Here is a 90,283-nt window from a genome sequence, read left to right on the forward strand (position 1 = left end):
CTTCACCAACTGGTTGTCCACGGTGTCCAGGCTCTCGCTGGTCTCCGTCAAAAACTCCCGCAACAGATCATCCATGAGATACGCCTTACTAACCCAGACTTCGCGGCCGGCTTGCGGCCCTTGATCTCGTCGGCCAAACGGGCCTTTCGCGGCCGGCATCGTTGCCAGCGGAGAAAATCGGCGGCGCCTGAACGCCTTCGACAAACAGCGGAGTGCCCTCCCCTGAATGGTTAGACACTCCCTTTCACGGTCCCGTTAATTTCGGCCTCCGTGCTAATACGGATATTGAAGACAACTGAAGCATTTGAGCGCGCCGGCTGGACAAATGCGCCGCGTTCACGCGTGCAGGATGGGACGCGCGCAACCTCCTGACGACGACAGCGGGAGCATGAAAAAAGCCGTGGCGATCGAAGGCGCTGCGCTGAGGCTGCGCAATTTGAATCAAATCACCGGCCCTTGCCGGCGCACCGACGACAGGCATCTTGCGCATGGCGGCCGAGGCGCGCGTGCTGCATTCACGGTAAACAATTGCCTAGCCCAGGGGACGACCGGTCACCGGTGCGCTAACCTAGTCGCTTGGCATTCGTGGTGGAGCAAGCGGTATCGGACTCGGACAGACACTCATTGATCACGGCGATCAGCGGGATCGTCGGCGCGCTGTCGTGAAAGAGCCTCACCGACTCGAAACCGCGCATGGGCTTCAATCGAAATGCAGGATGTCGCGCATCCGTCCAACGAGAACGTCGCTCGGAATACGAACGATGACCGGTGAATGAAAATCGCCGGAATCCGTCCGAGATGATCCCCGTCATCAAGGCGCCAACAGTCTGCGGCATCGTCGCTTGCCGTCAGCCAGCATGCCGCTCATGATGGCCCACTTGCCTTTTTCTCCCGCCCGCTGCGCCAAGGCACCGCTGCCTGGCCTTTCGAAGCACACTCTTCACATTTCCGCCGCAATGCGGCGGGCTGCCTGCCTTCGAACGCAAATATAAACCGACGCACAACTAGTACCTTAAATGCAAAGCATCTTGTTGCACCTGGATAGAAGGGCCAACGTTGGGAGCACGATGAGCTTCGCATGACCGCAGGCGACCGCCCGGCAAACCAATTGCTGCAGATGCTCGATGCGGCTGACTTCGCCTTGCTGCAGCCTCATCTCTCGACCGTCGCAATGGGCAGGGCGACGATCCTGGGCGAGCAGGATGCCAGGCAGAAGCAAGTGTACTTCCCGCATGAGGGCACCGTGTCGATGACGGTCAGCCTCGCCGGGGGACAATCGATCGCGGTGGCGTTACTCGGACGCGACAGCGTCATCGGTGGTGGTGCGGCGCTCGCCGACGGCCGGACGCCGACCAACGCGACGGTGCTGTTTCCCTGCACCGCGGCGGTCCTCGATATTGCGGTGTTCCGAGAGGTCGCCGACGCCAGCGCGCGATTTCGTCGCCTGATTGTCCGGCACGAGCAGGCCTTGCTGGCGCATGTCCAGCAATCGCTGCTATGCAACACGCTGCATCCGGTCGAGGCCCGGCTGACGCGCTGGCTGTTGCGCGCGCGCGACCTCTGCGACCGCGAAGCCTTGCCGCTGACCCAGGAACTCCTCGCGGAGATGATCGGCGTGCGTCGCAACGCCGTCTCGATCGTGGCGCACACCCTCCAGCAGGCCGGCATCATCCGCTACAGCCGCGGCCAGATCGAGATCATCGATGCCGAGGCGTTGGCCGCAACGTCCTGCGAGTGCCATGACACGGTCAAGGCGCAGTACGAGCGCCTGTTGAAAACAGGGCCATGAAACGCACCGGCGGCGACGATCCGTCTGCATGCCAACGTGCACATGCGCACCCGGCCTGCTCGCCACGACCAAATTGCGCCAAATGTCCCAATTGCCAATATATCCCGACGGTCACATGATGGAACCTAGCCTGCGCAGGGCAGACGGGACTTGCGCGGCGAGCGGCGCTTCGTCAGCCAGCACAGGCGAGAGGCGGCTATGGATTCGATGGTGCGTCCACCCAACGGCTTCCTGTCTGCCATGTCGGCAGACGACTACGAATTGATCCGTGCGCATTTGCGCATCGTGGACCTGCCGCACGAAGCCGTGCTGGTCGAGGCGGGCGAGACCCTCAAGCGGGCCTACTTTCCGCATCGAGGTGTCATCTCCCTGGTGGTGAAACTCGCCAAGGGCGAGCATGTGCAGGTCGCCATGATCGGACGCGACAGCCTGCTCGGCGCAGATTCCGCCATGGGCGAAGCGCCCGCCCTCAATACCGCGATCATGCTGGTCGCCGGAGCGGCGTCGGTCCTCGACCTCGATCGGTTGCGTGCGGCCGCCGACCAGAGCGCGAGCCTGCGCGCCCTGCTCGTCCGTCATGGCCTCGCCGTCTATGCGCAGGTCCAGCAGACCGCCGGCTGCAATGCTGCCCATCCCGTGGAGTCGCGGCTGTCGCGATGCCTGCTGCAAACCCACGATCTGTCCGGCGACGTCCGGCTACTGCTGACCCAGGAGGCGTTGGCGCAGATGATCGGGGCGCGCCGCAACAGCGTGTCGCTGGTCGCCAACACGCTCCAGCATGCTAACTACATCCACTACAGCCGCGGCCATATCCAGATCAACAATATCGACGGGCTGCGTCAGACGACCTGCGAGTGCTATGCGACGGTCAAGATGCAATACGAACGGCTGCTCGGGTCGTCATGATCGCCAATCGCGGCGGCAGCCCGGCGGCGGCCACGTGGTAAACGCCGCGCTGACACGCGGCGGAAAAAGCCGGCCGAATTCCTACGACAACCGAAATCTTCGCCGCGTAGAAGCGCGAGCCGGGGAAAGCCTCCGTCTCGCAGGCGGCGGCCGGCCAAGAACCAGGGCCAGGATCAGGGCGGACAACCATGCTCAACACTATCGCCGGCGTGCCGGCGGCCGACACCGAGCCCGCGCGCGCCCCCGGTGCGTTCGAGGAACTGGTGCGTGAGATCGGGCACGACGGCGCGTGCGAGGTCCTCGCCGTGTTCTGGGACGACACCGATGCGCGCCTGAAGCGCTTCCGCGAGCTTGCGCTCGATCAGCATCGCGCGCGAATCGCACGCGAGGCGCATTCGCTGAAAGGCTCCGCGCGCACCTTCGGCTATCGCCGGTTGGCCGCGCTCGCCTTGCAGCTCGAGACCAGTGTCGAGGTACTGACGGACGCGGACTATTGCAACCTCATGGACCGCGTCGATGCCGCCTATGCCGCAGCGCTGGAGCTCGAGCCCGCGAGATAGTCTCCGCCTCCCCGCACCCCGCCGTACTTCTACGGCGTAGAATTTTCACACATGGCTAATCATAGGTGGCGATAGTCGCGCGAGACCAGGAGGGCCTCCATGTTCACCTATGAAACCGCGGACCAGAAGGAAGTCCGCCGCTTCCGCATCGCACAGTTCAACGGCCGCATGGCGACCGTGAAATCGGGCAGCAAAGCGGTGACCGGCTTCGTGCATTCGGTGCTGGAGCAGGAATCGGCCATCCCTCCCCGCTGGACCATCACGATCATCCCGAGCGCGCCGAAGGAAGAGCCCAAGCCGTTGCGGCCCGGCTCGCGCATCCGTCCCTTCGCGGAAGATCTCTACTGAAAACGGCCGAGCCGCGCGCGCGGCGCTAAGCCCGTCTTCAAACCCGTCTCAATCGATCGAATGTAGCAGCGCCGCGCGAACCAGGTCCGCGGTGTTACGCGCGCCGAGCTTGCGCATCGCCTCCGCCCGGTGGCTTTCGAACGTCCGCGGGCTGATCTGCATCCGCAGCGCGCCCTGCTTGTTGGAATAGCCTTCGCTGATCAACCGCAGCACCTCGCGCTCGCGCTTGGTGAGCCGCTTCGGGCCGGACAGGTTCGACAATTCGACGCCGGGGCGCGGCCCCTGCTGCACGCGGCCGGATTTCGCATCCGTCTCCGTCGTCGCGGCAACGGCGGCCGGGCCGTTCCTTTGCGGTCCGACGAACTGCTTGACGAGCGCGCAGACACGTTCGGTCTGGGTCAGCGCGTTTTCCACCACGCGCTGGATATAGGCGCGGTCGCCCGACGCCGACACAAGCTGATCGCTGTGATGCTTGATCTCGCCCATGTAGAGCAGCAGCGCGGTGAGGGGACCGTTGAGCTCGCGGGCCATCGCGGCGGCGGCCTCGTCAGCCGCCTGGATGCGCGCGCCATTCAGCCGGGAGAGGTCGAGCGCTTCGTGCGGAGAAGCGCTGTCGTCGTACCAATCCGACGGCCGCGAATCAGCGGCCGTATCTTGCTGATGCCCCATGTGATTCGTTTAACGGAACCCGGGCCGAATCGTGGTTAACTTTTTACTCCGTAAGACTACGGTAAATCAGGCAGTTTTACGTAAGATTCGCGGCGACTACACAATTAGTGCTTGCGAATACTTAGGGATTACCACGCTTTGGTTGCGAAAGATGCCTGATTCTTAGGCTTTCGTGGAAATGCCCTCCCGATGGCCGTTCCGGGGATCCGGCCCCCGCGGTTCCCGGATTTTACGGATTAATTAACGGGGGCTTGCTTCTCTTAGCCTCGGTTGCGAGCGCGCAAATGCCTCCACGTACCGGGCTGGTAGCCGGACGGGAAACGCTGCGGAAGATTGCGTGCCATGAGCGAGATCGATCGGCTTTGGGAGTTTCTGCAACGGCTGACGCCGCTGTCGCGGAGCTGTCTGCTCAGCGAGCTCGAGCGGCTGGAGCTGTGCGGCATCGACATGCCGGGCTCGTCCGACATCCAGTCCAAGCTGCGCGCCGAGTTCCGCAAGGACGGATCGACACTCGCCCGTGCCAGCAATCCGTCGCGCTACTTCTTCGCGCCGCTCGAACGCTTTCTGATCGACGGCGCGCCGGAGCACGCCAATGCGGGCCGGATCTCGCGCAACACGCTGACCCCGATCTGGGAGTGGATCTGCCGCGACCTGCTGCCGACCATGGCGCGCGACTACATCAAGGCCATCACCGACCAGACCGACGCCAACAACCCCAAGGAAGCGATGAAGATCGCCTCCGGCTTTCAGACCAAGGTCGTCAAGGTTCTGGAAAATACGCTGGCCTCGTCCGACGGCGAGGAAATATCGCGCGCCAAGCTCGGGCAATATACCGCGTCGCGCACCGCGTTCGACGACGTCATCAAGATACTGCACGTGTTGCGCTCGCATGACGCGCTCATGAAGTTCAATGCCAAGCTGCCGGAGCGGATCGGCAAGCTCGACGACAGCCAGGTGGCGAAGGTCACAGTGCTGCTGGACGTCATCAGGAAATCCCATCCGAACGCGCTACCCTTTGCGATCACGCTGGTCGCACGGCGTCTGCAGACATACTGGCACCTGATCCGGCTCGCGACCAAGCCCGCCGCAAGCAAGAGTGCAACGGACGTGGCGGCAACGCCCTATGCGATGGCGGTCTCCATGGTGCTCGACCAGCTCGACGACAGGCGCCTGGCGCTGCGGGTCGCGCTCAAGCACAACCGCGTCCTGGTCGCCCGCGACCTCTTGGCCGACATCTACGACACCGAATATTCGCTGAAGGTTCGCATCGACGAGATCGAGCAGTCGGACTGGGGCGTCCGCCTGCAGCAATTGATGGACGCGATCGCAGCACTCGTGGCCGCCGAAGTCAGCCGCTTTCCCGTCAATGTCGGCCACATTCTCGGCTCGCGCCGTCTGCGCAGCAACCAATCCCTGGCCGGCCGGCTGACCTATCTCGCATGGAAGGGGCGCGACGCCGTCACCGACGGCGCAGCGGTGTTCCGGAAGCTGATCGGGCAGACCTGAAGGGAATCAGTCCCGCGACGCGCGCGGCAGACTGAGAAAGCGGTCGAGAAACCGTCCCGACAACACAAACCTGAACCACCAGACTATCATGCGCCGCGTCGTCATCGCTGCGGTCCTCGACGGCCGGCTCCCCGGCCCTTGGGAAGACTTAGCGCGACTGCCGCGGGACACTTGTGAGATGGTTCACAGTTGCGCGGCGCGGTTATGCAACTGACTGCAGCGCCGTCCCGAACTTTATCCACCACCGACGAGAAAGCGGTGGATAACGACAAGGCCGCAACCGGCATCTGATACCGCTATTATTCAATTGGGCGACGGCTTGCGTGCCGCGCTGCCTGTTTGCACGGACGCCTCGACTTCATCGCGGTGCATGATCGCAGGCTATGTCGTTAGGTTTCCACGCAGGTCGGCGCGGCGTCGACCGATTGCAAAAACTTCTTCAAAAACATTCATACAATTTTACACGTAATGCGCGCTTTAACGTTACTCGGATAATCCAACAATCATCTCAAGCTCTCCATATTTGAAGCTTCGCTGGCCGTTATCAGACCGTCACGAAACGGGAGTGGTGCGATGGAAGATGGGCTGGGCGAACTCGTCGGGCGGAAAGTTGCGACTTTTGGGCGGAGAAAGGTCACGCCGCGTGCGTGCATTGTCGACGGCAAGCGGCATCTGCGCGCCTTCCTCTGCGAGGTGCTGGAGGATCTCGGCTTCGTCACCAGCGAATGCGGCCATGTCGATGACCTCACCGATGTCCTCGCCGCCGAGCTGCCGGACCTCGTCCTGCTCGGTATCGCCGTCGACGGGCTGGAGCCCGGCAGAGTCCTCGAAACGCTGGTCCGCACGCAATTCGGCGGCAAGGTTCTCACCGTCGGCGCCCGCGACTCCATCGTCCTGAAGGCCGTGCAGCAGGTCGGCGCGGAATATAACCTCGACATGCTGCTGCCGCTGACCACGCCGTTCGCGGCCGAGACGCTGCGCGACCGGGTCGCGACGCTGCTGCCGGACGAGCCGGCACCGAGTCCCGCCGTGCATGTCGGCGAGGCCCTGCATGCCGGCTGGCTCGAGCTCTGGTACCAGCCCAAGATCAACGCGCGCACACTCGTTCGCTCCGGTGCCGAGGCTCTGGTGCGGATGCGGCATCCGACCTGGGGCGTGGTGCCGCCGGCCTATTTCATCCCCGACGCGGACGATCCGCATTTTCGGGCCTTGTCCGAGTTCGTAATCGAGCGCGTCCTTGCCGACTGGCACTATCTGCTGGAACGACAAAACGCGACCGATCTCTCGATCAACCTTCCCGCGTCATACCTGCGGGACCCGCAGGCCGTGCGCGAGCTCTGCCGGCGCATGCCGACGCACCCGGCGTTCCACGGACTCACGATCGAGATCGGTAGCGACGACGCGATCGAGGAGCTCGCGCCTTTGAACGAGATCGCGCGTGAGGTGCGCTTTCACAATATCGGCGTTGCGATCGACAATGTCGGCGCCAACTGGCCGGGGCTGATGGGCATCGACAAGTTTGCCTTCGTCAAGCTCAAGGCCGACCGCCAATTCGTCACCGGCAGCGGCAACGACCGCCTGAAGCGCACGGTGTGCCGCCACATCGTCGAACTCGCCCGGGAGTACGGCGTACCCTCGCTCGCCGAAGGCATCGAGAGTCGCGCCGACCTGATCGTCGCCAACGAGATCGGCTTCGACCTCGTGCAGGGCTACCTGTTCGGCAAGCCGGCGCCGCTGAAGAAGTTCGCACGCAGCTCGCTGACGCGGACGGTGATGGGAGGGGCGTGAGGCTGCGTTGATGCGAACCGGTAGCCACGTCGCTTGAAGCGTTTTAGCGCCCGCCTCGCCGCTTGCGCGCCTTGAGCTTCTTCGCGGCCTTGCTTGCAGGCTTCGTGGCCGGCTTTTTTGCCGGAGGCTTCGCGACGCTCCGGGCTTTGGACAGCGGCCGCTTGCGCGGCGCGCTCTGCCGTTGCTCGGCCTTGCGCAGGCGCTCATCCCGGTCTCTCACGGCGGCGATATATTCGAGCACCGAGAGGTGAGCTTCGCCAACGGCGGCATCCGACACAGGGCCGGGAGCGGTGACCGACAGGACGCGGTGGGCCTTCGCCATCCTCGCTTCGAATTGCGAGGCGATGACCGGCGGAACGTGCAGGCGCTGGGCGGTGTGCCAGTCGATATCGGCGACGATCTGTCCGGTGCCCAGCACATTGCCGCTCGGCGCCACCTCTTCCCGGACGACCTCCTTCGCGGTGGGAATAGGTCTGCGAAGCGCCTTCGCCGCGACTTTCGGCAGGGTCAGCGAGACGTCTCTCGGTTTTGCGAGCAGCGCCGCATTCCAGTCCGGCGAGGCTTCGTCGCGGTTCGTCAGCTTGCGACCGAGCGAAAAGGTCGATCGCAGCGCACGAACGACCGAGGCATGGTCGAACCTCGCATTGCCTCCGAAGATGGTCGAGCCCAGGCCTGCCGGTAGCCAGGGTGAGATCAGCACCGCCGGCACGCGCACGCCAAAACCGTTGAATGCGCAATTGCGCGGATTGCCGGCCCTGTTGTGGTTCAGCGGCTTGTCGCCGGGCGGCGTCGCCGCCGGCGGGGCTGCGTGATCGAAGAAGCCGCCATGCTCGTCCCATGTGACGAGCATGGCGCTGTTGGCGCCCACCTTCCGGCCGAAGATCGCGTCATGCACCTTCTTGATCAGGATCTCGCCAAGGCTGATCGCGCCGGTGGGATGCTGCGAGTTGCCACCCCTGAACGAGGGCAGGCCGTAGCTCGGCTCGATGAAGGTGTAGCCGGCGACGTCGCCGCTCGCGACATCGGCGGCGAAACTTTTGAAGTGCCGGAAGAAGCGCGGGTCGTTTCGCTTGTCGACCATTCCCTTCAGCGCCAGCACCTGCGGAAAGTCGAAATCGAAGCTGCCGTGATGATGGTAGACCCGCCACGACACGCCCTTTGCCGCAAGCCGGTCGAACAAATGGCCGTTCTCGAATTGCAGCGCATAGCCGGGATTGGTCACGGCGCGCACCACGTCCAGCGTGCCCATGCTGTTGTCGAGCCCTCCGGACGAGGCGGCGTGAACGAACAGCCGGTTGGGCCAGGTCGGGCCCGGCATCGAGGAGTACCAATTGTCGAAATAGAGGTTGTTCGCCGCGAGCTCCAGCAGGACCGGAAGCGAGGCTGCGTCGAATCCCTTCATCGTGTCAGGGCCGCCGCTCTTCTCAAAGCCGTCCATCGCGCCGGAATCGATCTGAGCCGCGACGTCGTCGAACTCGTGCGGTGGATCGCTGTCCAACTGATCCACCGCGCCGGATTGGAAATGGAAGCTCACCTGTGGCGGCTTGACGCCGGGCAACCCGGAAAAGGCCAGCATGTGATCGAAGGACCGGTTCTCCAGCATGAGGACGAAAACGTGCTCGATCTTGGCCATGTCTTCGCACCCAATGGAGCTGGCGGCCCCGCATGAAACGACTCGAAAAGAAAGCGACTGCCGCGAACAAGGATCATTGATGACCGGGCATCGCCCGATCCAATGAGCGCGATGGTTCCACAACCAAAGATAGAGTCAAGGCGATCGCCGCCGGGCGACACCGGACTTCGGGCCGCAGGACCGAGCCGCGCATGGCGTCAACGCAGGGCCCACCGAGGGTGACACCGGCAGTTCCTGGCGTGCAGCGAAGCCTGATTTCGGCTCAGGGCGATATGGCGGAGAGGGAGGGATTCGAACCCCCGATAGGCTTGCACCTATGCCGCATTTCGAGTGCGGTGCATTCAACCACTCTGCCACCTCTCCTTGAGGGCCAAATCGGGGGCAGAGCCCCTGTGGTCGGGGTGTCTTCTAGGCGAGGATGGCGGGCCAGACAAGGCGGGAAGGGCGAAAATCCGCCACCTCTTTGCGGCATGGGAACAGGGATGGAGCATCTTTCTGTCACAGCCAACGGCGCCACCTTCCATGTGGCTCGCACCGGCACCGGCAAGCCGCTGCTTTTGCTGCATGGTTGGCCGGAATTCTGGCTGACCTGGGAGCCGGTGATGACGCGGTTGGCCTCCCGCTTCACGCTGATTGCGCCCGATTTGCGCGGTTTCGGCGACAGCGACAAGCCGGATGGCCCTTACGGGCCGGACCAGCACACATCAGACGTGCTGGCCCTGATGGATGCGCTGGGGGTCGAGCGATCCGGCGTCGTCGGCCATGACGTCGGCGGCGCCGTGATGCAGCCCCTTGCCCGCCGCGCGGAGGCGCGCCTCGCCGGGCTGTTCTTCTTCGATTTCGTCTATCCCGGCATCGGGCCGCGCATGGCAGCGCCCGACCGGCTCAACCACATCTGGTACCAGTCGTTCCACCAGATGGAGATGGCCCCAAGCCTCGTCGGTGCGACGCGCGAAAACTGCCGGCTCTATATCGCGCATTTTCTCACGACCTGGTCGCATCGCAAGGATGCCTTCGACGACGTGCTCGACGTCTTCGCCGATAATTTCTTCAAAGAGGGGAATCTCGCCGGCGGCTTTGCGCATTATCGCGCGGCTCATGCCGCGCGCGTCGCCATGATGAAGGGCGAAGCGCCGCAACTCTCACCGATCACGGTGCCGACATGCGTGCGCTGGGCCGAGCACGATCCGCTGTTTCCCTATGCATGGACCGATCGTATGAGCGAAACCTTCACCGATCTCGATCTCGCGATGTTTTCTGATGTCGGACACTTCCCGCATCGCGAGGATCCGGATCGCGCGGCCGAGGAGATTGCGGGATTCTTTCGACGAAAAGGGTGGAGCTGAAACCCCAGGGGTGGGACCGCCAGACGCGGTAAACACCGGCGGTCCCGTGCCGCTCATTAAAATCTGGTCGGGAAGGGCGGCTTCGCCGGCCAGGTGAGACGACGGATCGACCCTAGCGAGTAGCCTGTGCGCCGCAACGCAATCCGTCCCTTAACCTAACCGGTCAAGGTTACTGCTTGTCGTTGTCCTTGGTTCGACGCGTTTTCTTGGCGCGAACCGGTACCCCACTTCGCTCGAAAACGCTTTAGCCCTTTTTCTTGCCGTTCTCCGTAGAGTCCCGGTCTTTTCCGTTGCCGCTGTCCTTGCGGCGATTGGTAAATCGCGCATTGCCAAGGCCAGTGCCGATCGTGAGCACGCCCCAGCGCTCGACGTCCTGCATGAAGGGCACTTCCGACAGGCCCTGCACCACGCCGTCATTGTGCATGAGGATCGCGGTGTCGTGCCCGCCGATCTCCGGAATACCCTCGATCAGGCTCGCTGGCAGGTTGAACTTGCTGCTCTCCCAATTGCCGGGCAGGTTCTGCGCGCCCTTCTCGATCGAACCGTCGTTGTTGATCACGCCAGGACAGGCGATGCCGATGAAGGGCGCGAGCTTGAAACCCTCGTCCTCGCCTTGCGTGATCAGCCCCTTCAGCATCTTGATGAGCCGCTTCACCGCGCCTTCGCGCGTCGGCTCGTCGTCGGCGTGACGCCACAGCTCGGACTTCCACACCGCGGCTTTTGACAGGTCTTTTGCTTTCTTCCAGCGCGTTTCCACCAAGCCGCAGCGGATATTGGTGCCGCCGATATCGACGGCGAGGATCGTATCGTGGGCTTCGAAGATCCATGACGGCGCAAGATGCAGCGCGCCGATCAGGCCGGCTTCATCCGGATGGGCGCGGACCGGCACCATGTCGATCTTGAAATCCTCGGACTTCAGGATGATGTCGGCCCGCGCGATCGCGAGCTCCCCTAACCGGGAATCGCGAAACCCGCCACCGACCACGATGCGCTCGGTCTTGGCCCAGGCCTTGGTCTTCAGGAAACGCTGCGTGACATAGGCCAGCTCCTGAGCGAACTCCTCGATCGCGCTGTGCACCACGGCGGAGGCCTCGGTGTCGTCGCCGACCAGCATGTCGTCCAATACCTTCTTGCTGATCTTCTCGGAGGGCTCATCACCGAAGGGATCCTCGCCGGTCTTGCGCAGCGGCTTGCGCCAATGGTCGAGGATCGCCCGGAACGCGCCCTTGCTGGCGCGGTCGCCGAGAAAACCGTCCTCGTCCTTGATCTCGAGGTTGAAGCTGTCGACATCCACCGACGGCAGCCGGATCGCGCCGTGCTGGGCGATGCCTGTCGTCGCGACCAGTTCGTCCGTTGCCATGGGAGCCCTTGCCCGCTTTACATGTTCGGCGGGACAACGGCGCGGGAACCCGATGGTTGCAGATGCGGCCAATTATCCGGCCCCTCGGTGCCGGCAAAAACCGGCCAAATCCTTCAGATTTGGGCCCTTTTCGCCCCGGTTTTCCTTGACTTGGAGCGGTGAGCCGCTATAAGTCCGGCCGATCCGGCGCGGGGCGTTCTCGCGCCGCTTGCTTTTGCGTGGGTTTTCAATGGGATAAATCCCGCCCGCGCAAGGATCGTAAACCCATAGCGACTGACAAAAAGCCGACCCGGACGTAACTGTCCGCAAGGTCGGGATTGAACACGAAGGAAAAAAACGATGTTCGCAGTCATCAAAACCGGCGGCAAGCAATACCGCGTCGCCCCGGATGATGTTCTCGAAGTAGGCAAGATCGCCGGCGAAGTCGGCACGATCGTGCAGTTGAATGAAGTTCTGGTGGTCGGCGGCGACACGCCGGTCCTGGGCGTTCCGACGGTCGCGGGTGCGTCCGTTGCGGTCGAGGTGCTCGACCACAAGCGCGGACCGAAGGTCATCGCGTTCAAGAAGCGCCGCCGCAAGAACTCGCGCCGCAAGCGCGGTTATCGCGACGAGATCACGGTTCTGCGCGTCACCGAGATCCTGACGGACAACGCCAAGCCCACCAAGGGCCCGCGTCCGAAGAAGGAGAAGGTGGCCAAGGAAGCTTCGAAGGAAGCCGCTGAATAACGCGATTTGATCACGCCAATTCACGAATTGATGCGTGAGAAATTGTGAAATGATTCCGTCAAGGAATTGATCTAGAGATACGCAGGATTTCGGAGACGAGCCATGGCTCACAAAAAAGCAGGCGGTTCATCGCGCAACGGTCGCGATTCAAAGGGCAAGCGCCTTGGCATCAAGGTGTTCGGCGGGGAGCGCGTGATTCCCGGCAACATCATTGCACGTCAGCGCGGCACCACCTGGCATCCCGGCCTTAATGTCGGCATGGGCACCGATCACACTCTGTTCGCCAAGATCGAGGGTCGCGTCGCGTTCCAGGCCAAAGCCAACGGTCGCACATTTGTATCGGTACTTCCGATGGCAGAGGCGGCTGAATAGACGGTGGATCAAATTTGGAGTCCGCCGGGTCCTGACCAAACCGGCGGAGTCCTCAAGATCAAAAGATCGAAGGCTCCAGGGGAGGCGGGAAACCGGCCTCCCCTTTTCGTTTTGACTTATGGAAGTTGACGGAGCCGGACATGTTGCAGGACTTTTCGAGCACGACCTTGCGCGAGGCGAGACCGAGCGTCGTCGCCACCGAGCGGCTGACGCTGCGCCGCCCGACACTTGCCGACGTGAAGGCCATCGCGCGCCTCGCCAACGACCTGCGCGTCGCCGAGAACACCCGTCGCCTGCCGCATCCCTACCTCCAGGACCATGCGGTGGAGTTCATCCGTGCCACGGCCGAGCTCGGCAGCGAGAGCGTGTTTCTGATCGCGCATGACGAGACGCCGGTCGGCATGGTCGGCATCGATCGCTCGAGGCCCGACAATGCCGAGCTCGGCTACTGGCTCGGCGTCGAGCATTGGGGCCGTGGCTACGCCACCGAAGCCGCACGCGGCGCGATCGATTTCTTCTTCGAGGAGTTTTTCGAGGATCACCTCTACGCCGGCGCGCGCGTCACCAACCCGGCCTCGCGCAACGTGCTGGAGAAGTGCGGCTTCCAGTGGAGCGGCGTCGAGCTGCACCGCTTCGAGGCGCTGGGATCGTCAACCCCGGTCGACAGCTTTCGCCTGACGCGCGGCGTCTGGTCCTCGCTGAAGAGCTGGAGCAGCGCGCGACGGGTGAGGTAGGCGCCGGCGTCTTGACCCTCCCCTGGAGGGGGAGGGTCGATCGCGCGAAGCGCGAGCGGGGTGGGGTGACAGTCTCTCCCCATCCGACGCTACCCGTGTTGAGAGATCACCCCACCCCGTCTCACATTTCGCTGCGCTCAATGTGAGCCGACCCTCCCCCTCCAGGGCCCTCCAGGGGAGGGTAAGAAACTACACCGGCGGGCTGACCTGCGTATCCTCCTGGCGGCCGAGATCGCGCTCGCGCAGATAGATGTAGAGGCCGGCGCCGATGATGATGGCGGCGCCGATGATGGTCGCCATCGACGGCACGTCGCCGAACACGACGAAGCCAAAGATCACCGCCCACACGATCATGGAGTATTGATAGGGCACGACCACGCTCGCCGGCGCGAGCTTGAGCGAGCGGTTGACGCAGAACAGCGCCGCGACCGAGGTGAGTCCCGCGAGCGCAAAGAGCACGAGGCTGCCCGAGGTCGGCGGCACCCAGTGGAATACCGAGAGCCCGAGGCCGAGCAGAAACGTGCCGACGAACTGCGATGACGCCATCACGATGTCGGGCGTCTGGCGCAGGGAGCGCGTGATCAGCATCAGCACCGCGAAGGAGAGACTGCCGCCGAGCGCGATCAGCGCCGGCAGGCTGACGGTCTGCGCGGATGGGCGCAGTGCGATCAGCACGCCGCAAAACCCGATCAGGATCGCGGTCCAGCGCCGCCAGCCGACATGCTCCCCAAGCAGGAGCGCCGACAATGCGGTGACGAAGATGGGCCCCGCGAGATAGTAGGTGATGACGTCGGCGAGCGGCAGGTAAACGGTCGCGAGGAAGAAGGCCGCGACCTCCAGCGTCGACAGCGTCACGCGCAGAAGCTGGAGCCAGGGCCGCTCGAGCCGGGTGAATTCGCGGCGCTGCCGCCAGATGATCGGCGACAGCAGGAGCAGCGCCGCGCAGGCGCGCAGGAACAACAGCTGCCCCACCGAATAGGTCGCCACCATGAACTTGCCCATGGCGTCGCCGAACGAGAACATGAAGATCGACAGCAGCATCAGGGCGATGCCGGCCAACCGTGCGGAGCGTTCGTCGTAGGCTGAGAGTTTCTTGAAGAGAGGCATTGGCGCTGTTTTAGCGGCATCGAGGCTCACGACAAGCCCATGCATCACGAATTGATCGGATTGTCGCACTCGTCGCAGCGCGGTACCGATAGGCTCCTCCATCGAGAGATGAAAAGCCATGACCGAGTTCGACCCGACCCAGCACCGCATGGTCCCCCGGCAACGCTGGTTCGAGGATTTCGTCCTCGGTGAGCGCTTTGTGCTGCCGAGCCGGACCCAGACCTCGGCAGTGTTCGCCGCGTTCCAGACCGCGAGCGGCGACACCCATCCGGTGCACTATGACGTGGAATATTGCCGCGCCCGCGGCATGCCGCATCTGCTCGCCCACGGTTTTCAGACTCTGATTCACACCGCGCCCGGCGCGGGGTTGTTCCCCTTCATGGTCGAGGACTCGCTGGTCGGCTTCCTCGAACAATCGAGCCGGTTCCTCAAACCGGTGTTCGCCGACGACACGATCTATCCAGCGCTCGAGGTGACCGAGCTGGTGCCCGGCCGCACCACCGGCGCGGTGACGCTGAGGAGCACCGTGTTCAACCAGCGCAAGGAGCTGGTGCTGGAGGGGATGCAGAAGTTCTTGATCCGGCGGCGGCCGGCCTGATCTGAGGTTAAGCAAGGCCCGAAAATCGCTGATTTTCGCCATATCCACGGACAAGTTCGGGTTGCCGCGCGCCCCTCCCTGCCCTACCTATGGCCCATGAAATTCCTCGACGAAGCAAAGGTCTATATCCGCTCCGGTGACGGCGGGAACGGCTGCGTGGCATTCCGGCGCGAAAAGTTCATCGAATTCGGCGGCCCCTCCGGCGGCAATGGCGGCCGCGGCGGCAATGTCGTCATCGAGGTCGCCGACGGGCTGAACACGCTGATCGACTACCGCTACCAGCAGCACTTCAAGGCCCAGAAGGGCGAGAACGGCATGGGTTCGGACCGCCACGGCGCCAACGGCAAGGCGATCGTGCTGAAGGTGCCCATGGGCACGCAGATTTTTGACGAAGACCGCGAAACGCTGATCCACGACTTCACGAAAGTCGGCGAAAAGTTTGTGCTCGCCGAGGGCGGCAATGGCGGTTTTGGCAACGCGCACTTCAAGTCCTCGACCAACCGCGCGCCGCGCAACGCCAATCCCGGCCAGCCAGGCGAGGAGCGCTGGATCTGGCTGCGGCTGAAGCTGATCGCGGACGCCGGCCTCGTCGGCCTGCCCAATGCCGGCAAATCAACCTTCCTCAGCAAGGTCAGCGCGGCCAAGCCGAAAATCGCCGACTATCCCTTCACCACGCTGCATCCGCAGCTCGGCGTCGTGAACGCCGACGGCCGCGAATTCGTGCTCGCCGATATTCCCGGACTGATCGAAGGCGCACATGAAGGTGCGGGCCTCGGCGACCGCTTTCTCGGTCATGTCGAGCGCTGCCGCGTGCTGCTGCATCTCGTGGACGCCACCTGCGAGCATGCCGGAAAGGCCTACAAGACGGTGCGCAAGGAGCTCGATGCCTATGGCGGGCAGCTCACCGACAAGATCGAGATCGTCGCGCTGAACAAGATCGACGCGGTCGAGCCGGACGAGTTGAAGAAGCAGAAGGATCGCCTGAAGCGCGCCGCCAAGAAGACGCCGCTGCTGATGTCAGGCATTACCGGCCAGGGCGTCAAGGAAGCACTGCGCGCGCTCGCCGACATCATCGGTGAGAGCCCGGTGTCCGCCAAGGCCAAGAGCGCGGCGGAAGCGGAGCCCTGGGCGACCTGACCGCCGCCCGCTTGTCTTCGCCCGCGCGATAGCGCAGCATCGCACCATCAAGAAGACGCAGGGGCGAGGCATGGCGCGCGCGAAAAACGTTCTCTGGATCATGTGCGACCAGCTTCGCTATGATTATCTCGGCTGCACCGGCCATCCCACGCTGAAGACGCCGAACATCGACGCCATGGCCAAGCGTGGCGTGCTCTTCACCAATGCTTATGTACAGTCGCCGATCTGCGGACCATCGCGGATGTCGTTCTACACCGGGCGTTACATGCGCTCGCACGGCTCGCACTGGAACGGCTGGCCGCTGCGCGTCGGCGAGCCGACGCTCGGCGATCACCTGAAGAAGATCGGCGTGCGCAACGTGCTGGTCGGCAAGACCCACATGGCGCCCGACCTCGAAGGCATGAAGGCGCTCGGAATTCCGCCGGAATCGATCATTGGCGTCCACGTCGCCGAATGCGGTTTTGAGCCCTATGAGCGCGACGACGGTCTGCATCCGACGGGACGCGCGCGCCCGAAATACGACGAGTATCTGCGCCGCCAGGGATTCGATGCGCCGAACCCCTGGGAGCATTGGGCCAATTCCGGCGCCGATGATGACGGAAGCTTGCAGAACGGCTGGCTGCTCGTTCACGCCGACAAGACCGCGCGCGTGCCGGAAGAGCATTCCGAGACGCCCTACATGACGCGCCGCGCGATGGATTTCATCACCGAGGCCGAGATCGATGGCCGGCCGTGGTGCCTGCATCTCTCCTACATCAAGCCGCACTGGCCCTATATCGCGCCAAAACCCTATGACAGCATGTACACGACGGCGGACATGCTGCCGGCGATCCGCTCCGAGCGGGAACAGCAGAATCCGCATCCCGTGTTCGGCGCCTACATGGACATGCGCTACTCCCGCAACATGGCGCGCGACGATGCCCGCGACAAGGTGATCCCTACCTATATGGGCCTGATCACGCAGATCGACGACCAGATGGGCGTGCTGATGAAGTTTCTGGAGGAGCGCGGCCTCCTGGAATCCACCATGATCGTGTTCACCTCCGATCACGGCGATTATCTCGGCGATCACTGGATGGGTGAGAAGGACCTGTTCCACGAACAGTCGGCCAAGATCCCGCTGATCGTGATCGATCCCTCGCCCGAAGCTAACCCGACGCGCGGCACCAGGAGCGATGCGCTGGTCGAAGGCATCGATCTCGCGCCGACCTTCGTCGATTATTTCGGCGGCAAGGTCCCCGCGCACATCCTCGAAGGACGTTCGCTGCTGCCGCTGCTGCGCGGGCCGACACCTGCGGACTGGCGCAAGGTCGTATTCTCCGAATACGACTACGCCATGCAGGACGTCCGGCTGAAGCTGAATCAGCCGATCGAACGCTGCCGTCTGTTCATGGTGTATGACGGCCGCTGGAAATACATCCACGCCTCCGGCTTCCGCCCGATGCTGTACGATTTGCAAACCGATCCGGAGGAATACGTCGATCGCGGCGACGACCCGGATTGCGCCGACGTGATCGCGCGGCTGCAGGCCGCCCTGTTCGATTGGGCGCTGCATCCGAGCGGCCACATCACCACGCCAAACGAGAAAATCGCGGCCTATGCCGACAACCAGCTCCAGGTGAAGGGCGGCATTTTGATCGGCATCTGGGACGAAGCCGAACTCGCCTCGATCCGCGACGGCATCGCGCAACGCGCGAAGCTCTAGGCTAACCGACCGAGCTCTCTCGGCTCGTCATGCCCGGGCTTGACCCGGGCATCCACGTCTTGCGTCATTCGCGGCTGCACGTGGATGGCCGGGTCATAGGCGAGCGGAAGCGACGCCGTCCTTCGGACGGCTATGCCCGGCCATGACGACCGCGTGTCTGGTGCCGCCGGAGTCTAATTCTCGATCTTGTACCCCGTCGCCTTCACGATCGGCTGCCAGAGAGCGATGTCGGCAGCGAGCTGCTTGGACAGACCTTCCGCCGTGCTGCCGACCGGGATCAATCCGATCGCCGTCAGCTTCTCCTGCACCTCGGGTTTTGCCATCGTCGCAACCGCGGCCGCGCTGAGTTTTGCGGCAAAGTCCGGGGGGCTGCCGGCGGGAAGCCACATGCCGTACCAGCCGTCGGCAACGAGATCGATGCCACTCTCCTTGAAGGTCGACACCTCAGGCACGAAGGGCGAGCGCTCTGCGCTCGAGACCGCGAGAATCCTCACGCCCTTGGCGCGGTGCTGCGGGACGGCGTCGGCCAGCGTGGTGATGCCGAACGGAATATGACCACCGATGAGATCGGTGATGATCGGCGCGGTGCCGCGATACGGCACGCGCGTCATGGGAATTCCGAGATCCTTCTCCAGCTTGGAACCGGTGAAATGCGGAATGGTGCCGTTGCTGGGAACGCCGAACGACGTCTTGTCCGGATGCGCCTTCAGCCAGGCGACGAAACCCTTGAAGTCCGTCACCCCGATCGACGGGCTGACCACGAGCGCGAATTCGAAGCGCGCCAGCAGCGACACGGGCATGAAGTCCTTTGCCGTATCAAAACTCGGCGTGGTCTCCACCATCGGCAGCAGGTACATGGTAGGACCGGTCGTCACCAGAATGGTGGCACCGTCAGGGTTGGCGCCCTTCACGGCCTTGATGCCAATCAGGCCGTCGCCGCCGGTGCGGTTCTCCACGATCACGGTGCGCTCGAGCTGTGACGCCAGATGCGGCGCCACCAGCCGACATAACGTGTCGCCGCCGGCACCCGCCGAGAACGGGAAGATGATCTTGGTCAGCGGACCGGATTGGGCTTGCGCGCCGCCGGCCTGTGTCAGCCATGGTAGCGAGAGGCCTCCGGCGATGAAGCTGCGGCGGTCCATGTGCATCCTCCCCCGTTATTGATTAACCGAGGCATAGACTCGCCCGGCAGCCGCCGACAAGAGCGCCGTTCGGCCTATTATCGGCTCTTTTTACCGGCTCCGCTGCCTTGCGCCAGCCACCGTCCTGCTGCAAAAGCACACATCGGCGCCGCCTCTGTCGCTCCGCCGTTCCCAACGCAGAGCTATTCGACGACCGCCATGGCCAGCCCCGAACTCAGTCAATTCCGCCGCATCGTCGTCAAGGTCGGCTCGGCGCTGCTTGTCGATTCCAACGCCGGCGAGGTGCGCGCGTCCTGGCTCGCGGCGCTCGCCGCCGATCTCGCAAAACTGCATCGCGAGGGGCGCGACGTGCTGATCGTGTCGTCAGGCTCGATCGCGCTCGGCCGCAGCCGGCTCAAGCTGCCGCGCGGACCGCTGAAGCTGGAAGAGAGCCAGGCCGCGGCCGCCGTCGGCCAGATCGCACTGGCGCGGATCTGGTCCGAGGTGTTGGGCGACCACGGTATCGGCGCCGGCCAGATTCTGGTGACGCTGCAGGACACCGAGGAGCGCCGCCGCTATCTCAATGCACGCTCCACCATCGGCAAGCTTCTGGAATGGCGCGCGATCCCCGTGATCAACGAGAACGACACGGTCGCCACCAACGAAATCCGCTACGGTGACAATGACCGCCTCGCCGCGCGCGTCGCGACCATGGCGAGCGCTGACCTGCTCGTGCTGCTATCCGACATCGACGGCCTCTACGACGCGCCGCCAAAAAACAATCCGAACGCAAAGCTGATCCCGGTCGTCGACAGCATCTCCTCCGACATCGAGGCGGTGGCAGGCGACGCCGAATCCGAACTGTCGCGCGGCGGCATGCGCACCAAGGTCGAGGCGGCGAAGATCGCGACGACGGGCGGCACGCATATGCTGATCGCCTCGGGCAAGATCGAGCATCCCTTGCAGGCGATCGCTGATGGCGGCCGCTGCACCTGGTTCCTGACGCCCGCCAATCCCGTGACCTCGCGAAAACGCTGGATCGCGGGCTCGCTGGAGCCGAAGGGCACTCTGACGATCGATGCCGGCGCAGTCAGGGCCTTGCGCGCGGGCGCGAGCCTGCTGCCGGCGGGCGTGATCAAGGTCGAAGGCCAGTTCGCCCGCGGCGACGCTGTGATCGTGCGCGGGCCTGACACGCGTGAGATCGGCCGTGGCCTGATCGCCTATGACGCCGAGGATGCCGAGCGCATCAAGGGCCGCTCCTCGCCCGACGTCATGGTCATTTTGGGCATCAGCGGGAGGTCCGAGATGATCCATCGCGACGATCTGGTGGTGGGCGGGTAGCCGTATCCGAGTCATTCCGGGATGGTCCGAAGGACCAGGCCCGGAATCTCGAGATTCCGTGTTCGATGCTTCGCATCGCCCCGGAATGACGCCGAGGGCTAGGCCATTGGCCCAGCCATCAGTCGATCCCTGGAGCCCAGCCATACCCGTCCCGCCCTTCGCAAATGCGGGATTTCCGTGCTAGGACACCGCCTTAGCAGAAGGTTCAACCACCATGGCCGCCCCCCTCAAAGCCCTCGACGGCACCGCCGATCTCCAGGCGCTGATGTCCGATCTCGCCGCCCAAGCCCGCACTGCTGCGCGCGTGCTGGCGCTGGCGCCGGCCGAGCAGAAGAACCGGGCTCTGGAGGCGATGGAGCGGGCCATTCGTGCCAATGCGGCGGCCATTCTCGCGGCCAATGCCGAGGACGTGGCCGAGGCTCGCGCCAGCGGTGATGCTACAGGCGCCTTCATCGATCGCCTCGCACTGACTCCGGCGCGCGTCGAGGCCATGGCCGAGGGCATCGCCATCGTGCGCGGCATTGCCGATCCGATCGGCACCGTGACCGAGAGCTGGCAACGGCCGAACGGCATGACCATCGAGCGCGTCCGCGTGCCGCTCGGCGTCGTCGGCGTCATTTTTGAAAGCCGGCCCAATGTCGCGGCCGATGCCGGCGTGCTCTGCCTGAAGGCCGGCAACGCCGTGATCCTGCGCGGCGGCTCCGACAGTTTCCGCTCCTGCCGTGCGATCCATGATTGCCTGGCGCAAGGTCTACGCGAAGCGGGCCTGCCCGAGGCCGCGATCACGCTGGTGCCGACGCGCGACCGCGCGGCGGTCGGCTTGATGCTCTCAGGATTGAACGGCGCGATCGACGTGATCGTGCCGCGCGGGGGCAAGAGCCTCGTCGCGCGCGTCGAGGCCGAGGCACGCGTGCCTGTGTTCGCGCATCTCGAAGGCGTCAACCACGTCTATGTCGATGCAAGCGCCGATCTCGACATGGCAAAATCGATCGTGCTCAACGCAAAAATGCGGCGCACCGGCGTCTGCGGCGCCGCCGAGACGCTGCTGGTCGATCGCGCAGCTAGCGCGACTAAGCTGAAGCCGCTGGTCGCAATGCTGATCGACGCCGGCTGCGAAGTGCGCGGCGACGAGGCTGTGCAGCATGCCGATGCGCGCGTGAAGGCCGCGTCCGAAGACGATTGGGACGCCGAATATCTCGACGCGATCATCGCGGCCAAGGTCGTTGATGGCGTAGGCGGCGCGATCGCGCATATTCAGAACCATGGCTCACACCACACCGACGCGATCGTGAGCCAGGACGAAGCCGCCGCGCAAAAATTCCTGAGCGAGGTCGATTCCGCGATCGTGCTGCACAACGCCTCGACCCAGTTCGCCGATGGCGGCGAGTTCGGTTTCGGCGCCGAGATCGGCATTGCCACCGGAAAATTTCACGCGCGCGGCCCGGTCGGTGCCGAGCAGTTGACGAGCTTCAAGTACCGCGTCCACGGCACCGGACAGACGCGACCGTAACGTCGCGAGGCGCGCGCATTGAGCAACACATTCCTCGTGCCGCCCTTCGTGGCGCAAGCGCTTCCGCCCTCTACGAACGGCATGCGCATCGGGCTGCTCGGCGGCTCATTCAATCCGCCGCACCTCGCGCACCGCGCGATCAGTCAGTTCGCGCTCACGCGCCTCAAGCTCGATCGCGTGTGGTGGCTGGTGACTCCAGGCAATCCGCTCAAGGAGAACGGCGCGCTCCATGCGCTTGGCAAGCGCATGAAGGCCGCGCGCGAGGTCGCCGACGATCCGCGCATCGCAGTGAGCTGTCTCGAATCCGTCATCCGCACGCGCTACACTATCGACACGGTCAACTTCTTGCGCCGCCGCGCAAGCGGCTTGCGCTTTGTCTGGATCATGGGCGCCGACAACCTCGCGCAATTCCATCGCTGGCAGGACTGGCAGCGCATCGCGGCCCAGATGCCGATGGCGGTCGTCGATCGCCCCCCACAAAGTTTTCGCGCCCTCGCCTCGCCGGCGGCCCGCGCGCTCGCGCGCTACCGCCTGCCCGAGAATGAGGCCGGCCTGCTTGCGGACCGGCGGGCGCCCGCCTGGGTCTTCCTCACCGGACTGAAGCTCAACCTGTCGTCAACGACCTTGCGGAACCCGGACGGAAGCTGGAAGGCACCCAAGTAAGGGCAAATCGCGAGGGGGAGGAGCACTGGCGTATTGAAACCCTTAACCCCACATGATGTAGTGTAACGGCGAACCCCGGATTCGGAGTTCGCGATACAGGAAAGGAATGGTCCCTGGCCCCGTCTGTATTGTCCAAGTCTGTTTTACCCAAGGTCAAAACCGCGCGTAAAACATCGACCCAAGCTGCGGCCTTGAAGGCGCAACCCGACGCCGACAAGACGCTGAATCTGATCCTCTCGCGCCTCGACGATATGAAGGCGGAAGAAACGGTCACCATCGACCTTCGCGGCAAATCGGCGTACTCCGACTACATGATCGTCACCACGGGCCGGGTGAACCGGCACGTCGGCGCGATCGCGGAAAACGTCACGAAGGGCCTCAAGGAAAACGGCATCAAGAACATCCATGTCGAGGGCTTGCCCAATTGCGACTGGGTGCTGATCGATTCCGGTGATGTGATCGTGCACGTGTTCAGACCCGAGGTCCGCGAGTTCTACAATCTCGAGAGGTTGTACACTCAGGGCCCCGGCGCGGCGAAGGCGATCTAGAGGGTCGAAGCCGATTTCGAATCGGCTGACGCGCATGCTAGCGTCGTGCGCGCGCACAATGCGCGCGGTCTTGAAAACGCGACCCTAGAGACATGACCCTAGAGCCATCATGCGTGTTGCCGTCATTGCAGTTGGCCGGCTGAAGCAGGGGCCGGAACGGGAGCTTGCCGACCGGTATTTCGAGCGGTTCGACGAGATCGGCCGCAAGCTCGGATTCCGCGAACTCAGCGTCCACGAAGTCCCCGAAAGCCGCGCGCGCGACGCCGCGACACGCATGGCTGAGGAGGCCGCCGCGATCGGCGCGCATGTTCCTGACAAATCGGTCATCGTGGCGCTGGACGAACGCGGCCAAAATATCGATTCGACCGTATTCGCACGGAATCTCGGACGCTGGCGCGACGAGGGGACCGCACATACAATATTCGTCATTGGCGGCGCGGACGGACTTTCGCCCGAATTGCGGCGTAAGGCCAAGCTTGCAATGGCGTTCGGCTCGGCGACCTGGCCGCATCAAATGGTCCGCGTCATGCTTCTGGAACAGCTTTATCGGGCCGCAACCATCTTGGCCGGCCATCCCTATCACCGCGCGTGACGCGCGCCACAACGAGCACCTTTGCGTAAAGCGATGCGAGCGCCGATTCTCAACCTGCTGCTGATCGCAAGCCTCGCAGGCGCAAACGTCTCCGGCGCAGGCCTCGCGCAAGCTCAGACCGCAACGCCGACGCCGCAGACCGCCGCCATCTCGCCCGAGGCGATCAAGCAGCGCGAGCAGGAGCTCGAGACGGCGCGCGCGAAGCAGAAGAGTGCCGAAGAGGCGCAGGCCAAGCTGAAGTCCGAGATCGCAACGCTCGGCCAGGACCGCACCCAGCTCAATCAGCAATTGATCGACACCGCCGCCAACGTGCGGACCGTCGAGACCAAGATCAGCGACGCCGAGGCGCGCCTGACCGCGCTCAACGGCCGCGAGCAGGAGATGCGCACTTCGCTCAATTCGCGCCGCGCCGACATCGTCGAAGTGCTGGCCGCGCTGCAGCGCGCCGGCCGGCGCACGCCGCCCGCGCTCCTGGTGCGGCCCGAGGACGCGCTGCAATCGCTGCGCACGGCGATGCTGCTCGGCGCGGTGGTGCCGGAATTGCGCGGCCGCGCCGAGCGGCTCGCCGGCGAGCTCGGCGAACTGGTGACGCTGCGCAAGAACATCGCCGCCGAGCGCGATCAGCTCGCCGTCGACCGCGACAAGGTTCGCAACGACCAGACCCGGCTCGCAGCCCTCGTCGACGAGCGGCAGCGGCAGCAATCGGCGCGCGAAAAGGATCTGGACGCCGAGAGCTCGCGCGCCATCGCGCTGTCCAGGCAGGTCGGCGACCTCCAGGGCCTGATCGCCAAGATGGAGCAGGACCTCAAGAGCGCCGCCAAGGCCGCGGAGGCAGCGAAGGAGGCCGCAAATCGCGCGGCGGCAACCGCCGGTGGCAAGCCGACCGCGGCCGCGTTCAAGGACCGTTCCCGGACCAGCCCGGCGATCGCCTTCGCCTCGGCCAAGGGCCTGCTGCCTCTGCCCGTCAACGGTAACAAAATCAGGGATTTTGGCGGTTCCGACGGCTCGGGCGGGGTGCAAAAAGGCATTTCTTTGGCAACGCGGCCCGGCTCCCAGGTCACAACGCCGTGTGACGGCTGGGTGGTCTATTCAGGCCCCTTCCGCAGCTATGGACAACTCTTGATCCTTAACGCCGGGGGCGGGTATCATGTCCTGATCGCCGGGATGGAGCGCATTTCGGTAAACATCGGACAGTTTGTGCTCACGGGGGAGCCGGTCGCGGTGATGGGGTCGACATCGCAAGTCGCCTCCATTCTCGCCACCAACGCGAGTCAACCTGTGCTCTATGTCGAGTTCCGCAAGGACGGCACTCCAATCGATCCAGGCCCATGGTGGGCCGCAAATGAAGGCGAGAAGGTTCGCGGATGATGCGCAAGACTTCAGTTATCCTCCTCAGCGCAGCCACGGGTGCAGCGCTGACGCTGTTCGTGACCCAGCCGCGCGCGGTGTTCATGGGCTCGAGTGCACGGGCCGCCACAGCGGACACCTATCGCCAGCTCAATCTGTTCGGCGACGTCTTCGAACGCGTGCGCTCCGACTATGTCGAGAAGCCCGACGATACCAAGCTGATCGAATCCGCCATCAGCGGCATGCTCACCGGCCTCGATCCGCATTCGAGCTACATGGACGCCAAGAGCTTCCGTGACATGCAGGTGCAGACCCGCGGCGAGTTCGGCGGCCTCGGCATCGAAGTCACGATGGAAGACGGCCTGATCAAGGTGGTCTCGCCGATCGACGACACCCCGGCCTCGCGCGCCGGCATCATGGCCAACGACATCATCACCAATCTCGACGACGAAGCGGTGCAGGGCCTCACCCTGAACCAGGCGGTCGAGAAGATGCGCGGCCCCGTCAACACCAAGATCCGGCTCAAGATCATCCGCAAGGGCCAGGACAATCCGCTCGACATCACGCTGGTGCGCGACAACATCCGCGTCCGCTCGGTGCGTGCGCGCGTCGAGCAGGACGACATCGCCTATATCCGCATCACCACCTTCAACGAGCAGACCACCGAAGGCCTGAAGCGCGAGGTCGCCAACCTCTCGAACCAGATCGGCGACAAGCTGAAGGGCTACATCATCGATCTCCGCAACAATCCGGGCGGCCTCTTGGAGGAAGCGGTCACCGTCTCCGACTCGTTCCTGGAGCGCGGCGAGATCGTGTCGACCCGCGGCCGCAATGCCGAGGAGACGCAGCGCCGCTCCGCCCATGCGGGCGACCTGACCAAGGGCAAGCCGGTCATCGTGCTGGTCAATGGCGGCTCGGCTTCGGCCTCGGAAATCGTCGCCGGCGCGCTGCAGGACCACAAGCGCGCGACCATCGTCGGCACGCGCTCCTTCGGCAAGGGTTCGGTGCAGACCATCATCCCGCTCGGCAGCGGCAACGGCGCGCTGCGGCTCACCACCGCGCGCTACTACACGCCGTCGGGCAAGTCGATCCAGGCCAAGGGCATCGTGCCCGACATCGAAGTGCTGCAGGACGTGCCGGACGAGCTGAAGGCACGCACCGACACCAAGGGCGAGGCTTCGCTGCGCGGCCATCTCAAGAACGACGGCGACGAGAAGACCGGCTCGCAGTCCTACGTCCCGCCGGACGCCAAGGACGACAAGGCGCTCAAGCTCGGTGCCGACCTGCTCCATGGCATCAAGAACAGCGCATCGGCCGCGCCCACGCCCGGCGACAACAAGGCCGCCGCCGACAAGCCCAAGGCAGCGAACTAAGGCGGCGTACGGAACCTCATTCCGACTGATCGCAAAGGGCGGCTCTTCGAGCCGCCCTTTCTGCTTGAAGTACCCACTGCTTCACAGGCCCCGGCCTCTCCCGGCCTGCCGTCGCTTGACCTCGCCGTGGTATCGTCGGCACGAGTGATTCGGGATCGCGCATGACAGAGACGGCCGATGATCTGAGCACCCCGCTCGGACAGGACAAGCCGCGCCGGAAACGGCGGCTGCGGTTGCCGTTCACGGCAATGCAGGCCCTGGCGGTGCTGCTCGGCCTGGTCCTAGTCACCTTTGCCGGCTTTGCCATCTTCAACAAGGACCCGCTCGGCGGCGAGCCGATCACCCGAGTCGCGATTCGCGAATCCAAGCCCGCCGTCGAAGACAAGGCCGCGACGGCGCCCGCGGCCGGCGGGCACGAGACCAAGGCTGCGCCAAAGCAGGCCGCTCATGGCGATCAAAAGACTGGCGAGCAGAAGACCGTCACCATCATCGACGGCTCCAGCGGCAGCCGCCATGACGTCGTGATCGGCGCTGGCGGCGAGACCGGCGACAAGGGCGCCGACCCCGCCACTGCGCCTGCCGTCATGACCGGGGTTGACCAGCGGCTGCTGGAAAAAGGGCGCTACGGCATGATTCCGGTCGCGGCGGCCGACATGAAGCCGTTCACCGTCTATGCCGCCGACGCCGATCGCGCCAAGGCCGCCAGGATGCCCGTGGTCGCGATCATGATCGGCGGCCTCGGCGTCGGCGCGGCCAAGACCACCGACGCGATCATGAAGCTGCCCGGCGCGGTCTCGCTGGCATTCACGCCCTATGGCGCCGATCCGGCAAAGCTCGCCGAACGGGCGCGGGCGCAGCGCCACGAGGTCTTCCTGCAACTCCCGATGGAGCCCTACGACTTTCCGGACAACGACCCGGGGCCGCAGACCCTGCTCACCTCGCTGACCGCGGACCAGAATTTGGACCGGCTGTACTGGCACCTGAGCCGCATGCAGGGCTATGCCGGCATCGCCAACTTCATGGGCGCGCGCTTCATCGCCACCGAAGCCGCGATGGCGCCGATCATCCGCGAGGCCAACAAGCGCGGGCTCGGCCTGTTCGACGACGGCTCCTCGCCCCGCAGCGTCGCAGGCCAGATCGCCTCGAGCCAGGCCATGCCGTTCGGCAAGGGCGACATCGCGATCGACGCGGTGCCGACCGCCAATGAGGTCGACCGCGCCCTCGCCAAGCTCGAATCGATCGCCCGCGAGCGCGGCGTCGCCATCGGAACGGCGTCGGCGCTGCCGGTCTCGATCGACCGGATCGGCGTCTGGATCAAGGGGCTGGAGGGCCGGGGTATCTTGCTGGTGCCATTGACAACGGCGATGCTGAAATCAAAATCCAGCTAAATCAACGAATTGGTGCGGACGGGTCCTGTAGGGCCGAAATGGGCCGACCAGGACAGACGCGAGAGGTTTGGCGGAATGGCGCGTTACGAGGATCTGCCCTACCGGACCTGCGTCGGCGTAATGTTGATCAATAGGGATGGCCTGGTGTTCATCGGCCGCCGTGCCGGCGGCATCGAGCATGTCGACGACAGCCATGTCTGGCAGATGCCGCAGGGCGGCGTCGATCCTGGCGAGGACACCTGGGAAGCCGCCAAGCGCGAGCTCTATGAGGAGACCAGCGTGCGCTCGGTGGAGCGGATCGGCGAGGTGCCGGACTGGCTCACCTACGACATCCCGCGCACGGTCGCGGGCCGCGCCTGGAAGGGCCGCTACCGCGGCCAGCGCCAGAAGTGGTACGCGGTGCGCTTCACCGGCAAGGACAGCGAGATCAACGTCGCCAACCCCGGCGGCGGCGGCCACAAGGCCGAGTTCGTCAATTGGCGCTGGGAGCGGATGAAAAATCTTCCCGGGCTGATCATTCCCTTCAAGCGTCCGGTCTATGAGCGCGTCGTGCAGGAGTTTGCCGCGCTCTCGGATGATTGACCGATCACGGCAGCCACACTGCTTCCAACAACACCCGCCTGTGGCTATGGATTCCGGGCTCGCGCCTCCGCCTTCGCTCTTCGAGCTTCGGCGGACAGGTCGCGCGCCCCCATTGCGCAATCGCGCGATGTGGAGTGACGACGAGAAAGTTACAAGTGACCGATCAAAAGCCCTACCGTCCCAATGTCGGCATCGCGCTGTTCAATGCCGATGGCCGCGTCCTGATCGGCCACCGTTTCAAGGGCGACGGACCCGAGATCATCCTGCCGGGACTGGACTGGCAGATGCCGCAGGGCGGCGTCGACGAGGGCGAGAATTTGCGCGACGCGGCGATGCGCGAGCTGTGGGAGGAGACCAGCGTCAGGAACGCCGACTATCTCGGCGAGACCGACTGGCTCACTTACGATTTTCCGCCCTATGACGGACCGCAGACGCACCGGCTGGCAAAATTTCGCGGTCAGCGGCAAAAATGGTTCGCGCTGCGCTTCACGGGGAATGAGGACGAGATCGATCCGCTGACGCCACGCAACAACCAGCCGGCGGAGTTCGACGCCTGGCGCTGGGAGCGCTTGAGCCGCGTCGCCGACCTCGTGGTGCCGTTCCGCCGCGACGTCTACCGCGCGGTCGCGCTGCACTTTGCGCACCTCGGAAGCTAAACGTCGAAAACAACCCCATGCAAAGTAGCCGGGGTTGGCCGGCGCGATGCGCGGCGCTTGTTGCGAAACCATTGACGGGTCTGGCAAAATCAGCGGCAAGGCGCAATCATCGCGCTTTCGCGTTTTTTCGGATCATGCTCCGAACTATTCGATCACCTCGTCGGCGCGGACGAGAAGTGTCGACGGGACCGTGAGCCCAAGCGCCCTCGCGGTCTGAAGGTTGACGACAAGGTCAAACTTGGTCGGCTGCTCCACCGGCAAATCGGCTGGCTTTGCCCCCCGCAATATCTTGTCGACGTAGTCAGCAGCCCGCCGGAATAAATCCGGATAGTTCGGCCCATAGGACAAAAGACCACCCGCGGCGACATATTCGCGATAGCCGTAGATCGTCGGCAATCGCGCGCTCATCGCCAATGCATTGATACGAACGCGATGCGTCAGCACGAGTGGGCCGGTCGCGACATAGAGCGCGTCCGCCCGGTTGGCCAATCCCTCAATGGCGGGAGCGATATCCTCTGCCTGGCTGATTTCAACCGGAACGACGTCCCAGCCGAGCGTTCGGGCTGTCGCCTGGACCTCGCGTATTTCCAAGATCGCCCCGGGAGCAGTGACATCAACCATGGTCGCAAGGCGACGAAGATGTGGGGCAATCTCTCGCATGAGTTCGAGACGTTTGGCTGCGGTATCGGTCTGTTGGATGGACAGTCCGGTCACATTGCCGCCCGGCCGCGCCAGGCTCGCGACCACGCCGACACCGACGGGATCCATCTGTGCGGCGAAAACAACGGGGACCACTGTGGTAGCCTGCTTTGCCGCAAGAACCGGCGCGGATGCCCATGTCACGATGACATCAACCTTGGCCGCGACAAACTCTTCCGCGATCTGGCTGTATCGTTCAGGGCGTGACTCCGCCCAACGGTATTCGATGATGATACTACGGCCGTCAATCCAGCCCAGCTCCGCCAGTCGCTTCGTGAAGGCCGCAACCCACGAGTTCGCGACCGCAGGCGTGGCCGCTCCCAAGAATCCGATCACAGGCAACTTCTTCGCTTGCTGTGCATGCGAGGTGATCGGCCATGCTGCAATCGCGGCAAATGCAATGGTGAATTCGCGTCGCCGCATTCCCGTGCCCCAAGACCAACCATCGAGTAGCTCAGGATAGCACGCTAGAGCATGGGCCATGAACTCAGCAACCACGAACGGCAGCGGTCGGCTAGCTGACGTTAGTCAAACTCGCATCAATCGGCATTTGATTGCGCGCTCATGAATCGAGGCCCTAGGCTGTGGATTCATAAGTCCGCACCGCAGTCAGGGCACGGACGAGGTCCGCTATACCCCAGATAGCGGCGCAACGGCGGACCGCGCCAGAAGTCCGAAAAGGGCCCAACAACGAACATGAATAAAGAACGGCCCCCGAGATTTCGGGGGCGTTGAACACGAGCAGCGCCTGGCACTGCGTATTGAGCGAGATCGAAATTTTGAAATATTTGATTTAGCTCAATGCGCTTCCCTTGAGGCGGACGTCATTGCTGCGTTCTGAAATGTCACGGACGGGTCCTGAAGAACGACAGGGTGGTCCATGCCCTTCCCTTACACAAGAAATACACCGACATCTTCTTGATGGATGACGTTCCGGAAAAGGAACGGAAAGCCGTCAGAAGGGAGGTCGCCGATAAGATCGGCGCGATCCTCAAACAGGAAATCGTCTTGAAGGAGCCGTCCACAAGGGAGTTGCAGCTGCAGGAGTAGATAATGGCACAAGCAGCCCCAATGCCGATGTGCCCGATGGCAGAAACCTGCCGCAGCATGATGGAAAAGCCGTTTTCGGGCCTGATGATGATATTTTCGGGAATCGCCTTCATCGTTCTGGGCGTAGTGATTGCTGTTTGGCCATCAATCTTACCATGGCTGGTAGCTGCGGCGTTTATCCTGATGGGCGCGGTCATGCTCGTGATGGTCAATTTCATGCGCGGCATCGGCGCTCGACTCAGACGCACTTGAGACAAGCTTGTGAGGGGAACGTGCAGCCCTCAGCAGAAGATCTACTTAAGACCTATCTCGGCGAACGTAGCAGCGAGCGCGTTCTTGCGGGCCGGACAAAGCGTGGAGAAGGTGAAAAGATCCACGCCGTTATCTGGCTGTGCCGCTTACGCGATTCGACCCGGCTTTCTGAATCGATTCCGATGGAAGATTTCTTTCGATCTCTGAACGAATTCTTCGACTGCACGGCCGGAGCCGTGCTGGAGCGTGGCGGGGAAATCCTGAGCTATATAGGCGATGCGGTGCTTGCTATTTTCGCAATCAGCGGAAGCGCCAAACCGCTGCGCGAGGCCTGTTTTCGCGAAGAAGGCGCCTGCTCAGCCGCGTTGGCGGCGGCCCGAGATGCTCGGTCACGAATGGATGCTCTTAATCAACGGCGCGTGTCGAGGGGAGAGCCACCACTAGAGTTCGGCCTCGCACTACATGTTGGCGACGTGATGTATGGAAACCTCGGAGTTCCTCAGCGGGTACAATTCACGGTTATCGGGGCAGCGGCAAACGAGACGGCACGCTTAGCTGGGATGTGCAAAGACCTAAAGCGCTGGGTGCTGATTTCTTCGGCCTTCCCGCGCTGCTTCCCGGGCCAGATGGTATCGCTTGGGCATCATGTCATGCGCGGCATGACAGTACCCGAGGAAATCTTCACCCTGGTTGGCCACAACGACGATTCTACTTTCGAACGTTAGAGCACGGCGGAACAGTCTACGAGGAACAATCAAAAGAAGAGGGATGGCAGTATCGGCGGCAAGTCTTTCAGATGGCGGAAGGGGTGGAATGCGGCTTCGGAAATGCCCCATTGTTTGAGCCTGTTGCAGGAGGTGCGTGATGACGATCACAACGAAAGAGAAAGAGCTCGCTGCTGTTGGTATTTCCGTTGCAGCTGGTTGTAAGCCCTGCACTGATTTTCATCTGAGAAAGGGGCGTGAGACTGGCGCATCCGATGCGGAAATCAAGCAGGCGATAATTGATGCTTTGTCCGCGCGAAGAAGCGCCGCTGACATAATGGAAACCTATGGTCTCGCCCATCTTGAGGGACGCGAGCCGGAAAGTGATCTGGAGCACACGGGCACAACCGACCGCGTGCGCGAACTAGTGTCCATTGGTGCCGCGTTTGGCGTCAACTGCGTCTCGAGCCTCAAGGTGCATCTGGATGCGGCTGAGCGGGCGGGGATTTCGCACGAAGAAATAGCGATGATTGTGAAGCTCTCCGCGTTTATCAAGGGGAAGGCGGCCTCGCATGTCGAGCACCTAGCTGAGAGCTTCAGGAAGCCCGAGGTGATCTATGAGCAGGAGGTAAGTGCCTGCTGCTGAGTATGGGATGCATCCGTATCAAGGTGCGCGAGCTGCGGGCTCATTCCCTGGCAGGGAGAGGATAGTCGAGGGTTCCTAAAGGTTATCGCTGCGAATCATCGGCTGAAGCAATCGGCAATGTTTTCGCATCGACTGACTTTTAGCATTGCATCAGTTGGGAGCGATGAGATGCTATTGCTGTTCAGCCTGATCCCAGCCACCGCGTTAACGGTTGTTGGATTCTTCGTTCTCTTTACGTCGACGAGAGCGGAAGGCGCGTTGAGACATTTTGGACGGTACCTTGCGATCTGGCTCCTGTTCTTGGCGGGCGTGTTGGTTCTCGGCGGGTTGCTTGCACCCATAGTCGGGATACGGGACCCGATCAGCAGCTTGGTGGATCGCATGGGAGAGCACATGCGATCGATGGAGCAACTCGAACAGAAACAACCTCAGCGGAATTGAGTGTCTCAGTAGCTTTGGTCATGACCTGATAATAGCGCGCTAATGGTTGAAGTCGCCGTGCAGTCGGCCAATGTCTCCTCCGGGGTCACGAGCGGTATTGCTCTGACCGATCGTAAAATTTCCGCTTGACCGTCAGAAGCTGACGTCCGCGCCTTTATGGGCACACGTCCTAGTTCGTCGGCCCCACCGTGAACGGGCCGATGGCGATGACGTGGCAGTCGCTGTCGCGCTTGGCGCATTCGGAGAGCGCGCCGTTGACGGCAGTCTGCTCGTCGGCAGCCTTGAGGCCGAGGCCCGGGCGGCCGGCCGTGCCGACGGCAACCGCATTCCAGCCCATGGCTTCGCCAAGCCGGCGCACGACGTCGTCGCGCGCGTCGGCTACGATCGTGGGGTTGCTCGCGGCATGGAAGAAGCCGGTGACCCTGAACAGCGTGGGGATCGGAACTACGAAGTTGTCGTCGACCGCGACGATCATGCAGGCAACGCCCGCAATGGCCCCGCAGGATTCCAGCGCACGGCGTGAGGATTCCTCCGGCGAGGACGTTCCCAGCACCATGAAATATTGCGCGCCCGGGCCGAGCGCGACTGCGCGCGATTTTTGCGCGGGCACGAACATGTTTTCCAGGCGCGCCTTCTGGGGATCGCGCACCATCGGGAAATCCCTGGAGGCGAAGGGCCGCTCGGTCATCGGGTCATGCCGGAAAAAGGGCGACGGCGGCATCGGCGGCTGACCGTGGGCGTAGACCACTTTGTTGCCCACCGCATAGAGCTCGCAGCGGCGCGGCGATTGCCCGGCATCGGCGCGCTTCTGGCACTGCTCGAGCGCGGAGCTGCGCGCGGCCTCCTCGTTCGGCTGGTTCAGCGCCGAGCCGGTGAAGCCGCCGATATTGAGCGCGAAGGCCTTGTAGTCGCCGGCGGCGGAATAGTCGCCAGCCAGGAAGCTGCGGACGCGCTCATTGATGAAAGGCACGCTGTCAGCGGGAAACTTGCCGGCCATCGGCATCGCCGAGGGTGACGGTGCGGGCGTCGGCGCCATCGCAGCGCCGGCATTCGGCGGCGCCACTGGCGTCATCGGCGCCTTTGCCATCTGGGTCGGCGTCGGGCTCGGCGTGGCCGCCGCCGCAGTCGGCGTCACGCCTGGCGCGGCACTTGGTGTCGCCGCCGGCGTCGGTGCAGCGGTTGCCGTCTGCTTCAGCTTGTTGTTGTAGACGAAGCCGGTGACGACGATGGCGACGACCGAGACGACCGCCACGACCAGCGGCCACATCCACACCGGAGCGGCTGCGACCTTGGAGGCCGGCTTCTTCACCTGCGGTGCGGCGTAGGTGCCGTCCTCGCGACGCATCGCCACCATATAGGCGTGCACGGGCGTCGGAATGTTCTTCACTTCCTGCGCGCCGATATCGGCGAACTGCACCGACAGCTTGTTGGCGACCTGCTCATGCACCGCACGCGAGACGCAGATGCCGCCGACTTCGGCAAGGCCCTCCAGGCGCGCGGCGATGTTGACGCCATCGCCCAACAGATCGCCGTCGCGCTCGACCACGTCGCCGATGGTGATGCCGATGCGGAACGACATCTGCCGGCTCGGCGGATAGGCCATGTTGCGGGTCCGCAACGACTCCTGGATGTCGATCGCGCAGCGCACCGCGTCCACGGCGCTCGGGAATTCCGCGAGCACGGCATCGCCAGCCGTGTTGAAGATGCGCCCGCCGGCCTTGGCGATGAAGTCGTCGACGACGGACCGATAGGACGCGAGACGCCGCAGCGTCTCCTCTTCGTCTTCCGCGACCAGCCTGGAGTAACCGGCAATATCGGCTGCGAAAATCGCTGCGATCTTGCGTTTCATGTGCTACCGGCCCCGGTCCATCAAGTTCCGCGGCAGAATGCCGCTAACGGCAGCGGGGTGCAACAAAGTTTCAGCGCTCGCCACGGTCGTGACGAGCGCTGAACGTGTTCAGGAATGTCTTGCTTGAGCCCCGGAGCGGTGCCCCGGGGCTTAATGCATAGCCGTGGTATTGAGCTGCTGCTGGATGCTCTTGTAGTGGTCGAGCCGCGCGATCGCGAGATCGAGCTCGTCGCCTTCCTTCTCGGCCAGCTTGCCTTCCATGTCTGCGATGGAATCGGCGAACTGCGCACGATCAAGCTCCTCCAGCGACGTTGCGACATCGGCCAGCACCGTCAGACGATCGTCGGAGACTTCGGCCAGACCGCCGAGCACGATGACCTTCTGCTTCTGACCGCCGGTGATGATGGTCAAGATGCCCGGCCGGATCGCCGCCACGACGGGTGCGTGTCCGGCGAGGACGCCGAAATCACCTTCCCAGCCGGGAATGTCGACCTGATCGACTTCGCCGGAGAACGCGAGCCGTTCGGGGGAGACGAGATCGAAGTGGAAGGTGGCCATGGTGTGTCCGTTGTTTTCCGCTTGTCACCCGCGGGCTTGACCCGCGGGTCCATCCATCAAAGCTCTCTTTCGATGGATCGCCGGGTCATTTGCTTGAAGATGCGCTTCGCGCTTTCGCCCGGCGATGACGAGATGTGAAAGCTTAGGCCGCTTCAGCGGCGAGCTTCTTGCCCTTCTCGACGGCTTCTTCGATGGTGCCGACCATGTAGAAGGCGGCTTCCGGCAGGTGGTCATACTTGCCTTCGCAGAGGCCGCGGAAACCCTTGATGGTGTCAGCGAGCTCGACGAACTTGCCGGGCGAGCCGGTGAAGACTTCGGCGACGTGGAACGGCTGCGACAGGAAGCGCTCGACCTTGCGGGCGCGGGCGACCGTCAGCTTGTCCTCTTCCGAGAGCTCGTCCATGCCGAGAATGGCGATGATGTCCTGCAGCGACTTGTAGCGCTGCAGCACCTGCTGGACCATGCGCGCGGTCGAGTAGTGCTCCTCACCGACGACGAGCGGCGAGAGCATGCGCGAGGTCGAGTCGAGCGGGTCCACCGCCGGATAGATGCCCTTTTCCGAGATCGCGCGCGACAGCACCGTGGTGGCGTCCAAGTGGGCGAACGAGGTGGCGGGCGCCGGGTCGGTCAAGTCGTCGGCCGGCACGTAGATCGCCTGCACCGACGTGATCGAGCCCTTCTGGGTGGTGGTGATGCGCTCCTGCAACGCGCCCATGTCGGTCGCGAGCGTCGGCTGATAACCCACGGCCGAAGGAATACGGCCGAGCAGCGCCGACACTTCCGAGCCGGCCTGCGTGAAGCGGAAGATGTTGTCGACGAAGAACAGCACGTCCTGGCCCTGGTCGCGGAAGTGCTCGGCGACGGTCAGACCGGTGAGGCCGACGCGGGCGCGGGCGCCCGGCGGCTCGTTCATCTGGCCGAACACCAGTGCGCACTTCGACTTCACGCTCGGATCCGGATTGTGCGGATCGGCGTTGACCTTGGATTCGATGAACTCGTGATAGAGGTCGTTGCCCTCGCGGGTACGCTCGCCGACGCCGGCGAACACGGAGTAGCCGCCGTGCGCCTTGGCGACGTTGTTGATCAGCTCCTGAATCAGCACGGTCTTGCCGACGCCGGCGCCGCCGAACAGGCCGATCTTGCCGCCCTTCGCATACGGAGCAAGAAGATCGACGACCTTGATGCCGGTGACGAGAATTTCGGCTTCGGTGGACTGATCGGTGTAGGTCGGCGCTTCCTGGTGGATGGCGCGCTTGCCCTCGGACTTGATCGGGCCGGCTTCGTCGATCGGCTCGCCGATGACGTTCATGATGCGCCCGAGCGTGCCATCGCCGACCGGAACCGCGATCGGCTGGCCGGTGTCGGTCACTTCCTGGCCCCGTACCAGACCTTCGGTCACGTCCATCGCGATCGTGCGCACGGTGGACTCACCGAGATGCTGCGCGACCTCGAGCACAAGGCGGATGTTGCCGTTCTTGGTCTCCAGCGAATTGAGAATGGCCGGCAGGTGGCCTTCGAACTGCACGTCGACGACGGCGCCCATGACCTGGGTGACGCGACCGACCGGGTTAGCTGCTGTAGCCATCAATAGCTCTCCTTCGAATTCTGTACTTGAACGACCGTCGTTCGTGCCTCAGACCGCCTCGGCGCCGGAGATGATCTCGATCAGCTCCTTGGTGATCTGGGCTTGACGGGTTCGGTTGTAGATCTGGGTTTGCTTGCGGATCATTTCGCCGGCGTTGCGGGTGGCGTTGTCCATCGAGCTCATCTGCGCGCCATAGAACGAGGCGTTGTTTTCCAGCAGCGCGCGGAACACCTGCACCGCGATATTGCGCGGCAACAGTCTGGAGAGGATTTCGTCCTCCTCGGGCTCGTACTCGTATGCAGTCGCCGGACCGCTCGCCGCCTCTTCTTCAACGACCAGCGGGATGATCTGCTGCGCGGTCGGGATCTGCGCGATCACCGACTTGAACTGCGAGTAGAATAGCGTGCAGACGTCGAACTCGCCCGCCTCGAAGCGCGCGAGGACCTTCTTGGCGATGTCCTCGGCATTGACGAAGCCGAGCTGGCGGACGCTGCGCAGGTCGAGATGTTCCACGATCTGCTTCTCGAACAGCCGGCGGAGCTGCTCGTAGCCCTTGCGGCCGACGCAGAAGAATTTGACTTCCTTGCCTTCATTCATCAGCGCCAGCGCGCGCTCGCGCGCCATGCGCACGATCGCCGAGTTGAAGGCGCCGCAGAGGCCGCGCTCGCCGGTGCAGACCAGCAACAGATGCACCTGATCCTTGCCGGTACCGGTCAGCAGGGCCGGCGCACCGGGCGATCCTGCAGCGGCGGATGCGATATTGCCGATGACCGCGCCCATCTTGTTCGCATAGGGCCGCGCCGCTTCGGCCGCTTGCTGAGCGCGGCGTAATCTCGACGCTGCGACCATCTGCATGGCCTTGGTGATCTTCTGCGTCGCCTTGGTCGAGGCGATGCGGACCCGCATGTCTTTAAGTGACGCCATTCTTCGTTCACCCCGACGGCCTGATCAAATCCGACCGTTAGCCTGTTCTTTCGTCATGCCCGGCCTTGTGCCGGGCATCCACGTCTTTCTTTCCACGTCAAAGACGTGGATGGCCGGGACAAGCCCGGCCATGACGCCGTAGTCTTAAGCGAAGCTCTTGGCGAAGCTCTCGACCACCGACTTCAGCTTGGCAGCGGTGTCGTCGGACAGGTCGCGGCTGTCACGGATCGCATTGAGGATCTCGGCGTTCTTGCCGCGAAGCACGGACAACAGACCGTCCTCGAACGCGCGCACCTTGTTGAGCGGGAGCGGATCGAGATAGCCGTTGGTGCCGGCCCAGATCACGCAGACCTGCTCTTCCATCTTCAGCGGCGAGAACTGCGGCTGCTTCAACAGTTCGGTCAGGCGCGAGCCGCGGTTGAGCAGGCGCTGGGTCGAGGCGTCGAGGTCGGAGCCGAACTGCGCGAACGCCGCCATTTCGCGGTACTGCGCCAGCTCGCCCTTGATCTTGCCGGCGACCTTCTTGGTGGCCTTGGTCTGCGCGGAGGAACCCACGCGCGACACCGACAGACCGACGTTCACGGCAGGACGGATGCCCTGGAAGAACAGGTCGGTTTCCAGGAAGATCTGGCCGTCGGTGATCGAGATGACGTTGGTCGGAATGTAGGCCGACACGTCGTTGGCCTGGGTTTCGATGACCGGCAGCGCGGTCAGCGAGCCGGAGCCCTGGTCCTTGTTCAACTTCGCCGCGCGCTCGAGCAGGCGGGAGTGCAGATAGAACACGTCGCCGGGATAGGCTTCGCGGCCCGGCGGGCGGCGAAGCAGCAGCGACATCTGGCGGTAGGCGACGGCTTGCTTGGACAAGTCGTCATAGATGATGACGGCGTGCATGCCGTTGTCGCGGAAGTACTCGCCCATGGTGCAGCCGGTGAACGGCGCGATGTACTGCATCGGGGCCGGGTCGGAGGCGGTGGCGGCGACGACGATCGAGTATTCGAGAGCGCCCTGCTCTTCCAGCACCTTCACGAACTGCGCGACGGTGGAACGCTTCTGGCCGATCGCGACGTAGACGCAATACAGCTTGATGTTCTCGTCCGGCTGCGCGTTGAGCGGCTTCTGGTTCAAAATGGTGTCGAGCGCGATCGCGGTCTTGCCGGTCTGGCGGTCGCCGATGATCAGCTCGCGCTGGCCGCGGCCGATCGGGATCAGAGCGTCGATCGCCTTGAGGCCGGTCGCCATCGGCTCGTTCACCGACTTGCGCGGAATGATGCCGGGCGCCTTGACGTCGACGCGCATGCGCTTGTCGGCCTGGATCGGGCCCTTGCCGTCGATGGGATTGCCGAGCGCGTCGACGACGCGGCCGAGCAGGCCCTTGCCGACCGGCGCGTCCACGATGGCGCGGGTGCGCTTGACGGTCTGGCCTTCCTTGATCTCGCGGTCGGCACCGAAGATGACGACGCCGACGTTGTCGGTTTCGAGGTTCAGCGCCATGCCGCGGGTGCCGTTCTCGAACTCGACCATTTCGCCCGCCTGGACGTTGTCGAGGCCGTAGACGCGAGCGATACCGTCACCGACGGACAGCACCTGTCCGACTTCGGAGACTTCAGCTTCCTGGCCGAAATTCTTGATCTGGTCCTTGAGGATCGCGGAAATTTCCGCGGCGCGGATGTCCATCAGCCTGCCTCTTTCATCGCGTGCTTGATCGAATTGAGTTTGGTGCGAAGCGAACTATCGACCATGCGGCTGCCAAGCTTGACGACGAGGCCACCGATGATCGAGGGATCGACTTTCACGTTGAGCGCGACGTCCTTGCCGGTCACCGACTTCAGGGCAACCTTGAGGGCGTCGAGATTCTTGTCCGAGAGCGGCTCCGCCACGGTGACGTCGGCCGAGGCCTCGCCCTTGAACTTGGCGACCAGCGCGCCGTAGGCGCGGATGACGTCGGTCACCGCGAACAGCCGGCGATTGGCGGTCAGCACTTTGAGGAAATTGGCGGAGATGCCGGCGATACCGGCCTTGTCCAGCACCGCCGACAGGGCCTTGGACTGGACATCGGCCGCGAACACCGGGCTGCGGACCAGGCGCTTGAGATCAGCGCTGTCGGCTAGCAACCCGCCGAACCTGTCGAGATCGGCCTTGACCGTATCGACCGCGTTCTGCTCGCGGGCCAGTTCAAACAAGGCCGTTGCATAACGACCGGACACACCTGAAACGGACGTATCTTCTGCAGCCACAGACGCGCTCTTTTAGCTGTCAAACTCGCAAGGGAAAAACCGTCGCCACGGAAGCGGCGCCAAGCGATCCAAGCCCTTGGAATTCAAGCGGGACTTCGATTTTCGACCGGCACAGGACATGCCGGGATCGTTAAAATCGGCGCTTTGCTAGCATGGCAGGCGCGCAGGTGCAACATGACGCCAAATTAAAGGCTGCGGCCCGCGGTCGTCGTGTTGATGACGTCAGCGACCGCTCCCGATGTCGGCGCCGCCACATTTTGGTTCAACCGCGCGAGCGGTCCGCGACCGGCTAAGTCCCATTGGTTCCTGCCGACAGCGCATAGCGGCCATGAACACAGCTCGCAGAGCCGTGACAGCGCGGCGTTTTGTTTCACTTGGCTGATTACTTACCGAATTCTGAATAAGCGGAGAAACAACTTATCTTTACAGTATTAGCAAGTATTGAACTGGTTAACGATTCGTTAAAGCGAAAGATTACGGAACATTCGCTGATTATCTGAATCACGTCACAAGATATTTCATTGCGCCCCATGCCGGGTTTACTGCCCAATTCACGCCGCAATGCGAAAGGAAACGGCCTTGAGCTCGCAAACTTACGGGGGCTCCACTGGCCACATATGTGGCAATACTAGTACAGGGACTTTTAAATGCTGGCATTGAAACCGCTGGGACGCGTAACCCGGCCCCGCACGGCGCTCGCTGTTGTCGCCGCAACTCTTCTGGTCGGTGGAACTGCCACCGAAGCTTCGGCCAAGTCGAGGCACCACCGGCATCACCATCACCACGCCAGCAAGGTCCAAGGCCAAGGCTCGGACTGGCAGAACGCCAATGCGTCGATGACGCCGACCTCGGGCTCCGGACATTCCTTCTCCGGCATGGCCTCCTATTACGGCAACGAGTCCGGTTCCCGCACCGCCTCCGGCGCGCGCTTCAACCAGAACGCCATGACCGCGGCGCACCGCTCGCTGCCTTTCGGCACCAAGCTGCGCGTGACCCATCGTGGCCAGAGCGTCGTCGTCACCATCAATGACCGTGGCCCGTTCATCCGCGGCCGTGTCCTCGACCTCTCGACCGGCGCTGCCCGCGCCATCGGCCTGACTGGCGCCGGCGTCGGCCGCGTCACTGCCGAGGTCGTCTCCTAGCGCGTCGTCCGACGCGCTCTCCACACACGCGCAGTTCGCCTCATCGTCCGTCACGGACATGGTTTGGCCGGCGCGTGTGAAACAAGCCCGCCGTCTTGGGGGACGGCGGGCTTTTTTGCGCCGTCATTCCGGGACGCGCCTCTTGGTGCGGGCCCGGAATCCATCGATGGATTCCGGGCTCGCGCTGACGCGCGCCCCGGAATGACGGAAGGACTTACAAAAAGCTCTGCGGGTCGACGTCGACCTCGAGCTTGAGATTGCCCTTGGTCTTCGGGCCTACCGCGAGCCAGTTCCGCAAGTAATCGGAGAGATCGAAGCCGCGCGCCGATTTCACCAGGATGCGGAAACGGTAGCGGCCCTTGATCACGGCGAGCGGCGCTTCGGCCGGTCCCAGCACCACCACGCGCTCGTCGCGCGGCGCTGTCGTCACGAGGCGGCGCGCAAAACCGTCCGCGCTCGGACGATCGCCGGCGGAAATGATCAGGCTCGCGAGCCGCCCGAACGGCGGATAGAGCGTGCGTTCGCGCAGGTCGATCTCGCTGGCATAGAAGGCCTCGCGGTCGCAGGCGATCAGCGCCTTCATCACGGGATGCTCGGGCTGATGGGTCTGGAGATAGCCGACGCCGCGGCCCTGCTCGCGGCCGGCGCGCCCGATTACCTGGTTGAGCAATTGCCAGGTGCGCTCGGCGGCGCGCGGATCGCCATTGGACAGGCCGAGATCGGCATCGACCACGCCGACGAGGTTGAGCCGCGGGAAATTGTGGCCTTTTGCGACGAGCTGCGTGCCGATGATGATGTCGACGCGGCCCTCCGCGATTTCGCTGAGCTCGCTCCGCATGGTCTCGATCGAGGTGATGAGATCGCTCGACAGCACCATGGTGCGCGCGTCCGGAAACAGCGCGGCCGCCTCCTCCTGCAGGCGCTCGACGCCGGGGCCGACCGCCACAAGCGATTCCTCGGCCGCGCAATGCGGGCAGGTCGGCGGGCGCGGCATCGAAAAACCGCAATGGTGACAGACGAGGCGCTGGCGAAAGCGATGATCGACCAACCAGGCATCGCAGATGGTACAGGCGAAGCGATGGCCGCAGGCGCGGCACAGCGTCAGCGGCGCATAGCCGCGGCGATTGAGGAATAACAGCGACTGTTCCCGCCGTTCGATCGCGGCTTTCATCTCGGCGGCCAGCCGCGGTGAGATGAAGCGGCCGCGCGCCGGCTGCTCGCGGCGCAAATCGATCGCCTCGATATGCGGCATGTGCTGGCCGCCGAAGCGCGACGGCAGCGCGATGCGCTGGTAACGGCCCTTGCGCGCATTGACCTCCGATTCGACCGAGGGCGTGGCGGACGCCAGCACGATCGGGATTTTTGCGATATGCGCGCGCACCACGGCCATGTCGCGGGCGTGATAATGCACGCCGTCGTCCTGCTTGTAGGCCTGGTCGTGCTCTTCGTCGACCACGATGAGGCCGAGATCGGCATAGGGCAGAAACAGCGCCGAGCGCGCGCCGACCACGACCGGTGCGCTACCCTCTGATATCGCCGCCCAGTTGCGCGCACGGGTGCGCGGCGTCAGCTCCGAATGCCACTCCAGCGGCCGCACGCCGAAACGTTGCGCGAAGCGATCGAGGAACTGGCCTGTCAGCGCGATCTCCGGCATCAGGATCAGCGACTGCTTGCCGCGTCGGATCGTCTCGGCGACCGCCTCGAAATAGACCTCGGTCTTGCCGGAGCCGGTGACGCCGTCGAGCAGCGCGACATGGAAGGTGCCGTTGGCCGCAAGCGCGCGCATCGCATCGACCGCGCCGCGCTGCACCGGCGTGAAATCCGGCTGGCCATAGGCGGGATCGGGCGCCGGCGGCGGAGGCGGCGGCGGCAACGGCTCGATGGTGAGCGTGCCTTCGTCGACGAGGCCGTCGATCACGCCCGCGGAGACGCCGGCTTCCTTTGCGGCTTCCGACTTGCCGTGCAGCAGGCGGTCCGACAGCACCTCGATGACGCGGCGCCGTGCCGGTGTCAGCCGCCGCGGCGCTTCACCGACGAGGCGCACACCGGCGCGGACCCGCTCGGGGCCGAGGTTTTCGCCCATGCGCAGGCACATGCGCAAAACCATGCCGCGCGGGCCGAGCGTGTAGTTGGCGACCCATTCCACCAGCGACCGCAGCTCAGGCTTCAGCGGCGAGACGTCGAGCTTTTCGCTGACGTCCTTCAGCCGGTTGTGCAGGCGCGGGTCCGGATTGGCGTTCTCGGCCCAGACCACGCCGAGCACCTCGCGCGCACCCAGCGGCACGCCGACGAGATCGCCTGCCTTCAGCTCCATGCCGCGCGGCACGCAGTAAGAGTAGGTCTGGTCGAGCGCGACAGGCACCAGCACGTCGACCATGCGGGTCGATGCGGCCGGAGCAGCGGTGCGCGAAGCGTGATCCATGGGCTGAGAATCGGAACCTGGGGTGTCGAGGCTAGCGCCGCGGGGCGGCCTTAGCGAACGATAAACGAGTGTGATGCGATATACTGTGAGGAATCACCGCGTCCAGAGCTCATGAGCAAAGCGGCCCCACAGGCAATCGAGCTTCCCTCCGCCGACGAGACGGTCGCGCTGGAGATGGCGCGCTGGCTGTCGCATCTCGGCGCCGAGCGGCGGCTGTCGCCGAAGACGCTGGAAGCCTATGCCCGTGACTTGCGGCAGTGCCTCGACTTCCTCTGCGGGCATTGGGGCGAGCGCGTGACGCTTAAGCGTTTTGCGGCGCTGGAGGCCACCGACATCAGAGCCTTCATGGCGATGCGCCGCGCCGACGACATCGCCGGCCGCTCGCTGATGCGGGCCTTGGCGGGCCTGCGCTCGTTCGGACGCTTCCTCGAACGCGAAGGCAAGGGCAAGGTCGGCGCACTCTCCGCCATTCGCGCGCCAAAAGTCGCAAAGAGCCTGCCAAAGCCGCTGCCGATGGCCTCCGCAAAGCGCCTGGCCGATGCCGATGAACGCGCCGGCGAGGAGCGCGAGACCTGGATTTTGGTGCGCGACGCCGCCGTGATGGCGCTGCTCTACGGCTCGGGCCTGCGCATCTCCGAAGCGCTCGGCTTGAAGCGCCGCGACGTGCCACGTCCCGGCGACGGCGACGTGCTCATCGTCACCGGCAAGGGCAACAAGACCCGCATGGTGCCGGTGCTGCAGAACGTGCTGGCCTTGATCCAGGACTATGCCGGAATGTGCCCGTATCCGCTCAACCCCGAAGGCCCGATCTTCCTCGGCGCGCGCGGCGGTCCCCTGAGCCCGCGCATCATCCAGCTTGCGATGGAGCGCCTGCGCGGCGCGCTCGGGCTGCCCGACAGCGCCACGCCGCACGCGCTGCGCCACTCCTTCGCCACGCATCTGCTCTCGCGCGGCGGGGACTTACGCGCCATCCAGGAATTGCTGGGCCATTCCTCGCTCTCGACCACGCAGGTCTATACCGGCATCGATTCCGAGCGGCTTCTGGAAGTCTACGCCGCCGCGCATCCGCGGCGGTGAGCGGCGACGCCCCCGCCACGTCAAGCTCCGACATAACATTGTCACAAGCTGCATGCCTCTTGCGCGGGCCGCGCGGTTCGGTCATTCGTGGGGCACCGAGGCAGGAGGGATATCATGAGCGCACATGAAAGCATGGAGCATGCCGAGCACGCCGAGCACGCGTCCGGCTCGAACCGGAAGATCGCCCTTCTGATCGCCGTGCTGGCGCTGTTCCTCGCGATCTCCGAGACGCTCGGCAAGGGGGCGCAGACCGAATCGATCAGCAAGAACGTCGAGGCCTCCAACCTCTGGGCGTTCTTCCAGGCCAAGAGCATCCGCCGCACCGTGGTGCAGACCGCCGCCGACCAGGGCAAGCTCGCGCTCGGCTTCTCGACCGAAGACGCCACCAAGGCGACCGTTCAAAAGCAGATCGAGGACTGGCAGAAGACCGCGGCGCGCTACCGCTCCGAGCCGGAGACCGGCGAAGGCACCGAGCAGCTCGCCGAGAAGGCCAAGCACGCCGAGCACGCACGCGACGAGGCGACGGCAAAGTATCATCATTTCGAGCTGGCCTCCGCCGCCTTCCAGATCGGCATCGTGCTGGCGTCGGCCACCATCATCACCGGCATGCTCGCGCTCGCCTGGGTCTCGGGCCTCTTGACCATCGCAGGGCTTGCGATGACCGCGCTCGGCCTGTGGTGGCCGCATCTGTTGCATTTGCATTGAGGGCCGCCGTCGTCCCGGCGAAGGCCGGGACGACTCCTGAGAAATTGGCGCGAGCCCAAACTTATAACTGCGAGTGACGCTACCTTGCCTCGTGCACGCTCTTGCGAAAGCGCTGAATCAGGCGGAGCGTGCGGGCGGACCAGCCTTCGCCGTTGCCGGTGAGGACTTCCTTGATGCGACGCTTCATCGGCTCGACCAGCGCGGTCGCCTTGGCGCGCACCATCAGCACGAATTCGTAGAGCTTCTCGAACCAGGCCATCTCCAGGAGCTTGGGACGCGTGACGTCGAACACGAAGGCGGTGACGCCGACGCCGAGCAGTTTTGCGAACACGATGGTGACGACCGCGCTCAGCCAGTATTCGTGGGTGAGCAGCCAGAGCCCGACGAGCTTGAGCGGAAACAGCGGGATGATCGGCACCGCGAACACGATCAGCGTCATCGCCGGCGACAGCGCGTCGACGCGGTCCGACAGCCACTGCTTGAATTGCGCGAGCGGAATCGCCGAGACCACCCGCGCCACGATCGGTTCGAGATGGTCCCACAGCCAGGCTTCGATCAAGAAGATGATCGCAAGCAGGACCCAGACCGGTTGAAGAAGGCGGCGCAGCATGTGATGTCCGGCCCGATTGAGCTCGGGGCGTCGCCTACATATGGATCGCTCGCTTGCCGACTGCAAGCGCGGCCTCCTTGATGGCCTCCGACCGGGTCGGATGCGCATGGCAGGAGCGCGCAAGATCTTCGGCACTACCGCCAAATTCCATGAGAACGACCGCTTCATGGATCATTTCACCGGCTTCGCGGCCGATAATGTGCACGCCGAGCACACGATCGGTCTTCGCATCTGCGAGAATCTTCACAAAGCCATCGGTCGTCTGGTTGACCTTGGAACGACCGTTGGCGGTAAAGGGAAACTTCCCGACCGTATAAGCCTGACCGGCCTGCTTCAGTTCCTCCTCGGTCTTGCCGACGGAGGACACTTCCGGCGTGGTATACACGACGCCTGGGATAACATCGTAGTTCACGTGGCCAGCTTGGCCGGCGAGAATTTCCGCGACCGCAACGCCCTCGTCCTCGGCCTTGTGCGCGAGCATCGGGCCTGCGACGACGTCGCCGATGGCGTAGACGCCCTTCACATTGGTCGCGAAATGCGCATCGATCTGGACGCGGCCGCGCTCGTCGAGCGCGACGCCCGCTTCCTTCAGGCCGAGGCCGTCGGTGAAGGGCACGCGGCCGATGCAGACCAGCACGACGTCGGCCTCGATGGTCTCCGCAGCGCCGCCGGCAGCGGGCTCGATCTTTGCAAGCAGCGCCTTTCCATTGGCCTCGACGCCAGTGAGCTTCGAGCCCAGCTTGAACGCAAATCCCTGCTTCTCCAGGATGCGCTGAAACTGCTTCGCGATCTCGCCGTCCATGCCGGGCAGGATTCGGTCGAGGAATTCGACGACCATGACTTCGGATCCGAGCCTGCGCCACACCGAGCCAAGTTCGAGCCCGATGACGCCGGCACCAATGACCAGCAGCCTGCCCGGCACCTTCTCCAGCGACAGCGCGCCGGTCGACGACACGATGCGCTTCTCGTCGATCTCGATGCCCTTGAGCCGCGCGATGTCGGAGCCGGTGGCGATCACGATGTTCTTCGTTTCGACAACCTGCGACTTGCCGTCGGCGGACACTTCGACCTTGCCGGTGCCCAGAATCTTGCCGGAGCCCTTCAGCACGTCGATCTTGTTCTTCTTCATCAGGAACTCGACGCCCTTGACGTTGCCGTCGATGCCCTGCTGCTTGAAGTCCATCATCGCCGGCAGGTCGAGTTTTGGCGTGGAAACGGACACACCCATCTTGGCGAAGGAGTGTCCGGCTTCCTCGAACATCTCGGAAGCATGCAGCAGCGCCTTCGAAGGCATGCAGCCGACATTGAGACAGGTGCCGCCGAGCGTCGCGTTCTTCTCCACCACGGCGACTTTCATGCCGAGCTGCGCTGCGCGCACCGCGCAGACATATCCGCCCGGTCCGGTGCCGATGACGACGAGATCGTAGGTAGCCATGAGAAGGAGTCCTGTAACTATCCGTGGTGAGATGATGTGTCAGCGGCCGCCGGACACATCGAGAATGGCCGACGTGACGTAGGAGGCGTCCTCCGACATCAGCCAGACGATGGCATTGGCGATTTCCTCCGACGTGCCGACCCGCTTCATCGGCACCATATGGGCCAGACGATGCGCGCGGTCGGGTTCGCCGCCGGCGGCGTGGATTTCGGTGTCGATCAGGCCGGGACGGATGGCGGCGACGCGGATGCCCTCGCCCGCAACCTCGTAGCCGAGGCCGACGGTGAAGGAATCGATCGCGCCCTTGGAGGCCGCGTAGTCGACATAGGTGTTGGGAGCGCCGAGGCGGGCTGCGACCGACGAGAGGTTGACGATGACGCCGCCCTTGCCGCCGTGCTTGGTCGACATGCGCTTGATGGCCTCGCGCGCGCAGAGCATGCTGCCGGTGACGTTGATGGCCATCACGCGCTGGATGCGTTCGGCCGACATCTCGTCGACGCGCACGCCGCTGGTGCCGACGATGCCGGCATTGTTGACGAGCGCGCCCAGAGTGCCGAACTTGTCGGCCGCCTTGAACAGCGCGAGGATGTCTTTTTCCTCGGCGACATCGCATTTCACCGCGATCGCCTTGCCATTGCTGCCTTCGATCTTCGAAACGACCTCGTCGGCGGCAGCCTTGTTGCTGGCATAGCCGACCACAACACGGAAGCCGCGCGCGGCCGCGGCAAGCGCCGTCGCGCGACCAATGCCGCGGCTGCCGCCGGTGATGACAACGACCTTATCCGTCATAGCGTCCCTTCCACCAAACGAGCCCCAGAAACACCGCACCGCAAATGAGCGCTAGAAGGCAGAGCCATGTAGCGATGCTGAGCGATTCGTTGAGATAACCCCAGTCGGAGCCTCCACCAAGATCGGCATGGTGTTGCAGGACACGTCCACCGAAGAAGCCCCCAAAAGCTGCGCTCATCGCACCGATGAAGGCGACAAGCGTGATCGCCAGGCGGCGTGGGTGCCTGGCGATCCAGTTCATCGTCTTACAGGTCCAGCACCAGCCGCGCCGGGTCTTCCAGGCTCTCCTTGACGCGGACCAGGAAGGTGACGGCTTCCTTGCCGTCGATCACGCGGTGATCGTAGGACAGCGCCAGATACATCATCGGGCGGACCTCGATCTTGCCGCCGACGACCATCGGCCGCTCCTGGATCTTGTGCATGCCGAGGATGCCGGACTGCGGCGCGTTCAGGATCGGCGTCGACATCAGCGAACCGTAGATGCCGCCATTGGTGATGGTGAAGGTGCCGCCCTGCATTTCATCGATCTTGAGCTGACCGTCGCGGGCGCGGCGGCCGAAATCGGCGATGCCCTTCTCGATGTCGGCGATCGACTTGTGGTCGCAATCGCGCACCACGGGCACGACCAGGCCCTTGTCGGTGCCGACGGCGACGCCGATGTGATAGTAGTTCTTGTAGATGAGGTCGGTGCCGTCGATCTCGGCGTTGACGGCCGGGATGTCCTTCAGCGCCTGCACCACCGCCTTGGTGAAGAAGCCCATGAAGCCGAGCTTGGAGCCGTGCTTCTTCTCGAACGCGTCCTTGTAGTGCGCGCGCAGCGCCATGACGTTGGTCATGTCGACCTCGTTGAAGGTCGTGAGCATCGCGGCGGTGTTCTGCACGTCCTTGAGGCGGCGCGCGATGGTCTGGCGCAGCCGCGTCATCTTCACGCGCTCCTCGCGTGCGGCATCGTCGGCCGGTGACGGCGCACGAACCTGGACGGAAGCGGCCGGCTGGTTGACCGGGGTCGGCGCGGACGCCGCACGCTCGATTGCGGCGAGCATGTCACCCTTGGTGACGCGACCGTCCTTGCCGGAGCCGGGAACGGTCGAGGCATCGATGCCGGTCTCGGCCGAGAGTTTTCGCACCGACGGGGCGAGCGGCGCATCGGCCGGCGGCGCCTTGGCGGCAGCGGCTGCGGGAGCAGCGGCCGCCGGTGCGGCAGCGGCCTTGGCCGGAGCTGCGGCAGGCTTTGCAGCGGGCGCGGCGGCGCCGTCATTGATCTGGCCGAGCAGCGCGCCGACCGCGACGGTCTCGCCGTCCTTGGCGATGATCTCGCCGAGCGTGCCTGCGGACGGCGCCGGCACTTCGATGGTCACCTTGTCGGTCTCGAGCTCCACCAGGGGCTCGTCGACGGCGACGGATTCGCCGGCCTTCTTGAACCAGCGGCCGATGGTGGCCTCGGTGACGGATTCGCCGAGCGTCGGCACACGAATTTCAGTCATGGTCTTTTCCTTGAGATCGCCTGTGCGGTCATGATTTTCTTATGTCATCGCCAGCGAAGGGGGGCGATCCAGTACGCCGTGACCGTCGTGATCAGAACGAACGCCGCGGAGTACTGGATGCCCCGCCTTCGCGGGGCATGACTCAGTCCAGAATTGTCTAGCTCAATGCTTCGTCGAGGAAGGCCTTGAGCTGAGCCTGATGCTTGGACATCAAGCCGGTCGCGGTCGCGGCGGAGGCGGCGCGGCCGACATAGCGCGGACGCCGGCTCACGCCGTGCACCTGGTTGAGCACCCATTCCAGATAGGGCTCGATGAAGTGCCACGCACCCATGTTGCGCGGCTCTTCCTGACACCAGATCACCTCGGCCTTCTTGAAGCGCGACAGCTCCTGAACCAGCGCCTTGAGCGGCACCGGATAGAGCTGCTCGACGCGCATCAGGTAGATGTCGTCGATGCCGCGCTTCTCGCGCTCCTCGTAGAGGTCGTAATAGACCTTGCCCGTGCAGAGGATGATGCGGCGGATCTTCTCGTCCGGCACGAGCTTGATCGGCTCGTTCGGCAGCATCTGGGTGTCATCGTAGAGGATGCGGTGGAACGTCGTGTCCTTGCCGAGCTCGTCGAGCCGCGACACCGCCCGCTTGTGACGCAGAAGCGATTTCGGCGTCATCAGGATCAGCGGCTTGCGGATCTCGCGGTGGAGCTGGCGCCGCAGCACATGGAAGTAGTTCGCCGGCGTCGTCGGATAGACCACCTGCATGTTGTCTTCGGCGCACATCTGCAGGTAACGCTCGAGGCGTGCGGAGGAATGCTCGGGGCCCTGGCCCTCATAGCCGTGCGGCAGCATGCAGACGAGGCCCGACATGCGCAGCCATTTGCGTTCGCCCGAGGAGATGAACTGGTCGAACACGACCTGCGCGCCGTTGGCGAAGTCGCCGAACTGGGCTTCCCACATCGCGAGCGCATTCGGCTCGGCCAGCGAGTAGCCATATTCGAAAGCGAGCACCGCTTCTTCCGACAGCAGCGAGTTGATGACCTCGTAATGTCCCTGCTCGACGCCGAGATGATTGAACGGCGTGTAGCGGCTCTCGTCTTCCTGGTCGATCAGCACCGAATGACGCTGCGAGAAGGTGCCGCGCTCCGAATCCTGCCCGGAGAGGCGCACGTGGTGGCCCTCCTCGAGCAGCGAGCAGAACGCCAGCGCCTCACCTGTCGCCCAGTCGATCCCGACGCCGTTGTCGATTGCCTTGGCACGATTGTCCAGGAAACGCTGGATGGTGCGGTGAACACGGAAACCATCCGGCACCTTGGTGATCTTGCGGCCGATGTCCTTGAGCGTTGCAGTATCGACGCCGGTGATGCCGCGCCGCGCATCCTCTTCCTGGTCGGCGATCTTGAAGCCCGACCACTTGCCGTCGAGCCAGTCGGCCTTGTTCGGCTTGTAGCCCGACCCGGCCTCGAACTCGGCATCGAGCCGGGCGCGCCAATCGGCCTTGGCCTTGTCGACCTCGCCATCGGTCATCACGCCTTCGGCGACGAGCCGCTTGGCATAGATCGTCAGCGTCGAGGGATGCGAGGCGATCTGCTTGTACATCACAGGCTGGGTGAACGCCGGCTCGTCGCCCTCATTGTGGCCGTAGCGGCGGTAGCAGAACATGTCGATGACGACAGGTTTGTGGAACTTCTGCCGGAACTCGATCGCCACCTTGGCCGCGAACACCACGGCTTCCGGATCATCGCCGTTGACGTGGAAGATCGGCGCGTCGATCATTTTTGCGACGTCGGACGGATAGGGCGACGAGCGCGAGTAACGCGGATAGGTGGTGAAGCCGATCTGGTTGTTGACGATGAAGTGCAGCGAGCCGCCTGTGCGGTAGCCCTTCAGGTCCGACAGAGCAAAGCATTCCGAGATCACGCCCTGGCCGGCGAACGCGGCATCGCCGTGCAGCAGCAGCGGCAGCACGGAGATGCGCTGATCCGGCGGATCGCCATGCTGGTCCTGCTTGGCGCGGACCTTGCCGAGCACCACGGGATCGACGATCTCGAGATGCGAGGGGTTGGCGGTCAGCGACAGATGGATGCGGTTGCCGTCGAACTCGCGGTCGGAGGACGCGCCGAGGTGATACTTCACGTCGCCGGAGCCTTCGACGTCCTCAGGGTTGGCCGAGCCGCCCTTGAACTCGTGGAACAGCGCGCGGTGCGACTTGGCCATCACCTGCGTCAGCACGTTGAGGCGGCCGCGATGCGGCATGCCGAGCACGATCTCCTTCACGCCGAGATTGCCGCCGCGCTTGATGATCTGCTCGAGCGCGGGGATCAGCGATTCCGCGCCGTCGAGACCGAAGCGCTTGGTGCCGGTGAACTTGATGTCGCAGAACTTTTCAAAGCCTTCGGCTTCGACCAGCTTCGTCAGGATGGCGCGGCGGCCTTCAGGAGTGAACGAGATCTCCTTGTCCGGACCCTCGATGCGCTCCTGGATCCAGGCCTTCTGCGCGGCGTTGGTGATGTGCATGAACTCGACGCCGAGCGTCTGGCAGTAGGTGCGCTCGCAGATCGCGACAATCTCGCGCAGGTTGCCGTACTCAAGGCCGAGCACGTGATCGAGGAAGATCTTGCGGTCGAAGTCGGCCTCGCTGAAGCCGTAGGTGCGCGGGTCGAGCTCTTCGCGGTTGCGCGGCGCCTCGATGCCGAGCGGATCAAGCTTGGCGTGGAAGTGGCCGCGCATGCGGTAGGCGCGGATCAGCATCAGCGCGCGCACCGAATCGCGGGTCGCCTGGAGCACGTCGGCGGAGGAGAGATCGGCGCCCTTGTCAGCCACCTTCGCCTTGGCAGCAATCTTGGCGCCGACCGCCTTCTCGACCTCGACCCAGTTGCCGTCGAGCGCCGAGGTGAGCTCGTCGCGCGGCGTCACCGGCCAGTTGTCGCGGGCCCAGCTCGGGCCCTCGGCGTTCTTGCGAACGTCGACCGGCTGGTCCTTCAGGCTCCGGAAGAACTCCTGCCATTCCGGATCGACCGAGGCGGGATCCTTCTCATAGCGGGCGTAGATATCGTCGATGTAGGTGGCGTTTGTGCCCTGCAGAAAGGAAGATAGGGCAAAGGCTGCGTTCGCGTCCTGGCGAGACATTACTTGAGTTCCTGGCGATTTTTGTTTGCGCCCTGAAAACGGCGCTGCGACCGATCCCCCGGCGTGGATCGGTGCGTCAGCGACCATTTACCCTATCTGGCGCGAAACTTCGCCCGGAAAACAACGAAGAAGTGAATTAGCCTTTCAATTTTTCGGCAAGCGTATGTCCAAGCCGCGCAGGCGACGGAGACACGGTGATTCCGGCCGATTTCATGGCTTCCGTCTTGGAACCGGCGTCGCCCTTGCCGCCCGCGATGATCGCGCCGGCATGGCCCATGCGGCGGCCGGGAGGTGCGGTAACACCGGCAATGAAGCCAACCATCGGCTTCTTGCGGCCCCGCTTGGCCTCGTCCTTGAGGAACTGGGCGGCGTCCTCCTCGGCGGAACCGCCGATTTCGCCGATCATGATGATGGACTCGGTCTTGGGGTCGCCGAGCAGCATCTCCAGCACGTCGATGAACTCGGTTCCCTTGACCGGGTCGCCGCCGATGCCGACCGCGGTGGTCTGGCCGAGGCCTTCCTGGGAGGTCTGGAACACGGCTTCATAGGTCAGCGTGCCGGAGCGGGAGACGATGCCGACGCTGCCGGTCTTGAAGATGTTGGCCGGCATGATGCCGATCTTGCATTCGCCCGCGGTCATCACGCCCGGGCAGTTCGGCCCGATCAGGCGCGACTTGGAACCGGCGAGCGAGCGCTTCACGCGCACCATGTCGATGACCGGAATGCCCTCGGTGATGCAGACGATCAGCGGCACTTCGGCGTCGATCGCCTCGCAGATCGCGTCGGCCGCACCCGGCGGCGGCACGTAGATGACGGAGGCATCGGCCCCGGTCTTCTCGCGCGCCTCGCGCACGGTGTCGAACACCGGCAGCCCCAGATGCGTCGAGCCGCCTTTGCCCGGCGAGGTGCCGCCGACCATCTTGGTGCCGTAAGCAATCGCGGCCTCCGAGTGGAACGTGCCGTTCTTGCCGGTAAAGCCCTGGCAGATGACCTTGGTGTTCTTGTCGATCAGGATGGACATGAGGACTGCTTTCGCGAAACTCTAACGGTGAGAGGTCAGTGGATGCGACGATAGACGCCGGTGAGCACGTCGGCCCAACCTTCCGCGTCCGGCGAGAACTGGATCTTCAACGAATAGGAATTGTCGTCGATGATCTCGTAGACGTGGCGCGCGTTGCCGCGAAGCGAGCCGCGCACCAGTGTCAATGTCTTGCCGACCCAGCCGCCGGAGGCGGGCGAGGGCGGCGTGTAGCCGAGCGAGTCGTACCAGAACAATTTGTAGGTCCGGTCGTCGCGGTCGTAGGTGAAGAGACCGTGGGTCGCGAAGGCTTCCTTGCCGTCGCGCATCTGTACGGCGTCCTGGATCAGGTAGAAGCCGTTGAGGTCCATGCGCGCCACAACGCGCGAGGTCGCCGGCCCGCCGGCGTTCCAACGCGAGGGGAAGACCGTTTCCTCGCCACTCCATTCACCTGCAAGCACCGACAGACGCTGGTGCTCCGGCAGCGGAGATGATGCAGAGAGATGGTCCTTCGGCATGTCCTTGGGCATGGCTCTAGCCTCCCTTGACGGCCTTCACGATCTTCTGCGCGGCGTCGTCGAGATTGTCCGCCGGCAGCACGTTGAGGCCGGATTCACGGATGATCTTCTTGCCGAGCTCGACATTGGTGCCTTCGAGGCGGACCACCAGCGGCACGCTGAGGCCGACTTCGCGGACGGCAGCCGTGACGCCCTCGGCGATCACGTCACATTTCATGATACCACCAAAGATGTTGACCAGGATGCCCTTCACGTTGGGATCGGCGGTGATGATCTTGAAGGCGGCCGCGACCTTTTCCTTGCTGGCGCTGCCGCCGACGTCGAGGAAGTTGGCCGGCGACATGCCGTAGAGCTTGATGATGTCCATCGTCGCCATGGCGAGACCGGCGCCGTTGACCATGCAGCCGATATTGCCGTCGAGGGTGACGTAGTTGAGGTCATATTTCGACGCCTCGATTTCCTTGGCGTCCTCCTCGGTCTCGTCGCGCAGCGCCATCACCTCGGGGTGACGGAACAGCGCGTTGTCGTCGAACGAGACCTTTGCGTCGAGCACGCGGAGCTGGCCCTGCTTGGTCACGACCAGCGGGTTGATCTCCAGCATCGACATGTCCTTGGCGACGAACGCCGTGTAGAGCTGCGCAGTGAGCTTTTCGGCCTGCTTGGCGAGATCGCCCGACAGGTTCAGCGCCTTGGCAACGGTGCGGCCGTGATGACCCATGATTCCGGTCGCGGGATCGACGGAGAAGGTGACGATCTTCTCGGGCGTGTTGTGCGCGACGTCCTCGATGTTGACGCCGCCCTCGGTCGACACCACGAAGGAGACGCGCGAGGTCTCGCGGTCGACCAGGATTGAGAGGTAGAATTCCTTGTCGATGTCGGAGCCGTCCTCGATGTAGAGGCGGTTGACCTGCTTGCCGGCGGGGCCGGTCTGCACGGTCACCAGCGTTGCGCCCAGCATCTGCTTGGCGAACTCGGAGACCTCGGCGGCCGATTTGGCGATGCGCACGCCGCCCTTGTCGCCGGCGGAGGCTTCCTTGAACTTGCCCTTGCCGCGGCCGCCAGCGTGGATCTGGCTCTTCACCACCCAGACCGGGCCGGGCAGCGCCTTGGCGGCGGCTTCGGCGTCGGCGGGCTTCAGGACCGGGACGCCCTTGGAGATCGGCACGCCGAACTCGTTGAGCAGCGCCTTGGCCTGGTACTCGTGAATATTCATCTGGTCGCTCCCTGAACCCTTGCGCGGTGACCTCGCGGGCTCACCTCAGTTTTGGCTGGCATACCATATACCACAGGAACTGCAACCCGGATTCTTCGACAAAAGTCGCAAGACCCCGGCTTGCCGGACCCGGACCCCGCCTGGACGAGCCAGACTGGACGCCGGAAATGGAAGCGCCGAAGACCGGGTTTGGTCTTCGGCGCGGGTGTCTTGCTTAGCGGCCGAGAAGATCGGGGGCGATCTTCTTGCAGGCGTCCACCAGACCCTGCACGGCGCCGACCGACTTGTCGAAGGCCTCGCGGTCCTTGCCGCCGAGCTCGATCTCGACGACGCGCTCGACGCCCTTGGAGCCGATGACGACGGGCACGCCGACATACATGTCCTTCACGCCGTATTCGCCGTTCAGGTAGGCGGCGCAGGGCAGCACGCGCTTCTTGTCCTTGAGATAGCTCTCGGCCATCGCGATCGCGGAGGCCGCCGGCGCGTAGAACGCCGAGCCGGTCTTGAGCAAATTGACGATCTCGGCGCCGCCGTTGCGGGTGCGGTCGACGATCTCGTCGAGGCGCGCCTGCGAGGTCCAGCCCATCTTGACGAGGTCGGGCAGCGGGATGCCGGCAACGGTGGAATATTTGGTCAGCGGCACCATGGTGTCGCCGTGACCGCCGAGCACGAACGCGGTGACGTCCTCCACCGAGACGTTGAACTCGTCGGCGAGGAAATAGCGGAAGCGCGCGGAGTCGAGCACGCCGGCCATGCCGACCACCTTCTTGTGCGGCAGGCCAGAGGCCTTCTGCAGCGCCCAGACCATCGCGTCGAGCGGGTTGGTGATGCAGATGACGAAGGCGTCGGGGGCGTACTTCTTGATGCCGGCACCGACCTGCTCCATGACCTTGAGGTTGATGGAGAGGAGATCGTCGCGGCTCATGCCGGGCTTGCGCGGCACGCCGGCGGTGACGATGCAGACCTTTGCGTTGTCGAGCGCCTCGTAGGAATTGGCGCCGGTGTAATGCGCATCAAAACCGTCGACCGGCGAGGACTGCGCGATGTCGAGCGCCTTGCCCTGCGGCACGCCCTCGGCGATGTCGAACATCACCACGTCGCCCAGTTCCTTCAGGCCGATGAGATGAGCCAACGTGCCGCCGATCTGACCGGAGCCAATCAAAGCAATCTTGTCGCGCGCCATGGGAAACCTGTCCTTTGAGATGTCCGCGAGGGGATGGAAAACTGAGTGGGTGGTTATCCCTTTCGCTTCCCCCGTTCAAGTCGCCGAATGCCCAATTGTCGGGCTTGCCGAGAATTCGACCAACACCCGTCATTCCGGGGCGGCTCGCAGAGCCGAACCCGGAATCTCGCGCAACAAATTTCGAGATTCCGGGTTCGTCCGCGCAATGGCGCGGACGCCCCGGAATGACAGTGTTGGGAAATAGGACTTAAGTCTCCACCAGGCCCTTGGTCGAGCCGCTGGCAGTGGAATCCTTGCGGCCGTGAGGCAGCGCCAGATAGGATTCCGAGCTCATTTCGATCAGGCGCGACGAGGTGCGCTTGAATTCGTTGGCCTCGTTGCCTTCGCTCGCCAGATACAGCGACACCGGATTGGCTTCAGCAGACGCCATCAGCTTGACAGCGTTATCATAGAGCGTGTCGATCAGCGTGATGAAGCGCTTGGCGGCGTTGCGCTCGGAAAAGTCCATCACTGGAATATGGTCGACCAGGATGGTGTGATAGTCGTGCGCGAGCCTGAGGTAGTCGGATGCGGCGAGCGGCTTCTGGCAGAGATCGGCGAATGTGAACCGCGCCACGCCATGCGCCGAGCACGGCACGTGGAGGATGCGGCCCTTGATCGAAATGTCGCGCGACTTGCATTTTGCGTTGCCAGTCATCTTCGTCCAGGCGCGATTAAGCGCTGCGTCCGCATCGCCGTCGGCCGGCGTCAGCCACATCGGCACGCCCTGAAGTTTTTCCAGCCGGAAATCGGTGCGCGCGTCGAGACGCAGCACGTCCATGTGATCGTTGATCTGCACGATGAACGGAAGGAACAGCGCGCGGTTCAAGCCGCCCTTGTAGAGATCGTCGGGCGCGACGTTTGACGTCGCGATCACCACCGTGCCGAGCTCGAACAATTTTGCGAACAGACGCCCGAGGATCATCGCATCCGCGATGTCGGTAACGTGGAATTCGTCGAAGCAGAGCAGCCAGCTCTCATCGAAGATCGCATTCGCGGTGAGCCCGATGACGTCGGCATCCGCGATCTCGCCGCGCGCGATGTTCTGGCGATAGCCATAGATGCGCTCATGCACCTCGGCCATGAATTCGTGGAAATGCGCGCGGCGCTTGTGCTCGACGGAGGAGTGCTGGAAGAACAGATCCATCAGCATCGTCTTGCCGCGGCCGACCTCGCCATGGATGTAGAGCCCGCGCGGCGGCTCATTCTTGTCGCCGTTGCCGAACAGGCGGCCGAGCAAGCCCTGCTTGCGCTGCGGCTTGTAACTCGCAAGCCGCTGCTCCAGCTCCGCATAGGCGTCGGCGACCTCGGCCTGGGCCGAGTCCGGCTCGATCGCGCCGGAGGTGACCTGCGCCTGATATTCGGCGCGGAACGAGGAGTTTGGGGTGGAGAGCATGGGCTTCTTACCGCCAGAGACGGCAGCAAATTGCAAGCCGTGAATTGGTGCAGGGGGTATGCGGATTCTTCTGTCTCCCCCGCACGACGGCAAATGTCGGCTGGTTAGACCTTATGCGACATCGTTAATGTGCTCGGCTTCAACGATGAATCGAGCACGTTCATAAAGTTCATCGAAGGTTATCACTTCGGGACGAATCAGGTTCCGTCGATAGAGCTCGAATGACCGGAATTTCCGCTCGTTGATACCGTGCTCTGCTTGAAATTCACCCAAGCTGCCGCAGATCACGTACGATCGGGGATCGGTCGTGAACAGGGTCTCGCCAGTTGGACTGCCATCCGCGTTCAAGATCGCTTCCCGTGCCTGCCAATGTTCAAGCGCCGCCGACACGGTGCCTTGTATCTGGGCGACGGCCCCCGACAACTCTTTGGACGGCTGCCAAACGCCGGCTCGGTAGCTGCTTTCTGCGACAAGGTCTGTATCGTGGCGCTTGATCTCCACAAAGCAGGTCGTGCTCAGCATCGCGTGCGACTTCAATAACGCATCAACACGCTTGCCTGGCCCGGTTAAGTCAAACCCTCGCACAATTTGCTCAAGCCTGCGCTCATCGAGCGGGCCGAAATAGATCAGCGACAAGCTGCAGCCGAAAATCCACGGATTGGCCTCAAAGAACTTCTGCCAGACGTCCTCTGGTCCTTTGGGGTGCTTGGAGAGGACCTCCTTGAAGTAGGCGGGCTCGGCCAACAGCCGTTTGAATATCGACAACTGCTCACGTCGATATCCAAGCGCGACGATGTCCCTGCTAGTGATCTCCGTGCGCGCCAATGCCGCGAGCAGTTCTTGCCTGTTGCGAGCCGCTTGATCTGGGTGGGGTTGAGTAGGAGCTCCTCCAGATCGGCGTCCGTGATGTTGATCTTTCCTTCGTTCGGAAAATGGATGCGTTTGATGTTTGAGAGGAATTTCAGAAGGGTTGCGACTTCTGCTGGAAGGAGGGTGAAGTATTCTCGCCCCCGACCGTTGCTCGTGAATTTTTGGATCGTTACGGTTCGAAACGAACGATCGTCCGCAACAAACGTCGCCTTTATCTGAAAGCGGCCACCTGGCGTGGTGCGCAGGACAACCTCGTCTTTCACGGTCGCGAACTCATAGCCTCCGCCCCCGTCAATGTATTTGTTGGCTATTCGAAGCCGTTGGCCGGTGAGTGTCGGGAAGGAAGGACCAACGTAAGTTTTGTCGGTCCTGCTCCTCAAAAAGATCGTGTGATCGTCGGCTTCGTCCATCCGCGACTCCCTCCATCGACTGGCAATCTATCTAGGCCTGCCGGGATTCGAGCTATTTTAGCTCGCCATGCACAGATGTTCTATTTACGTTCCATTTCGGCACGACAACCGATCAAATTGGTGGTAGATTACGCCTAGTTAGGAACCAAGGCACCCAGATGGCCCTTAGCATCAAAGACCCCGAAACTGAGCGTTTGGCCAAGAATCTGGCGCAGCTCACCGGCGAGACCATTACGACGGCGACCAGGCGCGCCATCGAGGAGCGCCTGCGCCGCCTTGGCGACCAAACCCGCAAGGCCGCACTGTTGGAGGACATGGCGGCGATCCGCCGACGCTGGAGCGAAATGCCGGTCGTGGACGACCGCACGCCGGACGAGATCCTCGGATATGACGAGCACGGATTGCCGCGCTGATGGTGATCGACACATCGGCGATCGTAGCAATTGCGCTCAACGAGCCCGACGCTCGCGACATCGAAGCGCGAATTGCCGATGACCCGATCCGGCAGATCTCTGCAGCAACCGTGCTCGAAGCGGCGATGGTGCTGGAGACGCGATTGGGCGAAGCGGGCGGGCGCGAGTTCGATCTTTGGCTCGTCAAGATCGGCGCCGAGATCGTCGCTGTCGATGCGGAGCAAGCTGAAGCGGCGCGACGCGCCTGGCGTCGTTTCGGCAAAGGGCGTCACGCAGCCGCGCTGAACTACGGCGACTGCTTTGCCTATGCTCTCGCTGTGACGCGCGGCGAGCCGCTGCTGTTCAAGGGCGAGGACTTTTCGAAGACCGACGTCGGGGCGGCGCTTCGCTAGCGAGGCGAAGCGTTACGCGCACAGCTCGTAGCTGTCCTCGACCACATACGGCCCGCCGCCGGTCGAGGCGCGCGAGGAGAACAGCACGAAGCGCTCGGCTGTAAACACCTTGCTCGGGAAGTAGCCGCGCAGCGAGAGATAGTCGGCGACGTCCTGGTCGGAGGCGTCGTGCAGCCGCGCCAGCGTGACGTGCGGGATGAATTTGCGCCCTTCCGGATTGAGGCCGATGCGCTGCATCATGCGCTCGAGTTCGGCCTGCAATTCCATCAGCGGCTTGCTCGGCGCGATGGTCGCGACGACGGCGCGCGGCTTGCGGCCGCCGAAGCTCGTCAGCCCCTGCACCTTGACCTCGAACGGTTTGCGATCGACGCGAAACAGCATCGAGGCGATCTCGTTGGCGGAGGCGCCGTCGATGTCGCCTATGAAGCGCAGGGTGACGTGATAATTTTCGGGATCGATCCAGCGGGCGCCGGGAAGGCCGCCCCTCAAGTTGGAAAGCGATTGGCCGATCTCGGCCGGAATTTCCAGACCCGTAAACAAACGCGGCATCGTTGAGCACTCCCGATGCTTGGATACAATCCAGGAGGATCATACCCAAATTAGAGCCGGCGACGAATCACCGGTAACCTGATTCCTATCGCAGTTATGTGACTCTGCGAAGCATGGCGCAGGCTACACCGGGAAAACCCTGGGTATTAGGGTTAGCACTGCCTGCTTTTCAACGCCGTTGCTCAGCTATCGTGCCGAGAAATGCCTCCACGGTGGGCATGATGTTGATCACGATGATGTCGACGCCCGCGGCCGTCGGATGGATGCCGTCGGCCTGGTTGAGCCTTGCGTCCGCAGCGACGCCTTCGAGGAAGAAGGGATAGAGCGGCACGCCGTATTGTTTCGCAAGATCCGGATAAATCGAATTGAAGCGCGCTGCGTAATCGGCCCCGTAATTCGGCGGCGCCACCATGCCGCACAGCATTACGGCGATGCCCCGCGCTTTCAGCCGGGCCACGATGTCGGACAGGGCCGCGCGGGTGACGCCGGGGTCGAGGCCGCGGAGCGCGTCGTTGGCGCCGAGCTCGACGATCACGCCATGTGTTCCGTCAGGGATCGACCAGTCGAGCCGGTCGCGGCCGCCGGAGGAGGTGTCGCCGGACACCCCGGCATTGGTCATCTCGACTGCTATGCCTTTGTCTTGCAAAGCTTTCTTTAGCTTGGCCGGGAATGCATCCTGGGCCGGGAGGCCAAGCCCGGCGCTCAAGGAATCGCCGAGCACGACCAGCTTGACCGGCTTTTCCTGCGCGAACGCCGCCGGCGCCAAAACCGTCATCAAGGCGAGCATCAACACGGCTATGTGCATGAACAATCCGTAACGCCTCTCGACCGGGCTATCGGAGTTGCCATATGACCGGACCATGGACAGTCGCATCGAATCCTCTTCGCTCGCCGGTACGGCGCCGGACACCATTTCCATCGCCAACGTCAATCTCTCACTGGGCACAGGCGCGGCACGCGTTCACATTCTCAAGGATATCAGCCTGCGGGTCGGATCGGGCGAGGCGATCGGCCTGATCGGCCCGTCAGGCTCGGGCAAATCCACGCTGCTGATGGTGATGGCGGGGCTGGAGCGTCCTGATAGCGGAGAGGTGGTGGTCAACGGCACGCCTTTCAATGCCCTCGACGAGGACGCGCTCGCCCGCTTCCGCGGCCGCCAGGTCGGCATCGTCTTCCAATCCTTTCACCTGATCCCGACGATGACCGCGCTGGAGAACGTCGCGGTGCCGCTCGAACTCGCCGGCAATCCGGATGCGGCGAAGCGCGCGGCGCAAGAGCTCGCGTCGGTCGGGCTCGGCGATCGCCTGCACCATTATCCCTCGCAGCTCTCAGGCGGCGAGCAGCAGCGCGTCGCGCTGGCGCGTGCGCTCGCGCCCGACCCCGCGATCCTCGTCGCGGACGAACCCACGGGCAATCTCGACGAGGCCACCGGCAAGCAGATCGTCGACCTCATCTTCGGCAAGCATGCCGAGCGCGGCATGACGCTGGTGCTGGTGACGCACGACTCCTCGCTCGCGCATCGCTGCGATCGCGTGATCCGCCTGCGCTCCGGGCGCATCGACACGCAGACCGTCAGCTCATGAGCGTCGCCAGCGAACCGTTTGCGCGGCGTAGCGCCGTCGCGCTCTCGATCCGCTACGCCTTGCGCGAATTGCGCGGCGGCCTGCGCGGCTTCTACGTCTTCATCGCCTGCATCGCGTTAGGGGTGATGGCGATCGCCGGCGTCGGCTCGGTGTCTGCCAGCCTCAGCGACGGGCTGGCGCGCGAGGGCCGCACGCTGCTCGGCGGCGATGCGTCCTTCGTACTGTTCCAGCGCGAGGCCAAGCCGGAGGAGGTCGCCTTCCTGCGCTCGCGCGGCACGGTCTCGATCGCGGCGACCCTGCGCGGCATGGCGCGCTCGGCCGAGGGCAAGCTTGCGCTGGTCGAGATGAAGGCGGTCGACAACGCCTATCCGATGCTCGGGCAGTTGACGCTGGTGCCACCGCTGCCGCTCTCCGACCTGCTTAGCGAACGCGACGGCACGTTCGGCGCCGCCGCCGATCCGACGCTGCTCGCGCGCCTCAGCCTGAAGACCGGCGACCGCGTCACCATCGGCAATGCCAGCTTCCAGATCCGCAGCACGGTGGAGGCCGAGCCCGACAAGCTCGCGGGCGGCATCGGCTTCGGGCCGCGCTTCCTGATCAGCGAGGCGGGCCTGCGCGCCACCGGGCTGCTGCAGCCGGGCAGCCTCGTGCGCTGGGTCTACCGGGTGAAGCTGCCCGACATCGCCAACAGCGAGCGCGCGACCGAGACCTTCATCAGCGATGCGCGGGCCGCGGCGCCACAGGCCGGCTGGGAGATCCGCAGCCGCTCCAACGCCTCGCCGCAGCTCGAGCGCAATATCAACCGCTTCACGCAATTTTTGACGCTGGTCGGCCTGGCCGCCCTCCTGGTCGGCGGCGTCGGCGTCGCCAATGCGGTGAAGAGCCATATCGACCGCCGGTTAGAGGTGATCGCCGCGTTCAAGGCGGTGGGTGCAACGGGCCGCGACGTGTTCGGCATCTATCTCGCCCAGGTGCTGCTGCTCGCCGGCATCGGCTCGGTGATCGGCCTGGCGCTCGGCGCTGCGATGCCGTTTGCGATTGTCGGCCTGTTCGGAAAGCTGCTGCCGCTGCCGGTGGTGCCGGCGCTGCACGCCGACGAGCTCGCGCTGTCCTTCGTCTACGGCCTTTTGACCGCGCTCGCCTTCGGCCTGTGGCCGCTCGGCCGCGTCCACGACGTGCCGGTCGCCGCATTGTTTCGCGACACGATCAGCACCGAATGGCACCGGCCGCGCTGGCGCTATCTCGCCTTCATGGCCGTCGTGGTCGCCCTGCTCATCGCCGTGGTGATCGGCCTGTCCTACGACAAGCGCATCGCCGCGGTGTTCGTGCTCTCCTCCGTCGTGGTATTCGCGCTGTTGCGCGGGATTGCGGCCCTGCTGATGACGATCGCGCGAAAACTGCCGCGCACAAGGCTGCCGATGCTGCGGCTTGCGATCGCCAACATCCACCGGCCCGGCGCGCTGACGCCATCGGTGGTGCTGTCGCTCGGCCTCGGGCTCGCCGTGCTCGTCACCATCACCCAGATCGACGGCAATCTGCGCCGGCAGTTTCTGGCGGCGCTGCCCGACCGTGCGCCGTCGTTCTACTTCATCGACATTCCGAGCGCGGAAGCCGCGCGCTTCGACACCTATCTGCACGAGATCGCGCCAGGCGCCAGGATCGAGGACGTGCCGATGCTGCGCGGCCGCATCGTCGCCGCGCGCGGCGTCAAGGCCGAGGAGCTGAAGCCCGCGACCGACGCCGAATGGGTGCTGCAGAGCGACCGCGGCCTGACCTACACCAGCGAGTTGCCGAAGGGCTCGAAGGTCGTCGAAGGCGAATGGTGGCGTGCCGACTATGCCGGCCCGCCGCTGGTCTCGATGGAGAAGAAGATCGCCGACGGGCTCGGGCTGACCATCGGCGACGAGGTCGTCGTCAACGTGCTCGGCCGCGACATCCCGGCGAAGATCAGCAATTTGCGCAACATCGACTGGCAGGGGCTCGGCATCAATTTCGTCCTGGTGTTCTCGCCGAACGCCTTCAAGGGCGCGCCGCATACCCATATCGCGACGCTGACCGAGGCCACTGGCGATGCGGCCGGCGACGGCAAGATCATCAAGCAGGTGGCCGACGCCTATCCGATGGTGACGAGCGTCCGGGTCCGGGAGGTGATGGAGACAGTCGGTTCGGTCGTGACCAACCTCGTGCTCGCGATCCGCGGCGCCAGCGCGGTGACCCTGATCTCCGCGATCCTGGTGCTGGGCGGCGCGCTCGCCGCCGGCCATCGCCACCGGGTCTATGACGCCGTGATCCTGAAGACGCTGGGCGCGACGCGGCTGCGGCTGCTCGGCGCCTACGCGCTGGAATATCTCCTGATTGGACTGGCCACCGCCGTGTTCGGCGTCATCGCCGGCAGCATCGCGGCCTGGATGATCGTGACGCGGCTGATGACGCTGACATTCGTCTGGCAAGCGGGTAGCGCGGCCGGCGTGGTGGTTTCCGCACTGGTCGTCACCGTCGGCCTCGGGCTCGCCGGGACGCTCTTGGCGTTGAACCAGAAACCGGCCACGGTGTTGCGGAATTTGTGACAAATTGAAGCGGCAAGCCGCGTGGGTCCCGGGACGCCGCGAATCCGCAGATTTTGGGGTTAACTGCGTCCGCTCGCTGGAATTGCACCCCTGAGGGCGACATTCAGCCGCGCGTGGACGCTTGCGGCGAATGTGTTAGTTTCCCACATATCGATCGGGTTCGGATCCCGAAATGTTAGCCAATTTTAATGTCGGCCAGCATCGGTATCCGAGATAGGATTTGACGAACCGGGCGGCGCGGGGACCTGAGTGCCGGACCGGACAACCAACGGGAATTCGACCATGTCGGACCTAGACCGTAACTACACTTCTCCTTTCGGCCGGGCCGCCGGGCGCGTAGACGCCGCGACGGTCGATGCCGGACTGCGCGCCTACATGCTGCGCGTGTACAACTACATGAGCGTTGGCCTCGCCATCACCGGCTTCGCCGCGCTCGGCGTCTACATGGCCGCCGTGACGTCGGATCCGTCGGGCGCCGCCGCGAAGATCGGCAGCTCGTTCCTGACGCCGTTCGGCTACGCGATGTTCGTGAGCCCGCTGAAGTGGCTGTTCATCCTGGCGCCGCTGGCCATGGTGTTCGTCATCTCGGCCGGCATCAACCGCCTCGCTCCGTCGACCGCCCAGATCCTGTTCTGGGTGTTCTCGGCGCTGATGGGCATCTCGCTGTCCTCGATCTTCCTGGTGTTCACGCACACCTCGATCGTGCGGGTGTTCTTCATCACCGCAGCCACCTTCGGTGCGCTCAGCCTCTACGGCTACACCACCAAGCGTGACCTGAGCGGAATGGGCTCGTTCCTGTTCATGGGCCTGATCGGGATCATTATCGCGAGCCTGGTGAACCTGATCGTGGGAAGCTCCATGCTGCAGTTCATTGTGTCGGTGGTCGGCGTGCTGGTGTTTGCCGGTCTCACCGCCTGGGATACGCAGCGACTGAAGAACGACTACATCTACGGCTACGCGGCGGCTGGCGGCGATATCGCCGAGCGTGCGGCGATCACCGGTGCGCTGTCGCTGTACCTCAACTTCATCAACCTGTTCACGCTGCTGTTGCAGCTCCTCGGACAGCGCGAATAAGCGCAGCACGAGCGAACGAGACCAGCCCCGGCCGCAAGGCCGGGGTTTTTGTTTGTCCACACCCGCCGTCATTCCGGGGCGCGCGGAGCGCGAACCCCAATGCGCAGTTGCGCATTGTGGAATCTCGAGATTCCGGGTTCGGCTCTTCGAGCTGCCCCGGAATGACTCGGGGTACGTCTGCCATCGAGCGAGCCCGGCCACGACGTATGCAGAAACAGCGTTGCTCCATCGAGCTCCGCTGCTATCTTCAGCCCATGGCCGCACCTGAAATCAGGCCCACGACCGAGGCCGACCTTCCCGCCATCACAGCCATCTATGAGCACGCCGTTCGCCATGGCACGGCGACGTTCGAGCTCGAGCCGCCCGACCTCACCGAGATGACACGGCGCTACAGGGCGCTGATCGACGGCAACTATCCCTATTTCGTGGCCATGCTCGACGGGCGCGTGGCGGGCTATGCCTATGCCGGCGCCTACCGGCCGCGGCCGGCCTACCGCTTCACGGTGGAGAACTCGATCTATCTCGATCCGTCGTTCCATCGCCGTGGCATCGGCCTCGTCCTGCTGGAGAAGCTGATCATCGAATGCGAGGCGCGCGGCTTCCGCCAGATGATCGCCGTGATCGGCGACTCCGCCAATGCCGGTTCGATCGGCGTCCACACCAGATGCGGCTTCAAAATGATCGGCACGCATCCCAATGTCGGCCTCAAGTTCGGCCGCTGGCTCGATACGGTGATGATGCAGCGCGACCTCGGCGAAGGCGCAAGCACGGTTCCGGCGGCCTAGTCCCGTTTCATATTTGTCGTCATTCCGGGATGCGCCGTAAGGCGCAGGCCCGGAATCCATACCCCCGACTGGTGGTTATGGATTCTCAGATGCGCAATTGCGCGTCGTAGCTCGCGACTTCGTCGCGCCCCGGAATGACAAGAAGAGATTGTCACACCACCGCGAGCTTGCGGTCGATCACCAGCAGCACGCGTTCGAGCTCGTGGCCACGGCGCAGGATCAGGCCGGTCGCCGAGATCACGCTGTACATGCCCTGCTTGCGCGCGAGCCGCGGGTCTTTCTCGATGCGGTAGATCGGCACCTCGGAGGCGCGGCGGAACACCGAGAACACGGCGCGGTCCCTGAGGAAGTCGATGGCGTAATCGCGCCACTCGCCGTCGGCGACCATGCGGCCGTAGAGATTGAGGATTCGGTTCAGTTCGAGGCGGTTGAACGTCACACGGTTGGGCGGGGAACTCGCAGCGGCGCTTCGCGCCACTGCGCGCTGCTCGCTCGGATCGGCTTCCTCCGACGTCAGATTCATGGAGCGCCTCCTGTCGCATGGCACCACGATCCCGCGCGCGAAGTTCCCTTCGCAGTCCCTTGTCGCAGTCCCCTGGCGCCGATCATGACAGTTGCATGATTGCGCCAACCGTGCGCCGCCGCAAGGGGCGCCGCCGTGGCGCCCGTTCAATTCGTGCCTTGACCGCAGCTTGCGGCTGTGGAACCCGCAAGCGACATACCGTCACGGGATCGTTAGCAGGAATCATAGTCTCGCCTCTTTTCCGCCTAGGGCCTGCCGCCCTGCACTGCGAAAAGATTCGTGTGCGTTGGCCCGGTCCTTTCGGTTCCGGATTCCTCAGCCCCCAGCCCCCCGGGGTCGTCAGGATCGGGCCTGTTCGCACGAGGAGGACCAACGCGAGTTGGTCCTTTTTGTTTGTCGGGATGTTCCCGCCGACGCGTCAGTGCAGAGACGTATACGCCGCACCCAGCATGGGCCCAGGCTTCTCGCGCGTGCCGTCCTGGACGTAGACCACCGCGCCGTCGACGCCCTCGCGCGTCAGATTCTCCAACGGCACTGTCCAGTTCTCTGCGCTTCCGGTCCAGTCGCCGACCTTCAGGAGATTCCGCACCACGTTGTGGTAGGTGATCTGCTGTCCGCGGTTCTCGCCGCGCGCGATCGAGATCGGCACCGCCTTGGTGATCGAGCAGATCCAGACCTCGCCATGCGATCCTGCCGGCGGCTTGCCGGCGGCCACCGACACGTTGAGTTGGCGGCCGGCGACCGACATCGTCACCGGCACGCTCATCACCGACTCGCTTTTGACAGTCTTGCCGATCGCGCTCTCGATGCCGGCGCGATCACTGCCGATGACATGCGCGGAGCCGTTGACGACGACCTGCGGCGTGTAGACCTCGCGATCGCCGCGCATGCGCGAATAGGCGCGCTGGCGCGCCGAGAAGCGCGAGTCCGCCAGCGTGTCCTTCCAGCCGAGATAGTCCCAGTAGTCGATCGGCATGCTCAGCGCGATGATCGAGGGATCGTTGGCGAGTTCGCCGATGATCTTGTCGGCGGGCGGACAGGACGAGCAGCCCTGCGAGGTGAAGAGCTCGACCACGGCGCGGGGCTCGGCCTGGGCGGGACGAATGATGGCGATGATTGCGCAGACACTCAGCGCACCGGTCCAAAGCGCACCGGACCACCGCGAAAGAGGAGAGGCTATCATTGCTGTCATGTCGAACGCCGCAAACCGTAGCTCATGTCGAGGGGAATCTTATCGCCGATTGGTCACCGTAGTCTTACGGGCAAATCTTCTGCCAACTCTTGCGACACAGAAAGACTTGCCATTCGGGGCGGGATTTCCCGCAGAATGAGCTGTTTTCTTCGTGCCGCAAACGCGCGAAGGCGGCCTTTGATAGGCCGCCTCCCCCAGAGTCGCCACTCACTTCGCAGTGAGCCATCGTTCACAAATCCGCGTGCTACGCCGCGAGTTTGCGCAGCACGTAGTGCAGGATGCCGCCGTTGCGGTAGTAGTCGAGCTCGTCCAGCGTATCGATGCGGCAGAGCAGCGAAACGCGCTGCAGCGAGCCGTCGCCGGAGACGATTTCCGCGGTCAGCTTCTGGCGCGGCTTGAGATCGCCGACCAGACCCCGCAGCGTGACCTTCTCGTCGCCCTTGAGGCCGAGCGACTGCCAGGAGGTGCCTTCCTCGAAGGTCAGCGGCAGCACGCCCATGCCGACGAGGTTGGAGCGATGGATGCGCTCGAAGCTCTGGCAGACCACCGCGCGCACGCCGAGCAGGCGCGTGCCCTTGGCAGCCCAGTCCCGCGAGGAGCCGTTGCCGTATTCGGCGCCGGCGAAAACGACCAGCGGCACCTGCTCCTGCTGGTACTTCATCGCGGCGTCGTAGATCGACATCTGCTCGCCGTCGGGCCAGTGCTTCGTCAGACCGCCCTCAGGGATATTTCCATCCGCGCCCTTGAGCATGAAGTTCTTGATGCGGATGTTGGCAAAAGTGCCGCGCATCATCACTTCATGGTTGCCGCGGCGCGTGCCGTACTGGTTGAAGTCGGCCGGGCGCACCTGGTGCTCGCTGAGATATTTTCCAGCGGGCGAGGTGAGCTTGATCGAACCGGCCGGCGAGATGTGGTCGGTGGTGATCTTGTCGCCGAACATCGCGAGGATGCGCGCCTCGACGATATCGGTGACCGGCTCCGGCTCCTTCTTCATGCCTTCGAAATAGGGCGGGTTCTGCACATAGGTCGAAGACATGTTCCAGCGATAGGTCTCGCTCTCGACCGTCTTGATCTTGCGCCAGTTGGTGTCGCCCTTGAACACGTCGGCATACTTCTTCTTGAAGATCGACGCGGTCACGAACTTCTTCATGAAGGCGTTGATCTCCTTCGTCGTCGGCCAGATGTCCTTCAGGTACACCGGCTTGCCGTCCTTGCCCTCGCCGAGCGGCTCGGTGGCGAGGTTCTTGGTGACGCTGCCCGCGAGCGCGTGGGCAACGACGAGCGGCGGCGAGGCCAGATAATTGGCCTGCACGTCCGGCGAGACACGGCCTTCGAAGTTGCGGTTACCGGAGAGCACGGCGGCGGCAACGATGCCGTTGTCGTTGATCGACTTCGAGATCTCTTCCGGCAGCGGACCGGAATTGCCGATGCAGGTGGTGCAGCCGAAGCCGACCAGGTTGAAGCCGACCTTGTCGAGATCGGCCTGCAGGCCGGAGTCCGCGAGATAGCCCGCGACCACCTGGCTGCCCGGGGCGAGCGAGGTCTTCACCCACGGCTTGGCCTTGAGGCCCTTCGCGGCGGCGTTACGTGCCAAGAGGCCGGCGCCGATCAGCACGCTCGGATTCGAGGTGTTGGTGCAGGAGGTGATGGCGGCGATGACGACGTCGCCATGGCCGATCTCGTACTTCTTGCCTTCGACCGCGAAGCGCTTGTTGGGCTCCTCGGCCTTCTTGTACTCGGTGCCGAGCGCGAGCGAGAAACCTTCGGCGACCGACGGCAGCGCGATGCGGCCTTCGGGACGCTTCGGGCCGGCCATCGACGGCACGACGTCGGCGAGATCGAGCGTCAGCGTTTCCGTAAACACCGGATCGGCCGACTTGGCGGTGCGGAACAGACCCTGCGCCTTGGCATAGGCCTGCACCAGCGCGACGCGCGGCGCGGCACGGCCGGAGGTCTTGAGGTAATCGATCGCGGCGGCGTCGACCGGGAAGAAGCCGCAGGTCGCGCCATATTCCGGCGCCATGTTGGCGATCGTGGCCTTGTCCGCGACCGAGAGATTGTCGAGGCCGGGGCCGAAGAACTCGACGAACTTGCCGACCACGCCCAACTTGCGCAGCATCTGCGTCACTGTGAGCACGAGGTCGGTGGCGGTGACGCCTTCCTTCATCGCGCCCTTCAGCTTGAAGCCGACGACGTTGGGCAGCAGCATCGACAGCGGCTGGCCGAGCATGCAGGCTTCCGCCTCGATGCCGCCGACGCCCCAGCCGAGCACGGCGAGACCGTTGACCATGGTCGTGTGCGAGTCGGTGCCGACCAGCGAGTCCGGATAAGCGACCTCGAAGGTGCCGGTCTTCTTGCCGACCGTCATCTTCTCCTTCTTGGTCCAGACCGTCTGGGAGAGATATTCGAGATTGACCTGGTGGCAGATGCCGGTGCCGGGCGGCACGACGGAGAAGTTCGAGAACGCCTTCTGGCCCCACTTCAGGAACTCGTAGCGCTCCTGGTTCTGCTTGTATTCCTCGGTGACGTTCTTGGCGAAGGCCTTGTTGTCGCCGAAGAAGTTCACAATCACGGAGTGGTCGATGACGAGATCGACCGGCACCAGCGGGTTGATCTTGTCAGGCTCGCCGCCGAGCTTCTGCATCGCGTTGCGCATCGCCGCGAGATCGACCACCGCGGGCACGCCGGTGAAGTCCTGCATCAAGACGCGCGCGGGACGGAAGGCGATCTCATGCTCGAGCGACTTCTTGCGCAGCCATTTGGACACCGCGACGATGTCCTCCTTCTTGACCGAGCGGCCGTCCTCGTTGCGCAGCAAATTCTCCAGCAGCACCTTCATCGAATAGGGAAGTTTGGAAATTCCCTTCAGACCATTCTTCTCGGCCGTGGGCAGGCTGTAATAGACATAGGTCTTGGCGCCGACCTTGAGGGTCTTTTTGCATTTGAAGCTGTCGAGCGAGGTCATGTAGGAAATCCCAATTGTTAGTTATACCCGGCAAGGGTATTTTAACACCGTCAGCGAATCCGGCTGGGTCGCTTGCAGGGGCAGGTTGAGTGTGCTGCATCAAGTAGTTCCGGGCTTATAGAAGCTTTCTAACCGCCCCGCCACACCGACAATCGTGCTGCAGCAATTCGCGAGCCCATAATTCTGATGCGCTACCCCCAGCTTTCCTAAGGGCACCGAAAAGAGACGCCATGCAGCTTTCTGGAAGCGCGATCCGATGCGTGCGGGGCGGCCGCGAGATCTTTGCCGGTCTCGATTTTCACGCTTCTGCCGGCGAGGCGCTGGCGGTGGTCGGCCGCAACGGGTCGGGCAAGACCTCGCTGTTGCGGCTGATCGCGGGGCTGCTGGTGCCGGCCGGCGGCACGATCGCGCTCGATGGCGGCGATGCCGAGCTGACGCTTCCCGAGCAGTGCCACTATCTCGGCCATCGCGACGCCCTGAAGCCGGCGCTCAGCGTCGCCGAAAACCTGTCGTTTTGGGCCGATTTTTTGGGCGGGGAACGCAGTGACGCCGGAGAAAGCCTCGCGACCGTGGGAATCGACCATGCCACCGATCTGCCGGCTGGGTTCCTGTCGGCCGGCCAGCGCCGGCGGCTGTCGCTCGCCCGCCTGCTGACGGTCCGCCGCCCGGTCTGGCTCCTGGACGAGCCGACCACGGCGCTGGATACGGCCGGCCAGGACATGTTTTGCAGCCTGATGCGCGATCACCTCGCGCGCGGCGGCCTGATCGTCGCGGCAACCCATGCGCCGCTCGGCATCGACTCGCGGGAACTGCGGATCGGGGGTGCAGCGTGAGGAGTGCCTACCCTCAGCTTTTCAACGGCCCCCGGCAGGCGCGAGGTGCGGCATGACCGCCCTCTCCGCACTGATTCGCCGGGACATAAGGATCGCGCTCAGGGTTGGCGGCGGGGCGCTGATCGGGGTGCTGTTCTTCCTGACGGTCGTGGTGCTGATGCCGTTTGCGGTCGGGCCGGATCTGGCGCTGCTGTCGCGGCTGGGACCGGCGATCCTCTGGCTGGGCGCGCTGCTCGCGAGCCTTTTGACGCTCGACCGGCTGTTCATGGCCGACCATGACGACGGCTCGCTCGACCTGATCACGATGAGCCGGACGCCGCTGGAACTTTCCTGCGCGGCAAAAGCGCTGGCGCATTGGCTCGCCAGCGGCCTGCCGCTGATTGTCGCAACCCCCGTGCTCGGGCTCTTGCTCAACCTCGACATGGTCGCAACCGGCGCGGTGGCGCTGACCCTGCTGGCGGGCACGCCGGCGCTGACCTTCACCGGCATGATCGGCGCGGCGCTGGCCGTGACGCTGCATCGCGGCGGGCTGCTGATGGCCGTTCTGGTGCTGCCGCTGTCGATCCCCGTGCTGATTTTTGGCGTTGCGGCCTCTCAGGCCGTCATCGTCGGTCCCCTGACGTTCGGGGCGCCGTTCTCGATCCTGTGCGCGCTGTCGCTGGTCAGCCTCGTCATCGGGCCATTTGCGGCCGCCGCCAGCCTCCGACATGGCTTGGACTGACTGGGCTGGACTGACCTTGACCCCGATCAACTTTCGCACACCTCTTTCGTGCTGATTGCCACCCGTCACCCCCGCGACTATCAGGATGCCATGACGCTGATCGACCTCGCCAATCCCACGCGGTTCCTCGCGCTGACAGCGCGCGTGCTGCCTTGGCTTGCGGCCGCGACGGTGATCCTGCTCACGATCGGCCTCTATCAGGCCTCGCTCGCGCCCGACGACTATCAGCAGGGCGCGACCGTCAAGATCATGTTCATCCACGTGCCCAACGCCTGGCTGTCGATGTTCGTCTGGGGCGTGATGAGCATCGCTTCGCTCGGCACGCTGGTGTGGCGCCATCCGCTCGCCGACGTCGCCGCCAAGGCGGCCGCACCGATCGGCGCGGCCTTCACCTTCCTCGCGCTGCTCACGGGATCGCTCTGGGGCCGGCCGATGTGGGGCACCTATTGGGAGTGGGATGCGCGGCTCACCTCCGTCCTGATCCTGTTCCTGATGTATCTCGGCCTGATGGCGCTGTGGCGCGCGGTCGACGATCCCTCGCGTGCGGCGCGCGCGGCGGCGGTGTTGACGCTGGTCGGCGCGATCAATCTGCCGATCATCAAATTCTCGGTCGACTGGTGGAATACGCTGCATCAGCCGGCCTCTGTCATGCGCATGGGCGGCTCGGCACTCGACAAGTCATTCTTGATCCCACTGCTGGTGATGGCGATCGCGTTCACGCTGCTGTTCCTCACGCTGCATCTGGCGGCGATGCGCAACGAGATTTTGCGCCGCCGCGTCCGCTCGCTGCAGATGATGCAGGCGAGCCGCGTCGCGTTTTCGAGCGAGGTGGGTGCCGGTTCGCGCCAGGAAACCGCATCAAAAGAAGCAGGCGCCGCATGATGATGTCGCTCGGTCCCTACGCCTCCTTCATCGTCACGTCCTACCTCGCCGCCGCGGTCGTGGTGATCATCCTGATCGCCTGGGTCGCGCTCGACTATCGCAGCCAGACCCAACGCCTGCGCGCGCTGGAGGAGAGCGGCATCACGCGGCGCTCCGGCCGCAGCGCGACGGATATGCGATGAGCGAACACACGACATCGGCAGCGGCGCCGCGCCGCACCTTCCTGGTGGTGCTGCCGCTGCTCGCGTTCCTCGGGCTCGCGGCTCTGTTCTGGTTTCGCCTCGGCAGCGGCGATCCCTCGAAGATACCCTCCGCGCTGATCGGCCGGCCCGCGCCGCAAACCATGCTGCCGCCACTCGAAGGGCTCAAGACTGACGGCGCGCAGGTGCCGGGGCTCGATCCCGCTGCATTCAAGGGCAAGGTCAGCCTGGTCAACGTCTGGGCGTCCTGGTGCGTGCCCTGCCACGACGAGGCCCCGCTGCTCACCGAGCTCGCCAAGGACAAGCGTTTTCAGCTCGTCGGCATCAACTACAAGGACGCTGCCGACAACGCACGGCGCTTCCTGGGGCGCTACGGCAATCCTTTCGGCAGCGTCGGCGTCGATCCCAACGGCCGCGGCTCGATTGAATGGGGCGTCTATGGCGTGCCGGAGACGTTCGTCGTCAGCCGCGAAGGCACCATCGTCTACAAGCTGGTCGGCCCGATCACGCCGGGCAATCTTCAGACGGTGTTGATGCCGGAGTTGGAGAAGGCGTTGAAGTGACGACAGTCATTCCGGGGCGATGCGACAGCATCGAACCCGGAATCTCGAAATTCCGGGTTCACGCTTCGCGTGCCCCGGAATGACAGCAGAGAAAGCTACCCCTTCCTCACATCCCCCGCCTCGGCCTCGCTGGTCTCCAGCGATACCGGCGCCAGGTGATAGCGCTTGGTCAGCGGCATCTGTGCAATCGCAAAGATCATGGTCAGTGGCGTCACGCCAAAGACCTTGAAGTTGACCCAGAAATCCGTGCTCTGGGTCCGCCAGATGATCTCGTTGAGGATCGCCATCCCGAAGAAGAACAGCGCCCAGCGCAGCGTCAGGATGCGCCAGCCCTGCGAGGTCAGGTTGAACACCTGGTCGAACATGACGGCAATGAAGGAGCGGCCGAACAGCAAGCCGCCGCCGAGGATCGCCGCGAACAGGCCGTAGATGATGGTCGGCTTGACCTTGATGAAGGTCTCGTCGTGCAGCACCAGCGTCAGCGTGCCGAACACAAGCACGATCACGCCGGTCACGATCGCCATGATCGGGATGTGGCGCGTCACCACATAGGACGCGATCATCGCAGCGACGATGGCGACCATGAAGGCACCGGTCGCCGCGAACAGGTTGAACTTCGCATTCACGAAGAAGAAGACGAGCAGCGGACCGAGCTCGGTCGCAAGCTTGAACAGCGGATGCGGCTGGGTCTTGTCCATCTCAGCTCTCAATTCCAGCAATGGCGCGGGCAAAGTCGCGCGCGGTGAAGGGCGCGAGATCGTCGACGCCTTCGCCGACGCCGATGAAATGCACCGGCAGTTTGAACTTTTCGGCCAGCGCGACCAAAATGCCGCCGCGCGCGGTGCCGTCGAGCTTTGTCATCACGAGGCCGGTGACGCCAGCGGTGCGGTGGAACGCCTCGACCTGGGACAGCGCGTTCTGGCCGACGGTGGCGTCCAGCACCAGCAGCACCGCATGCGGCGCGGAGGCGTCGACCTTGCGGATCACGCGCACGACCTTTTCGAGCTCGTTCATCAGCTCGGCCTTGTTCTGCAGACGGCCCGCGGTGTCGATTAGGAGCACATCCATTTTCTGTTCGGTCGCCGCCGTCAACGCGTTGAAGGCAAGGCTCGCTGAATCCGAGCCTTGCGCGCCTGCGATGACCGGCACCTTGGTGCGATCGCCCCAGACCTTCAGCTGCTCGATCGCCGCGGCGCGAAAGGTGTCGCCGGCGGCCAGCATGACCTTGCGGCCTTCGGCCGAGAATTTTGCCGCGAGCTTGCCGATGGTCGTCGTCTTGCCGGAGCCGTTGACGCCGACGACGAGGACGACAAAGGGCTTTTTGCCCGCGTCGATCACCAGCGGCTTGGCAACCGGCGCCAGCACCTTCTCGACTTCGGTCGCGACGACGTCCTTCACCTCGTCGGCCGAGATCGCCTTGTCGTAGCGGCCGGTGCCGACGGCATCCGCGATGCGGACTGCCACTTCGGTACCAAGATCTGCGCGCAGCAAGACATCCTCGATGTCGTCGAGCATGGCGCGGTCGAGCTTGCGCTTGGTGACGAGGTCGGCGACCGCCGTGCCCAGCGACGACGACGTGCGCTTCAGCCCGTTGGAGAGGCGGCGCCACCAGCTCAGTTTGGGGGTGTCGGTGGTATCGTTCATCGTGGCGTGTTAGCCGTTCCGGCCCATAAACGAAAGTCTTGACCGAAAGTCCTGCAATTGCTCGATGTTCCCGAATTGACCGCTGACGAGATTTTGGCGCGCGTGCTTCATCGCGACGGGCTGATGCTGGTCATCGACAAGCCGGCCGGGCTCCCCGTGCATCGCGGCCCCAAGGGCGGCGCCAATCTGGAATCTTCCTTCGACGCGCTCCGCTTCGGCTTGCCGCGGCCGCCGGTGCTGGCCCACCGGCTGGACAAGGACACCTCCGGCTGCCTCGTGCTTGGCCGCCATCGCAAGGCAACCGCCTCGCTCGGGCTGCTGTTCAAGCATGGCAAGATCGGGAAAACCTACTGGACCGTGGTCGAGGGCGGTCCCGCCGAGGACGAAGGCACGATCGACCTGCCGCTCGGCCGCCTCAATGCCGAGCGCGGCTGGTGGCAGAAGCCGGACCCGGAGGGGCAGAAGGCCGTCACCAACTGGAAAGTGATGGGCCGGGGCGAGGGGTTTACCTGGCTCGCGATGGAACCGGTGACCGGCCGCACCCATCAATTGCGCGTGCATTCGGCGGCCCAGGGCTGGCCGATTTTTGGCGACAACATCTACGGCAACGGTCCGCGCTTCGGCGAACCGCGGCTGCATTTGCATTCCCGCGAGATCGTGGTGCCGATTTCCAGGAACAAGCCACCTGTGCGCGTGGTGGCTCGTGCGCCGGCGCACATGCAGGAGCGGCTCAGGGCCTGCGGCTGGAACGGGGAGTAGCGGCGTTTCGATTTGCTCCCGGACGGCATGCTTAACGAACCATTCAGCGGTCGTCTCTAAAGATATCGGTTGCTTAGAAAAAGCATCCCTATCCCGCTCAGGACGAGCAACGCGCCATGCCGCAGGCCCAGCAATCGATCATCGACGAGGTCGACGCGGCCATCCGTCTCGGCTCGCCCGAGAAGCGCATTGAAACCGCGCAGCGCGTCACCGACCTGTTCCTGTCCTCTGCCGGCAGCTTCAATGACGAGCAGATCGAGCTGTTCGACGACGTGCTCGAGCGGCTGATCAAGACCATCGAGCTGCGGGCGATCGCCGACATGGGCGCGCGCATTGCGCTCGCCGAAATCAGCACCCAGCTCGCGCCGGTCGCGCAGGCGCCGCCGTCGGTCATTCGCCGCCTCGCCCATCACGACGAGATCAGGATCGCCGGCCCCGTCCTGCAGGAATCGCCGCGGCTCGGCGAAGACGAGCTGATCGAGATCGCGACGACCAAGAGCGAGCAGCATCTGCTTGCGATCTCCGGCCGCTGGTGGCTGAAGGAGGTCGTGACCGAAGCGCTTTTGGCCCGCCGCTATCCGAGCGTCAGCAGGAAGATCGCCGCCAACCCGGGTGCGCGGTTCTCGCCGAAGGGATTCGCGACCATCGTCGGCCAGGCCGAGAGCGACCCCGAATTGACGGTCCGGGTCGGCGTGCGCATCGACCTGCCCTCGGATCTGCGCCGGCAATTGCTGCGTTCCGCAACCGACGCCGTCCGCCAGCGCCTGTTGTCGCGCGCCCCGCAGCATCTGTTCGAGGAAATCCAGAACGCCATCGCCTCGGTTGCCGCGGGCGCCGACCGCGACATGTCAGGCATCCGCGATTTCGTCGGCGCCAAGCGCGCCGTCGACAAGCTCAAGGAGACCGGTCAGCTCACCGAGGCGACGCTGCGCGGATTTGCCGTGCAGCGTCGCTACGAAGAGGCCGTGGCCGCACTGGCGGTGCTGGCAGACACCACCGTCGAGGTCATTCGCCCGCTGATGCAAAGCCTGCGCGACGACGGCCTGCTCGTGCCGTGCCGCGCCGCGCAGTTGAGCTGGGAAACCACCAGCGCCATGCTGGAATGCCGCTACGCCACAGGCGCCATGCGGCCAGCCGATCTCGCCAAGGCGCAAAACCATTTTGCGCGGATGACGCCGGAGAACGCGCGGCGCACGCTGCGGTTCTGGCAGGTGCGGGCGTCGTAGGACGCTCTCTTCCTCTCTTCCTCTCTTCCTCTCTTCCCCTCTCCCCTTGTGGGAGAGGGTGGATTCGATGCGTAGCATCGAAGACAGGTGAGGGGTCTCTATCCGCGAGTGCATCTCTCTCAAGTTGAGTTCGCCGATAGAGACCCCTCATCCGGCGCTTCGCGCCACCTTCTCCAAGGGGAGAAGGGAAGGCAGCGTCATGCCGCCGTCAGCCGCTCACCATCGCTGCCGCTCATCCTGAGCGGCACCACGCTTCCCACGCACTCACCCGCAACCGCTACCGGCAAATAATGCTCCGTCCGCCCCTGGCGGTCGCTCTCGATCAGCACCTGGCGCGTTGCGCCGATCTCGGCTTGCAGCCGCTTCTGCAACGCCGCCTCACCAGCCGCGCGTAGTCGCCTCGCGCGCTCCTTGATCACGGCACCCGCGACCTGCGGCATGCGCGCGGCCGGGGTGCCCGGGCGCGGCGAATAGGGGAAGACGTGGAGGAAGGTAAGGCCGCATTCTTCGACCAGATCGAGCGAACGCGAAAACATCTCATCAGACTCGGTCGGAAAGCCCGCGATGATGTCGGCGCCGAGCGCAATGTCCGGCCGCAGCCGGCGCACCTGCGCGCAAAAATCGATCGCGTCACTGCGCAGATGCCGACGCTTCATGCGCTTCAAAATCATGTCGTCGCCCGACTGCAGCGACAGATGCAGATGCGGCATCAGCCGCGCATCACTGGCGATGGCATCGAGCAGGTCGGAATCGGCCTCGATGGAATCGATCGAGGAGATGCGCAGGCGCTTCAATTCTGGCACATGCCGCAAAATCTGCTTCGTCAGCAGACCGAGTTTTGGCGTGCCCGGAAGATCAGTGCCATAGCTCGTGAGATCGACGCCGGTCAGCACGATCTCGGCATGGCCGCGCTGTTGGAGCGCGCGCACCTGCTCCACGACAGCGCCCATCGGCACCGAGCGCGAATTGCCGCGGCCGTACGGGATGATGCAGAAGGTGCAGCGATGATCGCAGCCGTTCTGCACCTGCACGAAGACGCGCGGCAGGCCGGCGGCAAAACCGTCGATGAGATGCGGCGCCATCTCCCTGACCGCCATGATGTCGCCGACCGCGATCTTGTCGCCCGCGCCGAGATCGAAGGCGGTCCGCGCCGCGCGCCAGGCGTCGCCCTTCATCTTGTCGTCATTGCCGACGACGCGATCGACCTCTGCCATCTCGGCGAACATGCCAGCTTGCGTCTGCGCCGCGCAGCCGGTGACGACGATGCGCGAGGTCGGCCGCTCACGCTTCAATTTGCGGATCGATTGCCGCGCCTGCGCCACCGCCTCATTGGTGACGGCGCAGCTATTGATGACGATGGTGTCGGACAGTCCCGCGCCTTCCGCCTCGCGGCGGATCACCTCGGCCTCGAAGGCGTTGAGGCGGCAGCCGAAGGTGACGATGTCGACGGCCATCAGGCGACCGGCGCGAACAGCGCCGGATCGAAATTGCCCTCATATTCGAAGGTCGCCGTGCCCGTCATCAGCACGTGATCGTCGCGCTCGCGCCACTCGATGCCGAGCTTGCCCCCGGGCAGCGTGATCTCCACGTTGCGATTGGCGCGCTTCAGCCGCGCGGCCGCCACGGCCGTGGCGCAGGCCGCCGAGCCGCAGGCCCTGGTCAGGCCGGCCCCGCGCTCCCAGGTGCGGATCGTGATGTGGTCGCGATCGACGATATGGGCGAGCGTGATGTTGGCGCGGTCCGGGAAGACCGGATGATTTTCCAGCAGCGGACCAAAGCGGCCAAGGTCATAAGCGTTGACGTCGTCGACCCAGAAGATCGCGTGCGGATTGCCCATGCTGACGGCCGAGGGCGAATGCAGGATCGGCTTGTCGATCGGCCCGATCTGCAATTCGATGTAGCGGGTGTCGCGAAACTCTTCCGCCAGCGGAATGTCCTGCCAGCCGAACTTCGGCGCGCCCATGTCCACGGTATAGAGATCCGGCGCCGGACCCTGCCAGCAATTGAGCAGGCCCGCTGCGGTCTCGAAGGTCGCCGTGGTCTGCCCGGTTTTCTCGAAAATCCGCCGCACCACGCAACGCATGCCGTTGCCGCAGGCGCCGGCCAGCGAGCCGTCACTGTTGTAGATGCTGATGAAGGCTTCGGTGCCGTCGAGCCGCGGCTTCTGCAGCACCATGAGTTGATCGTAAGGCACGCCGCCCTGCTCGGAGGCCACCGCGCGGGCGTCATCCGGCGTGACGCGGCCGGCGGAATCGCGCATGTCGACGACGACGATCTCGTTGCCGATGCCATTCATCTTGGCAAATGCGTGATTGGCCAGCGCGCTCATGAAATATCCTGAATTTCGCCTGTCTTATATGGCGATCATTGGTGGCTTGACCAGTGATTTGGTGCACTCGTCATGACGCATCTGTCATGGGACGTATTCGGCTGTTGCGTGTTAGAACGGCGGCGTTTCGTGCGACCGGGACGCGCCGGGTTGGCCCTGGATGTGGCCTTGGGAGACAATGAGAATGAACCGCCCTTTCCTCTTTCGCCTCGTTTTGGCCGCGCTGATCCCGGCAGCAGCCATTTCGCTCAGCAATTCCGGCGCTTTGGCGCAATCGCCGAGCCCAAATCCGAGTTCAAGCCCGGCTCCGGCGGCCTCCGCGAGCCCCTCGCCGGCACCATCGGCGTCCCCGGCCCCGGCAGCGAGCGCGTCACCGGCAGCCTCACCCGCCCCGGCCGCCAGCGCATCGCCCGCGGCAACGCCGAGCCCGGCCCCGGCGGCCAGCGCCTCCCCCTCACCGAGCCCAACCGCTCCGCCGGCGGCCAGCACCGCCCCGGCACCGTCAGACGTTCCCGTCAAGACCGCTGACCCCTTTGGCGAGGAATTCTCGCTGGAGCCGAAGAAGGTCGTGATGGTCAAGGGCACCGCGAACTGGGATTCGGCGTTCGACACGCTGATCGATGCCTTCAAGGCGCTGAACACGCTGCTCACCAAGCAGGGCATCAAGCCGAACGGCAACATGATGATTGTCTACACCTCGACCGACGACACCGGCTTCACCTTCCTCGCCGAAATCCCGGTCGACCAGGATCCGAAGAATCTCGCCAAGGACATGAGCGTGGGCAAATCGCCGGAGGGCAAGGCGCTGAAATTCGTCCATCGCGGCTCCTACGACAACATGGACAACACCTATGAGGCGATCACCAATCACCTCGACGACAAGAGGCTCGAAGCCAAGGACACGTTCATCGAGGAATACCTCACCGATCCCCTGAAGACGGCCGAGGACAAGCTCGTGATCAACGTCTACGTGCCGCTGAAGTAAGTGACCTGGAAGTGAGAGCCATGACGAACCGCGCGACCATTGCCTCCCTTTGCGCCGCCGTTTTCGTCGCCGTGCTGGCGGCGGCGCCCGCGCGTGCGGATGATTTTCCGGCGGCGATCTCGGTGAGCGGCGAAGCAACCGTTTCCGCAGCGCCCGACCTCGCGCATATCGATGCCGGCGTGGCGACGGACGCGAAAACTGCGAAGGAGGCGTCGGACGCCAACAACGCGGCGATGGGCAAGGTGCTGCTGGCGCTGAAGGGCGCCGGAATCGACGAGAAGGACTACCAGACCTCGCGGCTGTCGTTGCAGCCGCAATATGCCACCTCGTCCAAAGTATCCGAGGTGCAGCGCGGCATCGTCAGCTTCCGCGCCAGCAATCGCGTGACGGTTCGAATCCGCGACGTGACCAAGGTCGCCAGCGTGATCGACACGCTGGTCACATCAGGCGCCAACGACGTCGGCAACATCTCCTTCGAGGTGACGCAGGCCTCAAAGCTGCTCGACGGCGCCCGCGAGCAGGCGCTCGCCGACGCCCGCCGCAAGGCCGAGATCTACGCCAAGGCCGCCGGCGTCACGCTCGGTGCCCCGCTCGCGATCACGGAAGGCGGCGGCGCAGTGCCGATGTTCAAGGGCCGCATGACTGCCGCACCGATGGCCGCGGCCCCCGTGCCGATCGCGCCCGGCGAGGAGACGCTGTCGGTGAGCGTGAATGTGAGCTGGGCGATCAAGCCGGCGCAGTAAGGCGGCGCTGGCGCAACGATTAATGCTGTCATCCTGGCGAAAGCCAGGACCCATTACCCCAGGGAGTGGTTGTGGCGCGAGGCTGGTAACCCCGAGTCTTCGCCAAACTTCTCCCTGGGGTTATGGGTCCTGGATCTGCGCTCCGCTCTGGACAACGCTACGCGTTGCCAGGAGCTACGCTTGTCCAGGACGACGGTGGAATTAGAGAGCTAAACCTCCACCACCTGCCCCGGCTTCAGCGCGACGAACCGCTCCGGCGGGACGTCCGCCGCCTTCAATGCTTCGGCGAGCGCCTGCACCGGTGCGTCGATGGCTTCGTCGGTGAGCTGGAACGTGCCGTGATGATGCGCGAGCGCGGCTTGCGCGCCGCAATCGGCCAGCGCCTTCACGGCGTCTTCCGGATTCATGTGCTGGTCACGCATGAACCAGCGCGGCTCATAGGCGCCGATGGGGAGGATCGCGAGCCGTAGCGGCCCATGCACCTCGGCGACGCGGCGAAAATGCTTGCCCTCGCCATAGCCGGAATCGCAGACGATGTAGATCTTCCCCGCAGGCGTCTCCAGCACGAAGCTCGCCCACAGCGCCTTGTTGCGGTCGAACAGGCCGCGCGCCGACCAGTGCCGCGTCGCCACCAGCGTCACGGCCACGCCGTTGCCGAGCTCGACGCGGTCCTTCCAGTCAAAACCTTCCGCTTTGATCGCAGGATCCGACTCGCGCATCGTGATGTCGTTGCCCAGCGGCGTGATCACGCGGGGCGCGAAGGTCGCGGCGAGTTTCGACAGCGTTTCGATGTCGAGATGATCGTAGTGGCCGTGCGACACCAGCACGACATCGATCTTCGGCAGCTTGTCGAAGGCAATACCGGGATCGTTGTGTCGCTTCGGTCCGGCAAAGCCGACCGGCGAGACCCGCATCGACCAGACGGGATCGATGAGGATGTTAAGGCCGGCGGTCTGGATCAGCCAGCTCGCATGGCCCACGTAGGACAGCCGCACCTTGTCGCCCTCGACGCGCAGCGGCGGCGTATCGGCATGGGGGCTCGGGGCCCAGTCCGGCCAGGCCGCGCGCTTGCGCCCGCTGCCGAACTGCCAGCGCAGGACCTCGCCCAGCGATTTCGGCGGCACGCCGTCGGGATCGAAGAATTGCAGTCCGTCAAAATGGTCGGAGACGGGTCCGTCGTAGGTTTTCATGTAGGTCATCCAGAGGGACGGCACGCCGATCGCCGCGGCAAGGCCGGCAAATGATCCAAAAAGGCGGCGGCGGGTGATCGGCACAAACGGGCTTTTAGGGCATGAGCGGACGGTACGACATCACCGCCTATATGGCGGTGCCGGCCGAATTGGAACATGGGGCGAGAAGCGGAATATTTTCAGGAACTTGCCTTAACGGACGGGCCCACCGCACCTAACTTTCCTTGACTTTTGGGCCTTGGCAGCGTTTAAACCGCGCACTTTCTCGGAAAGGCTTTCTTTTCGACCCGCCGACTGGCCCCGGAGGCCAGAGGCCCACGCCCGACAGCGCTGTGCGCCCTCGGGCGCAAAGGTGTTTGGAAGATCGCGTTCTCGCGAACAAGACAAAGGACGACTTCATTGTTCGACAATCTGTCGGAAAGGCTTGGCGGCATCCTCGATCGTCTGACGGGGCGCGGTGCGCTGACCGAAAAGGACGTCGACGCCGCGATGCGCGAGGTGCGCCGCGCGCTCTTGGAGGCCGACGTCGCGCTCGAAGTGGTGCGCAGCTTCACCGACCGCGTCCGCGAGCAGGCGATCGGTGCCACCGTCGTCAAGTCGGTGACCCCCGGCCAGATGGTGGTCAAGATCGTCCATGACGAGCTCGTCAACACGCTCGGCTCGGACGGACAGACCATCGACGTCAATGCCGTGCCGCCGGTGCCGATCATGATGGTCGGCCTGCAGGGCTCCGGTAAAACCACCACCACCGCAAAGCTCGCCCGCCGCCTGGTCCAGCGCGACAAGCGCAAGGTGCTGATGGCCTCGCTCGACGTCTACCGTCCGGCGGCGATGGAGCAGCTCGCGGTGCTCGGCCGCGACCTCGACATTCCCACTCTCCCGATCGTGGCGGGACAGCAGCCGCCGCAAATTGCAAAACGCGCGCTGGAAGCCGGCAAGCTCGGCGGCTACGACATCGTGCTGCTCGACACCGCCGGCCGCACCACGCTCGACGAAGAGATGATGGCGGAAGCCGCCGCGATCAAATCCGCCGCCAATCCGCACGAAGTGCTGCTGGTCGCCGACAGCCTCACCGGCCAGGACGCCGTCAACCTCGCCCGCGCCTTCGATCAGCGCGTGGGCCTCACCGGCATCGTGCTGACACGTGTGGACGGCGACGGCCGCGGCGGTGCGGCGCTGTCGATGCGCGCGGTCACGGGAAAGCCGATCAAGCTGATCGGCACCGGTGAAAAGACCGACGCGCTGGAGGATTTCCACCCGAGCCGTATCGCGGGGCGCATCCTCGGCATGGGCGACGTGGTGTCGCTGGTCGAGAAGGCCGCCGCGAATATCGACGCCGAGAAGGCCGCGCGTGTCGCCGAGCGCATGCGCAAGGGTCAGTTCGACCTCAACGACATGCGCGAGCAGCTGCAGCAGATGGCGAGCATGGGCGGCATTGGCGGCCTGATGGGCATGATGCCCGGCATCGCCAAGATGAAGAACCAGATCGCGGCCGCCGGGATCGACGACAAGATCCTGAAGCGCCAGGTCGCGATCATCGACTCCATGACGCGCGACGAGCGCCGTCATCCCGACGTGCTCAAGGCCAGCCGCAAGAAGCGCATCGCCGCCGGCAGCGGCCAGAGCGTCGAGCAGGTCAACAAGCTGCTCAAGATGCACCGGAACATGGCCGACGTGATGAAGGCCATGGGCTCGGGCAAGCGCGGCCCGCTCGCCGGCATCGCGCAGGCGATGGGCTTTGGCGGCGGCATGAAGATGCCTTCGCCCGAAGAGATGAAGGCGATGCAGGAGAAGATGCAAGGCGCGGGTGGCGGACAGGGTCTGCCGAACCTGCCGAAGGATCTGCCGCCCGGTCTTCGCTCGGGCCTGCCGAATTTGCCGGGGCTTACGGGCCTCAGCGGCAAGCCGACCCTTCCGGGGCTCGGCGGTTTTCCCGGCAAGAAGAAATGAGGAATTCGTCGCACGGGATCTCAACCGGTCTCGCGCAACGCGGAATACCAATCAACCGAACAGACTGTACTTTGAAGGAGAACTAGATGTCCGTCGTTATCCGCCTCGCCCGCGCAGGCACCAAGAAGCGTCCCGTCTATCACGTCGTCGTCGCCGACTCGCGCTTTCCCCGCGATGGCCGCTTCATCGAGCGCCTCGGCTATTTCAACCCGCTGCTGCCGAAGGACAACGAGGCCCGCCTCAAGCTCGACATGGACAAGGTGAAGGCCTGGGTCGCCAAGGGCGCGCAGCCGTCCGACCGCGTTGCACGTTTCCTCGACGCCGCCGGCGTCAAGAAGCGCGAAGCCCGCAACAATCCGCAGAAGGCCGTGCCGCGCAAGGAGCGCAAGGCGCAGGCCGAAGCCGCCGCCAAGGCGTAAGGCCAGGACATGCCGGCGCTGGTCTGCGTCGCGCGGATCGGCGCCGCGCATGGTGTGCGCGGCGCGGTCAAATTGTGGACCTTCACCGAAGATCCCTTTGCCGTGCGCCACTACGGTCCGCTTCTGTCCAAGGACGGCAAGCGCCAGTTCGAAATCGCGCAGCTGCGCGAGGCCAAGGACCATCTGGTCGCAACATTCAAGGGTGTTGCGACCCGCGATGAGGCCGAGCGCCTCAACGGCATCGAGCTCTATGTCGCGCGCGACAAGCTCCCCGCCACCGACGACGACGAATATTACCACACCGACCTGATCGGACTCGCCGCTGTGACCGCAGACGGCGAGCCGCTCGGCCGCGTGCTCGCGATCCATAATTTCGGCGCCGGCGACATCATCGAGATCGCGCCGTTGAGGGGCACGACCATGCTGCTGCCGTTCACTAATGCTGTCGTGCCCGAGGTCGATCTTGCAGGCGGCCGCGTCGTGATTGAGCTGCCGCAGGAGGTCGACGGCGAGGAGCGCTCACCGAGTCGTCCCGGCCTAGTGCGCAACTCGCGCACGGGGGGCCGGGACCCATAACCACAGGCCGTGGTTTTTGGCTAAGCTGACGACAATGACGACCTCCCCACCCTGGCGCGCGACGGTGCTGACGCTGTTTCCGGAAATGTTTCCGGGGCCGCTCGGCGTGAGCCTGGCCGGCCGGGCACTCGCCACGAGCCTCTGGGAATTGGAGGCGCGGGACATCCGGGCCTCCGCAACGGACCGCCACCGCAGCGTCGACGACACTCCGGCCGGCGGCGGTCCGGGCATGGTGCTCCGGGCGGACGTTCTGGCGGCCGCGATCGATGCCGCCGGGATAGGCGAGGGGCGGCCAAAGCTCCTGATGAGTCCGCGGGGTCGGCCATTGACCCAGGCCCGCGTCGTGGAACTGGCCCGCGGACCCGGGCCCCTGATCGTCTGCGGCCGGTTCGAGGGCGTGGACCAGCGGGTGATCGACGGGCGGGGGCTGGAGGAGGTTTCGATCGGCGATTACGTGCTGTCCGGGGGCGAAATCGCAGCCCTGGCCTTGATCGACGCCTGCGTGCGGCTGCTGCCGGGGGTCATGGGCAAGGAGGCCTCGGGCACGGAGGAAAGCTTCTCCGAGGGCCTTTTGGAGTACCCGCAATACACCCGCCCGCAGCTCTTCGAGGGGGTTCCGATCCCGGAGATCCTGACCTCCGGCGACCATGCCAAGGTCGCGGCCTGGCGGCGGGCCGAATCCGAGGCCCTGACGGCCGCCCGGCGGCCGGATTTGTGGGCCCGAATCCCAAACAAAGTCCCGAGCAATGTCCCAAAACGGCCCACCCGCCAAAAAGCGCCAAAAAACACGACAGACGGGTGACAAACGCTCCGGCTTGCCTTATACGAGCGCCAAATCCGCAATGGCTGGATAGACGAATTTCACGCAGCCCCCGTTTCTCAAGGCTGGGCGCGCCGATGGAGATTTACCCATGAACCTGATCAAGCAGCTCGAGCAAGAGCAATTCGACAAGCTCTCCGCCGGCAAGGACATCCCGGAGTTCGCCCCCGGCGACACTCTGATCGTCAACGTGAAGGTCGTCGAAGGCGACCGCACCCGCGTGCAGGCCTATGAAGGCGTCTGCATCGGCCGTTCCGGCGGTGGCCTCAACGAGAGCTTCACGGTGCGCAAGATTTCCTACGGCGAGGGCGTGGAGCGCGTGTTCCCGGTGATGTCGCCGATGATCGACTCGATCAAGGTGGTGCGCCGCGGCAAGGTGCGTCGCGCCAAGCTCTATTACCTGCGCAACCTCCGCGGCAAGTCGGCGCGTATCGTCGAGAAGCAGGACCGCGCGGCCGCCGCCAACGAGTAAGCTGCGCCTACAGGCGAGTTCTAGAAAGCGCGGGGCATGGCTCCGCGCTTTTTTGTTGCGTGGCAGGTACGCGTCAAAGCCCTCGCGCTTCCAATTCTCCCTGCTATATATTCGTAGAATGGTTCCAGATCAGACCAGCATTGAGCCGATCAAGCGCATCGTCATCGACGATCGCTCGCGGCTGCCTGGCCGGTTCTTCGGACGCTTTGCGACCTCGGCAACGTCAGAGCTTAGGCGCGCAGCCTGAGGGCTGCGGCGACGATTTCTTTGCCGCGCGCGTAAAGCCGCGCTCTAACGCTTTCAAACATTGCTGGAGCTTACGCTCATGTCCAAGCCGACCACGCTGTACGACAAGATCTGGAACGACCATCTGGTGCACGAAGCCGAGGACGGCACCTGCCTGCTCTATATCGACCGCCACCTGGTCCACGAAGTAACCTCGCCGCAGGCGTTCGAAGGCCTGCGCGCCACCGGCCGCAAAGTCCACTCGCCGGAGAAGACGCTCGCCGTCGTCGACCACAACGTGCCGACCACCGATCGCACCAAGCCGAACCCGGATCCGGAGAGCATCGAGCAGATCAAGGCGCTGGCCGAGAACGCCAAGGAATTCGGCATCGAATATTACGACGAGTTCGACAAGCGTCAGGGCGTCGTCCACGTCATCGGCCCCGAGCAGGGCTTTACCCTGCCCGGCACCACCATCGTCTGCGGTGACAGCCACACCTCGACGCATGGCGCGTTCGGCGCGCTCGCGCACGGCATCGGCACATCAGAGGTCGAGCACGTGCTGGCGACGCAGACGCTGATCCAGAAGAAGGCCAAGAACATGCGCGTCACCGTCGACGGCAAATTGCCTGATGGCGTGACGGGCAAGGACATCATCCTCGCCATCATCGGCGAGATCGGCACCGCCGGCGGCACCGGCTACGTGCTGGAATATGCCGGCGATGCGATCCGCGCGCTCAGCATGGAAGGCCGCATGACGGTCTGCAACATGTCGATCGAAGGCGGCGCGCGCGCCGGCCTCGTTGCGCCCGACCAGAAGGCGTTCGACTTCCTGCGCGACCGCCCGAAATCGCCGAAGGGCGCCGACTGGGATGCGGCCATGCGCTACTGGGAGAAGCTGCGCTCCGACGAGGGCGCGCATTTCGACAACGAGTTGCGCCTCGACGCAGCAAAGCTGCCGCCGATCGTGACCTGGGGCACAAGCCCCGAGGACGTGATCTCGGTGACCGGCTTCGTGCCCGATCCGGACAAGATCGCAGATGAAGCCAAGCGCCTCTCAAAACATCGCGCGCTGAAATACATGGGCCTGACCGCGGGCACGAAGATCACCGACATCAAGGTCGACCGCATCTTCATCGGCTCCTGCACCAACGGCCGCATCGAGGATTTGCGCGCTGCCGCGAAGATCGCGGAAGGCAAGCACGTCTCGGCGCACGTCAATGCCATGGTCGTGCCGGGCTCCGGCATCGTGAAGGAGCAGGCGGAGGCCGAGGGCCTCGACAAGATCTTCATCAAGGCCGGCTTCGAATGGCGCGAGCCGGGCTGCTCGATGTGCCTCGCCATGAACCCCGACAAGCTCAAGCCGGAAGAGCGTTGCGCCTCGACCTCGAACCGCAATTTCGAGGGCCGCCAGGGTTTCAAGGGCCGCACCCATCTGGTGTCGCCGGCAATGGCGGCAGCCGCTGCTATCGCGGGTCACTTCGTGGACGTGCGGGAGTGGCGCTAAGCCGCTCCTTCACTCCGTCGGATTGTAACGATCCGGGAAAGCCGCCCTTAAGGGGCACTGGTGAGACTGAGGGCTCGTTGCGGACAGCACCGAGCCCAAGTCTTATCGGTCGAGTCGGATGGCCAACAAGCCGGAATATGTCGATCTCATCGGGGAAGCGACGCAGCAGCGTCGGCGTCGGCCTGCGCCGTTGCGCATTGTCGCGCCGCCCGAGGTCGAGGAGACCTCGCGGCTGAGCCGCTGGCCACCGGCGATGTTCCGGCAATGGAAGATCGAGAATTTGATGCGCTGGAAAGCGTCATCGTGGAAGCTGAAGGGCTGATTGCCGCACGGCATGCATCAATCGGGTAGGAGGAAGCCTTGCAGCTTCCCCCTCCCACACCACCGTACGTACGGTCCCGTATACGGCGGTTCGTC

89 protein-coding genes and 1 tRNA gene are annotated in these 90,283 nt (G+C 64.2%); 53 read left to right on the forward strand and 37 right to left on the reverse strand.

Annotation, left to right across the window (positions count from 1 at the left end; genetic code table 11):
* Nucleotides 1-204 (reverse strand): hypothetical protein (locus JQ632_RS23540; protein WP_212404969.1); only part of this gene is annotated, 204 nt, incomplete at its 3' end.
* Nucleotides 205-1,078: 874 nt separating this feature from the next.
* Here JQ632_RS23540 and JQ632_RS23545 point away from each other — a divergent pair.
* From JQ632_RS23545 to JQ632_RS23560, 4 genes are all read left to right on the forward strand, one after another.
* Complete coding sequence (locus JQ632_RS23545; RefSeq protein ID WP_212404970.1) at nucleotides 1,079-1,789, forward strand: Crp/Fnr family transcriptional regulator; 711 nt, start codon at nucleotides 1,079-1,081, stop codon at nucleotides 1,787-1,789.
* A 198-nt stretch (nucleotides 1,790-1,987) separates the two neighbouring features.
* Nucleotides 1,988-2,695: a Crp/Fnr family transcriptional regulator gene (locus JQ632_RS23550; RefSeq protein ID WP_212404971.1), complete on the forward strand. Its 708-nt coding sequence runs from the start codon at nucleotides 1,988-1,990 to the stop codon at nucleotides 2,693-2,695.
* Nucleotides 2,696-2,883: 188 nt separating this feature from the next.
* On the forward strand, nucleotides 2,884-3,255 hold the full coding sequence (locus tag JQ632_RS23555) for an Hpt domain-containing protein (RefSeq protein ID WP_212404972.1): 372 nt from the start codon (nucleotides 2,884-2,886) through the stop codon (nucleotides 3,253-3,255).
* 99 nt (nucleotides 3,256-3,354) lie between these two features.
* Complete coding sequence (locus JQ632_RS23560) at nucleotides 3,355-3,603, forward strand: hypothetical protein (RefSeq protein ID WP_212404973.1); 249 nt, start codon at nucleotides 3,355-3,357, stop codon at nucleotides 3,601-3,603.
* 48 nt (nucleotides 3,604-3,651) lie between these two features.
* Here JQ632_RS23560 and JQ632_RS23565 read toward each other — a convergent pair whose 3' ends face one another.
* On the reverse strand, nucleotides 3,652-4,272 hold the full coding sequence (locus tag JQ632_RS23565) for a LuxR C-terminal-related transcriptional regulator (RefSeq protein ID WP_212404974.1): 621 nt from the start codon (nucleotides 4,270-4,272) through the stop codon (nucleotides 3,652-3,654).
* A 342-nt stretch (nucleotides 4,273-4,614) separates the two neighbouring features.
* Between JQ632_RS23565 and JQ632_RS23570 the strand changes: the two genes are divergently transcribed.
* Together JQ632_RS23570 and JQ632_RS23575 are read left to right on the forward strand one after the other, a co-directional pair.
* A complete protein-coding gene (locus JQ632_RS23570) occupies nucleotides 4,615-5,778 on the forward strand; it encodes a hypothetical protein (protein WP_212404975.1) in 1,164 nt (387 codons plus the stop codon).
* A 573-nt stretch (nucleotides 5,779-6,351) separates the two neighbouring features.
* Nucleotides 6,352-7,566, forward strand: a complete 1,215-nt coding sequence (locus tag JQ632_RS23575; protein ID WP_212404976.1) for an EAL domain-containing protein — start codon at nucleotides 6,352-6,354, stop codon at nucleotides 7,564-7,566.
* A 43-nt stretch (nucleotides 7,567-7,609) separates the two neighbouring features.
* On the opposite strand, the gene JQ632_RS23580 is transcribed toward JQ632_RS23575, so the two are convergent.
* Together JQ632_RS23580 and JQ632_RS23585 are read right to left on the reverse strand one after the other, a co-directional pair.
* Nucleotides 7,610-9,199, reverse strand: coding sequence for an alkaline phosphatase family protein (locus JQ632_RS23580; RefSeq protein ID WP_212404977.1), 1,590 nt, complete (start codon nucleotides 9,197-9,199; stop codon nucleotides 7,610-7,612).
* 273 nt (nucleotides 9,200-9,472) lie between these two features.
* Nucleotides 9,473-9,562, reverse strand: a tRNA-Ser gene (locus JQ632_RS23585).
* A gap of 119 nt (nucleotides 9,563-9,681) precedes the next feature.
* On the opposite strand from JQ632_RS23585, the gene JQ632_RS23590 reads away from it, so the two are divergent.
* Nucleotides 9,682-10,545: an alpha/beta fold hydrolase gene (locus JQ632_RS23590; RefSeq protein ID WP_212404978.1), complete on the forward strand. Its 864-nt coding sequence runs from the start codon at nucleotides 9,682-9,684 to the stop codon at nucleotides 10,543-10,545.
* A 244-nt stretch (nucleotides 10,546-10,789) separates the two neighbouring features.
* Here the strand turns inward: JQ632_RS23590 and JQ632_RS23595 are convergent, their stop codons facing one another.
* Complete coding sequence (locus JQ632_RS23595; protein ID WP_212404979.1) at nucleotides 10,790-11,905, reverse strand: ROK family protein; 1,116 nt, start codon at nucleotides 11,903-11,905, stop codon at nucleotides 10,790-10,792.
* A 339-nt stretch (nucleotides 11,906-12,244) separates the two neighbouring features.
* On the opposite strand from JQ632_RS23595, the gene rplU reads away from it, so the two are divergent.
* The 3 genes from rplU to JQ632_RS23610 all read left to right on the forward strand — a co-directional run bounded on the left by rplU (nucleotide 12,245) and on the right by JQ632_RS23610 (nucleotide 13,737).
* Nucleotides 12,245-12,631, forward strand: a complete 387-nt coding sequence (rplU, locus tag JQ632_RS23600; protein WP_212404980.1) for a 50S ribosomal protein L21 — start codon at nucleotides 12,245-12,247, stop codon at nucleotides 12,629-12,631.
* Nucleotides 12,632-12,733: 102 nt separating this feature from the next.
* Nucleotides 12,734-13,003: a 50S ribosomal protein L27 gene (gene rpmA / locus JQ632_RS23605; RefSeq protein ID WP_212404981.1), complete on the forward strand. Its 270-nt coding sequence runs from the start codon at nucleotides 12,734-12,736 to the stop codon at nucleotides 13,001-13,003.
* 140 nt (nucleotides 13,004-13,143) lie between these two features.
* Nucleotides 13,144-13,737, forward strand: a complete 594-nt coding sequence (locus JQ632_RS23610) for a GNAT family N-acetyltransferase (RefSeq protein WP_212404982.1) — start codon at nucleotides 13,144-13,146, stop codon at nucleotides 13,735-13,737.
* Nucleotides 13,738-13,926: 189 nt separating this feature from the next.
* On the opposite strand, the gene JQ632_RS23615 is transcribed toward JQ632_RS23610, so the two are convergent.
* Complete coding sequence (locus JQ632_RS23615; protein WP_212404983.1) at nucleotides 13,927-14,844, reverse strand: DMT family transporter; 918 nt, start codon at nucleotides 14,842-14,844, stop codon at nucleotides 13,927-13,929.
* A 118-nt stretch (nucleotides 14,845-14,962) separates the two neighbouring features.
* Here JQ632_RS23615 and JQ632_RS23620 point away from each other — a divergent pair, with 118 nt between their 5' ends.
* The 3 genes from JQ632_RS23620 to JQ632_RS23630 all read left to right on the forward strand — a co-directional run bounded on the left by JQ632_RS23620 (nucleotide 14,963) and on the right by JQ632_RS23630 (nucleotide 18,284).
* Nucleotides 14,963-15,442, forward strand: a complete 480-nt coding sequence (locus JQ632_RS23620) for a MaoC family dehydratase (protein ID WP_212404984.1) — start codon at nucleotides 14,963-14,965, stop codon at nucleotides 15,440-15,442.
* A gap of 96 nt (nucleotides 15,443-15,538) precedes the next feature.
* Complete coding sequence (gene obgE, locus JQ632_RS23625; protein WP_212404985.1) at nucleotides 15,539-16,579, forward strand: GTPase ObgE; 1,041 nt, start codon at nucleotides 15,539-15,541, stop codon at nucleotides 16,577-16,579.
* A gap of 70 nt (nucleotides 16,580-16,649) precedes the next feature.
* Nucleotides 16,650-18,284 carry an alkaline phosphatase family protein gene (locus JQ632_RS23630; protein ID WP_212404986.1) on the forward strand — a complete coding sequence of 545 codons (1,635 nt, stop codon included), beginning with the start codon at nucleotides 16,650-16,652 and terminating at the stop codon, nucleotides 18,282-18,284.
* A gap of 173 nt (nucleotides 18,285-18,457) precedes the next feature.
* Here the strand turns inward: JQ632_RS23630 and JQ632_RS23635 are convergent, their stop codons facing one another.
* The gene (locus JQ632_RS23635; RefSeq protein WP_212404987.1) at nucleotides 18,458-19,426 is read right to left on the reverse strand and encodes a Bug family tripartite tricarboxylate transporter substrate binding protein; all 969 of its coding nucleotides are present in this window, start codon (nucleotides 19,424-19,426) and stop codon (nucleotides 18,458-18,460) included.
* Between the two features lie 198 nt (nucleotides 19,427-19,624).
* On the opposite strand from JQ632_RS23635, the gene proB reads away from it, so the two are divergent.
* From proB to JQ632_RS23685, 10 genes are all read left to right on the forward strand, one after another.
* Complete coding sequence (gene proB, locus JQ632_RS23640; RefSeq protein ID WP_212404988.1) at nucleotides 19,625-20,746, forward strand: glutamate 5-kinase; 1,122 nt, start codon at nucleotides 19,625-19,627, stop codon at nucleotides 20,744-20,746.
* A 214-nt stretch (nucleotides 20,747-20,960) separates the two neighbouring features.
* Nucleotides 20,961-22,256, forward strand: coding sequence for a glutamate-5-semialdehyde dehydrogenase (locus JQ632_RS23645; RefSeq protein ID WP_212404989.1), 1,296 nt, complete (start codon nucleotides 20,961-20,963; stop codon nucleotides 22,254-22,256).
* A gap of 18 nt (nucleotides 22,257-22,274) precedes the next feature.
* A complete protein-coding gene (locus JQ632_RS23650; RefSeq protein WP_212404990.1) occupies nucleotides 22,275-22,919 on the forward strand; it encodes a nicotinate-nucleotide adenylyltransferase in 645 nt (214 codons plus the stop codon).
* Nucleotides 22,920-23,110: 191 nt separating this feature from the next.
* Nucleotides 23,111-23,467 carry a ribosome silencing factor gene (gene rsfS / locus JQ632_RS23655; protein ID WP_212404991.1) on the forward strand — a complete coding sequence of 119 codons (357 nt, stop codon included), beginning with the start codon at nucleotides 23,111-23,113 and terminating at the stop codon, nucleotides 23,465-23,467.
* A gap of 109 nt (nucleotides 23,468-23,576) precedes the next feature.
* Nucleotides 23,577-24,059: a 23S rRNA (pseudouridine(1915)-N(3))-methyltransferase RlmH gene (rlmH, locus tag JQ632_RS23660; protein ID WP_212404992.1), complete on the forward strand. Its 483-nt coding sequence runs from the start codon at nucleotides 23,577-23,579 to the stop codon at nucleotides 24,057-24,059.
* Nucleotides 24,060-24,092: 33 nt separating this feature from the next.
* On the forward strand, nucleotides 24,093-25,427 hold the full coding sequence (locus tag JQ632_RS23665) for a murein hydrolase activator EnvC (protein ID WP_212404993.1): 1,335 nt from the start codon (nucleotides 24,093-24,095) through the stop codon (nucleotides 25,425-25,427).
* Nucleotides 25,424-26,779 carry a S41 family peptidase gene (locus JQ632_RS23670; protein WP_212404994.1) on the forward strand — a complete coding sequence of 452 codons (1,356 nt, stop codon included), beginning with the start codon at nucleotides 25,424-25,426 and terminating at the stop codon, nucleotides 26,777-26,779. Before JQ632_RS23665 ends, JQ632_RS23670 begins: the two co-directional genes overlap by 4 nt.
* A 161-nt stretch (nucleotides 26,780-26,940) precedes the next feature.
* On the forward strand, nucleotides 26,941-28,167 hold the full coding sequence (locus tag JQ632_RS23675) for a divergent polysaccharide deacetylase family protein (RefSeq protein ID WP_212404995.1): 1,227 nt from the start codon (nucleotides 26,941-26,943) through the stop codon (nucleotides 28,165-28,167).
* Nucleotides 28,168-28,242: 75 nt separating this feature from the next.
* Nucleotides 28,243-28,749 (forward strand): RNA pyrophosphohydrolase, encoded by a 507-nt coding sequence (locus JQ632_RS23680; RefSeq protein ID WP_212404996.1) that lies wholly within the window; start codon nucleotides 28,243-28,245, stop codon nucleotides 28,747-28,749.
* Nucleotides 28,750-28,904: 155 nt separating this feature from the next.
* Complete coding sequence (locus JQ632_RS23685; RefSeq protein ID WP_212404997.1) at nucleotides 28,905-29,405, forward strand: RNA pyrophosphohydrolase; 501 nt, start codon at nucleotides 28,905-28,907, stop codon at nucleotides 29,403-29,405.
* Between the two features lie 144 nt (nucleotides 29,406-29,549).
* Here the strand turns inward: JQ632_RS23685 and JQ632_RS23690 are convergent, their stop codons facing one another.
* Nucleotides 29,550-30,527 (reverse strand): ABC transporter substrate-binding protein, encoded by a 978-nt coding sequence (locus JQ632_RS23690; RefSeq protein WP_212404998.1) that lies wholly within the window; start codon nucleotides 30,525-30,527, stop codon nucleotides 29,550-29,552.
* Nucleotides 30,528-30,977: 450 nt separating this feature from the next.
* Here JQ632_RS23690 and JQ632_RS40325 point away from each other — a divergent pair, with 450 nt between their 5' ends.
* The 5 genes from JQ632_RS40325 to JQ632_RS23715 all read left to right on the forward strand — a co-directional run bounded on the left by JQ632_RS40325 (nucleotide 30,978) and on the right by JQ632_RS23715 (nucleotide 33,197).
* The gene (locus tag JQ632_RS40325; protein ID WP_212404999.1) at nucleotides 30,978-31,154 is read left to right on the forward strand and encodes a hypothetical protein; all 177 of its coding nucleotides are present in this window, start codon (nucleotides 30,978-30,980) and stop codon (nucleotides 31,152-31,154) included.
* Between the two features lie 3 nt (nucleotides 31,155-31,157).
* The gene (locus tag JQ632_RS23700; RefSeq protein WP_212405000.1) at nucleotides 31,158-31,406 is read left to right on the forward strand and encodes a hypothetical protein; all 249 of its coding nucleotides are present in this window, start codon (nucleotides 31,158-31,160) and stop codon (nucleotides 31,404-31,406) included.
* A 20-nt stretch (nucleotides 31,407-31,426) separates the two neighbouring features.
* A complete protein-coding gene (locus tag JQ632_RS23705) occupies nucleotides 31,427-32,131 on the forward strand; it encodes an adenylate/guanylate cyclase domain-containing protein (RefSeq protein WP_212405001.1) in 705 nt (234 codons plus the stop codon).
* Between the two features lie 139 nt (nucleotides 32,132-32,270).
* Nucleotides 32,271-32,756: a carboxymuconolactone decarboxylase family protein gene (locus tag JQ632_RS23710; protein ID WP_212405002.1), complete on the forward strand. Its 486-nt coding sequence runs from the start codon at nucleotides 32,271-32,273 to the stop codon at nucleotides 32,754-32,756.
* Nucleotides 32,757-32,924: 168 nt separating this feature from the next.
* Entirely contained in the window at nucleotides 32,925-33,197 is a 273-nt protein-coding gene (locus JQ632_RS23715; protein ID WP_212405003.1) for a hypothetical protein, read from the forward strand.
* A 169-nt stretch (nucleotides 33,198-33,366) separates the two neighbouring features.
* Here JQ632_RS23715 and JQ632_RS23720 read toward each other — a convergent pair whose 3' ends face one another.
* The 6 genes from JQ632_RS23720 to JQ632_RS23745 all read right to left on the reverse strand — a co-directional run bounded on the left by JQ632_RS23720 (nucleotide 33,367) and on the right by JQ632_RS23745 (nucleotide 40,347).
* On the reverse strand, nucleotides 33,367-35,046 hold the full coding sequence (locus JQ632_RS23720; RefSeq protein ID WP_212405004.1) for an adenylate/guanylate cyclase domain-containing protein: 1,680 nt from the start codon (nucleotides 35,044-35,046) through the stop codon (nucleotides 33,367-33,369).
* Between the two features lie 150 nt (nucleotides 35,047-35,196).
* Nucleotides 35,197-35,604 carry a F0F1 ATP synthase subunit epsilon gene (locus tag JQ632_RS23725; protein ID WP_212405005.1) on the reverse strand — a complete coding sequence of 136 codons (408 nt, stop codon included), beginning with the start codon at nucleotides 35,602-35,604 and terminating at the stop codon, nucleotides 35,197-35,199.
* A gap of 142 nt (nucleotides 35,605-35,746) precedes the next feature.
* A complete protein-coding gene (gene atpD, locus JQ632_RS23730; RefSeq protein WP_212405006.1) occupies nucleotides 35,747-37,189 on the reverse strand; it encodes a F0F1 ATP synthase subunit beta in 1,443 nt (480 codons plus the stop codon).
* 48 nt (nucleotides 37,190-37,237) lie between these two features.
* A complete protein-coding gene (locus JQ632_RS23735) occupies nucleotides 37,238-38,113 on the reverse strand; it encodes a F0F1 ATP synthase subunit gamma (protein WP_212405007.1) in 876 nt (291 codons plus the stop codon).
* A 144-nt stretch (nucleotides 38,114-38,257) separates the two neighbouring features.
* A complete protein-coding gene (atpA, locus tag JQ632_RS23740) occupies nucleotides 38,258-39,787 on the reverse strand; it encodes a F0F1 ATP synthase subunit alpha (protein WP_212405008.1) in 1,530 nt (509 codons plus the stop codon).
* Nucleotides 39,787-40,347 carry a F0F1 ATP synthase subunit delta gene (locus JQ632_RS23745; RefSeq protein WP_212405009.1) on the reverse strand — a complete coding sequence of 187 codons (561 nt, stop codon included), beginning with the start codon at nucleotides 40,345-40,347 and terminating at the stop codon, nucleotides 39,787-39,789. The genes atpA and JQ632_RS23745 overlap by 1 nt, the downstream gene beginning before the upstream one ends.
* 647 nt (nucleotides 40,348-40,994) lie before the next feature.
* Between JQ632_RS23745 and JQ632_RS23750 the strand changes: the two genes are divergently transcribed.
* A complete protein-coding gene (locus JQ632_RS23750) occupies nucleotides 40,995-41,489 on the forward strand; it encodes a septal ring lytic transglycosylase RlpA family protein (RefSeq protein ID WP_212405010.1) in 495 nt (164 codons plus the stop codon).
* Between the two features lie 214 nt (nucleotides 41,490-41,703).
* Here JQ632_RS23750 and JQ632_RS23755 read toward each other — a convergent pair whose 3' ends face one another.
* Nucleotides 41,704-43,911 carry a primosomal protein N' gene (locus tag JQ632_RS23755; protein WP_212405011.1) on the reverse strand — a complete coding sequence of 736 codons (2,208 nt, stop codon included), beginning with the start codon at nucleotides 43,909-43,911 and terminating at the stop codon, nucleotides 41,704-41,706.
* A gap of 111 nt (nucleotides 43,912-44,022) precedes the next feature.
* Between JQ632_RS23755 and JQ632_RS23760 the strand changes: the two genes are divergently transcribed.
* Both JQ632_RS23760 and JQ632_RS23765 read left to right on the forward strand, forming a co-directional pair.
* Nucleotides 44,023-44,988, forward strand: a complete 966-nt coding sequence (locus JQ632_RS23760; RefSeq protein WP_212405012.1) for a tyrosine recombinase XerC — start codon at nucleotides 44,023-44,025, stop codon at nucleotides 44,986-44,988.
* A gap of 114 nt (nucleotides 44,989-45,102) precedes the next feature.
* Nucleotides 45,103-45,693 (forward strand): DUF4337 domain-containing protein, encoded by a 591-nt coding sequence (locus JQ632_RS23765; RefSeq protein WP_212405013.1) that lies wholly within the window; start codon nucleotides 45,103-45,105, stop codon nucleotides 45,691-45,693.
* A 79-nt stretch (nucleotides 45,694-45,772) separates the two neighbouring features.
* Here the strand turns inward: JQ632_RS23765 and JQ632_RS23770 are convergent, their stop codons facing one another.
* The 12 genes from JQ632_RS23770 to JQ632_RS39600 all read right to left on the reverse strand — a co-directional run bounded on the left by JQ632_RS23770 (nucleotide 45,773) and on the right by JQ632_RS39600 (nucleotide 59,324).
* Entirely contained in the window at nucleotides 45,773-46,303 is a 531-nt protein-coding gene (locus JQ632_RS23770; RefSeq protein WP_212405014.1) for a hypothetical protein, read from the reverse strand.
* Between the two features lie 34 nt (nucleotides 46,304-46,337).
* Complete coding sequence (lpdA, locus tag JQ632_RS23775; protein WP_212405015.1) at nucleotides 46,338-47,738, reverse strand: dihydrolipoyl dehydrogenase; 1,401 nt, start codon at nucleotides 47,736-47,738, stop codon at nucleotides 46,338-46,340.
* A 39-nt stretch (nucleotides 47,739-47,777) separates the two neighbouring features.
* Complete coding sequence (locus JQ632_RS23780; RefSeq protein ID WP_212405016.1) at nucleotides 47,778-48,527, reverse strand: SDR family oxidoreductase; 750 nt, start codon at nucleotides 48,525-48,527, stop codon at nucleotides 47,778-47,780.
* On the reverse strand, nucleotides 48,517-48,768 hold the full coding sequence (locus JQ632_RS23785) for a hypothetical protein (RefSeq protein WP_212405017.1): 252 nt from the start codon (nucleotides 48,766-48,768) through the stop codon (nucleotides 48,517-48,519). The genes JQ632_RS23780 and JQ632_RS23785 overlap by 11 nt, the downstream gene beginning before the upstream one ends.
* Before the next feature lie 4 nt (nucleotides 48,769-48,772).
* Complete coding sequence (gene odhB, locus JQ632_RS23790; protein ID WP_212405018.1) at nucleotides 48,773-50,011, reverse strand: 2-oxoglutarate dehydrogenase complex dihydrolipoyllysine-residue succinyltransferase; 1,239 nt, start codon at nucleotides 50,009-50,011, stop codon at nucleotides 48,773-48,775.
* 157 nt (nucleotides 50,012-50,168) lie between these two features.
* Nucleotides 50,169-53,132: a 2-oxoglutarate dehydrogenase E1 component gene (locus JQ632_RS23795; RefSeq protein WP_212405019.1), complete on the reverse strand. Its 2,964-nt coding sequence runs from the start codon at nucleotides 53,130-53,132 to the stop codon at nucleotides 50,169-50,171.
* Between the two features lie 136 nt (nucleotides 53,133-53,268).
* Nucleotides 53,269-54,153 carry a succinate--CoA ligase subunit alpha gene (gene sucD, locus JQ632_RS23800; protein ID WP_212405020.1) on the reverse strand — a complete coding sequence of 295 codons (885 nt, stop codon included), beginning with the start codon at nucleotides 54,151-54,153 and terminating at the stop codon, nucleotides 53,269-53,271.
* 35 nt (nucleotides 54,154-54,188) lie between these two features.
* On the reverse strand, nucleotides 54,189-54,668 hold the full coding sequence (locus JQ632_RS23805; RefSeq protein ID WP_212405053.1) for a DUF1579 family protein: 480 nt from the start codon (nucleotides 54,666-54,668) through the stop codon (nucleotides 54,189-54,191).
* A 16-nt stretch (nucleotides 54,669-54,684) separates the two neighbouring features.
* Complete coding sequence (sucC, locus tag JQ632_RS23810) at nucleotides 54,685-55,881, reverse strand: ADP-forming succinate--CoA ligase subunit beta (protein WP_212405021.1); 1,197 nt, start codon at nucleotides 55,879-55,881, stop codon at nucleotides 54,685-54,687.
* 214 nt (nucleotides 55,882-56,095) lie between these two features.
* On the reverse strand, nucleotides 56,096-57,064 hold the full coding sequence (gene mdh / locus JQ632_RS23815; RefSeq protein WP_212405022.1) for a malate dehydrogenase: 969 nt from the start codon (nucleotides 57,062-57,064) through the stop codon (nucleotides 56,096-56,098).
* Between the two features lie 247 nt (nucleotides 57,065-57,311).
* Nucleotides 57,312-58,499 (reverse strand): cell division protein ZapE, encoded by a 1,188-nt coding sequence (gene zapE, locus JQ632_RS23820; protein ID WP_212405023.1) that lies wholly within the window; start codon nucleotides 58,497-58,499, stop codon nucleotides 57,312-57,314.
* Nucleotides 58,500-58,610: 111 nt separating this feature from the next.
* Nucleotides 58,611-59,324, reverse strand: coding sequence for a Shedu immune nuclease family protein (locus JQ632_RS39600; RefSeq protein ID WP_249152486.1), 714 nt, complete (start codon nucleotides 59,322-59,324; stop codon nucleotides 58,611-58,613).
* Between the two features lie 613 nt (nucleotides 59,325-59,937).
* On the opposite strand from JQ632_RS39600, the gene JQ632_RS23830 reads away from it, so the two are divergent.
* Both JQ632_RS23830 and JQ632_RS23835 read left to right on the forward strand, forming a co-directional pair.
* Complete coding sequence (locus JQ632_RS23830) at nucleotides 59,938-60,192, forward strand: type II toxin-antitoxin system VapB family antitoxin (protein WP_212405024.1); 255 nt, start codon at nucleotides 59,938-59,940, stop codon at nucleotides 60,190-60,192.
* Entirely contained in the window at nucleotides 60,192-60,584 is a 393-nt protein-coding gene (locus JQ632_RS23835; protein WP_212405025.1) for a type II toxin-antitoxin system VapC family toxin, read from the forward strand. Before JQ632_RS23830 ends, JQ632_RS23835 begins: the two co-directional genes overlap by 1 nt.
* A gap of 12 nt (nucleotides 60,585-60,596) precedes the next feature.
* On the opposite strand, the gene thpR is transcribed toward JQ632_RS23835, so the two are convergent.
* Nucleotides 60,597-61,133: an RNA 2',3'-cyclic phosphodiesterase gene (gene thpR / locus JQ632_RS23840; protein ID WP_212405026.1), complete on the reverse strand. Its 537-nt coding sequence runs from the start codon at nucleotides 61,131-61,133 to the stop codon at nucleotides 60,597-60,599.
* A 169-nt stretch (nucleotides 61,134-61,302) separates the two neighbouring features.
* Nucleotides 61,303-61,938 carry an arylesterase gene (locus JQ632_RS23845; protein WP_212405027.1) on the reverse strand — a complete coding sequence of 212 codons (636 nt, stop codon included), beginning with the start codon at nucleotides 61,936-61,938 and terminating at the stop codon, nucleotides 61,303-61,305.
* Nucleotides 61,939-61,993: 55 nt separating this feature from the next.
* Here JQ632_RS23845 and JQ632_RS23850 point away from each other — a divergent pair, with 55 nt between their 5' ends.
* The 4 genes from JQ632_RS23850 (at nucleotide 61,994) to JQ632_RS23865 (ending at nucleotide 67,142) form a co-directional block, all read left to right on the forward strand.
* Entirely contained in the window at nucleotides 61,994-62,716 is a 723-nt protein-coding gene (locus JQ632_RS23850; RefSeq protein ID WP_212405028.1) for an ABC transporter ATP-binding protein, read from the forward strand.
* Nucleotides 62,713-65,283, forward strand: a complete 2,571-nt coding sequence (locus JQ632_RS23855; protein ID WP_212405029.1) for an ABC transporter permease — start codon at nucleotides 62,713-62,715, stop codon at nucleotides 65,281-65,283. Before JQ632_RS23850 ends, JQ632_RS23855 begins: the two co-directional genes overlap by 4 nt.
* Nucleotides 65,284-65,565: 282 nt before the next feature.
* Nucleotides 65,566-66,357 (forward strand): Bax inhibitor-1/YccA family protein, encoded by a 792-nt coding sequence (locus JQ632_RS23860; RefSeq protein ID WP_212405030.1) that lies wholly within the window; start codon nucleotides 65,566-65,568, stop codon nucleotides 66,355-66,357.
* A gap of 254 nt (nucleotides 66,358-66,611) precedes the next feature.
* Nucleotides 66,612-67,142 (forward strand): GNAT family N-acetyltransferase, encoded by a 531-nt coding sequence (locus tag JQ632_RS23865; protein WP_212405054.1) that lies wholly within the window; start codon nucleotides 66,612-66,614, stop codon nucleotides 67,140-67,142.
* A 151-nt stretch (nucleotides 67,143-67,293) separates the two neighbouring features.
* On the opposite strand, the gene JQ632_RS23870 is transcribed toward JQ632_RS23865, so the two are convergent.
* From JQ632_RS23870 to acnA, 3 genes are all read right to left on the reverse strand, one after another.
* Nucleotides 67,294-67,665 (reverse strand): DUF2794 domain-containing protein, encoded by a 372-nt coding sequence (locus JQ632_RS23870; protein ID WP_212405031.1) that lies wholly within the window; start codon nucleotides 67,663-67,665, stop codon nucleotides 67,294-67,296.
* Nucleotides 67,666-68,083: 418 nt separating this feature from the next.
* Nucleotides 68,084-68,857 carry a thioredoxin family protein gene (locus JQ632_RS23875; RefSeq protein WP_212405032.1) on the reverse strand — a complete coding sequence of 258 codons (774 nt, stop codon included), beginning with the start codon at nucleotides 68,855-68,857 and terminating at the stop codon, nucleotides 68,084-68,086.
* Between the two features lie 244 nt (nucleotides 68,858-69,101).
* Complete coding sequence (gene acnA / locus JQ632_RS23880) at nucleotides 69,102-71,822, reverse strand: aconitate hydratase AcnA (protein ID WP_212405033.1); 2,721 nt, start codon at nucleotides 71,820-71,822, stop codon at nucleotides 69,102-69,104.
* A gap of 230 nt (nucleotides 71,823-72,052) precedes the next feature.
* Here acnA and ccmA point away from each other — a divergent pair, with 230 nt between their 5' ends.
* The 5 genes from ccmA (at nucleotide 72,053) to JQ632_RS23905 (ending at nucleotide 75,021) form a co-directional block, all read left to right on the forward strand.
* Complete coding sequence (ccmA, locus tag JQ632_RS23885; protein WP_212405034.1) at nucleotides 72,053-72,655, forward strand: heme ABC exporter ATP-binding protein CcmA; 603 nt, start codon at nucleotides 72,053-72,055, stop codon at nucleotides 72,653-72,655.
* A 52-nt stretch (nucleotides 72,656-72,707) separates the two neighbouring features.
* Nucleotides 72,708-73,376, forward strand: a complete 669-nt coding sequence (gene ccmB, locus JQ632_RS23890; protein ID WP_212405035.1) for a heme exporter protein CcmB — start codon at nucleotides 72,708-72,710, stop codon at nucleotides 73,374-73,376.
* 90 nt (nucleotides 73,377-73,466) lie between these two features.
* Nucleotides 73,467-74,258 carry a heme ABC transporter permease gene (locus JQ632_RS23895; RefSeq protein WP_212405055.1) on the forward strand — a complete coding sequence of 264 codons (792 nt, stop codon included), beginning with the start codon at nucleotides 73,467-73,469 and terminating at the stop codon, nucleotides 74,256-74,258.
* Entirely contained in the window at nucleotides 74,255-74,440 is a 186-nt protein-coding gene (ccmD, locus tag JQ632_RS23900) for a heme exporter protein CcmD (protein WP_212405036.1), read from the forward strand. Before JQ632_RS23895 ends, ccmD begins: the two co-directional genes overlap by 4 nt.
* Complete coding sequence (locus JQ632_RS23905) at nucleotides 74,437-75,021, forward strand: DsbE family thiol:disulfide interchange protein (protein WP_212405037.1); 585 nt, start codon at nucleotides 74,437-74,439, stop codon at nucleotides 75,019-75,021. The genes ccmD and JQ632_RS23905 overlap by 4 nt, the downstream gene beginning before the upstream one ends.
* Before the next feature lie 95 nt (nucleotides 75,022-75,116).
* Here the strand turns inward: JQ632_RS23905 and JQ632_RS23910 are convergent, their stop codons facing one another.
* Nucleotides 75,117-75,719, reverse strand: a complete 603-nt coding sequence (locus JQ632_RS23910; protein WP_212405038.1) for a septation protein A — start codon at nucleotides 75,717-75,719, stop codon at nucleotides 75,117-75,119.
* A 1-nt stretch (nucleotide 75,720) separates the two neighbouring features.
* Complete coding sequence (gene ftsY, locus JQ632_RS23915; protein ID WP_212405039.1) at nucleotides 75,721-76,665, reverse strand: signal recognition particle-docking protein FtsY; 945 nt, start codon at nucleotides 76,663-76,665, stop codon at nucleotides 75,721-75,723.
* A 57-nt stretch (nucleotides 76,666-76,722) separates the two neighbouring features.
* Here ftsY and JQ632_RS23920 point away from each other — a divergent pair, with 57 nt between their 5' ends.
* Both JQ632_RS23920 and JQ632_RS23925 read left to right on the forward strand, forming a co-directional pair.
* Entirely contained in the window at nucleotides 76,723-77,424 is a 702-nt protein-coding gene (locus JQ632_RS23920) for an RluA family pseudouridine synthase (RefSeq protein WP_212405040.1), read from the forward strand.
* A gap of 116 nt (nucleotides 77,425-77,540) precedes the next feature.
* Complete coding sequence (locus JQ632_RS23925) at nucleotides 77,541-78,650, forward strand: DUF2336 domain-containing protein (protein ID WP_212405041.1); 1,110 nt, start codon at nucleotides 77,541-77,543, stop codon at nucleotides 78,648-78,650.
* A 197-nt stretch (nucleotides 78,651-78,847) separates the two neighbouring features.
* Here JQ632_RS23925 and mtaB read toward each other — a convergent pair whose 3' ends face one another.
* Together mtaB and dapF are read right to left on the reverse strand one after the other, a co-directional pair.
* A complete protein-coding gene (mtaB, locus tag JQ632_RS23930) occupies nucleotides 78,848-80,104 on the reverse strand; it encodes a tRNA (N(6)-L-threonylcarbamoyladenosine(37)-C(2))-methylthiotransferase MtaB (protein WP_212405042.1) in 1,257 nt (418 codons plus the stop codon).
* Nucleotides 80,104-80,979 (reverse strand): diaminopimelate epimerase, encoded by an 876-nt coding sequence (gene dapF, locus JQ632_RS23935; RefSeq protein ID WP_212405043.1) that lies wholly within the window; start codon nucleotides 80,977-80,979, stop codon nucleotides 80,104-80,106. The genes mtaB and dapF overlap by 1 nt, the downstream gene beginning before the upstream one ends.
* A 184-nt stretch (nucleotides 80,980-81,163) precedes the next feature.
* Here dapF and JQ632_RS23940 point away from each other — a divergent pair, with 184 nt between their 5' ends.
* Complete coding sequence (locus tag JQ632_RS23940) at nucleotides 81,164-81,964, forward strand: GyrI-like domain-containing protein (protein WP_212405044.1); 801 nt, start codon at nucleotides 81,164-81,166, stop codon at nucleotides 81,962-81,964.
* Nucleotides 81,965-81,984: 20 nt separating this feature from the next.
* Entirely contained in the window at nucleotides 81,985-82,707 is a 723-nt protein-coding gene (locus JQ632_RS23945) for an SIMPL domain-containing protein (RefSeq protein ID WP_212405045.1), read from the forward strand.
* Nucleotides 82,708-82,916: 209 nt separating this feature from the next.
* Here JQ632_RS23945 and JQ632_RS23950 read toward each other — a convergent pair whose 3' ends face one another.
* Nucleotides 82,917-83,981, reverse strand: coding sequence for an MBL fold metallo-hydrolase (locus tag JQ632_RS23950; protein WP_212405046.1), 1,065 nt, complete (start codon nucleotides 83,979-83,981; stop codon nucleotides 82,917-82,919).
* Nucleotides 83,982-84,296: 315 nt separating this feature from the next.
* On the opposite strand from JQ632_RS23950, the gene ffh reads away from it, so the two are divergent.
* From ffh to JQ632_RS23985, 7 genes are all read left to right on the forward strand, one after another.
* Nucleotides 84,297-85,847: a signal recognition particle protein gene (gene ffh, locus JQ632_RS23955; protein WP_212405047.1), complete on the forward strand. Its 1,551-nt coding sequence runs from the start codon at nucleotides 84,297-84,299 to the stop codon at nucleotides 85,845-85,847.
* 86 nt (nucleotides 85,848-85,933) lie between these two features.
* Entirely contained in the window at nucleotides 85,934-86,266 is a 333-nt protein-coding gene (rpsP, locus tag JQ632_RS23960; RefSeq protein ID WP_014490649.1) for a 30S ribosomal protein S16, read from the forward strand.
* A gap of 9 nt (nucleotides 86,267-86,275) precedes the next feature.
* A complete protein-coding gene (gene rimM, locus JQ632_RS23965; RefSeq protein WP_212405048.1) occupies nucleotides 86,276-86,842 on the forward strand; it encodes a ribosome maturation factor RimM in 567 nt (188 codons plus the stop codon).
* Nucleotides 86,843-86,876: 34 nt separating this feature from the next.
* Nucleotides 86,877-87,644 (forward strand): tRNA (guanosine(37)-N1)-methyltransferase TrmD, encoded by a 768-nt coding sequence (gene trmD / locus JQ632_RS23970; protein ID WP_212405049.1) that lies wholly within the window; start codon nucleotides 86,877-86,879, stop codon nucleotides 87,642-87,644.
* A gap of 109 nt (nucleotides 87,645-87,753) precedes the next feature.
* A complete protein-coding gene (gene rplS / locus JQ632_RS23975) occupies nucleotides 87,754-88,134 on the forward strand; it encodes a 50S ribosomal protein L19 (protein WP_212405050.1) in 381 nt (126 codons plus the stop codon).
* Nucleotides 88,135-88,459: 325 nt separating this feature from the next.
* Nucleotides 88,460-89,866: a 3-isopropylmalate dehydratase large subunit gene (leuC, locus tag JQ632_RS23980; protein ID WP_212405051.1), complete on the forward strand. Its 1,407-nt coding sequence runs from the start codon at nucleotides 88,460-88,462 to the stop codon at nucleotides 89,864-89,866.
* A gap of 118 nt (nucleotides 89,867-89,984) precedes the next feature.
* Nucleotides 89,985-90,188: a hypothetical protein gene (locus JQ632_RS23985; protein ID WP_212405052.1), complete on the forward strand. Its 204-nt coding sequence runs from the start codon at nucleotides 89,985-89,987 to the stop codon at nucleotides 90,186-90,188.
* The last annotated feature ends 95 nt before the right edge of the window (nucleotides 90,189-90,283 follow it).

Source organism: Bradyrhizobium liaoningense, from assembly GCF_018130955.1.
Taxonomy (GTDB): Bacteria; Pseudomonadota; Alphaproteobacteria; order Rhizobiales; family Xanthobacteraceae; genus Bradyrhizobium; species Bradyrhizobium liaoningense_C.

What these genes read in the sequence shown, in the direction of transcription:
- JQ632_RS23545 (WP_212404970.1), top strand. Translation starts at nt 1,079, where the DNA reads ATGACCGCAGGCGACCGCCCGGCAAACCAATTGCTGCAGATGCTCGAT.
- JQ632_RS23550 (WP_212404971.1), top strand. Translation starts at nt 1,988, where the DNA reads ATGGATTCGATGGTGCGTCCACCCAACGGCTTCCTGTCTGCCATGTCG.
- JQ632_RS23555 (WP_212404972.1), top strand. Translation starts at nt 2,884, where the DNA reads ATGCTCAACACTATCGCCGGCGTGCCGGCGGCCGACACCGAGCCCGCG.
- JQ632_RS23560 (WP_212404973.1), top strand. Translation starts at nt 3,355, where the DNA reads ATGTTCACCTATGAAACCGCGGACCAGAAGGAAGTCCGCCGCTTCCGC.
- JQ632_RS23565 (WP_212404974.1), bottom strand. Translation starts at nt 4,272, where the DNA reads ATGGGGCATCAGCAAGATACGGCCGCTGATTCGCGGCCGTCGGATTGG.
- JQ632_RS23570 (WP_212404975.1), top strand. Translation starts at nt 4,615, where the DNA reads ATGAGCGAGATCGATCGGCTTTGGGAGTTTCTGCAACGGCTGACGCCG.
- JQ632_RS23575 (WP_212404976.1), top strand. Translation starts at nt 6,352, where the DNA reads ATGGAAGATGGGCTGGGCGAACTCGTCGGGCGGAAAGTTGCGACTTTT.
- JQ632_RS23580 (WP_212404977.1), bottom strand. Translation starts at nt 9,199, where the DNA reads ATGGCCAAGATCGAGCACGTTTTCGTCCTCATGCTGGAGAACCGGTCC.
- JQ632_RS23590 (WP_212404978.1), top strand. Translation starts at nt 9,682, where the DNA reads ATGGAGCATCTTTCTGTCACAGCCAACGGCGCCACCTTCCATGTGGCT.
- JQ632_RS23595 (WP_212404979.1), bottom strand. Translation starts at nt 11,905, where the DNA reads ATGGCAACGGACGAACTGGTCGCGACGACAGGCATCGCCCAGCACGGC.
- rplU (WP_212404980.1), top strand. Translation starts at nt 12,245, where the DNA reads ATGTTCGCAGTCATCAAAACCGGCGGCAAGCAATACCGCGTCGCCCCG.
- rpmA (WP_212404981.1), top strand. Translation starts at nt 12,734, where the DNA reads ATGGCTCACAAAAAAGCAGGCGGTTCATCGCGCAACGGTCGCGATTCA.
- JQ632_RS23610 (WP_212404982.1), top strand. Translation starts at nt 13,144, where the DNA reads ATGTTGCAGGACTTTTCGAGCACGACCTTGCGCGAGGCGAGACCGAGC.
- JQ632_RS23615 (WP_212404983.1), bottom strand. Translation starts at nt 14,844, where the DNA reads ATGCCTCTCTTCAAGAAACTCTCAGCCTACGACGAACGCTCCGCACGG.
- JQ632_RS23620 (WP_212404984.1), top strand. Translation starts at nt 14,963, where the DNA reads ATGACCGAGTTCGACCCGACCCAGCACCGCATGGTCCCCCGGCAACGC.
- obgE (WP_212404985.1), top strand. Translation starts at nt 15,539, where the DNA reads ATGAAATTCCTCGACGAAGCAAAGGTCTATATCCGCTCCGGTGACGGC.
- JQ632_RS23630 (WP_212404986.1), top strand. Translation starts at nt 16,650, where the DNA reads ATGGCGCGCGCGAAAAACGTTCTCTGGATCATGTGCGACCAGCTTCGC.
- JQ632_RS23635 (WP_212404987.1), bottom strand. Translation starts at nt 19,426, where the DNA reads ATGGACCGCCGCAGCTTCATCGCCGGAGGCCTCTCGCTACCATGGCTG.
- proB (WP_212404988.1), top strand. Translation starts at nt 19,625, where the DNA reads ATGGCCAGCCCCGAACTCAGTCAATTCCGCCGCATCGTCGTCAAGGTC.
- JQ632_RS23645 (WP_212404989.1), top strand. Translation starts at nt 20,961, where the DNA reads ATGGCCGCCCCCCTCAAAGCCCTCGACGGCACCGCCGATCTCCAGGCG.
- rlmH (WP_212404992.1), top strand. Translation starts at nt 23,577, where the DNA reads ATGCGTGTTGCCGTCATTGCAGTTGGCCGGCTGAAGCAGGGGCCGGAA.
- JQ632_RS23665 (WP_212404993.1), top strand. Translation starts at nt 24,093, where the DNA reads ATGCGAGCGCCGATTCTCAACCTGCTGCTGATCGCAAGCCTCGCAGGC.
- JQ632_RS23670 (WP_212404994.1), top strand. Translation starts at nt 25,424, where the DNA reads ATGATGCGCAAGACTTCAGTTATCCTCCTCAGCGCAGCCACGGGTGCA.
- JQ632_RS23675 (WP_212404995.1), top strand. Translation starts at nt 26,941, where the DNA reads ATGACAGAGACGGCCGATGATCTGAGCACCCCGCTCGGACAGGACAAG.
- JQ632_RS23680 (WP_212404996.1), top strand. Translation starts at nt 28,243, where the DNA reads ATGGCGCGTTACGAGGATCTGCCCTACCGGACCTGCGTCGGCGTAATG.
- JQ632_RS23690 (WP_212404998.1), bottom strand. Translation starts at nt 30,527, where the DNA reads ATGCGGCGACGCGAATTCACCATTGCATTTGCCGCGATTGCAGCATGG.
- JQ632_RS23700 (WP_212405000.1), top strand. Translation starts at nt 31,158, where the DNA reads ATGGCACAAGCAGCCCCAATGCCGATGTGCCCGATGGCAGAAACCTGC.
- JQ632_RS23710 (WP_212405002.1), top strand. Translation starts at nt 32,271, where the DNA reads ATGACGATCACAACGAAAGAGAAAGAGCTCGCTGCTGTTGGTATTTCC.
- JQ632_RS23715 (WP_212405003.1), top strand. Translation starts at nt 32,925, where the DNA reads ATGCTATTGCTGTTCAGCCTGATCCCAGCCACCGCGTTAACGGTTGTT.
- JQ632_RS23720 (WP_212405004.1), bottom strand. Translation starts at nt 35,046, where the DNA reads ATGAAACGCAAGATCGCAGCGATTTTCGCAGCCGATATTGCCGGTTAC.
- JQ632_RS23725 (WP_212405005.1), bottom strand. Translation starts at nt 35,604, where the DNA reads ATGGCCACCTTCCACTTCGATCTCGTCTCCCCCGAACGGCTCGCGTTC.
- atpD (WP_212405006.1), bottom strand. Translation starts at nt 37,189, where the DNA reads ATGGCTACAGCAGCTAACCCGGTCGGTCGCGTCACCCAGGTCATGGGC.
- JQ632_RS23735 (WP_212405007.1), bottom strand. Translation starts at nt 38,113, where the DNA reads ATGGCGTCACTTAAAGACATGCGGGTCCGCATCGCCTCGACCAAGGCG.
- atpA (WP_212405008.1), bottom strand. Translation starts at nt 39,787, where the DNA reads ATGGACATCCGCGCCGCGGAAATTTCCGCGATCCTCAAGGACCAGATC.
- JQ632_RS23750 (WP_212405010.1), top strand. Translation starts at nt 40,995, where the DNA reads ATGCTGGCATTGAAACCGCTGGGACGCGTAACCCGGCCCCGCACGGCG.
- JQ632_RS23755 (WP_212405011.1), bottom strand. Translation starts at nt 43,911, where the DNA reads ATGGATCACGCTTCGCGCACCGCTGCTCCGGCCGCATCGACCCGCATG.
- JQ632_RS23760 (WP_212405012.1), top strand. Translation starts at nt 44,023, where the DNA reads ATGAGCAAAGCGGCCCCACAGGCAATCGAGCTTCCCTCCGCCGACGAG.
- JQ632_RS23765 (WP_212405013.1), top strand. Translation starts at nt 45,103, where the DNA reads ATGAGCGCACATGAAAGCATGGAGCATGCCGAGCACGCCGAGCACGCG.
- JQ632_RS23770 (WP_212405014.1), bottom strand. Translation starts at nt 46,303, where the DNA reads ATGCTGCGCCGCCTTCTTCAACCGGTCTGGGTCCTGCTTGCGATCATC.
- lpdA (WP_212405015.1), bottom strand. Translation starts at nt 47,738, where the DNA reads ATGGCTACCTACGATCTCGTCGTCATCGGCACCGGACCGGGCGGATAT.
- JQ632_RS23780 (WP_212405016.1), bottom strand. Translation starts at nt 48,527, where the DNA reads ATGACGGATAAGGTCGTTGTCATCACCGGCGGCAGCCGCGGCATTGGT.
- JQ632_RS23785 (WP_212405017.1), bottom strand. Translation starts at nt 48,768, where the DNA reads ATGAACTGGATCGCCAGGCACCCACGCCGCCTGGCGATCACGCTTGTC.
- odhB (WP_212405018.1), bottom strand. Translation starts at nt 50,011, where the DNA reads ATGACTGAAATTCGTGTGCCGACGCTCGGCGAATCCGTCACCGAGGCC.
- JQ632_RS23795 (WP_212405019.1), bottom strand. Translation starts at nt 53,132, where the DNA reads ATGTCTCGCCAGGACGCGAACGCAGCCTTTGCCCTATCTTCCTTTCTG.
- sucD (WP_212405020.1), bottom strand. Translation starts at nt 54,153, where the DNA reads ATGTCCATCCTGATCGACAAGAACACCAAGGTCATCTGCCAGGGCTTT.
- JQ632_RS23805 (WP_212405053.1), bottom strand. Translation starts at nt 54,668, where the DNA reads ATGCCGAAGGACCATCTCTCTGCATCATCTCCGCTGCCGGAGCACCAG.
- sucC (WP_212405021.1), bottom strand. Translation starts at nt 55,881, where the DNA reads ATGAATATTCACGAGTACCAGGCCAAGGCGCTGCTCAACGAGTTCGGC.
- mdh (WP_212405022.1), bottom strand. Translation starts at nt 57,064, where the DNA reads ATGGCGCGCGACAAGATTGCTTTGATTGGCTCCGGTCAGATCGGCGGC.
- zapE (WP_212405023.1), bottom strand. Translation starts at nt 58,499, where the DNA reads ATGCTCTCCACCCCAAACTCCTCGTTCCGCGCCGAATATCAGGCGCAG.
- JQ632_RS23830 (WP_212405024.1), top strand. Translation starts at nt 59,938, where the DNA reads ATGGCCCTTAGCATCAAAGACCCCGAAACTGAGCGTTTGGCCAAGAAT.
- JQ632_RS23835 (WP_212405025.1), top strand. Translation starts at nt 60,192, where the DNA reads ATGGTGATCGACACATCGGCGATCGTAGCAATTGCGCTCAACGAGCCC.
- thpR (WP_212405026.1), bottom strand. Translation starts at nt 61,133, where the DNA reads ATGCCGCGTTTGTTTACGGGTCTGGAAATTCCGGCCGAGATCGGCCAA.
- JQ632_RS23845 (WP_212405027.1), bottom strand. Translation starts at nt 61,938, where the DNA reads ATGCACATAGCCGTGTTGATGCTCGCCTTGATGACGGTTTTGGCGCCG.
- JQ632_RS23850 (WP_212405028.1), top strand. Translation starts at nt 61,994, where the DNA reads ATGGACAGTCGCATCGAATCCTCTTCGCTCGCCGGTACGGCGCCGGAC.
- JQ632_RS23855 (WP_212405029.1), top strand. Translation starts at nt 62,713, where the DNA reads ATGAGCGTCGCCAGCGAACCGTTTGCGCGGCGTAGCGCCGTCGCGCTC.
- JQ632_RS23860 (WP_212405030.1), top strand. Translation starts at nt 65,566, where the DNA reads ATGTCGGACCTAGACCGTAACTACACTTCTCCTTTCGGCCGGGCCGCC.
- JQ632_RS23865 (WP_212405054.1), top strand. Translation starts at nt 66,612, where the DNA reads ATGGCCGCACCTGAAATCAGGCCCACGACCGAGGCCGACCTTCCCGCC.
- JQ632_RS23870 (WP_212405031.1), bottom strand. Translation starts at nt 67,665, where the DNA reads ATGAATCTGACGTCGGAGGAAGCCGATCCGAGCGAGCAGCGCGCAGTG.
- JQ632_RS23875 (WP_212405032.1), bottom strand. Translation starts at nt 68,857, where the DNA reads ATGACAGCAATGATAGCCTCTCCTCTTTCGCGGTGGTCCGGTGCGCTT.
- acnA (WP_212405033.1), bottom strand. Translation starts at nt 71,822, where the DNA reads ATGACCTCGCTCGACAGCTTCAAATGCAAAAAGACCCTCAAGGTCGGC.
- ccmA (WP_212405034.1), top strand. Translation starts at nt 72,053, where the DNA reads ATGCAGCTTTCTGGAAGCGCGATCCGATGCGTGCGGGGCGGCCGCGAG.
- ccmB (WP_212405035.1), top strand. Translation starts at nt 72,708, where the DNA reads ATGACCGCCCTCTCCGCACTGATTCGCCGGGACATAAGGATCGCGCTC.
- JQ632_RS23895 (WP_212405055.1), top strand. Translation starts at nt 73,467, where the DNA reads ATGACGCTGATCGACCTCGCCAATCCCACGCGGTTCCTCGCGCTGACA.
- ccmD (WP_212405036.1), top strand. Translation starts at nt 74,255, where the DNA reads ATGATGATGTCGCTCGGTCCCTACGCCTCCTTCATCGTCACGTCCTAC.
- JQ632_RS23905 (WP_212405037.1), top strand. Translation starts at nt 74,437, where the DNA reads ATGAGCGAACACACGACATCGGCAGCGGCGCCGCGCCGCACCTTCCTG.
- JQ632_RS23910 (WP_212405038.1), bottom strand. Translation starts at nt 75,719, where the DNA reads ATGGACAAGACCCAGCCGCATCCGCTGTTCAAGCTTGCGACCGAGCTC.
- ftsY (WP_212405039.1), bottom strand. Translation starts at nt 76,665, where the DNA reads ATGAACGATACCACCGACACCCCCAAACTGAGCTGGTGGCGCCGCCTC.
- JQ632_RS23925 (WP_212405041.1), top strand. Translation starts at nt 77,541, where the DNA reads ATGCCGCAGGCCCAGCAATCGATCATCGACGAGGTCGACGCGGCCATC.
- mtaB (WP_212405042.1), bottom strand. Translation starts at nt 80,104, where the DNA reads ATGGCCGTCGACATCGTCACCTTCGGCTGCCGCCTCAACGCCTTCGAG.
- dapF (WP_212405043.1), bottom strand. Translation starts at nt 80,979, where the DNA reads ATGAGCGCGCTGGCCAATCACGCATTTGCCAAGATGAATGGCATCGGC.
- JQ632_RS23940 (WP_212405044.1), top strand. Translation starts at nt 81,164, where the DNA reads ATGAACCGCCCTTTCCTCTTTCGCCTCGTTTTGGCCGCGCTGATCCCG.
- JQ632_RS23945 (WP_212405045.1), top strand. Translation starts at nt 81,985, where the DNA reads ATGACGAACCGCGCGACCATTGCCTCCCTTTGCGCCGCCGTTTTCGTC.
- rpsP (WP_014490649.1), top strand. Translation starts at nt 85,934, where the DNA reads ATGTCCGTCGTTATCCGCCTCGCCCGCGCAGGCACCAAGAAGCGTCCC.
- rimM (WP_212405048.1), top strand. Translation starts at nt 86,276, where the DNA reads ATGCCGGCGCTGGTCTGCGTCGCGCGGATCGGCGCCGCGCATGGTGTG.
- trmD (WP_212405049.1), top strand. Translation starts at nt 86,877, where the DNA reads ATGACGACCTCCCCACCCTGGCGCGCGACGGTGCTGACGCTGTTTCCG.
- rplS (WP_212405050.1), top strand. Translation starts at nt 87,754, where the DNA reads ATGAACCTGATCAAGCAGCTCGAGCAAGAGCAATTCGACAAGCTCTCC.
- leuC (WP_212405051.1), top strand. Translation starts at nt 88,460, where the DNA reads ATGTCCAAGCCGACCACGCTGTACGACAAGATCTGGAACGACCATCTG.
- JQ632_RS23985 (WP_212405052.1), top strand. Translation starts at nt 89,985, where the DNA reads ATGGCCAACAAGCCGGAATATGTCGATCTCATCGGGGAAGCGACGCAG.